84 protein-coding genes and 4 tRNA genes are annotated in these 93,867 nt (G+C 72.7%); 15 read left to right on the top strand and 73 right to left on the bottom strand.

What is annotated here, in order from left to right:
• Positions 1-331: 331 nt before the first annotated feature.
• The 9 genes from ABT263_RS19860 to ABT263_RS19820 form a co-directional block, all read right to left on the bottom strand.
• Entirely contained in the window at positions 332-1,855 is a 1,524-nt protein-coding gene (locus tag ABT263_RS19860; RefSeq protein ID WP_329489800.1) for a CoA-acylating methylmalonate-semialdehyde dehydrogenase, read from the bottom strand.
• Positions 1,856-2,065: 210 nt separating this feature from the next.
• Positions 2,066-2,998: a hypothetical protein gene (locus ABT263_RS19855; protein WP_352291687.1), complete on the bottom strand. Its 933-nt coding sequence runs from the start codon at positions 2,996-2,998 to the stop codon at positions 2,066-2,068.
• 81 nt (positions 2,999-3,079) lie between these two features.
• Positions 3,080-3,511 carry a hypothetical protein gene (locus ABT263_RS19850; protein WP_352291685.1) on the bottom strand — a complete coding sequence of 144 codons (432 nt, stop codon included), beginning with the start codon at positions 3,509-3,511 and terminating at the stop codon, positions 3,080-3,082.
• Positions 3,512-3,772: 261 nt separating this feature from the next.
• Positions 3,773-5,167, bottom strand: a complete 1,395-nt coding sequence (locus ABT263_RS19845; RefSeq protein ID WP_329489797.1) for an NAD(P)/FAD-dependent oxidoreductase — start codon at positions 5,165-5,167, stop codon at positions 3,773-3,775.
• 80 nt (positions 5,168-5,247) lie between these two features.
• Positions 5,248-6,051, bottom strand: a complete 804-nt coding sequence (locus ABT263_RS19840) for an ABC transporter permease (RefSeq protein ID WP_352291683.1) — start codon at positions 6,049-6,051, stop codon at positions 5,248-5,250.
• The gene (locus ABT263_RS19835; RefSeq protein ID WP_352291681.1) at positions 6,051-6,995 is read right to left on the bottom strand and encodes an ABC transporter permease; all 945 of its coding nucleotides are present in this window, start codon (positions 6,993-6,995) and stop codon (positions 6,051-6,053) included. The genes ABT263_RS19840 and ABT263_RS19835 overlap by 1 nt, the downstream gene beginning before the upstream one ends.
• Positions 6,992-8,134 (bottom strand): ABC transporter ATP-binding protein, encoded by a 1,143-nt coding sequence (locus ABT263_RS19830; RefSeq protein WP_329489794.1) that lies wholly within the window; start codon positions 8,132-8,134, stop codon positions 6,992-6,994. Before ABT263_RS19830 ends, ABT263_RS19835 begins: the two co-directional genes overlap by 4 nt.
• A gap of 35 nt (positions 8,135-8,169) precedes the next feature.
• Positions 8,170-9,423, bottom strand: coding sequence for a polyamine ABC transporter substrate-binding protein (locus ABT263_RS19825; RefSeq protein WP_352291679.1), 1,254 nt, complete (start codon positions 9,421-9,423; stop codon positions 8,170-8,172).
• A gap of 62 nt (positions 9,424-9,485) precedes the next feature.
• Positions 9,486-11,000: a gamma-aminobutyraldehyde dehydrogenase gene (locus ABT263_RS19820; protein ID WP_352291677.1), complete on the bottom strand. Its 1,515-nt coding sequence runs from the start codon at positions 10,998-11,000 to the stop codon at positions 9,486-9,488.
• Between the two features lie 423 nt (positions 11,001-11,423).
• Between ABT263_RS19820 and ABT263_RS19815 the strand changes: the two genes are divergently transcribed.
• Positions 11,424-13,076, top strand: a complete 1,653-nt coding sequence (locus tag ABT263_RS19815; protein WP_329489791.1) for a PucR family transcriptional regulator — start codon at positions 11,424-11,426, stop codon at positions 13,074-13,076.
• 31 nt (positions 13,077-13,107) lie between these two features.
• On the opposite strand, the gene ABT263_RS19810 is transcribed toward ABT263_RS19815, so the two are convergent.
• From ABT263_RS19810 to ABT263_RS19800, 3 genes are all read right to left on the bottom strand, one after another.
• Entirely contained in the window at positions 13,108-14,277 is a 1,170-nt protein-coding gene (locus ABT263_RS19810; protein ID WP_352291675.1) for a polyamine ABC transporter substrate-binding protein, read from the bottom strand.
• Between the two features lie 140 nt (positions 14,278-14,417).
• Positions 14,418-15,776, bottom strand: a complete 1,359-nt coding sequence (locus ABT263_RS19805; protein WP_329489789.1) for an aspartate aminotransferase family protein — start codon at positions 15,774-15,776, stop codon at positions 14,418-14,420.
• Between the two features lie 135 nt (positions 15,777-15,911).
• Positions 15,912-17,387, bottom strand: a complete 1,476-nt coding sequence (locus tag ABT263_RS19800) for a gamma-aminobutyraldehyde dehydrogenase (protein WP_352291673.1) — start codon at positions 17,385-17,387, stop codon at positions 15,912-15,914.
• 269 nt (positions 17,388-17,656) lie between these two features.
• Between ABT263_RS19800 and ABT263_RS19795 the strand changes: the two genes are divergently transcribed.
• The 4 genes from ABT263_RS19795 to ABT263_RS19780 all read left to right on the top strand — a co-directional run bounded on the left by ABT263_RS19795 (position 17,657) and on the right by ABT263_RS19780 (position 21,689).
• Positions 17,657-18,130 carry an Lrp/AsnC family transcriptional regulator gene (locus tag ABT263_RS19795; protein ID WP_030306695.1) on the top strand — a complete coding sequence of 158 codons (474 nt, stop codon included), beginning with the start codon at positions 17,657-17,659 and terminating at the stop codon, positions 18,128-18,130.
• Positions 18,127-19,521, top strand: a complete 1,395-nt coding sequence (locus ABT263_RS19790) for an aspartate aminotransferase family protein (RefSeq protein WP_329489787.1) — start codon at positions 18,127-18,129, stop codon at positions 19,519-19,521. The genes ABT263_RS19795 and ABT263_RS19790 overlap by 4 nt, the downstream gene beginning before the upstream one ends.
• A 212-nt stretch (positions 19,522-19,733) precedes the next feature.
• Positions 19,734-20,510 carry an ABC transporter ATP-binding protein gene (locus tag ABT263_RS19785; protein ID WP_352291671.1) on the top strand — a complete coding sequence of 259 codons (777 nt, stop codon included), beginning with the start codon at positions 19,734-19,736 and terminating at the stop codon, positions 20,508-20,510.
• A gap of 27 nt (positions 20,511-20,537) precedes the next feature.
• Positions 20,538-21,689 carry a hypothetical protein gene (locus tag ABT263_RS19780; protein ID WP_352291669.1) on the top strand — a complete coding sequence of 384 codons (1,152 nt, stop codon included), beginning with the start codon at positions 20,538-20,540 and terminating at the stop codon, positions 21,687-21,689.
• 49 nt (positions 21,690-21,738) lie between these two features.
• On the opposite strand, the gene rlmN is transcribed toward ABT263_RS19780, so the two are convergent.
• The 6 genes from rlmN to rpsB all read right to left on the bottom strand — a co-directional run bounded on the left by rlmN (position 21,739) and on the right by rpsB (position 27,878).
• On the bottom strand, positions 21,739-22,839 hold the full coding sequence (gene rlmN / locus ABT263_RS19775) for a dual-specificity RNA methyltransferase RlmN (protein ID WP_329489784.1): 1,101 nt from the start codon (positions 22,837-22,839) through the stop codon (positions 21,739-21,741).
• 112 nt (positions 22,840-22,951) lie between these two features.
• Positions 22,952-24,088 carry a phosphatidate cytidylyltransferase gene (locus ABT263_RS19770; protein WP_502885824.1) on the bottom strand — a complete coding sequence of 379 codons (1,137 nt, stop codon included), beginning with the start codon at positions 24,086-24,088 and terminating at the stop codon, positions 22,952-22,954.
• Between the two features lie 200 nt (positions 24,089-24,288).
• On the bottom strand, positions 24,289-24,846 hold the full coding sequence (gene frr, locus ABT263_RS19765; protein WP_329489782.1) for a ribosome recycling factor: 558 nt from the start codon (positions 24,844-24,846) through the stop codon (positions 24,289-24,291).
• 127 nt (positions 24,847-24,973) lie between these two features.
• The gene (gene pyrH, locus ABT263_RS19760; RefSeq protein ID WP_329489781.1) at positions 24,974-25,738 is read right to left on the bottom strand and encodes a UMP kinase; all 765 of its coding nucleotides are present in this window, start codon (positions 25,736-25,738) and stop codon (positions 24,974-24,976) included.
• Between the two features lie 262 nt (positions 25,739-26,000).
• The gene (tsf, locus tag ABT263_RS19755) at positions 26,001-26,840 is read right to left on the bottom strand and encodes a translation elongation factor Ts (protein WP_329489780.1); all 840 of its coding nucleotides are present in this window, start codon (positions 26,838-26,840) and stop codon (positions 26,001-26,003) included.
• 129 nt (positions 26,841-26,969) lie between these two features.
• A complete protein-coding gene (gene rpsB, locus ABT263_RS19750; protein ID WP_352291665.1) occupies positions 26,970-27,878 on the bottom strand; it encodes a 30S ribosomal protein S2 in 909 nt (302 codons plus the stop codon).
• Between the two features lie 1,058 nt (positions 27,879-28,936).
• On the opposite strand from rpsB, the gene ABT263_RS19745 reads away from it, so the two are divergent.
• A complete protein-coding gene (locus ABT263_RS19745) occupies positions 28,937-29,350 on the top strand; it encodes a M23 family metallopeptidase (protein ID WP_352291663.1) in 414 nt (137 codons plus the stop codon).
• A gap of 37 nt (positions 29,351-29,387) precedes the next feature.
• On the opposite strand, the gene ABT263_RS19740 is transcribed toward ABT263_RS19745, so the two are convergent.
• The 18 genes from ABT263_RS19740 to proS form a co-directional block, all read right to left on the bottom strand.
• Positions 29,388-29,960: a TetR/AcrR family transcriptional regulator gene (locus ABT263_RS19740; protein WP_352291695.1), complete on the bottom strand. Its 573-nt coding sequence runs from the start codon at positions 29,958-29,960 to the stop codon at positions 29,388-29,390.
• Between the two features lie 194 nt (positions 29,961-30,154).
• Positions 30,155-31,045, bottom strand: a complete 891-nt coding sequence (whiG, locus tag ABT263_RS19735; RefSeq protein WP_502885826.1) for an RNA polymerase sigma factor WhiG — start codon at positions 31,043-31,045, stop codon at positions 30,155-30,157.
• 496 nt (positions 31,046-31,541) lie between these two features.
• On the bottom strand, positions 31,542-32,711 hold the full coding sequence (dprA, locus tag ABT263_RS19730; protein ID WP_352291661.1) for a DNA-processing protein DprA: 1,170 nt from the start codon (positions 32,709-32,711) through the stop codon (positions 31,542-31,544).
• A gap of 2 nt (positions 32,712-32,713) precedes the next feature.
• Positions 32,714-34,435: a YifB family Mg chelatase-like AAA ATPase gene (locus ABT263_RS19725; RefSeq protein WP_352291659.1), complete on the bottom strand. Its 1,722-nt coding sequence runs from the start codon at positions 34,433-34,435 to the stop codon at positions 32,714-32,716.
• Between the two features lies 1 nt (position 34,436).
• Entirely contained in the window at positions 34,437-35,105 is a 669-nt protein-coding gene (locus ABT263_RS19720) for a YraN family protein (RefSeq protein WP_352291657.1), read from the bottom strand.
• A 168-nt stretch (positions 35,106-35,273) separates the two neighbouring features.
• Positions 35,274-35,600, bottom strand: a complete 327-nt coding sequence (locus ABT263_RS19715; protein ID WP_030056781.1) for a DUF2469 domain-containing protein — start codon at positions 35,598-35,600, stop codon at positions 35,274-35,276.
• A gap of 55 nt (positions 35,601-35,655) precedes the next feature.
• Complete coding sequence (locus ABT263_RS19710; protein ID WP_352291655.1) at positions 35,656-36,129, bottom strand: NUDIX hydrolase; 474 nt, start codon at positions 36,127-36,129, stop codon at positions 35,656-35,658.
• A 199-nt stretch (positions 36,130-36,328) separates the two neighbouring features.
• The gene (gene lepB / locus ABT263_RS19705; protein ID WP_352291653.1) at positions 36,329-37,084 is read right to left on the bottom strand and encodes a signal peptidase I; all 756 of its coding nucleotides are present in this window, start codon (positions 37,082-37,084) and stop codon (positions 36,329-36,331) included.
• A gap of 145 nt (positions 37,085-37,229) precedes the next feature.
• Entirely contained in the window at positions 37,230-38,231 is a 1,002-nt protein-coding gene (lepB, locus tag ABT263_RS19700; RefSeq protein ID WP_352291651.1) for a signal peptidase I, read from the bottom strand.
• 246 nt (positions 38,232-38,477) lie between these two features.
• Complete coding sequence (gene lepB / locus ABT263_RS19695; protein ID WP_502885823.1) at positions 38,478-39,230, bottom strand: signal peptidase I; 753 nt, start codon at positions 39,228-39,230, stop codon at positions 38,478-38,480.
• Positions 39,231-39,417: 187 nt separating this feature from the next.
• Positions 39,418-40,383, bottom strand: coding sequence for a signal peptidase I (lepB, locus tag ABT263_RS19690; protein ID WP_352291649.1), 966 nt, complete (start codon positions 40,381-40,383; stop codon positions 39,418-39,420).
• Between the two features lie 77 nt (positions 40,384-40,460).
• Positions 40,461-40,811 (bottom strand): 50S ribosomal protein L19, encoded by a 351-nt coding sequence (rplS, locus tag ABT263_RS19685; RefSeq protein ID WP_063347674.1) that lies wholly within the window; start codon positions 40,809-40,811, stop codon positions 40,461-40,463.
• Positions 40,812-40,965: 154 nt separating this feature from the next.
• The gene (gene trmD / locus ABT263_RS19680) at positions 40,966-41,784 is read right to left on the bottom strand and encodes a tRNA (guanosine(37)-N1)-methyltransferase TrmD (protein WP_352291691.1); all 819 of its coding nucleotides are present in this window, start codon (positions 41,782-41,784) and stop codon (positions 40,966-40,968) included.
• A gap of 56 nt (positions 41,785-41,840) precedes the next feature.
• The gene (gene rimM, locus ABT263_RS19675; protein ID WP_329489771.1) at positions 41,841-42,464 is read right to left on the bottom strand and encodes a ribosome maturation factor RimM; all 624 of its coding nucleotides are present in this window, start codon (positions 42,462-42,464) and stop codon (positions 41,841-41,843) included.
• Positions 42,465-42,693: 229 nt separating this feature from the next.
• Entirely contained in the window at positions 42,694-42,933 is a 240-nt protein-coding gene (locus ABT263_RS19670; RefSeq protein ID WP_030306741.1) for an RNA-binding protein, read from the bottom strand.
• 2 nt (positions 42,934-42,935) lie between these two features.
• Complete coding sequence (rpsP, locus tag ABT263_RS19665; RefSeq protein WP_329489770.1) at positions 42,936-43,364, bottom strand: 30S ribosomal protein S16; 429 nt, start codon at positions 43,362-43,364, stop codon at positions 42,936-42,938.
• A 584-nt stretch (positions 43,365-43,948) separates the two neighbouring features.
• Positions 43,949-44,527 carry a hypothetical protein gene (locus ABT263_RS19660; RefSeq protein ID WP_329489769.1) on the bottom strand — a complete coding sequence of 193 codons (579 nt, stop codon included), beginning with the start codon at positions 44,525-44,527 and terminating at the stop codon, positions 43,949-43,951.
• A gap of 788 nt (positions 44,528-45,315) precedes the next feature.
• Positions 45,316-46,728 carry a proline--tRNA ligase gene (gene proS, locus ABT263_RS19655; RefSeq protein WP_329489768.1) on the bottom strand — a complete coding sequence of 471 codons (1,413 nt, stop codon included), beginning with the start codon at positions 46,726-46,728 and terminating at the stop codon, positions 45,316-45,318.
• 396 nt (positions 46,729-47,124) lie between these two features.
• Here proS and ABT263_RS19650 point away from each other — a divergent pair, with 396 nt between their 5' ends.
• Entirely contained in the window at positions 47,125-47,829 is a 705-nt protein-coding gene (locus tag ABT263_RS19650) for a class I SAM-dependent methyltransferase (protein ID WP_329489767.1), read from the top strand.
• A gap of 234 nt (positions 47,830-48,063) precedes the next feature.
• Here ABT263_RS19650 and ftsH read toward each other — a convergent pair whose 3' ends face one another.
• The 7 genes from ftsH to nsdA form a co-directional block, all read right to left on the bottom strand.
• Complete coding sequence (gene ftsH, locus ABT263_RS19645; protein WP_502885822.1) at positions 48,064-49,983, bottom strand: ATP-dependent zinc metalloprotease FtsH; 1,920 nt, start codon at positions 49,981-49,983, stop codon at positions 48,064-48,066.
• Positions 49,984-50,200: 217 nt separating this feature from the next.
• A complete protein-coding gene (locus tag ABT263_RS19640) occupies positions 50,201-50,743 on the bottom strand; it encodes a GNAT family N-acetyltransferase (protein WP_329489765.1) in 543 nt (180 codons plus the stop codon).
• Positions 50,744-50,862: 119 nt separating this feature from the next.
• The gene (gene ffh, locus ABT263_RS19635) at positions 50,863-52,428 is read right to left on the bottom strand and encodes a signal recognition particle protein (RefSeq protein WP_329492257.1); all 1,566 of its coding nucleotides are present in this window, start codon (positions 52,426-52,428) and stop codon (positions 50,863-50,865) included.
• A 242-nt stretch (positions 52,429-52,670) separates the two neighbouring features.
• Positions 52,671-55,196 carry a [protein-PII] uridylyltransferase gene (locus ABT263_RS19630; RefSeq protein WP_352291645.1) on the bottom strand — a complete coding sequence of 842 codons (2,526 nt, stop codon included), beginning with the start codon at positions 55,194-55,196 and terminating at the stop codon, positions 52,671-52,673.
• A gap of 196 nt (positions 55,197-55,392) precedes the next feature.
• On the bottom strand, positions 55,393-55,731 hold the full coding sequence (locus ABT263_RS19625; protein WP_329489763.1) for a P-II family nitrogen regulator: 339 nt from the start codon (positions 55,729-55,731) through the stop codon (positions 55,393-55,395).
• A complete protein-coding gene (locus ABT263_RS19620) occupies positions 55,731-57,086 on the bottom strand; it encodes an ammonium transporter (RefSeq protein ID WP_352291643.1) in 1,356 nt (451 codons plus the stop codon). Before ABT263_RS19620 ends, ABT263_RS19625 begins: the two co-directional genes overlap by 1 nt.
• A gap of 323 nt (positions 57,087-57,409) precedes the next feature.
• A complete protein-coding gene (nsdA, locus tag ABT263_RS19615) occupies positions 57,410-58,864 on the bottom strand; it encodes a transcriptional repressor NsdA (RefSeq protein WP_352291641.1) in 1,455 nt (484 codons plus the stop codon).
• 632 nt (positions 58,865-59,496) lie between these two features.
• On the opposite strand from nsdA, the gene ABT263_RS19610 reads away from it, so the two are divergent.
• Positions 59,497-60,168: a bifunctional DNA primase/polymerase gene (locus tag ABT263_RS19610; protein WP_329489760.1), complete on the top strand. Its 672-nt coding sequence runs from the start codon at positions 59,497-59,499 to the stop codon at positions 60,166-60,168.
• A gap of 156 nt (positions 60,169-60,324) precedes the next feature.
• On the opposite strand, the gene ftsY is transcribed toward ABT263_RS19610, so the two are convergent.
• The 6 genes from ftsY to ABT263_RS19580 all read right to left on the bottom strand — a co-directional run bounded on the left by ftsY (position 60,325) and on the right by ABT263_RS19580 (position 68,528).
• Entirely contained in the window at positions 60,325-61,533 is a 1,209-nt protein-coding gene (ftsY, locus tag ABT263_RS19605; protein ID WP_329489759.1) for a signal recognition particle-docking protein FtsY, read from the bottom strand.
• Between the two features lie 239 nt (positions 61,534-61,772).
• Complete coding sequence (gene smc, locus ABT263_RS19600) at positions 61,773-65,402, bottom strand: chromosome segregation protein SMC (RefSeq protein WP_352291639.1); 3,630 nt, start codon at positions 65,400-65,402, stop codon at positions 61,773-61,775.
• A 177-nt stretch (positions 65,403-65,579) separates the two neighbouring features.
• Entirely contained in the window at positions 65,580-65,783 is a 204-nt protein-coding gene (locus ABT263_RS19595; RefSeq protein WP_329489757.1) for a hypothetical protein, read from the bottom strand.
• Positions 65,784-66,206: 423 nt separating this feature from the next.
• Positions 66,207-66,506 carry an acylphosphatase gene (locus tag ABT263_RS19590; RefSeq protein WP_329489756.1) on the bottom strand — a complete coding sequence of 100 codons (300 nt, stop codon included), beginning with the start codon at positions 66,504-66,506 and terminating at the stop codon, positions 66,207-66,209.
• A 35-nt stretch (positions 66,507-66,541) separates the two neighbouring features.
• Positions 66,542-67,039 (bottom strand): winged helix-turn-helix transcriptional regulator, encoded by a 498-nt coding sequence (locus tag ABT263_RS19585; RefSeq protein WP_329489755.1) that lies wholly within the window; start codon positions 67,037-67,039, stop codon positions 66,542-66,544.
• 118 nt (positions 67,040-67,157) lie between these two features.
• On the bottom strand, positions 67,158-68,528 hold the full coding sequence (locus ABT263_RS19580) for a hypothetical protein (protein ID WP_352291637.1): 1,371 nt from the start codon (positions 68,526-68,528) through the stop codon (positions 67,158-67,160).
• Between the two features lie 305 nt (positions 68,529-68,833).
• Between ABT263_RS19580 and ABT263_RS19575 the strand changes: the two genes are divergently transcribed.
• Positions 68,834-69,757, top strand: coding sequence for a DMT family protein (locus ABT263_RS19575; protein WP_352291635.1), 924 nt, complete (start codon positions 68,834-68,836; stop codon positions 69,755-69,757).
• 32 nt (positions 69,758-69,789) lie between these two features.
• On the opposite strand, the gene mutM is transcribed toward ABT263_RS19575, so the two are convergent.
• The 10 genes from mutM to ABT263_RS19525 all read right to left on the bottom strand — a co-directional run bounded on the left by mutM (position 69,790) and on the right by ABT263_RS19525 (position 79,777).
• Positions 69,790-70,683, bottom strand: coding sequence for a bifunctional DNA-formamidopyrimidine glycosylase/DNA-(apurinic or apyrimidinic site) lyase (gene mutM, locus ABT263_RS19570; RefSeq protein ID WP_352291633.1), 894 nt, complete (start codon positions 70,681-70,683; stop codon positions 69,790-69,792).
• Positions 70,684-70,735: 52 nt separating this feature from the next.
• Positions 70,736-71,524: a ribonuclease III gene (rnc, locus tag ABT263_RS19565; protein ID WP_329489751.1), complete on the bottom strand. Its 789-nt coding sequence runs from the start codon at positions 71,522-71,524 to the stop codon at positions 70,736-70,738.
• 20 nt (positions 71,525-71,544) lie between these two features.
• Positions 71,545-71,718: a 50S ribosomal protein L32 gene (gene rpmF, locus ABT263_RS19560; RefSeq protein ID WP_188303282.1), complete on the bottom strand. Its 174-nt coding sequence runs from the start codon at positions 71,716-71,718 to the stop codon at positions 71,545-71,547.
• Between the two features lie 2 nt (positions 71,719-71,720).
• Positions 71,721-72,365: a YceD family protein gene (locus tag ABT263_RS19555; RefSeq protein ID WP_329489750.1), complete on the bottom strand. Its 645-nt coding sequence runs from the start codon at positions 72,363-72,365 to the stop codon at positions 71,721-71,723.
• 150 nt (positions 72,366-72,515) lie between these two features.
• Positions 72,516-73,691, bottom strand: coding sequence for a F0F1 ATP synthase subunit B (locus ABT263_RS19550; protein ID WP_352291631.1), 1,176 nt, complete (start codon positions 73,689-73,691; stop codon positions 72,516-72,518).
• A gap of 199 nt (positions 73,692-73,890) precedes the next feature.
• Positions 73,891-74,379, bottom strand: coding sequence for a pantetheine-phosphate adenylyltransferase (gene coaD, locus ABT263_RS19545; protein WP_329489748.1), 489 nt, complete (start codon positions 74,377-74,379; stop codon positions 73,891-73,893).
• 49 nt (positions 74,380-74,428) lie between these two features.
• Positions 74,429-75,013 carry a 16S rRNA (guanine(966)-N(2))-methyltransferase RsmD gene (rsmD, locus tag ABT263_RS19540; RefSeq protein ID WP_329489747.1) on the bottom strand — a complete coding sequence of 195 codons (585 nt, stop codon included), beginning with the start codon at positions 75,011-75,013 and terminating at the stop codon, positions 74,429-74,431.
• Positions 75,014-75,128: 115 nt separating this feature from the next.
• On the bottom strand, positions 75,129-75,662 hold the full coding sequence (locus tag ABT263_RS19535) for a hypothetical protein (RefSeq protein WP_352291629.1): 534 nt from the start codon (positions 75,660-75,662) through the stop codon (positions 75,129-75,131).
• Between the two features lie 160 nt (positions 75,663-75,822).
• A complete protein-coding gene (recG, locus tag ABT263_RS19530) occupies positions 75,823-78,054 on the bottom strand; it encodes an ATP-dependent DNA helicase RecG (RefSeq protein WP_352291627.1) in 2,232 nt (743 codons plus the stop codon).
• A gap of 91 nt (positions 78,055-78,145) precedes the next feature.
• The gene (locus ABT263_RS19525) at positions 78,146-79,777 is read right to left on the bottom strand and encodes a DAK2 domain-containing protein (RefSeq protein WP_352291625.1); all 1,632 of its coding nucleotides are present in this window, start codon (positions 79,775-79,777) and stop codon (positions 78,146-78,148) included.
• A gap of 282 nt (positions 79,778-80,059) precedes the next feature.
• Here ABT263_RS19525 and rpmB point away from each other — a divergent pair, with 282 nt between their 5' ends.
• The gene (gene rpmB, locus ABT263_RS19520) at positions 80,060-80,245 is read left to right on the top strand and encodes a 50S ribosomal protein L28 (RefSeq protein WP_014138233.1); all 186 of its coding nucleotides are present in this window, start codon (positions 80,060-80,062) and stop codon (positions 80,243-80,245) included.
• Positions 80,246-80,416: 171 nt separating this feature from the next.
• Here rpmB and thiD read toward each other — a convergent pair whose 3' ends face one another.
• The 3 genes from thiD to ABT263_RS19505 all read right to left on the bottom strand — a co-directional run bounded on the left by thiD (position 80,417) and on the right by ABT263_RS19505 (position 83,493).
• Positions 80,417-81,262 (bottom strand): bifunctional hydroxymethylpyrimidine kinase/phosphomethylpyrimidine kinase, encoded by an 846-nt coding sequence (thiD, locus tag ABT263_RS19515; protein WP_352291623.1) that lies wholly within the window; start codon positions 81,260-81,262, stop codon positions 80,417-80,419.
• A 24-nt stretch (positions 81,263-81,286) separates the two neighbouring features.
• A complete protein-coding gene (locus ABT263_RS19510) occupies positions 81,287-82,312 on the bottom strand; it encodes a 6-phosphofructokinase (RefSeq protein ID WP_329489742.1) in 1,026 nt (341 codons plus the stop codon).
• A 215-nt stretch (positions 82,313-82,527) separates the two neighbouring features.
• Complete coding sequence (locus ABT263_RS19505) at positions 82,528-83,493, bottom strand: thiamine-phosphate kinase (RefSeq protein WP_329489741.1); 966 nt, start codon at positions 83,491-83,493, stop codon at positions 82,528-82,530.
• Positions 83,494-83,710: 217 nt separating this feature from the next.
• On the opposite strand from ABT263_RS19505, the gene ABT263_RS19500 reads away from it, so the two are divergent.
• Positions 83,711-83,944 (top strand): Lrp/AsnC family transcriptional regulator, encoded by a 234-nt coding sequence (locus tag ABT263_RS19500; protein WP_329489740.1) that lies wholly within the window; start codon positions 83,711-83,713, stop codon positions 83,942-83,944.
• 20 nt (positions 83,945-83,964) lie between these two features.
• Positions 83,965-84,477 (top strand): DUF3515 domain-containing protein, encoded by a 513-nt coding sequence (locus ABT263_RS19495; RefSeq protein WP_352291621.1) that lies wholly within the window; start codon positions 83,965-83,967, stop codon positions 84,475-84,477.
• An 80-nt stretch (positions 84,478-84,557) separates the two neighbouring features.
• Here ABT263_RS19495 and ABT263_RS19490 read toward each other — a convergent pair whose 3' ends face one another.
• From ABT263_RS19490 to ABT263_RS19480, 3 genes are all read right to left on the bottom strand, one after another.
• A complete protein-coding gene (locus ABT263_RS19490; protein ID WP_352291619.1) occupies positions 84,558-85,700 on the bottom strand; it encodes a D-alanine--D-alanine ligase family protein in 1,143 nt (380 codons plus the stop codon).
• A 70-nt stretch (positions 85,701-85,770) separates the two neighbouring features.
• The gene (locus ABT263_RS19485) at positions 85,771-86,772 is read right to left on the bottom strand and encodes an NAD(P)H-dependent glycerol-3-phosphate dehydrogenase (protein ID WP_329489737.1); all 1,002 of its coding nucleotides are present in this window, start codon (positions 86,770-86,772) and stop codon (positions 85,771-85,773) included.
• Positions 86,769-87,599, bottom strand: a complete 831-nt coding sequence (locus ABT263_RS19480) for a lysophospholipid acyltransferase family protein (RefSeq protein ID WP_352291617.1) — start codon at positions 87,597-87,599, stop codon at positions 86,769-86,771. Before ABT263_RS19480 ends, ABT263_RS19485 begins: the two co-directional genes overlap by 4 nt.
• A 218-nt stretch (positions 87,600-87,817) precedes the next feature.
• Here ABT263_RS19480 and cofC point away from each other — a divergent pair, with 218 nt between their 5' ends.
• Together cofC and ABT263_RS19470 are read left to right on the top strand one after the other, a co-directional pair.
• Positions 87,818-88,549: a 2-phospho-L-lactate guanylyltransferase gene (cofC, locus tag ABT263_RS19475; protein WP_352291615.1), complete on the top strand. Its 732-nt coding sequence runs from the start codon at positions 87,818-87,820 to the stop codon at positions 88,547-88,549.
• A gap of 101 nt (positions 88,550-88,650) precedes the next feature.
• Positions 88,651-88,872 carry a hypothetical protein gene (locus ABT263_RS19470; protein WP_329489734.1) on the top strand — a complete coding sequence of 74 codons (222 nt, stop codon included), beginning with the start codon at positions 88,651-88,653 and terminating at the stop codon, positions 88,870-88,872.
• Positions 88,873-89,003: 131 nt separating this feature from the next.
• On the opposite strand, the gene ABT263_RS19465 is transcribed toward ABT263_RS19470, so the two are convergent.
• The 4 genes from ABT263_RS19465 to leuC all read right to left on the bottom strand — a co-directional run bounded on the left by ABT263_RS19465 (position 89,004) and on the right by leuC (position 92,403).
• Entirely contained in the window at positions 89,004-89,717 is a 714-nt protein-coding gene (locus ABT263_RS19465; protein WP_352291613.1) for an HU family DNA-binding protein, read from the bottom strand.
• Positions 89,718-89,850: 133 nt separating this feature from the next.
• Positions 89,851-90,198: an SCO5555 family protein gene (locus ABT263_RS38910; RefSeq protein WP_380388343.1), complete on the bottom strand. Its 348-nt coding sequence runs from the start codon at positions 90,196-90,198 to the stop codon at positions 89,851-89,853.
• 181 nt (positions 90,199-90,379) lie between these two features.
• On the bottom strand, positions 90,380-90,976 hold the full coding sequence (gene leuD / locus ABT263_RS19455) for a 3-isopropylmalate dehydratase small subunit (protein WP_329489732.1): 597 nt from the start codon (positions 90,974-90,976) through the stop codon (positions 90,380-90,382).
• Positions 90,977-90,981: 5 nt separating this feature from the next.
• Positions 90,982-92,403, bottom strand: coding sequence for a 3-isopropylmalate dehydratase large subunit (gene leuC / locus ABT263_RS19450; RefSeq protein ID WP_329489731.1), 1,422 nt, complete (start codon positions 92,401-92,403; stop codon positions 90,982-90,984).
• A 230-nt stretch (positions 92,404-92,633) separates the two neighbouring features.
• Between leuC and ndgR the strand changes: the two genes are divergently transcribed.
• Entirely contained in the window at positions 92,634-93,347 is a 714-nt protein-coding gene (ndgR, locus tag ABT263_RS19445) for an IclR family transcriptional regulator NdgR (RefSeq protein ID WP_148642806.1), read from the top strand.
• A 125-nt stretch (positions 93,348-93,472) separates the two neighbouring features.
• Here ndgR and ABT263_RS19440 read toward each other — a convergent pair.
• The 4 genes from ABT263_RS19440 to ABT263_RS19425 form a co-directional block, all read right to left on the bottom strand.
• A tRNA-Gln gene (locus ABT263_RS19440) sits at positions 93,473-93,547 on the bottom strand.
• Between the two features lie 43 nt (positions 93,548-93,590).
• Positions 93,591-93,666, bottom strand: a tRNA-Glu gene (locus tag ABT263_RS19435).
• Positions 93,667-93,692: 26 nt separating this feature from the next.
• Positions 93,693-93,765: transfer RNA gene (locus ABT263_RS19430), tRNA-Glu, on the bottom strand.
• 27 nt (positions 93,766-93,792) lie between these two features.
• Positions 93,793-93,865 (bottom strand) — tRNA-Glu (locus ABT263_RS19425).
• Between the last annotated feature and the right edge of the window lie 2 nt (positions 93,866-93,867).

The following is a 93,867-nucleotide window of genomic DNA, read 5'->3' as shown; positions in this document are numbered from 1 at the left end:
TGTCTTCCCGGGCTTGACGCCCTGTCCGACGTTTCAAACTCTAGCCGATCCCCGCCCCGAAAGGCGAATCCGGCCGCAATCCATATAAACAGGCACACCGAATAAGGCATGAGCCGTGCCTGCCGTCGAAATGACAAAGCACAACCCAGCCCGAACCGGGAAGTGATGTTTCAAGGGATTGGCCGCTCCGGGACCGTCCGCGTAGACACGTGTCCGGTGCTCCCAGCCGAGCGACTAGAGAACACTACGCCGCCGGGCCGGGCGATGCAAACAGCCGCCGGCCGGACCCCGGGGAGAGGGGGCCGGCCGGCGGCGGCAGTGCGGCGGGGGCTCAGCTGTTGGTCGGGAACCCGAGGTTGATGCCGCCGTGCGAGGGGTCCAGCCAGCGCTGGGTGACGGCCTTGCCGCGGGTGAAGAACTGCACGCCGTCCGGGCCGTACGCGTGGGCGTCGCCGAAGAGCGAGGACTTCCAGCCGCCGAAGGAGTAGTAGGCGACCGGCACCGGGATCGGCACGTTGATGCCGACCATGCCGACCTCCACCTCGTACTGGAAGCGCCGGGCAGCACCGCCGTCGTTGGTGAAGATGGCGGTGCCGTTGCCGTAGGGGTTGGCGTTGATGAGTGCCACGCCCTCCTCGTAGGAGGAGACCCGCACGACCGACAGCACCGGGCCGAAGATCTCGTCGTTGTAGACGGACATGCCGGGCTTGACGTGGTCGAACAGGGTGGGGCCGAGCCAGAAGCCGTCCGAGGTGGGCGCGCCGTTGCGGTCCTCGGCGGTGATCGGGTGCTTGCGGCCGTCGACCGCGAGCTCGGCGCCGTCGGCGACACCGGACTCGACGTAGGAGGTGACCTTGTCCCGGTGCTGGCCGGTGACCAGCGGGCCCATCTCGGAGTCGCCGTTGCAGCCCGGGCCGACCTTCAGGTTGGCGATCCGCTGCTTGATCTTGTCGACCAGCTCGTCGCCGATCGGGTCGACGGCGACCAGCACCGAGATGGCCATGCAGCGCTCGCCGGCCGCGCCGAAGCCGGCGTTGATGGCCGCGTCGGCGCTGAGGTCCAGGTCGGCGTCCGGCAGGACGAGCATGTGGTTCTTGGCGCCGCCGAGCGCCTGCACGCGCTTGCCGTAGCGGGTGCCGGTCTCGTAGACGTAGCGGGCGATCGGGGTGGAGCCGACGAAGCTGACCGACTTGATGTCGGGGTGCTCCAGCAGACGGTCGACGGAGACCTTGTCGCCGTGCACGACGTTGAACACGCCGTCCGGCAGCCCGGCCTCCTTCCACAGCTCGGCCAGGAAGTTGGCGGCGGACGGGTCCTTCTCGGACGGCTTCAGGACGACGGTGTTGCCGGCCGCGATCGCGATCGGGAAGAACCACATCGGCACCATCGCCGGGAAGTTGAACGGCGAGATGACGGCCACCGGGCCGAGCGGCTGGCGGATCGAGTAGACGTCGATGCCGGTGGACGCCTGCTCGGTGAAGCCGCCCTTGACGAGCTGCGGGATGCCGCAGGCGTACTCGACGACCTCCAGGCCGCGGGCGATCTCGCCGAGCGCGTCGGAGTGCACCTTGCCGTGCTCGGCGACGATGATCGCGGCCAGCTCGTCCCGGCGGGCGTTGAGCAGCTCGCGGAAGTTGAAGAGCACCGTGGTGCGCTTGGCGATCGAGGCGTTGCGCCACTCGACGAACGCCGAGGCGGCGGCGGCCACCGCCTGGTCGACCTCGTCGATCCCGGCGAAGTCGACGTGACCCGAGACCTGGCCGGTGGCCGGGTCGAAGAGGTCACCGCGGCGGGGTGCGGCGCCGGCGGTGGCGACCGGCCGGCCACCGATCCAGTGAATGATGTGCTTGCTCATGGTCCGTCTGCCTCCGAAGTCCCGGGCGGCGTCCTGCCGCCGGTCCCTTGTGTGGCGCCGCCCGCGAGAGGGCCGGGCGACGGGATCACGGGGCTACCGCGCTCATCACCCAGTCTGCTGGCCGTCACCGCCCGCCTCAACGAACAGGCTGACGGGCATCCGGGATTCAGCCTTACAGGTCGTCGGCCGTATCGGCCGGACGAGCGAAGCTCAGGCCCCACCGGACCCCGTCGCCCCGTCCGCCTCCTCCCGGGCACCGGCCGACCGCGCGCCCGCCGCGTCCTCGACCGGTGCCGCCTCGCCGGTGTCCTCCACGAGCTCCCGGTCCTCCCGGTCTCCCAGGGCCTCGACGTCCTCCTCGACCTCCGGGTCCTCCAGCGCCTCGACATCCTCCAGGTACGGATCGTGCAACCCGTCCGCGGCTTCCTGGGTCTCCAGCAGGTCGAGGCGGAGGTCCTGCGACCACGCCAGCGCCCACCGCTTCAGCCCGGCCACCGCGCCGCCCGCCGCTCCCCGGGCCCGGAACCGTCCGTCGGCGGCGTCGGCCAGGGTCTCCAGCCGGTCGGCGAGGACGGCGGGCTGGAAGTCCGCGTCCAGCGCGGTGGCCAGTGCGAGCAGCTCCCCCTCCCGGTACCAGGCGGTCAGGGCGTGCACGTCGAGCAGGTCCCGGGGCAGGCCCCGGTCGGCGAGCAGCGCGGTGGCGAGTCCGGCCGCGTCCTCCAGGGCGACGACGGTCATCGTCAGCGGGGGCTCGCCGGCCGCCGGTGCGCCGAGGTCGAGGCGGACCGGGCGGTGGCCCAGTGGCTCCTTGCGCAGCTCCACCGTGTGCGACCGGCCGCCGAGCGTCAGCCGGACGGACAGCTGTTCCAGGCGCGGGGTGCCCGGGCGCTCGGCCACCCCGCCGCCCGCCGCCCGGTAGGCGGCGGCCAGCTCGGCGGCGGCCTGCGGCAGATCGGTGCCGCCGTCGGCCACCAGGGTCAGCCCGTCCTGGGCGCAGGCCGGCACTCCGTGGGCGCGCAGCGCGTGCCCACCGGCGAGCGCGAGCCCGAGCCGGTCGCAGACGGGCCGGGCCTGCTCGGCGAGCCGCAACTGCGCCCGGCCGGGGCGGAGGAAGGGGTCGACGGCGTCCGGGGCGGTGGTCATCCTCCCAGTCTGGCGCGGCCGCCCGGGCCGTGCGCCGGGCCGCGTCCGGTCGGCCGCCCCGGCTCCGGCGTCGCGGCGGCGTCACCAGTCGCTGAGCCGGGCGGCGGCCTCGTGCAGGGCGAGTTCCAGCACGACCGGGTCGTTGAGCCGTCCGGAGCCGTCCGGCGGGACGAGCCAGCGCACGCCGCGGCTCTGCCGTTCGGGGTGCGGTACGACGATCCAGGTGCCTTCGCCGGCGCAGCGGACGCCCGTCCCGACCCAGCGCGCGGCCGTGCCGACGGGGACGAGGAAGCCGACGCTCTCGCCCGCGGAGTCGCCGAGGACCGGCCCGCAGGAGCGGGAGTCGAGGATGTCGATGACGGGACGGCCGAGCCGGCCGGGTACCGAGAGGACGTCCCAGCGCCGGCCGGCCGGCAGCAGCATCAGGCCCAGCCCGCTGCGTTCCCACTGTTCCCGGAAGGCGTCCGGGTCCGGTGCCGCCTGGGCGAGCCAGTGCAGTCCGGTGCTCTCCATGGTCCTGTCCCCGTTTCTCAGCGCGCTGCTGATCGTGGCGCGGCGGGAAACCGAGACCCGCCGTCACCAACGAGAGGCGGACGGCGGGTCTCTCTTACACGGATAGCGCGATCACCTCGCCGAACGGATGGATCGGCTCGGATCAGCTCGGATCAGCTCGGCTGGGATCAGCTCGGCTCGGCTCGGCTCGGATCAGCGGATTCTCCGCTCCGATCACCGGATCAGCCGGTGATCGGCGCGGAAGGCCGTCGGGGCGGCCGCTCAGCTGTCGAAGCCCAGCCCCATCCGGTCGAGGGTGCGCAGCCAGAGGTTGCGGTGCCCACCGGTCCGGTCGGCGCGCTCCAGCGAGCGGGTGGTGAGCTCGATGCCGGCCCAGCGCACCGGCTCGGGCGGGAACGGCAGCGGCTTGGAGCGGACCATCTCCAGCGAGGTGCGCTCGGTGCGCTCCCCGGCCAGCAGGTCGAGCATCACCTCGGCGCCGAACCGGGTGGCGCCCACCCCCAGCCCGGTGTACCCGGCGGCGTAGGCGACCCGGCCGCGGTGGGCGGTGTCGAAGAACGCCGAGAAACGGCTGCAGGTGTCGATCGCCCCGCCCCAGGCGTGGGTGAAGCGCAGCCCCTCCAGCTGCGGGAAGCAGCGGAAGAAGTTGTGCGCCAGCGTGCGGAAGGTCTCCGGCCGCTGGTCGTACTCGTGCCGGACGTGTCCGCCGTAGTGGTAGACGGCGTCGTAGCCGCCCCAGAGGATGCGGTTGTCGGCGGAGAGCCGGAAGTAGTGGAACTTGTTGGCGCTGTCGCCGAGCCCCTGCCGCCCCTTCCAGCCGATCGCGGCGAGCTGCTCGGCGCTGAGCGGCTCGGTCATCAGCGCGTAGTCGTACACCGGGACGACGAACGGGCGGACCCGCTTGACCAGCGACGGGAAGACGTTGGTGCCGAGCGCGACCCGGCGGGCGAAGACCCGTCCGTACGGGGTGCGGACGGCCATGCCGCCGCCGTGCTCCCTGAGGTCCGTCGCCCGGGTGTGCTCGAAGATCCGCACGCCCTGGGAGAGGCAGGCGTCCTTGAGGCCCCAGGCGAGTTTGGCGGGGTGGACCATCGCCACGCCCTCCTTGTCCCAGAGCCCGCCGAGGAAGGTCGGCGAGTCGACCTCGGCCCGCAGCTCGTCGCGGTCGAGCACGGTGATGTCGAGTCCGTACTCGGCGACCGCCTCGGCGACCTCCTGCAGCTCGGCGAGCTGGTGGGGCTGGGTGGCGACGTCGATCTCGCCGGTGCGCTCCCACTCGGCGTCGATCCCGTAGCGCGCGATGGTCGCCTCGATGCCGTCCAGGTTGGCCGCGCCGAGGCGTTCGAGCTGGGCGAGTTCGGCGGGCCAGCGCTGCAGCCCGTTGCCGAAACCGTGGGTCAGGCTGGCCGCGCAGAATCCGCCGTTGCGCCCGGACGCGGCCCACCCCACCTCGTTGCCCTCGACCAGGACGACGTCCAGGGAGGGGTCGCGCTCCTTGGCGACGAGGGCGGTCCAGAGGCCGGAGTATCCGCCGCCGACGACCAGCAGGTCGCAGGTGGTGTCGCCGACGAGGGCGGGCAGCGCCGCCGGCCGGCCCGGGTCCTCCAGCCAGAAGGGGGTGGGCCTGGCGTCACTGAGCGCGCGGGCGGAGTCCATGCATTATCAGCCACTTTCTGCACATCGATGATGGTTGTCGGCCGCTCCCGACGCTACGTCGGGAGCGCCGGCGGTGCCGGTCAGGCGGTGACCTTCCGGCGGTTCCCGAGCCACTGACCGGCGACGGTCAGCACCACCGCGGCGATGAACATCGCGGTGCCGATGACGTTCACCTGCACCGGGATGCCGCGCTGCGAGGCGCCCCAGACGAACATCGGGAAGGTGACCGTGGTCGGGCCCGAGTTGAACTGGGTGATGATGAAGTCGTCGAAGGAGAGCGCGAAGCTGAGCAGCGCGCCGGCGGCGATGCCGGGGGCGACCAGCGGCAGGGTGACCCGCAGGAAGGTCTGGGTCGGGGTCGCGTAGAGGTCCTGGGCGGCCTGTTCGAGCCTCGGGTCCATGCTCATCACCCGCGCCTTGACCGCCGTCACCACGAAGCTCAGGCAGAACATGATGTGCGCGATGAGGATCGTGGTGAAGCCGAACGGGATCCGCATGTTGAGGAAGAGCGTGCCGAGCGAGGCGGCCATCACCACCTCCGGCATGGCCATCGGCAGGAAGATCATCGCGGTGGTGGCGGAGCGGCCGCGGAAGCGGTAGCGGGCCAGCGCGAAGGCGACCATGGTGCCGAGCACGGTGGCGCCGACGGTCGCGAGCACCGCGACCTCCAGGCTCAGCGACAGCGACTGGCACATGTCGGCCACACCGCAGGGATCGGTCCAGGCGTCGGTGGAGAACTCGGACCACTCGTAGTTGAACTTGCCGACCGGCTTGTTGAACGAGAAGGCCAGGACCACCAGGTTGGGCAGCACCAGGTAGGCCAGGGCCAGCAGGCCGGCCAGCACCACCAGGTGGGCCCGGATCCACTTGATCACTCGGGACATCAGACCAGTTCCTCCGTCCCGGCCTTGCGCATGTAGACCGTCACCATCCCCAGGATCAGGGCCATCAGGATGAAGCTCAGCGCTGCCGCGGTGGGGTAGTCGAGCACGTTGAGGAACTGCTTCTGGATGCCGTTGCCGACCATCTGCTCGCTCGGCGAGCCCAGCAGCTGGGCGTTGATGTAGTCGCCGGAGGCCGGGATGAAGGTGAGCAGCGTGCCCGCGACCACGCCGGGCAGCGAGATCGGGAAGGTCACCTTGCGGAAGGTCGTGAACGGGCGGGCGTACAGGTCCCCGGCCGCCTCGTGCAGGCGGGGGTCGATCCGCTCCAGCGAGGTGTAGAGCGGAAGGATCATGAACGGGAGGAAGTTGTAGGTCAGGCCGCACACCACCGCGAGCGGCGTGGCCAGCACCCGGTCGCCGGAGGTGAGGCCGACGGCGCTGGTGAGGTCCAGGACGTGCAGCGCGTTGAGCGCGCCGACCACCGGGCCGCCGTCCGAGAGGATCGTCTTCCAGGCCAGCGTGCGGATCAGGAAGCTGGTGAAGAACGGCGCGATCACCAGGATCAGGATGACGTTGCGCCAGCGCTTGCTCGCCTTGAAGGCGATCGTGTAGGCGAGCGGGTAGCCGATGGCCAGGCAGAACAGCGTGGCGGTGGCCGCGTAGCCGAACGAGCGGACGAAGTGCCAGCGGTACTCGACCAGGGCGTCCCAGTAGGTGGCGACGTGCCAGGTGACCTTGAAGCCGCTCTCCAGCGAGCCGGTCTGCAGCGAGGTGGAGGCCTGGTAGACCATCGGCACCGCGAAGAAGACGACCAGCCAGGCTATGCCCGGCAGCAGCAGCCAGTACGGGGTGAGCTTTCGCCTGGGCCGCGCGGCCGGTCCGGGCAGCGGGCCGCCGTCGGGGGGTACGGCCTGCGGCGGCGCCACGGCGGTGGTGGTGGTCATGCTGCCTCCTCCCCGGTGCCCGCGTCGATCGCCTGGGCGGCGTCCAGGGCGAAGGAGTGCGCCGGGTTCCAGTGCAGGACGACCGGCGCACCGGGGACGATCCGGGTGTCGCGCTCCATGTTCTGCTCGAAGACGGTCACCTCCTGGCCGCCGTCGGTGCGCACCAGGTACTGGGTGGAGACGCCGATGAAGCTGGAGTCGACCACGGTGCCGCCCAGCCGGTTGCGGCCGTCGGCGACCTCGGCGGAGGAGTGCTCGATGGTGATCTTCTCCGGCCGGACGCCGAGGTGGACCTTCCTCGCGTCCGCGGCGCACCGGGCCTTCGGCACGGAGAGCCGGGCGCCGGCGGCGCTGAGCAGGAGGTCGCCGCCCTGCTGCCCGGTCACGTCGGCGGGCAGCAGGTTGGACTGGCCGAGGAAGTTGGCCACGAAGGTGGTGGCGGGGTTCTCGTAGAGCTCGGCGGGGGCGCCGAGCTGCTCGACCCGGCCGCCGTTCATCACCGCGATGGTGTCGGCCATCGTCATGGCCTCCTCCTGGTCGTGGGTGACGTGGACGAAGGTGATGCCCACTTCGGTCTGGATCCGCTTGAGCTCCAGCTGCATCTGCCGGCGGAGCTTGAGGTCGAGGGCGCCGAGCGGTTCGTCCAGGAGGAGCACCTGGGGGTGGTTGATCAGGGCGCGGGCGACGGCGACGCGCTGCTGCTGGCCGCCGGAGAGCTGGTGCGGCTTGCGGCGGGCGTACTGGCCGAGCTCCACCAGCTCCAGCATGTCGTCGACCTGCTTCTTGACGTCCTTCTTGCCGCGCCGGCGCAGGCCGAAGGCGACGTTCTCGAAGATGTCGAGGTGCGGGAAGAGCGCGTAGCTCTGGAAGACGGTGTTCACCGGGCGCTTGTACGGGGGCAGGGCGGTGACGTCCTGGCCGCCGATCAGGACGGTGCCGCTGGTGGGCTCCTCCAGCCCGGCGATCATGCGCAGGGTGGTGGTCTTGCCGCAGCCGGAGGCGCCGAGCAGGGCGAAGAAGGAGCCCTGCGGGACGGTCAGGTCGAGCGGGTGGACGGCGGTGAAGGCGCCGTAGGTCTTGCCGATGCCGGTGAGGCGGACGTCGCCACCGGTGGCCGCGGAGCGCAGCTGCTCTGTCATGGGTGGTGTCTCTCTGGTTCTCTGCCGTCGGGGGGTCAGGCGCCGATGAGCTTGGAGAACTTCTCCTCGAAGGAGCTCTCCTCGGCCTCGGTCAGGCTGCGGAACACGTGCGCCTTCGCCGCCATCTCGGGGGTGGGGACGACCAGCGGGTTGGCCGCGGTGTCCGGGGCGATGGCCGCGAGCTCCTTCTCCATCCCGGTGACGGCGGAGACGTAGCCGATGCCCGCGGCCAGCTGCGCCGCGATCTTGGGCTGATAGTAGAAGTCGATCAACTTCTCGGCGTTGGCCTTGTGCCGGGCCTTGGCCGGGACGAGCATGTTGTCGGTCCCGTAGACGAAGCCCTGCTCCGGGACGACGAACTCGATGTCCGGGTTGTCGGCGCGGAGTTGGATCAGGTCGCCGCCCCAGGCGACGCAGGCCGCGATGTCCCCGGAGGAGAGCTCCTGGCCGTAGTCGTTGCCGGTGAAGCGGCGGATCTGCTTGCCGTCCACCGCCTTCTGCAGCCGGGCGATCGCCGCGTCGTAGTCGTCGGCGGTGAACTTCGCCGGGTCCTTGCCCATGTCCAGCAGGGTCATCCCGACGCTGTCGCGCATCTCGGAGAGGAAGGTGACCCGGCCCTTGAGGTCCTGGTCCTCCAGCAGCTGGGCGACGCTGGTGACCTCCTTGCCCCTGGTCGCCTTCCGGTTGTACGCGATCACGACCTGGATGCCGGCCCACGGGTAGGAGTAGAGCCGGCCCGGGTCCCAGTCGGGGGCGCGGAAGCGGGCGTCCACGTTGGTGATCGCGGTGGTGACGTTGGCCGGGGTGAGCTTCTGCGCCCAGCCGAGCCGGATCAGCCGGGCGGCCATCCAGTCGGTGAGCACCATCAGGTCGCGGCCGGTGTCCTGGCCGGCCGCGAGCTGTGGCTTGACCTTGCCGAAGAACTCGACGTTGTCGTTGATGTCCTCGGCGTACTTGACCCTGATCCCGGTGGCCGCGGTGAAGGCCTCCAGCGAGCCGTGCTTCTCCTGGTCGTTCTCGTCGGTGTCGATGTAGAGCGGCCAGTTGGAGAAGCTCACCTCCCGCTCGCCCTCCGACAGGTCGGGGGCGGCGTTCGCGGTGGAGTCCCCGGTGCCGGCGGTGCCCGCCGCCGGGATGCCGCAGGCGGCCAGCGTGCCCGCACCGGCGGTGAGGGCGGCGGCGCGCAGCAGGGTCCGCCTGCCGACGGCGGCCCGGCCACTGGTCAGACTGCGTTCCCAGGCCCTGCGGACCGGTTCGGGCAGACCGTCGGTGAGCTCGTTGAACACCATGGAACGGGCCTCCTGGGGGGAGAGGTCGGGTCGGGGCGGTGGGGGAACGCCCCTGGGAGGGGTTATCTGTCTCCGAAGACGGTGCGGTGCCAGTCCTTGCGGACCACCGCCGTGGTGTCGAACATGACGTGCTTGACCTGCGTGTACTCGTCCAGCGAGTACTGCGACATGTCCTTGCCGTAGCCGGAGGACTTGTAGCCGCCGTGCGGCATCTCGCTGATGATCGGGATGTGGTCGTTGACCCAGACGCAGCCCGCCGCGATCTCCCGGGTGGCACGCAGCGAACGGTGCACGTTGCTCGTCCACGCCGAGGCGGCCAGGCCGTACGGGGTGTCGTTGGCCAGCCGCAGCCCCTCGTCGTCGCCGTCGAAGGGCAGCACGACCAGGACCGGGCCGAAGATCTCGCCCTGGACGATCTCGCTGTCCTGCGCCGCGTCGGTGACGAGGGTCGGCAGGTAGTAGGCGCCCCGGGTGAGGTCGGTGCCGTCGTGGCCCTTATCGGGGGCGTGTCCGCCGGTGACGACGGTCGCGCCGTACCCGCGGGCCCGCTCGACGAAGCCGGCCACCCGGTCGCGGTGGGTGTGGGAGACCAGCGGGCCGAGGTCGGTCCGCGGGTCCAGCGGGTCGCCGAGCCGGATCGTGCGGTAGAGGTCGGCGACGCCCGCCACGAAGGCGTCGTAGAGCGGCCGCTGCACGTACGCGCGGGTGGCGGCGGTGCAGTCCTGGCCGCTGTTGATCAGCGAGGCGGCGACCGCCCCGTGCACGGCGGCGTCCAGGTCGGCGTCGTCGAAGACCACGAACGGGGCCTTGCCGCCCAGCTCCAGGTGGGTGCGCTTGACGGTCGCGGTGGCGAGTTCGGCGACCCGTCGGCCGACCGGGGTGGAGCCGGTGAAGGAGACCATCGCGACGTCCGGGTGCGCGACCAGGCGCTCGCCGGCGGTGCGCCCGGCGCCGGTGACCACGTTGACCACGCCGTCCGGGATGCCGGCCGCGGTGCAGGCCCGGGCGAACATCACCGAGGTCAGCGGGGTCAGCTCGGCCGGCTTGAGGACGATGGTGTTGCCCGCCGCGATCGCCGGGAGGATCTTCCAGGCGGCCATCTGGAGCGGGTAGTTCCACGGCGAGATCGAGCCGACCACGCCGATCGGCTCGCGCCGCACGTACGAGGTGTGGTCCCCCGAGTACTCGCCGGCCGCCTTGCCCTCCAGGTTGCGGGCGGCGCCCGCGAAGAAGGCGGCGTTGTCGATCGTGCCGGGGACGTCGAACTCGGTGGAGAGCTTGACCGGCTTGCCGGTCTGCGCGGACTCCACCCGGGCGAGGTCGGCGCCGGCCTCGGTGAGCACGGCGGCGAGCCTGGTCAGCGCCTCCGAGCGGGCGCCCGGGGTGGCGCCGGCCCACTCGGGCAGCGCGGCGCGGGCGGCGGCCACGGCGGCGTCGACCTGCTCGGTGGAGGCGAGGGAGATCTGCTCGACCACGCTGCCGTCCGCCGGGTTGACGACCTGGAAGGGCTCGCCGCTCCCCCGGCTCTGCCGGCCGGCGATGTACTGCGCGCCCGCGCCGAAGTCGGTCAGGTCCATCTGTTCCTCCAAGTGCCGGTGGTTCGACTGCCCGCAAGGCGAAAGACCGCCTGATCCGCCATGGTGCAGGTGCCGGCGGGCGGGGGACCGCACCGGCGTCGTACGACTGGTCGAGTCGCCGCGTCCTCGGTGCGGGGGGAAACCGGCCCGGTCGGTCACCGGGATGCGCGATCCTGACAGCAGGGCGTGACCCCGGCAAGGGATTCCGGTGTTGCTTTCCGGTCACGCGACGGATTCCCGCGGTTGTGTCGTCTTTCGCCACAGCCGACCCGCTGACCATGCCCGGTGCCGCCGGGGCGTGACAAGGGTCACCCCGGAAAGCTAGCCGCGCAGGGCCTTACAGGGTGCAAGGGTTTCGGCAGGGCGACAGTTCGTCGCCGCGAGCGATGATTTACCTGACACTCTGAACCCTGGAGGCCCGCGATGCTCCCCACCGTCGCCCGTGTGCTCGACCTGGAGGTGATGCGGCGCGGCCTCCCCCAGGTCGTCGCCGGCACCGACCACCTGGAGCGCCCGGTCCGCTGGGTCCACGTCAGCGAACTGCCCGACGTCGCCGGGGTGCTCCAGGGCGGCGAGCTGGTGCTGACCACCGGCATCGCGCTGCCCGAGGACCGCGAGGGCTTGGCCCGGTACGTGCGGGAGCTGGACGAGGTCGGCGTGGCCGGCCTGGTCATCGAGTTCGGCCGGCGCTACTTCGACTCGCTGCCCCGCGCCCTGGTGCACGCCGCCGAGCAGCGCGGTCTCCCGCTGATCGCGCTCCGCCGCGAGCTGCGCTTCGTCGCCGTCACCGAGGCCGTGCACGCCCTGGTGGTGAACGCCCAGCTGGAGCAGCTGCGCACCTCGGAGGCGGTCCACCAGGTCTTCAACGAGCTGGTGGTGGAGGGCGCCGAGCCGGCCGAGGTGGTCCGTCAGGTGGCCCGGATGGCGGGCGGGCCGGTGGTGCTGGAGAACCTCGCCCACCAGGTGCTGGCGCACGACACCGCCGGCCGGCCCGAGACCGAGCTGCTGGAGGACTGGGAACGCCGGTCGCGCGGGGTCCGCCCGCCCGGCCGCACCGGCCACGACCCGCGCAGCGGCTGGCTGGTCACCACGGTCGGCGCCCGCGGCCAGGACTGGGGCCGGCTCGTCCTGGTCGCCGACCCGGGGCCGCTGCCCGAGGGCACCGCGCACCCGCACACCATGCTGCTCGAGCGCGGCGCCTCCGCGCTCGCCCTCAACCGGCTGGTGGTGCGCGACCGCGAGAGCCTGGAGCGGCAGACCCACCGCACGCTGCTCTCCGGCATCCTCACCCATGCCCTGACCGTCTCCGAGGTGGCGCTGCGCGCCCAGGCCCTCGGCGTGCCGCTGGAGGGCCGCCGGCTGGTCGGGGTGGTCCTGCGGCAGCGGCGCGGACCGATCCCGGCCGCCCTGGAGGCCCAGGCCAGGCTGCGCGACTTCACCGAGCTGGCGGCCACCGCGATCCGGAGCTGCCGGCTCTCCGCCCTCGTCGGCGCGCTGGACGACGAGGGCGTCGGCGTGCTGATCGCCCTCGCCGCCCAGCAGGACGAGCACGCCGCGCTGGACGCCTTCGCCGCGGCGCTGCGCCGGCTGACGGCGGAGGCCGACCGGGAGGCCGCCCCCGCGCCGGCGCCGGTGGTCGCCGCGGGCTCCTCGGTCGGCTCGGTGCGCGACGCCCGGCGCACCCTGCTGGAGGCCACCCAGGTCGCCGACGCCGCACTGCACGACGCCCCCGGCGGCCGGGCGGCCGCGTACTACCGGCTGCCCGACGTCCGGCTCCGCGGCCTGCTGCACCTGCTGCGCGACGACGCCCGGCTGCAGACCTACGTCGAGCGCGAGCTGGGCCCGCTGCTCGCCTACGACGCCGAGCACAACGCCCAGTTGGTGCAGATGCTGCGGATCTACCTGGAGCAGGGCCGGAACAAGTCGGCGGCGGCCGACGCCGCGCACCTGTCCCGGCCGTCCTTCTACGACCGGCTGCACAAGGTCGAGCGGATCCTCGGCGTCGACCTCGACCAGGTGGAGTCCTGCCTCTCGCTGCACGTCGCGCTGCTCGGGCTGGACGCGGTGCGCCGCTGAGCCGCGGCCCCCCTCGGCCGGCCCCGTGCGGCTAGACCCCGGTGATGCGGCCCCAGACCTTGTGCAGGCCGGGACGCTCGGCCGAGGTGACGTCGCGCATGGTGTGCAGCCGGGCCCGCATCTCGTCGGTCGGGAACAGCAGCGGGTGCTCCGCCAGCTCGGCCTTCTCCCTGTCCCCGCTGTCCGCCAGCACCTCGCGGGCGGCCGGCACCGGGCAGATGTACTGCACGGCGGCGGCCAGCTCGGCGGCCACCTCGGGTCGGTAGTAGTGGTCGATGAGCAGCTCGGCGTTGGTCTTGTGGTCGGCCCGGTTGGGTATCAGCAGGCTCTCCGCCCAGAGCTCGCCGCCCTCCTCGGGCACCACGAAGGCGATGTCCGGGTTCTCGGCGGTGAGCTGGACGGCGTCACCGGAGTAGGCCTGGCAGGCCAGCGCGGCCCCCGAGGCCAGGTCGCTGGTGTAGTCGTTGCCCGTGAAGCGGCGGATGTGCCGGCCGTCGACCATCTTCTGGACCAGGTCCATCGCCCGGTGCGCGTCGTCCTCGGTGAAGGCCCCGATGTCGGCGCCGTACCCGAGCATCAGCAGGCCGAGCGCCTCGTCCAGCCCGGCGAACAGGGTGACCCGGCCCTTGAGGTCGGGGGCCCAGAGGTCGGCGGTCGACCTGATCTCGCGGCCCAGCTCCTTGCGGTTGTAGGCGATGCCGGTGATCCCGGACTGCCACGGCACGCTGCGCCGGCGCCCGGGGTCGAAGGCCGGGTTCGCCAGCTGCGGATCCAGCTGCGCGGTGACGTTGGGCAGGTTGGCGCGGTCCATCGCCTGCACCCAGCCGAGCGAGACGTACCGCCCGGCCATCCAGTCGCTGACCACCATGAGGTCCCGGCCGGGGTCGCTGCCCTGGGTGAGGACCGGGCCGATCTTCCCGAAGAACTCGTCGTTGTCGTTGATGTCCTCGGTGTAGGTGACCTTGATCCCGGTCCGCTCGGTGAAGGCGTCCAGGGTCGGCCGGTTGCCGTCGTCGTCGACGTCGATGTACTGCGTCCAGTTGGAGAACGCCAGCCGCTTCTCGCTCCCCGAGCGGTCGGGCGCGGAGCGGTGGTCCTCGGCCACGTAGGCGGACGGGATGCCGCAGCCGGTCAGGGCGCCGGCGCCGATCAGCCCGGCGGTGCCGAGCACGCCGCGGCGGGTGAGGGTGGTGCGGGACAAGGTGGGCCTCCGGGGCGTGGGACGGCCCCGGGCGCACGCGGGCACCCGGGGCCGTCCTGTCGGGTCTGGTACGTCGTCGGGCCACGAGCACGCCGGACTGTGTGCTGGTCGGACTGCCTACTGGTCGGACGGTCCGCCGGTCAGACGGTGTGCTCGTCGGTCAGCGACAGCACCTCGTCGAGCACGGCGAGACCGGCCTTGGCCTCCTCCTCCGTGACGGTGCACGGCGGGACGACGTGGAAGCGGTTCATGTTGACGAACGGCCAGAGCCCGCGCTTCTTGCAGGCGGCGGCCAGCTCGGCCATCGGCGCGTTGGCGGGGCCGGCCGCGTTGTACGGCACCAGCGGCTCGCGGGTGGCGCGGTCCTTGACCAGGTCCAGCGCCCAGAACACGCCGAGGCCGCGGACCTCGCCGATCGAGGGGTGCCGCTCGGCCAGCTCGCGCAGACCGGGGCCGATCACGTCCTCGCCGATCCGCGCGGCGTTCTCGACGATGCCCTCCTCCGCCATCGTGTTGATGGTGGCGACGGCCGAGGCGCAGGCCAGCGGGTGGCCCGAGTAGGTGAGCCCGCCGGGGAACGGCCGCTCGGCGAAGGTCGCGGCGATCTCCGCGCTGATCGCCACCCCGCCGAGCGGGACGTACCCGGAGTTGACGCCCTTGGCGAAGGTCAGCAGGTCCGGGGTGACGCCCCAGTGGTCGGCGGCGAACCAGGCGCCGGTGCGGCCGAAGCCGGCCATCACCTCGTCCAGGATGAGGACGATGCCGTAGCGGTCGCAGATCTCGCGCACCCCGGCCAGGTAGCCCGGCGGCGGGATCAGGATGCCGGCGGTGCCGACCACGGTCTCCAGGATGATCGCCGCGACCGTGCCCGGGCCCTCGAACGCGATCACCTGCTCCAGGTGCTCCAGCGCGCGCTCGCACTCCTGCGCCTCGTTCTCGGCGTGGAAGTTGGAGCGGTAGGCGTACGGGCCCCAGAAGTGCACGACACCGGAGACGCCGGTCTCGTTGGCCCAGCGGCGCGGGTCGCCGGTGAGGGCGATCGCGTTGGCGGTGGCGCCGTGGTACGAGCGGTAGGTCGCCATGACCTTCTGCCGCCCGGTGTGCAGCCGGGCCAGCCGGATGGCGTTCTCGTTGGCCTCGGCGCCGCCGTTGGTGAAGAAGATCTTGTCGAGGTCCCCGGGGGTGCGCTCGGCGATCAGCCGGGCGGCCTCGCTGCGCGACTCGACGGCGAAGCCGGGGGCGATGGTGCAGAGCTTCGCGGCCTGCTCCTGGATCGCGGCGACCACCTTCGGGTGCTGGTGCCCGATGTTGGTGTTCACCAGCTGCGAGGAGAAGTCGAGGTAGCGGTTGCCGTCGTAGTCCCAGAAGTACGAGCCCTCGGCGCCGGCCACCGCGAGGGGGTCGATCAGCGCCTGGGCGGACCACGAGTGGAAGACGTGCGCGCGGTCGGCGGCCTTGACGGCCTGGCCGGCAGCTGAGTCAGCGGTGGGGATGCTCATGCGGCAAGGCTAGGGAGTCACGGTGCCGAAGTGCAGGTTCATCCTGTCAGGCGGTCACCCGATCGGCCGACAGGATGACAAGGCGATGGGCCCGGGCCGTACCGACCCCGGGCCCATCGCCAGACCTGTGACCTGCTAGATCGCAGTCATGACGTGCTTCACCCGGGTGTAGTCCTCGAACCCGTAGGAGGAGAGGTCCTTGCCGTAGCCCGACTTCTTGAAGCCGCCGTGCGGCATCTCGGCGACCAGCGGGATGTGGGTGTTGATCCAGACGCAGCCGAAGTCCAGGCGGCGAGACATCCGCATGGCGCGGGCGTGGTCCTTGGTCCAGACAGAGGAGGCCAGCGCGTACTCGACGCCGTTGGCGTAGCCGACCGCCTGGTCCTCGTCGGAGAACTTCTGCACGGTGATGACCGGCCCGAAGACCTCGTTCTGGATGATCTCGTCGTCCTGGTTCAGCCCGGAGACGACGGTCGGGGCGTAGAAGTAGCCCTTGTCCCCGACCCGGTGGCCGCCGGCCTCGACCTTGGCGTGCGTCGGCAGGCGGTCGATGAAGCCGGTGACCTGCTTCAGCTGGTTGGCGTTGTTCAGCGGGCCGTACAGCACGTCCTCGTCGTCCACGCCACCGGTCTTGGTCTCGGCCGCGGCCTTGGCCAGCGCCTCGACGAAGGCGTCGTGGATCGACTCGTGCACCAGCACGCGGGTGGCGGCCGTACAGTCCTGGCCGGCGTTGAAGAAGCCGGCGACCGAGATGCCCTCGACGGCCTCGGCGATGTCCGCGTCCTCGAAGACCACGACCGGGGCCTTGCCGCCCAGCTCCAGGTGGACGCGCTTGACGTCCTTGGCCGCCGACTCGGCGACCGAGATGCCGGCGCGCACCGAGCCGGTGATGGAGGCCATCGCCGGGGTGGGGTGCTCGACCATGGCCTGGCCGGTCTCGCGGTCGCCGCAGATCACGTTGAAGACGCCGGCCGGCAGCTCCATGTCCTTGAGGATGCCGCCGATGATCTCGGCCAGCAGCACGGTGGAGGCCGGGGTGGTGTCCGACGGCTTCAGCACCACGGTGTTGCCCGCGGCGATGGCCGGGGCGAACTTCCAGACGGCCATCATCATCGGGTAGTTCCACGGCGCGACCTGGGCGCAGACGCCGACCGGCTCGCGGCGGACGATCGAGGTCATCCCGTCCATGTACTCGCCCGCGGCCTTGCCCTCCAGCAGGCGGGCGGCGCCGGCGAAGAAGCGGATCTGGTCCACCATCGGGCCGATCTCCTCGGAGAGGGTCAGCGCGCGGGGCTTGCCGGTGTTGCGGACCTCGGCGTCCACGATCTCGTCGGCACGGGACTCGACCGCGTCGGCGATCTTGAGGAGCAGCTTCTGGCGGGTGCTCGGGGTGGCGTCGCGCCAGACCGGGAAAGCGGCGTCGGCGGAGGCCATCGCGGCGTCGACATCGGCGGCGCCGGACAGCGGGGACGTCGCGTAGACCTCGCCGGTGGTGGGGTCCACGATGTCGAGCGTGCGGCCGTCCGCCGCATCGACGAACTCACCGTTGATGTAGTTGCGCAGCGTGCGAAGGTCGCTCACGGGTCTCTCCTCGGTCTGGGCCTGCGGCATTGCAGATTCCGGCGCCATGGTACGTCGGCGGATCCGCCGGGCGAAGGGCGCCGAGTGGCCGCGCCGGGCGCGGCGCGGTCCACTGTTCGGGGGAACGCGCGCTGCGCTGCGAAGCCGCGCGCGTACCGGACCAGGGTAGCCGTACGACAGCCGGTATCGACAGGACAACTTCGACACGGCAATGAAATCCGTACATGATTTCCAAGATCACGACGAAATCAGCAGCTCCCGCGCTTGCGAACAGAGGGCCGATCAGGCACAGTGGCGGCGTGGCCAACCGCGACCGGAACGCCAGCGTTCCCCTCGACGCCGCCTCCAAGGCGATCATCGAGCAGCTCCAGGAGGACGGGCGCCGCCCGTACGCCGCCATCGGCAAGGCCGTCGGCCTGTCCGAGGCAGCCGTACGGCAACGCGTCCAGAAGCTGCTCGACCAAGGCGTGATGCAGATCGTCGCCGTCACGGACCCGCTCACCGTCGGCTTCACCCGCCAGGCGATGGTCGGGATCCGGGTCGAGGGCGACATCGAGCCCGTCGCCGACGCGTTGGCCGCCCTCGACGAGGTCGACTACGTCGTCTGCACCGCAGGCTCGTTCGATCTCCTGGCCGAGCTGGTCTGCGAGGACGACGAGCACCTGCTCGAAATGATCAACAAGCGCATCCGCGCGCTTCCCGGCGTGCGGAGCACCGAGAGCTTCGTTTACCTGAAGCTCCGGAAACAGACCTACACCTGGGGCACCCGATGACAGCCGACCCGGCGCAGAAGGACCTTTCCAAGACCGCCTACGACCACCTGTGGATGCACTTCACCCGCATGTCGTCGTACGAGAACTCCCCCGTGCCGACGATCGCCAGGGGCGAGGGCACCTACATCTGGGACGACAAGGGCCGGAAGTACATCGACGGCCTCTCCGGCCTGTTCGTGGTGCAGGCCGGCCACGGCCGCGTCGAGCTCGCCGAGGCCGCTGCCAAGCAGGCCAAGGAGCTCGCCTTCTTCCCGGTGTGGAGCTACGCCCACCCGAAGGCCGTCGAGCTGGCCGAGCGCCTGGCCAACTACGCCCCGGGCGACCTGAACAAGGTGTTCTTCTCCACCGGTGGCGGCGAGGCCGTCGAGACCGCGTGGAAGCTGGCCAAGCAGTACTTCAAGCTGACCGGCAAGCCCACCAAGTACAAGGTCATCTCGCGTGCGGTCGCCTACCACGGCACCCCGCAGGGCGCCCTGTCGATCACCGGCCTGCCGGGCCTGAAGGCCCCGTTCGAGCCGCTGGTGCCGGGCACCCACAAGGCCCCGAACACCAACATCTACCGTGCCCCGGCCTTCCTCGAAGGCCCGGACGGCACCGTCGACCCCGAGGCCTACGGCCGCTGGTGCGCCGACGAGATCGAGGTGGCGATCCTCAACGAGGGCGCCGAGACCGTCGCCGCCGTCTTCGTCGAGCCGGTGCAGAACGCCGGTGGCTGCTTCCCGCCGCCGCCCGGGTACTTCCAGCGCCTGCGCGAGATCTGCGACCGCCACGACGTGCTGCTGGTCTCGGACGAGGTCATCTGCGCCTTCGGCCGCCTGGGCACCATGTTCGGCGCCGACAAGTTCGGCTACCAGCCCGACATGATCACCTGCGCCAAGGGCATGACCTCGGGCTACTCCCCGATCGGCGCCACGATCATCTCGGACCGCCTGGCCGAGCCGTTCTACAAGGGTGACAACACCTTCCTGCACGGCTACACCTTCGGTGGCCACCCGGTCTCCTCCGCGGTGGCGCTCGCCAACCTCGACATCTTCGAGCGCGAGGGCCTGAACCAGCACGTGCTGGACAACGAGGCGAACTTCCTCGGCACCCTGAACAAGCTGCGCGACCTGCCGATCGTCGGCGACGTCCGCGGCAACGGGTACTTCTACGGCATCGAGCTCGTGAAGGACAAGGTCACCAAGGAGTCGTTCAACGACGACGAGGTCGAGCGCGTGCTCTACGGCTTCCTGTCGAAGGCGCTCTTCGACAACGGCCTGTACTGCCGCGCCGACGACCGTGGCGACCCGGTCGTCCAGCTGGCCCCGCCGCTGATCTCCGACCAGTCGACCTTCGACGAGATCGAGCAGATCCTGCGGACCAGCCTCACCGACGCGTGGGCCAAGATCTGACGACCTGATCTTCCTTCCCCACCCTCCGCCGCAGGGCGGTCCCGCTCCCCGCGGGACCGCCCTGCGGCGTTTCCCGGACGATCTCTCGGACCAAACACGCCTGTTTCCGGGTGATTTGCCCCTGATGGGCCAGTGCGCCGCCACCGCGCCTGGCCCCGGTCGTTCTAATCTGACGACTGTCATATCCCTGCGGCCACCCAGGATGGAACCTCATGTCAGCGGCCCCGCCTGACAACGACGTGCTGTGGGCCCGGGGGATCGTCAAGTCCCATCACGGCACCCCCGCCCTGCGCGGCATCTCGCTCGGCGTCCGGGACGGCGAGGTGCTGGCGGTCACCGGCCCGCGCGGCTCCGGCAAGAGCACCCTGCTCGGCTGTCTCTCCGCCCTCATCCCGGTCGACGAGGGGGAGGTCTGGTTCAACAGCGCCCCCGTCCACACCCTCGGCCGGGCCGGCCGCGAACGGCTGCGCCGCGACCGCTTCGGCTTCGTCGGCTCCGAACCGCACCTGGTGCCCGAGCTGACCGCCCGGGAGAACGTCGCCCTGCCCCTGCTGCTGGCCGGCGCCGGCAACAAGGCCGCGTACACCGCCGCCACCGAGTGGCTGGAGCGGCTCGACATCGGCGACATCGCCCGGCTGCGGCCCGACCGGCTGATCCAGAGCCAGCGCCAGCGGATCGCCGTCGCCCGCGCGCTCGCCCCGCTGCCCCCGGTCGTCTTCGCCGATGACCCGACCGCGCCGCTGCACCGCGAGGCCGCCGACCAGATCCTGCGGATACTGACCAGCGCGGCCCGCTCGCACCAGCTCACCCTCGTCCTGGCCACCCACGACCCCGAGCTCGTCCGGTACGCGGACCGCGCCGTCGCGCTCGTCGACGGACGGCTGGCCGCCCCCGCCGCCCCCGTCCCGCGCGGCACCCCCGGACCGGCCGGAACCGCCGCCGCGCCGGGAGCCACCGGAGCGTCCGCCGTGTCGGCCACGCGCCGATGACGCCGCCCCGCCGCTGAAAGAGTCGACGTGTTCTATCTCCGTCTGGCCCGGGGCTACCGGGTGCCCGACCTCGGCCGCTGGCTGCTCACCGCACTGGCCGGCGCGGTCGTCGCCGCGTTCCTGCTGCGCGCCCTCGGCCGGGCGATGAGCGACCCGGCGGGCGGCGCCGACGCCGTCGCCCGGCTGCTCTGGTGCCTGCCCCCGCTCGCCGCGGTGGCCTGGTTCGCCGCCGTGGCCGCCCGCGCGGTACCGGCCCGGCGCCCCGAACGGATCACCGGCCTCACCGCGGCCGGCGCCGGCTCCGCCCGGATCCGGACCCTGATCGCCGGCGAGATCGCGCTCGCCTGCACCCTCGGCTCCGCGCTGACCCTGCTGCTCTTCCTGGTCCTGCGCAACGACATCGCCGGGCCCTCGCTCGCCCCCGAGGTCGGCATGGGCCTTCCGCTGCCGGCCGCCGCGCCCGTCACGCTGATCGCCCTGGTCCCGCTCACCGCGGGGATCGCGGCGGCCGCCGCGGTGCCGATCGCCGAGACCCTGCCCGGCAGGCGGCAGCCCGTACCGACCGGCTTCGGCCCCCTGCGGATCGCCCTGCCGGTCGGACTGGCCGTGATCGGCCTCGCCCTGGAACTCATCGCGCTGCGTCCCGGCGCCGCCGCCGACGGCCGCCCGATCCACCTGCCGGCCGGGCTCGGCTCCACCAGCACCGCCGCGCTGGGCGGCTGGGCGGCGAGCGCCGTCGGGCTCGCCCTGCTCACCGGCCCGCTGCTGTCCTGGACCGGAACGCTGCTCGCCGTCGGCCGGCCGACCCCGCTGCGGCTGCTCGCCGGACGGGGGCTGACCGCGCAGGCCCGCCGGCTCGGCCCGCCGCTGGCCGTGCTCACCCTGGCGGTCGCGGTGGTGCTCACCACCATCCGCTACTGGATCGGGGTGCCCGGCAGCGCCGACACCCTGCCCGCCGTCGAGGCCTGCCTGGTGCTGGGCTGCGCGGTGGCCGCCGTGGTGTCCCGACTGGCCGAGCTCCGCACCGCCCGCCGGGACGTCGCCGACGCCTTGCTGCGGATCGGCACCCCGCCCCGGTTGCTGTTCGGTGCGGTGGCCCTGCGGACCCTCGCGGTCGGCACCGTGCTGCTGGTCACCGGCGGGCTGACCGCCGCGCTGGCGGCCGCCGGTCTGCGCTGAACCGGCGCCCGCAGCGGGCCGGCGGGCCCGGCGGGGCCGGTCCGGTGTCTCAGCCCGCCGCGGCGAGCTGGCCGCAGGCGCCGTCGATCTCCTGGCCGCGGGTGTCACGGACGGTGGTGGGCACGCCGTGCGCCTGCAGCCGGCGGACGAACTCGCGCTCGTCCTCGGGCCGGGAGGCCGTCCACTTGGAACCCGGCGTCGGGTTCAGCGGGATCAGGTTGACGTGCACCCGGTGGTTCTTGATCAGCCGGCCGAGCAGGTCCGCCCGCCACGCCTGGTCGTTGATGTCCTTGATCAGCGCGTACTCGATGGAGATCCGGCGACCGGACTTCTCCGCGTAGTTCCACGCCGCGTCCAGCACCTCGGCGACCTTCCACCGGGTGTTGACCGGCACCAGCTCGTCACGCAGCTCGTCGTCCGGGGCGTGCAGCGACAGCGCGAGGCGGCAGGAGAGGCCCTCGTCCGCGAGGCGGTTCATCGCCGGCACCAGGCCCACGGTGGAGACGGTGATGCCGCGCTGGGAGAGGCCGAAGCCGTCCGGCGCCGGGTCGGTGAGCCGGCGGATCGAGGCCAGCACGCGGTTGTAGTTCGCCAGCGGCTCGCCCATGCCCATGAAGACCACGTTGGAGAGGCGGGCCTCACCGCCCGGGATCTCGCCCTCCTTGAGCGCGCGCATCCCGGCCGCGATCTGCTCGACGATCTCGGCGGTGGAGAGGTTGCGCGTCAGCCCGGCCTGGCCGGTCGCGCAGAACGGGCAGTTCATGCCGCAGCCCGCCTGCGAGCTGATGCACATGGTGACCCGGTCCGGGTAGCGCATCAGCACCGACTCGACGAGCGTGCCGTCGAACAGCTTCCAGAGCGTCTTGCGGGTGTTGTCGTCGTCGCACGACACGTGCCGGACCACCGACATCAGCTCGGGCAGCAGGCTCTCGGTGAGCTTCTCCCGGCTGGCGGCGGGGATGTCCGTCCAGCTCGCCGGGTCGTTCGACATCCGGCCGAAGTAGTGGTTCGAGAGCTGCTTGGCGCGGAACGGCTGCTCGCCCAGCTCGGCGACGGCCTCCTTGCGCTCGACGGGGCTCAGGTCGGCGAGGTGTCGCGGGGGCTTGGCGCCACGCGGCGCGACAAAGGTGAGTTCTCCGGGCTTAGGCATGGTTCATCCAGTGTCGCAGACGTTCGGACCTCGCCAGACGGTCGAGGGGCTCCGGACGCCAGGCGTCCGGAGCCCCTCGACGGCTCCCACCGTTCGGATCCGCCCGGCCGGCTCAGCTGCCGACGAAGGCCGCCAGCAGCAGCCAGACCACCGGCGCGGTCGGCAGGAGCGAGTCCAGCCGGTCCATGATGCCGCCGTGGCCGGGCAGCAGCGTGCCCATGTCCTTGATGCCGAGGTCACGCTTGATCATCGACTCGCCCAGGTCCCCCAGGGTCGCCACGACCGCCGCGCAGCCGCCCAGGACCAGGCCCTGCCACCAGCTGCCGCCGTCGATGATCAGCTCCATCAGCAGCGCGCCCGCCAGCATCGACAGGCCGATGCCGCCGGCCAGGCCCTCCCGGGTCTTGCCCGGGCTGATCGTCGGGGCGAGCTTGTTCTTGCCGAACTTGTAGCCCACCGCGTAGGCGCCGGTGTCGCTGCAGACGGTGACGATCAGGAACAGCACGATCCGCTGCGGGCCGTCGTCCGCCGCCAGCATCATCGCCACGAAGGTGGCCAGGAACGGCACGTAGAACGCGGTGAAGATGCCCGCCGTTATGTCCCTCAGGTAGTTCTCCGGCGGTTCGGCCATCCGCCAGACCATCACCGCCAGGCCGGTCAGCGCCAGCGAGGCCGCCGCCCACTGGACGCCGGCCCAGTACCCGGTGGCGATCATCGCGATGCCGCCCGCGACCAGCGGGACCAGCGGCGCCTTGATCTGCTTGCGCTCGGCCAGCCGGCTGGTCAGCTCCCAGATCCCGACCGACACGGCCGCCATCACCACGAACAGGAACAGCGCCTTCACCACGAACAGCGAGGCGATGATCACCGCGCCGAGGCCGACGCCCACGCCTATCGCGGCCTGGAGGTTGCGACCGCCGCGCTGCTTGCGGGGCTGCGGCTGCGGAGCGGGCTGGGCCACGGGTGTCTCCTGCCCTGGGTGGGACAACGGCACAGGGTGGGGCTGCCCGGCCGCCGGGTGGCTCTGCGGCGGCGCGGAGTACGCCGGGACGCCCGGGTACGGCGGGCCGCCGCGGCCGGGAGCCGGGGCGGTCTCGTCGGTGATCGCGCGCAGCACGACCGTCTCCGCCGCGCCCGGCACCGCCGTCCGGGGCTGTTCGTCCCGGAACAGCGGTCCGCTCAGCCGACCGGCCTCCCGGGTCGGCCCCTCGGCGGGGTCGGGCCCTGGGTCGGCCGGTACGGGGGGCATGACCTGAGTCTCCTCCGCGTCACCGCCCCAGTACACCGGAGGCTGCTGCGAGTGACCCGTTCGGTGGCCGGGGTCACCCGCAGCGCCCGGTGCGGCCGGCTGCGGCGCGTGCGCCGGCCGGTACGGGGGGTGCGGCTGGTACTGCTGGTGCTGCTGATCGGATGGGCCCCAGTAGCCAGGGGCGTCAGGGGCGTCGTTCATCAGACTTCGAGCAGCTCGGCTTCCTTGTGCTTCAGCAGCTCGTCGACGGCGGCCACGTACTTGGCCGTGGTGTCGTCGAGCTCCTTCTCGGCGCGACGGCCGTCGTCCTCGCCGATCTCGCCGTCCTTGACCAGCTTGTCGATGCCGTCCTTGGCCTTGCGGCGCACGGAACGGATCGAGACCTTCGCGTCCTCGCCCTTGCCGCGGGCGACCTTGATGTAGTCGCGGCGACGCTCCTCGGTGAGCTCGGGGAGCACCACCCGGATGATGGACCCGTCGTTGGACGGGTTGACGCCGAGGTCGGAGTCGCGGATCGCCTGCTCGATGGCCTTCAGCGCGGTCTTGTCGAACGGCGAGACGATCGCCATCCGCGGCTCCGGCACGGAGAACGAGGCCAGCTGGTTGATCGGCGTCACGGCGCCGTAGTACTCGGCCACGATCTTGGCGAACATCGCCGGGTGCGCACGGCCGGTCCGGATGGCGGCGAAGTCGTTCTTGGCGACCTCGACGGCCTTCTCCATCTTCTCCTCGGCCTCGAGGAGGGTCTCTTCGATCACTGTGTACTCCCTGTCCGGTTCATCTGCTGTTGTCCCGACCGGTGTCGGTGTCGAAGCCGGTCGCGGTGTGGCGGCCGCCGAACGCGGTGCCGGCGTAGCGACGCCGTCCCGTACGGCTGATTGCTGCTCAGGCCCGGACAGAATCCTGGCTGATGAGTGTGCCGATCTTCTCACTCTTCACCGCACGCGCGATATTGCCCTCCGCCAGCAGCTCGAAGACGAGCATCGGGAGGTTGTTGTCCTTGCACAGCGTGATCGCGGTGAGGTCGGCGACCTTGAGGTCGCGCGCGATGACCTCGGAGTACTCCAGCGCGTCGAACTTGACCGCGTCCGGGTTGGTCCGGGGGTCGGAGTCGTAGACGCCGTCCACGCCGTTCTTGCCCATCAGCAGCACGTCCGCGTGGATCTCCAGCGCACGCTGGACGGCCGTGGTGTCGGTGGAGAAGTAGGGCATGCCCATACCGGCGCCGAAGATCACCACACGGCCCTTCTCCAGGTGCCGGACGGCGCGCAGCGGCAGGTACGGCTCGGCGACCTGGCCCATGGTGATCGCGGTCTGGACCCGGGTCTCGATGCCCTCCTTGACCAGGAAGTCCTGCAGCGCCAGGCAGTTCATCACGGTGCCGAGCATGCCCATGTAGTCGGAGCGGGCCCGGTCCATGCCGCGCACCTGGAGTTCGGCGCCGCGGAAGAAGTTGCCACCACCGATGACCACCGCGACCTCGGTACCGGCGCGGACGACCGTGGCGATCTCACGGGCGATCGCGTGCACGACGTCCGGGTCGACGCCGAGCCCGCCGCCACCGGCGAAAGCCTCACCGGACAGCTTCAGCAGCACCCGGCGGGGCGAGCCGGCCTGGGGGTCCTGCGCGGTCTCCTGCGTCTCCTGCATGGACTTCTCCTTCTACACCTACTGGTTCACAGGCGCGGGTGTGCGGATCCCCGACCTGCGCGTACACGCGAGGAGGCCACTGCCGCGGGAACCGGTACGGTGTCCTGCACGGCAATGGCCTCCTCGTCGTTCATGGTGCCGACGCGGCCCGCCCATAGACGGATGACGCTGGGTGAGCCCGTTCGGCGCGTCCCTCCCGCCCTGGTCAGCGGGCGGGGGCGGTTCCCAGCCTAAACGTGCCGGGAGTCCGGTGGAACGTGGCTCAGGCGCCGACGCGGAAGCGGGCGAAGCGCTTGAGGGCGACGCCGTTCTCCTCGAGGACCTTGGCGACGGTCTTCTTGTTGTCCTTCGCGAAGGCCTGCTCCAGGACGGAGAACTCCTTCACGAAGCCGGTGACGCGACCCTCGACGATCTTCGGCAGGGCAGCCTCGGGCTTGCCCTCCTCGCGCGCGGTGGCCTCGGCGACGCGACGCTCGTTCTCGATGTCCTCGGCCGGGATGTCCTCGCGGGAGAGGTACTTCGGCGCGAAGGCGGCGATGTGCTGCGCGACGTCCTTGGCGACCTCGGCGTTCTCCTTGTCCAGCTCGACCAGGACGCCGACGGCCGGCGGGAGGTCGGGGCTGGTCTTGTGGAGGTAGACCGCGACGAAGCCGTCACCCGCGAACTGGGCGAAGCGACGGAAGACGATCTTCTCGCCCAGGGTGGCGTTGGCCTCGTCCACGAACTGCTGGACGGTCTTGCCGGGCTCGATCTCGGAAGCCAGCGCGGCGTCCAGGTCGGCCGGAGCGGACGCGGCGACGTGGGCGGCGATCGCGTCGGCGACCTGCACGAAGTTGTCACCCTTGGCGACGAAGTCGGTCTCGCAGTTGATCTCGACCAGAACGCCGGACTTCTTGTCCTCGGCGATCAGCGCGGCGACGGCGCCGTTGGAGGCGTCACGGCCCTCGCGCTTGGCGACGCCCTTCTGGCCCTTGATGCGCAGCAGCTCGACGGCCTTGTCGACGTTGCCCTCGGCCTCGTCCAGAGCCTTCTTGCAGTCCATCATGCCGGCGCCGGTGAGCTCACGGAGCTTCTTGACGTCCGCGGCGGTGAAGTTCGCCATGGTGTGAATCTCTTCTCGCGTCTCGCGTGTCTGCGTGGGGTTGTGCCGGGACCACTGGTTCGGTCCCGGCACGGGAGAGAGGGGCACTTACCGGTGTCGTACCGGCGAGTGCCCCTCACCCTTGGTACGTCAGGCCTGCTCGGCCGGAGCCTCGTCGGCGGCCGCGGCCTCGGCGGCGGGGGCCTCGACCTCGGCAGCAGCCTCGCCGGCGGGGGCCTCGGTGGCGGCGTCGGCGTCGGCGGCCGGAGCCTCCTCAGCCTTCTTCTCGCCCTCGATGAGGTCCTTCTCCCAGTCGGCCAGCGGCTGGTCGGCGCCCGGCTCGGCCTTCGCGTCGCCCTTGGCGACACCCGCGCGGGACTTGAGGCCCTCGGCGACGGCGTCGGCGATCACACGGGTCAGCAGGGTGACGGAGCGGATCGCGTCGTCGTTGCCCGGGATCTTGTAGTCGACCTCGTCGGGGTCACAGTTGGTGTCGAGGATCGCGACGACCGGGATGTTGAGCTTCCGGGCCTCGCCGACAGCGATGTGCTCCTTCTTGGTGTCCACGATCCAGACGGCGCTGGGAACGCGCTGCATGTCGCGGATACCGCCGAGGGTCTTCTCGAGCTTGGTGTGCTCGCGCTCCAGAACCAGGAGCTCCTTCTTGGTGAGGCCGGAGCCGGCCACGTCCGTGAAGTCGATCTCGCCGAGCTCCTTCATCCGCTGAAGGCGCTTGTAGACGGTCTGGAAGTTGGTCAGCATGCCGCCGAGCCAGCGCTGGTTCACGTAGGGCATGCCCACGCGGGTGGCCTGCTCGGCGATGGCCTCCTGGGCCTGCTTCTTCGTGCCGACGAAGAGGACGCTGCCGCCGTGGGCAACGGTCTCCTTGATGAACTCGAAGGCGCGGTCGATGTAGTTCAGCGACTGCAGGAGGTCGATGATGTAGATGCCGTTGCGCTCCGTGATGATGAAGCGCTTCATCTTCGGGTTCCAGCGGCGGGTCTGGTGACCGAAGTGGACGCCGCTCTCCAGCAGCTCCCGCATCGTGACGACGGCCATAGCCGTACTCCTAAGGTGTTGCGCCCGGCTCCGCGCAGTCGACGTGGTGGGTCGCGCGGTGGCGCTCCCCGCTCGGCGTCTGCGTACGGCCGGGTCAGGCTCGGTTTTGTCCGTGACAGTCAGGTGACAGCCACGCCTGACGCCCCGAACGTGCCGAGCCGCTTCGGCCCGAGTGGTCCGGAGACCCTTCGGGCTCGGCGGACCGAGCGGCACTCGCACCTGGCGGGGGCGGCGGCTGAGCCGCATCCGTCCACCGGTGGCGGGGCGTGCGAAGTCGACCCGGCGGACCGGGTCGCGTGTGAAGTGTACGGGAAGCGCCGAGCCGCGGGCGACTCCACAGGGACGGGAGGTCGGTGGGGAGACGGGCGGGGAAGCGGGAGGGAGGGCGGACGGGACCGTGCCGGGACGGCCGGTGGGGCGGTGGACGGGGGCAGGACGGCGGGGGCGGTGGGGCGGCCTGGCCCGGGCTGGGGTAGGGAGGCCGGGGGTGGGGGCGAGGGGGTGCGTGCAGGGGTGGGCGCGGGGGCGTGCTCGGAGGAGCTCGCGCCGGGGGTGCACTCGGGGCGCGTCACCCGTGGGAGGGATGGCGGCTGTCCACAGGGCCCGGTTGTCCACAGGAATCGGGGTGGGGCTGGTCGGGCTCGCGCACCCCGGAGAACCTCGGCGGCATGACAACCGCCCTGGAAGCCACCGCTCCGTTCGTTCCGCCCGTCTCCCCCGCCGCGCCGCCCGGTAGCACGTCGTCCACCACCGCGTCGTCCGGCGCCCTCAGCGGGGTCGGGGGCTTGTCGTCGCCCTCGCCACTCGGACCGGGGCCCGGACCCAACCGCCGGCTGCTGCTGCTCGCGCTTGTGACGGTGACGGCCCTGCTGCTGACCGTTCTGCCGGGGCCGGTGGGCCACGCCGCCGAGACGGCGGGGCACTGCTCGCGCGACTTTGTGGATGCCAGTGCCAGTGCCAGTTCCGGGGGCGGTGTCGGGGACAGTTCCGGGGGCGGTGCCGGGGGCGGCGCCGGTTCCGGGAGCGGCGCCGGTTCCGGGAGCGGACGGGCGTGGCCGGTGGGCGGTCCGGGTGGGCTGGTCAGGCGCTTCGAGGCACCGGCCACACCATGGGCCGCCGGACACCGGGGCGTCGATCTCGCCGCCACGGGTGGTGCGGACATCCGTTCGGCCGCCCCCGGGGTGGTCTCCTTCTCCGGCCTGGTGGCGGGCCGACCGGTGGTCACCGTCACCCACCCGGCCTCGGGATCTCCGCCGCTGCGGACCACCTATCTGCCGGTCACCGGGAGCCTCGCCACCGGCACCACCGTCACGGCCGGCGAAGTGATCGGGCAGCTCACCCCCGGTGCCGGTCACTGCGCCGGCCACGACTGCCTGCACTGGGGGCTGCTGCGCGGCGACCGGTACCTCGATCCCGTGGCCCTCTTCGGAGCCGGTGCGGCCCGACTGCTCCCGCTCGGACGGGGGCGCTGAGACCGGTACTCGGACGGGAGCGCCGGGACCGGCTCGGTCAGCTCCCGCCCAGGCCGTGCAGGGCGAGCGCGACCGCGGCGTCCGCGATCACTTCCTGACTCGGGGCCGGCCCACCGGTAGGACGCTGCTCGGCCTGCCGAACGGCGGCCTCCACGATTCCCTGGAGCAGCCCGGCAGCCAGCCGCGGCTGCTCGTGACCGAGGTCCTGGAGGGCCTGGACCACCAGGCCGACGAGCTTGCCGTGGGCCGCCCGGATCCGCTCGCGCGCCGCTTCGTCCAGCTCCAGCGCCGAGATCGCCGCCACCGCCCGGTGCCGAGGGTCCCCGGCCAGCGCGAGCTGACCTCGGACGTAGGCCTCGATCCGGGCCGCCGCGGTGTCGCAGCTCTCCATCCCGGCCTCGATCTCGGCCGCCCAGAGCGGGAAGTCGACCTCGCAGAGCAGCTCGACCACAGCGGCGCGGGAACGGAAGTACTCGTAGACCGAGGAGCGCGCCAGCCCGGTGCGCGCCGCGAGCGCGGGGAAGGTCAGGGCATCCATTCCCCCCTCGGTGAGCAGGCTGCGGGCAGCATCGAGGAGGGCTGCCCGCTGCAGCTGTCGGTGCTCGGCCAAAGTGGCCGCTCGGATCTTCGGCACTGTCCCACTGTACGGAGCCCTACACCCCGCCGATACGGCGCCGCGCATGACGGGGTGCGTGGAGGGGATCCAGCGGCGGGGCGGAAGCACCCCGCAGGCGGCCCGCAAGGGGTCGGAGCTGATGAACGATCGGGCGCCGGAGGGTCCGCTACCGGATGGCGGAGGGGCCGCTAACGGATGTCCGACAGCTTGGCTCGCAACTGCAGCACCGACTTGGTGTGGATCTGGCTGACCCGGCTCTCCGTCACCCCCAGCACCTGGCCGATCTCCGCGAGGGTGAGGCCCTCGTAGTAGTAGAGCGTGACGACGGTCTTCTCCCGCTCGGGCAGGGTGTTGATCGCCTGTGCCAGCAGTCTGCGCAGCTCCCGGTCCTCGGCCACCTCCACGGGGTTGTCCGCGCCGCGGTCCTCCAGGGTGTCGCCCAGGCTCGGCCGGTCCCCGCCCTCGCCCACCGGGTGGAGCAGTTCGTCCAGTGCCACCACGTTGGCGAGGGAGAGCTGGCTGAAGATGGTGTGCAGATCCTCGATCGCGATGCCCATCTCGGCCGCGACCTCGGGCTCGTGCGGTGTGCGGCGCAGCCGGGCCTCCAGGGTCGCGTACGTCCGTTCGACCGCCTTCGCCTTCTGCCGCACCGAACGCGGGATCCAGTCCAGGGCCCGGAGCTCGTCGATGATCGCGCCGCGGATCCGGCTGATCGCGTAGGTCTCGAACTTGATGGCCCGATCGATGTCGAACTTCTCGATCGCGTCGATCAGCCCGAAGACACCCGAGGAGACGAAGTCCGCCTGCTCGACGTTGGAGGGCAGACCGACCCCGACCCGGCCCGCCACGTATTTGACGAGCGGTGAGTAGTGCAGGATCAGCTGCTCCCGCAATCGCTGGTCGCCCGTCTCCTTGTAGGAGCGCCAGAGCGCTTCCAGCGCCGTGCGGTCGGAGCCGACGCCCGACTCCCGCCGTGGTGCCGGCGTCCCGACGGGAGCGGGCACCTCCGCGGGTGTGGACGTCTCCGCGGGTACGGGCGCGGCGTCCTGGCCCTGGGCCGGGCCGGGGACGGCGGCCACCTCGGGGGGGGTAGCCACCTCGGGGGCGGTAGCCACTTCGGACGTACCGGCCGCTTCGGAAGCGTCCGGCGGACCGGGCTCGTCCGGCCGACCGGCGTACGCGCCGGTGTGCGCCGGTCGGCCACCCTGCCGGGCAAGGGCCCCCATCGCACCCGTCGCCTTGGGCGGGAACTCGGTCACGGGGCGCCGCTCGGTCCGCGGCCCTCCCGAGGACCGGGCGCCACCGGTCACTCTGTGTCCGGGAATGTGTGTGGGCATGCGTTGGTCTGCGCCGTTCTGCCGAGTCATGTGCTGATAGGGAAGGCATGGCGAGCGTAGCGTGACCGACTCACTGCAATGTGCTACCGCCACTCGGTCGTCCCCCGATCCGGTGGCGTTCGTTTCGCCGGGGCCCGGCAGCGGGGGTGAATGCCTCGACCGGCGATTCACCGCCCCACCTCCCGCCGACGGCGGCGCACCCTGCCGCCTCCCGATTCGTCCTGATCCGCCCGATCGGTCACCGGCCACGCACCAGTCGCCAGTGGGCACCGTGCCGTTCCACGAAGCCGAGCGACCCCAACTCGTAGAGCCGGTGGAGCACTTCGTCCGGCGGGAGACCCGACTGCCGGGCCAGGCGCTCCACCGGCGCACCCTCCGCCGTCGCCGGCACCGCCTCCAGGACCCTCGCCACGACCGGCTCCAGGAGGTCCCTCGGCAGCACCGGCCCGCCGCGCTGGGGCGCGAGGTCGTCACCGATCGCGCCGATCAGCTCGGCGACCTCCGCCGCGTCGGTGACCAGCGTGGCGCCGCCACGAATCAGGGCGTGCACCCCGGCCGAGAGCTCCGACGTCACCGGACCGGCGACACCCATCGTGTGCCGGTTGAGGTCCCGGGCGCGTCTGGCCGTACTCAGCGCCCCGCTGCGCAACGCCGCCTCGACCACCACCGTCCCTCGGGTGAGGGCCGCGATCACGCGATTGCGCAGCACGAACCGGAACCGGTTCGGGTGCTCCCCCGGCGGAAGCTCGCTCAGCAGCAGTCCCTGGGAGGCGATCCGTCGGATCAACTGGGCGTTGCCCCTCGGGTAGGCCACATCGACCCCGCAGGCGAGGACTCCGATGCTCATCCCCCCGACGGCCAGCGCACCCCGGTGGGCGGCCGCGTCGATCCCGTACGCCGCGCCGGAGGCCACCACCCACCCGCGTTCGGCCAGTTGCGCCGACAGCTCCCCCGCGACGTGCGCTCCGTAGGCCGTGCAGGCCCGCGCACCGACGACCGCGACCGAGCGGAGTGCGAGCAGTCGCAGGGAACCCGTCCCGGACACCCAGAGCCCGAGCGGTCTGCCGGCTCCCAGGTCGTCGAGTTGGCTCGGCCATTCCGTGTCGCCCGGAATGATGAAGCGCCCACCGGCCGTACGCACTCGCTCCAGGTCCGTGACGGGGTCGACGTCGACCAGCCTGGCCCGGTAGGCGGCGAGCCGCTCCGCGTCCAGGCCCGGATGGTCGGGGACGGTGCCGTCCCGGATCGCCCGGACGACGTCAGCGGCGTCGAGCTGGGTGAGCCACCGGCCCAGGACTGCGTCGCCCGGTTCGCTGAGCCTGCTCAGCGCTGCCCTGGCGAGACGCTCGGGCTCGGCCTCCCGCCCGGCTTCGGAAGGGTGCTGAGGGTGGTTCATCGTCTGGTTCATGCTCAGGTCTCCTTGTCGCTCGGCCGCTGATCGGGTGTCGCGGCAGGTGGACCGGCACGGAGCAGCCGGTCGCCCTTCGGCCCGGCCGGCGGCAGCGGCTCGCCGCCGAGCCGGCCGAAGGAGCGCTCGGTCAACGGCAGCCCCTGCTCCACACCGGTGCGGAGCACCAGGGCCGTCCGTACGTCCCGCTGGTCCGGCCGCTCCCGCCCGGCGAGATCGGCGACCGTCCAGGCGACCCTGAGCACCCGGTCCAGGCCGCGGGCGGTCAGTAGACCGCGCTCCAGCTGTCGCGCGGCATCGTTCAGCGCGTTGGGGCCGAGCTGCCATCGGGTCCGCAGCTCATGGCCGGGCACTTCGGCATTGGTCCGCCACGGTGTGTGCGCCAGCCGGGCCGCCGCACGCTCCCGCGCGGCAAGCACCCGGGCCGCCACGGTCGCGGTGCTCTCCGCCGTGGTGTCCCGCTCCATCAGCTCGACCCTGGTCACCGGAGCGACCTGGACCTGGAGGTCCACCCGGTCGAGCAGCGGTCCGGACAGCCGCCCCTGGTACCGGCTGACCATCGCCGGAGTGCATTCGCACCCCTCGCCCCGCCGCGAGTACCGCCCGCAGGGACAGGGATTCGCGGCCAGGCAGAGCAGGAACCTGGCCGGCAGCCTGAGCGATCCCGCCGATCGGGCGATCACCACCTCCCCCGATTCGAGCGGCTGGCGCAGCGCGTCGAGCACCCTGACCGGGAACTCCGGTGCCTCGTCCAGGAACAGCACACCCCGGTGGGCCAGCGAGACCGCACCCGGTCGGGGCAGGCCGCTGCCGCCGCCGACGATGGCCGGCATGGTGGTGGAGTGGTGTGGTGCGCAGTACGGCGCGCAGTCGATCAGTGGCCGACCGGCCGGGAGCAGTCCGGCCACCGAGTGCACGGCGGTGACCTCCAGGGCCTCCTTCTGGGTGAGTGGCGGCAGCAGCGCCGGGAGCCGCTCCGCCAACATGGTCTTGCCCGCGCCCGGTGGACCTTTCAAGTACAGGTGGTGACCACCGGCGGCGGCGATCTCCAGGGCGCGTCGCGCCTCGTACTGGCCGGCGACGTCCGCCAGGTCCAGCCGGGCGGCCCGGTCGTCGGGCAGTCCGCGCACTCCTGCGGTGGGGAGCATCAGGCCGGCCATCAGGGGATCCGGGCGGCCGCTGATCGGGTCGGGCGGCTCCTCCGGCTCGGGTGCGCCGGTCAGGACGGCGACGAGCTGTCGCAGGCTGCGCACGCCGATGACGGTCACGCCCGGGACCAGGGAGGCCTCGGCGGCAGTCTGTTCGGCCACCACGACCCGCTGGTAGCCGGCATCGGCGGCGGCGAGCACGGACGGCAGGATGCCGCGTACCGGGCGCACCCGCCCGTCGAGCCCCAGCTCGCCGATGATCAGCAGTTCGGCGATGGAGGACGGATCCAACCGCTCGGCGGCGGCGAGGACGGCGCAGGCCACCGCGAGGTCGAAGCCGCTGCCACTCTTCGGTACCGAGGCGGGGCTGAGTCCGACGGTGAGCTTTCGCTGCGGCCAGACCTCGCCGCTGTTCACCAGGGCCGCGCGCACCCGGTCGCGGGCCTCGGAGAGGGCTTTGTCGGGCAGACCGACCAGGGTGAAGGCGGCGACTCCGGGCTCCAGATCGGCCTGGACCTCGACGATCACACCGTCGACGCCGACCAGCGCGACGGAACAGGTACGGGCGAAGGCCATCTCAGACCACCCCCCTCAGGTGGTCCACCGAGGCGGCACCCCGGGCCCGGTTGATGACGGCCACGAGGTCGATCCGGACGCCGCCGGGCGGCACGGGCGGCCACTGCGGGTCCGCCGGCGCGGGGCTGTAGCCGGGGCCGGCCAGCCTGGCGAAGTGGCCGGGCCAGCGCTCCGCCACCCAGCGCTCCGCCAATCGCTGGAGGCGGGCGGCCTTGGCCCGGTCGATGGCCTCGCTCGGCTGCTGGAATCCCCGCTCGGAGCGGGTCTTCACCTCACAGACGGCCAGGGTGTCGCCGTCGAGGGCGACGATGTCCAGCTCACCCTCGACGCAGCGCCAGTTGCGGTCCAGGATCCTGAGGCCGCTCTCGGCGAGCCGCCGGGCGGCGACCCGCTCCCCATAACGGCCCAGCCCGTTGTTCGTGCCGCGCTCCGGCAGGGCCTTCCCCGGACCGCCCCGCTCAGGACCGGCCTGCTCGGGAACGGCTCGCTCTGGACCGGCCTTCTCCGGGTCGGCCTGCTCCGTGCGCGGCGGAGCCGGCCCGTTTCCGAGCCCGGACAGCTCCGCCTGGTACTCCTCCGGCGCCCTCGCCGCCCTGCGCCGGGCCTGCCCACTCGGTCGGGCCTTGGGCGTCTCACTCTGCTTACGCGTGGTGCGCTTGGTGTCCTGCACGGTGACCACCTCCGACGCGGAGGTTTCCGTGCGACCCGGGACAGGGCCAGAGGGTTGCTATTTCCTGTGGATAACCCGGGCCTGTGGATAACTTCTGTCACTCGCAGGGGTGAGAATCCCGGGAAAGTCGAAATCCCCCTGGACACCGCGGGACCGAGAGGTCCAACGTCAGTTCCCGAACCCGGACTCGTCCGAGGGCAGCTCCAGATCGCTCTTCGCGAGCTCCTCGATGTTCACGTCCTTGAAGGTCAGCACCCGGACCTTACGGACGAACCGAGCCGGCCGGTACATGTCCCAGACCCACGCATCCGCCATCGACACCTCGAAGAAGACCTCGCCCTGGACCGAGTGCACCTGCAGCTCGTAGTCGTTGGTGAGGTAGAAGCGTCGCTCGGTTTCAATCACGTACTTGAACAGGCCGACGACGTCCCGGTACTCCCGGTAGAGCTTGAGCTCCATCTCGGTCTCGTACTTCTCGAGATCTTCGGCACTCATCCAGGCGTCCCCTCAACTTGTCACGTCCACCCATTGTGGACCACCGCACTCACCCTCAGAGCCTTACCGGCGTGACTGGCGGCCCCTCGGCCAGCAGTCGCCCCACGAATTCCGCCAGCCCGATCGGATAGATCGTTTCGGCGGTCTCCCCCAGCTCCTCGACCGTCCACCAGCGTGCCGCGAGCAGTTCGGCGTGCTCGTCCCTGCCCATCCTCGAATGATCGAGCACCGTCTCCACGGTCCGGGCCAGGTGGAACCACTGCTCCTGTTCGTAGCGCTGCTCCCGAAAGGAGTACGAAACCGTGTCGTACGCAACCACAGGCCCCAGGACCACGCCCCGCAGCCCCGTCTCCTCGGCGAGCTCGCGCACCGCGGCCTCGCGAATGCTCTCCCCCGGTTCCAGGCCTCCTCCGGGGGTGAACCACCAGGTGACGTCCGGCACCACCGGATCCGAGCCCCGGAAGAGAAGCAGGCGGTCCTGCCCGTCCAACAGCAGGATCCGTGAAGCCTTGCGGTGCTTGGCCGTCATCGCCGCCCTCCCCCCTCCCCTCGTTCGTCGGGCCGATCCCCTCGATCCTGCCACCCGGCGGGACCTGCCGGGGCGATGTTCGGCAGAGCGATCGGGCCACGGTCAACGGCGGTCGCGCCGCCGTCGGCGCCGGCTCGAACTGAGGCTGCGCCGCCGGCCGGGGCGGCGGCGCCCGTCGGAGCGGCGGCCGTGGCACCCGTCAAGCGGCGCGGCGGCGTCCCACCCGGCGGGCCGCACCGGCCGCCCCGCTCACCCCACAGGTCACGACGATCAGCGCCGCGCCTACAACGGTGGCGTAGAAGGCCGGCTCCAACGGTCCCGGCTCGCCGGCCCTCGGCCCACCGAGCGCGTCGAAGGCGGTGGTGCGGGCGAACAGACCCGTCCGGCCGAAGGGCAGGACGGTGGCCTCCACCCGGGCCTCCACCTCGGTGGCGGGGATCGTGCCGCCGTCGACCTCCAGGTGGAGGCGGGAGTCGAGCGACCCCTGCCGGTTGTCGCCCAGCAGGAAGAGCCGGCCAGGCGGCACGTCCACGCTGAACGCGCTCCCCTGCGGGCCCTGCGCCTCCAGGTACGGCTCTTCCACCGGCTTGCCGTTGACGGTCAGCCGTTGGTCGTCCCCGGTGGTCGCCACGGTGTCCCCGCCGACCGCGACCACGCGCTTGACCATGAGTTCACCGCCCCACGCCTGGTCGCGGAAGACCACGACGTCACCCCGGCCGACGTCCTTGCCGTCGATCTGCCGGGCGACGACGGTGTCCCCGACCTTGAGCGTCGGGGTCATCGAGCCGGTCGGAATGCCGTACGGCCGGTAGTCCAGCGCCATGACCACGAAGCCGCCGACCAGCAGGACCAGACCGAGCCCGATCAGCACGCCCTGCAGCACCGCGGCCGGCTTGGGCCGGGACCGTCCGGTCGCGGGCGGGCGGTCCGCCGTCGGTGTCGCGACACTGCTCATCGAAACCATCCACCCCTGCCTGACCCGGAACCGCTCATGGCACGCCGGGGCCACAGGCGGAAAACCCGGCGGGCCGTGGCACGTCCGAGCAGATTACTCGTCGGTACCACGGCCCGCGCAAGACCCGGGGGCGACCCGGTGGTGGTCAGGACCGCTTCGCGCGCTCCGACCGGCCCTTCAGCCGGCGCACCAGCGGAAGCAGGCCGACCGCGCCGACCGCGCCGGCCACGGGCGGAACGAACGGCACGGCCGCCGCCAGACCCTTCTGGTCGAAGGTGTCCGGCACCGGCAGCGTCGACCAGTGGTTGATCGGCCAGGCCACCACGAAGGCCCGTCCGATGACCTCGTCCACCGGAACGGTGCCGCCACCCGGCTGGTCCATGTGGAAGCGGGAGTCCAGCGAGTCCGCGCGGTGGTCACCCATCACCCAGATCCGGCCGTCCGGCACCTTCACCGGACCGAAGGGCTTCGTCCCACAGGGGGTGTTACCGGGGAACACATACGGCTCGTTGAGAGCGATCCCGTTGACCTTGACCGGCCCTTCGCCCTCGCACTCGACGGTGTCCCCACCGACCGCGATGACCCGCTTGATCAGGTCCTTCTCGTTCTCGGAGGGCATCAGGCCGACGAAGCTGAGCACGTCCTGCACCCCTCGCACGAAGGAGTTGTCGCTCTGCTTGGTGGGCTCGTCCGCCAGCCAGCCGCCCGGGTCGTGGAACACCACGACCTCGCCCCGCTCGGGCTCGGCTCCGAACCACGGGGTCAGCTTGTCCACCAGGACGCGGTCACCGACCTGAAGCGTGTTCTGCATCGACTCCGACGGAATGGAGAACGCCTGGACGAAGAAAGTCTTGATCACCAGCGCCAGGACCAGCGCGATGCCGATCAGAATCGGCAGTTCCTTCCAGAACGAGCGCTGCTTGTGCTCCTTGCCGCCGGCCTTCTCCTCCGACCCGTCGTCAGAGCTCACGTCGTCCCGGGCGTCGGAACCGTCGCCCGCACCACTGCCCTGCTCGTCCGCGGACTGAACCGCCGCGTCCTCCGCGGAACTCGAAGACACTGCGGACTCCGTCGACCGTTCCGCCCGATGACCGGAGCCCTCGGGCTCTCCGGCGCCTGAGCGGGCGCCGATCACCAAATCCCCCACAACGTCTCCTCCCAGCTGTGCGGACGCCTGCGCGTCCGCGCTCACAGTGCCGCACAGCGGGCACTACCTCCACCATCGACCGTGCCCCGGCCCCAGGGCCGCCCTCTTGAGGGACACCTGACACCGGCACAGCCTCCGGACGCGGCCGTTGTCGCGCACCGGCCGCACCAGCACTTCTCTATCACTCCCAGGCATCCGGCTCGCGCTCCCACGCACGCCGGCCGGCCCTCCACCGGTCAGCCGGGCCTAATCCCGAGGCCGCCCAGGCCTTCGGCCGATGAGCGGAAGGATGCCCAACACACCCATAACGAGCGGAGGTTCCTTCGGAAGCGGCCCAACATCCATCGCTTCCGGCCCAGTTCCACGGACGTCCGCGGACCGGGCCAGTGAGGAGAGTGAACCCGGCGCATCAAGTTGATGGACCCGGCCGACCGGCCAGGCCACCACGAACGCCTGACCGACCACACCACTCAGTGGGATGGTGCCCTGCCCCGGATTACCCATGTGAAAACGGGAATCGGCCGACACGTCCCGATGATCGCCCATCACCCAGAGCCGCCCCTGCGGCACCTTCACCTTGAACGGCTGGCGGGACGGCGGGTTGCCCGGCGACAGGTACGGCTCGTCCACCGCCGTGCCGTTGACGCTGAGGCGGCCCTGCTCGTCGCAGCACTCCACGGTGTCCCCGCCGACACCGATCACCCGCTTGATCAGGTCCTGCTCGCTGTCGGACGGCAGCAGCCCGACGAAAGTGAGGACCTGCTTCGCCCCGCGAAGCACCGGCCCGTCCGTGGACGGCTTGTGGTCGGCCTCCAGCCAACCACCCGGATCCTTGAACACCACGACGTCGCCGCGCCCCGGCTCGGCACCGAACCAGGGGGTGAGCTTGTCCACCAGCACCCGGTCGCCGATCTGGATGGTCTGCTCCATCGAACCGGAGGGGATGACGAACACCTGCACCATGAAGGTCTTCATCACCAGTGCCACCAGCAGTGCCACCAGGACGATCAGCGGGATCTCGTGGAGGAGCGAGCGCTTGCGGCGGCGGGCGGCCCGGCGGGCGGTGCGCCGACGGTCGGCCCGCCCGCGGATGGGCGTCGCTACCTCCGGGCCGGACGTCCCCGGTCCGCGTGCTCCCGACGGATCGCCCGGTACCGGGTCGGACGGTCGGTCCGCCAGGCGGCCCCTACCTCTGGTCCCCATGGCCACCGGTCCCCCCTACCGCGGCGAACGCCGCCGACCGGTCCAGGCCGGTCCAGTGGCCGACCGGGTAGACCACCCACTCCGCCCGTCCGATCACCTTGCCCTCGGGCACGAACCCGCCACCGGGCTCACCCAGGTGGTCCCGCGAGTCACGGGAGGCATCGCGGTGGTCCCCCATGACCCACAGCTTTCCGGCCGGCACGACCACATCGAAGGCCACCTTCGACGGCTCGTCCCCCGGTGCGAGGTAGGAGGACTCGTCGACCGGTACGCCGTTGACGGTGATCCGCGCGCCCGGCCCGGTACTGGTCACCCGGTCCCCGCCGACGCCGATGACGCGCTTGACGTAGACCGAGTCGTCGGCCGGCGCCAGTCCGAGGTCCCGGACGAGCGAGCGCAGTGCGTTCCCGAACCCCGTCGGCTCGGCCGACCCACGCAGGAAGGAGCCCCTCCCGTCGAAGACCACGACATCACCGCGCTGCGGATGCCCTCCGAAGGAGTAGGCCAGTTGGTTCGCGATCAGGCGGTCACCCGGACGCAGGCTGTTCTCCATCGACCCGGACGGCACCGCGAACGGCCGCGCCACGAAGGCGTTCACCAGGAGCAGGGACAGCAGGCAGATACCCACCAGCAGAAGGAGGTCACGCGAGCGCGAACGGGGCACCACCCCGGGCTCGTCCACCGAAACGTCGGCCGAAGCGTCCGCCGAGTCCTCCACCGAGCCGTCGGCCGAGGTCCGCGCGGATTCCGGGACCGCCTCCCGGGGCGCCTCGGCCTCGGGGTCGCGCCGGGTGCCCGGCTCGACCACCGGCTCCACCATCGGCGCCGTGGCGGGCACCGGCACCGCGGCGGGCGCGGTCGTGGAAACGGCCGCGGACCGCGACGGCGAGTCCGCACCGGTGGGTGCGGGACAGCCGTCGCGGTCCGCGGATGGTTCGTGCGTGCTCATCGGGGGGTGAGCTTACCGTGCGGCAGCCGCGCCCCCTAGAGCGCTCCGATCCCCCGGGAGTACCGGGGGACGGTGGATCAGCGGTCGCGCTTCTCCTTGATCTTCGCGGCCTTGCCGCGGAGGTCACGCAGGTAGTACAGCTTGGCGCGGCGAACCGCACCGCGGGTCACGACCTCGATCTTCTCGACGACCGGGGTGTGCACCGGGAAGGTGCGCTCCACGCCGACGTTGAAGCTGACCTTGCGAACGGTGAAGGTCTCGCCGACACCGGCGCCGTGGCGGCGGATGACGACGCCCTGGAAGACCTGGACACGAGAGCGGTTGCCCTCGATGACCCGGACGTGGACCTTCAGGGTGTCACCGGCGCGGAAGGCCGGAATGTCGCTACGCAGCGAGGCCGCGTCGACAGCAGCGAGCTTGTTGCTCATGTTGCTCTCCATCGCAGGCGCCACGGGCCGCCCACGGAAGTTCGTCACAATGGGGTTCGCTGCGGGCCGCATCGGTTGGCGATGTTCCCCCCGTGGCGAGGGCACCGGACCACGTGACTCCTACGTGAGGAGACCAGCGACAGACAGCAGCGACCTATTCTTCCACACCATCGACCACAGACCGAAATCGACCGAGCTGCTCGTCCCAGGCCAGGCCGAGGATGCTCAGCGCCTCACGGTCCTTCTTGTCGAAGCCGCCGTACTGCCAGCGCTCGACCAGATCGGGGCGGTTCGCCAGGGTCCGGGCGAAGGCCTGCTCGCGCCGCCAGCGGGCGATCCGGCCGTGGTTGCCGCTGAGCAGGACGTCCGGCACGGTCCGGCCGCGCCACTCGGCGGGCTTGGTGTAGACCGGGCCCTCCAGCAGGTCGGCCATGGCGCCGGGCGCGAAGGAGTCGTCCCGGTGGGACTCGGCGTTGCCGAGCACCCCGGGCAGCAGCCGGGCGATCGCCTCGACCATCACCAGCACGGCGACCTCGCCGCCGGCCAGGACGTAGTCGCCGATCGACACCTCGACCACCGGCATCCGGGTGGCCGCCTCCTCGATCACCCGCCGGTCGATGCCCTCGTACCGGGCCGGAGTGAAGGTGAGCCACGGGCGTCCGGCGAGCTCCTGGGCCAGCTCCTGGGTGAAGGGGCGCCCGCTCGGGGTGGGCACCACCAGCGTGGGCACCTCCCCGTCGGGGCCCGCGCTCAGCACGCCGTCCAGCGCCTCGCCCCACGGCTCGGGCTTCATCACCATGCCCGGTCCGCCGCCGTACGGGCTGTCGTCCACCGTGCGGTGGATGTCGTGCGTCCAGCCGCGCAGGTCGTGGACGTGCACATCCAGCTGACCGCGGGCGCGGGCCTTGCCGACCAGGGAGATGTTCAGCGGCTCCAGGTACTCGGGGAAGATCGTGACGACGTCGATCCGCATCCCGTCCTGGACGCCCCGCACCGCGGGCGGCTCCTGCGGCGACAGTTCCTCGGCGGTCACTCCGACTCCTCCGGATCCACCGACTCGTCGGACCCGTCCGACCTGTCTGACCCCTCCGACCCGTCCGACGCATCCGCGTCGTCCGACTCGCCCCGCACGACCTCGGCCTGCTCCGGGTCGATCAGGCCGCCCGGCGGGTCGATGACGACACGCTGGTTCTCCAGGTCGATGGTCGGCACGATGCGGGTGACGAAGGGCACCAGCACCTCTGTCCCGTCGGGCTTCTCCACCGTGAGCAGGTCCTGGTACGGGAGGTGGACGACCTCGGTGAGCTCACCGACCGGGGTGCCGTCGAGCAGGACGACGTCCAGACCGATCAGCTGGTGGTCGTAGTACTCCTCCGGGTCCTCGGGGCTCTCCTCCGGGTCGACCTCGGCGATCAGGACGGTGCCGCGCAGGGCCTCTGCGTCGTTGCGGTCCTTGACGCCGGCGAAGCGCAGCAGCAGCCGGCCGCTGTGCACCTTGCCGGACTCGACGGTCAGCGGTCCGGCCGACGCGGGGTCGGTGAGGAGGACGGCACCGGGACCGAGCCGGAGTTCCGGCTCATCGGTGCGGACCTCGACGCTGACATCCCCCTTGATGCCGTGGGCGCGGCCGATCTTACCGACGACGAGCTGCACGGTGATCGTTCTCCTGGGTGCTGGGTGCCGGGTGCTGGCGCTGGGCACTGGGTGTGGGTGCTGGTACGGGGTACCAACGGTGTGGTCGCCGCGACGGGTCCCGGCGCTGGAGCACGGGGCCCGCGGAGGCGGGGGCACGGCGGGAAGGCGGTCGGGAACAGAGAAAGGCCGGCCGGGACGACATGCGTCCCGACCGGCCTCAAGCCTGACGGCTGAACGAGCAGCAGCGTCAGCGAATGCTGTCCACGTCGACGAGGTCGACACGGACGTTGCGACCGCCGAGGGCGCCGACGACGGTGCGCAGTGCACGCGCCGTGCGGCCGCCCCGGCCGATCACCTTGCCGAGGTCATCGGGGTGCACACGCACCTCGATGGTGTTCCCCCGACGCAGGTTGCGCGAACGCACCTGCACCTCGTCGGGGTGCTCGACGATGCCCTTCACCAGGTGGTCGAGGGCGTCCTCGATCACGATCAGGCCTCGACGGCGGCGTCGGCGTCAGCCTCGGCCTTGTCCGACTTCTTGGCCTTCGGGGTGATGGCAACACCGGTGGTGGCGTCCTCGAAGCCGGCGACGGCCTTCGCGAACAGGTGCGAGAAGTCCTCGACCTTGGGCTCGGCAACCAGCAGCGGAGCCGGGGCCGGCAGGCCCTTGAACTTCTGCCAGTCGCCGGTCAGCTTGAGGATGGCGAGAACCGGCTCGGTCGGCTGGGCGCCGACGGACAGCCAGTACTGGGCGCGCTCGCCGTCGACCTCGATCTTCGAGGGGTTGTAGGTCGGCTGGTAGATGCCGATCTCCTCGATCGCGCGGCCGTCACGCTTGGTGCGCGAGTCGGCGACGACGATGCGGTAGTGCGGGGAGCGAATCTTGCCGAGACGCTTGAGCTTGATCTTGACTGCCACGGGAGTGGATTCTCCTGGTGTTGACGTGGGTGAGCGGCCGCACCGTCGCGTGGGGTTGCGAGGCTGGCCGTTCAAGGGACACGCCAGCCGTAGGAGAGAGGGGTCCTGCTCGGCTGCCGAGTACTCAGCTGTCCATTCTGCCATACCGGCGCGAACCGCCTCGCCGCCGCCCGCTCGGCCCGACAGCCACCGACCACGGCCCGAAGCCGCCCGGTCAACGCTCGGTCAACGCCCGGTCACGCCCAGAAGCGCTCGTCCGGCACTGGCCCGGCATCCGGCCGCACTCGCCCGGCAACCGACCGGCACAGGCACTCCCCGGAGCCGCCCGACCGACACCCGGCCACGGCTCACCACCGCCCCTCGCCGGCCCACCACTCGGACCGCCACACCACCGGCCGGCGCGGTCCACCCGTGGCCGGCCGCCGAAACAGGTCGACCGGGAGCCCCCGCTCCCGGTCAGCCCAACACATCACAACCGCCGGTCAGGGCCGCCGATCGGTCGTCCCGATCAGCCCTGCCGGCCGAGGCCGTCGATCGCTCCGGCCGGACGCACTGCCCGCACAGTCGCCGGCCGGCTCCCCACGCTACGCGATCTTGAACGGCTGCTGGCAGGCACCGCAGACGATGGACGCCTGCGCGAGGACCGACGGCACGACGCGGACGTTGCGCCCGCACCCGCAGACCGCCTTGACCCGGACGCCGCCCCCGGAGGAGCCGTGCCGGGCCGCCGGGCCGCGGAAGGCGCGCGAGACGCCGTCCCCGGCCACCGCCTCCTGGTGGGCGCCGAGGGCCCGGTCCAGCCGCTCGATGGTCTCGGCGTACCGCTCCTGCGTCTCCTTGAGCATGGTCACCTGGGAGAAGCCGCTGCTCGCATGCGGCTCGACCGGGTGCGCCAGGCCCAGCTCGGAAGCCAGGAGCAGGAAGCGCCGGTTGTGGTAGCGGCCGGCCCGCGAGGTGTCCCGGATGTCCCGGGCCGCGGCCAGACCGTGGGCAGCCTCGTGGAGGAGCCGCTCGAAACCGAGCCGCGTGCCACAGGCCGAGGAGGACTCGCCGATCAACGCCTCGGGCGAGGCGAGGTCGGGGAGGTCCTGATGGAAGGCCTGGATGTCACTCCAGGCGGCGGCCAGTTCGGCCGCGAGAACGAGGGGCTGTGTCGTGCTCACGCTAGACCAACGACGGAGTGCGAGCCGATGTTCCGCGTGTTCCCGATCTCCTGGAATTCCCAGGAAACTCTCAGGAATGTACGAGCGCGCGCGAAATGCGCGTTCCGGATCTGACGCAAGACCAACCCCCTGCCGGTTTGGGCCCGTCGTAGCTCGGCGGACCTCGTCATTTCCGTCCGGGGGGCGGGCTGTCGCACCCAGGACGTACGGCCCGTGGTCCTGTCGAGTTGACAGGGCCACGGGCCGTACACCGTACCGCTATTCCGTTAATACCGGCAGTTGACCGGCCAGTAGGGATGTCGACTGGTGAGACGGCCACCGAACGGTTACCGCCGGAATTCCCGACGGCGGTTGTCGACCGGATGTCCGACGGATGTCTCACGGTTGTCGGGCAGCTGCCGGATCATTGCCGTCAGCTGCCAGAAATCGCCAGTACCTGTCGGTTTCCAACATCGACGACCAACGTCAGCCATCGCCTCGCCCGGGGCGTCCCCAGAGCGCACCAGGCCCGTCCGGCGGGCCGCGGGTCAACCGGCCCGAGATCCGCCGGTCCGCCCACGTCCGAGCGGCCCCAGCGGCCCCAGCCCCACCAGCGGCCCGAGCGGCCCGAGCACCACCAGCGGCCCCAGCAGCACGAACGGCCCAACCGGCCCAACCGGCCCGAACGGACCCGAACACCGCCGCAGACGCGGATCCGCTGGCGCACCGCTGTCGGTGCGCCAGCGGATCCGCGCGCTGTTCAGTGGGCGGCGCGGGCCGGTCGGTGGACGTGGCCGGTCAGCGGCCGATCAGTAGGCGCGGGCCACGATCGCGATGTTGCCGTCCTGGTCGTCCGTCTGCGGCACCGAGCCGTCGGCGGCCACGATGCAGCGCACCGAGACGCCCTGCTCGGCCAGCTTGGCCTCGCCCTCCGGGCCCAGCTCGGCCCAGGAGATCCGGCCCCAGCCGGTGGCGGCGGCCTCGACGGCCTCGTCCAGGTTGGTCACGTCGACCGTGCGGGACTCGCGGCGCTCGCGGGACTGGCGCAGCAGCAGCGCCTGGTCCTCCTCCAGGACACCCGGGAGCAGCTCGGCCAGCGCGTCGATCGAGACCGGCTCCTTGCCGCCGGGGATGCGGCGGGCCAGCATCGCGGTGCCGTTCTCCAGGTCGCGCGGGCCGACCTCGATGCGCAGCGGCACGCCCTTGAGCTCCCAGTCCACGGCGCGGCGGCCGAACGGGGTGTCGGTGCGGTCGTCGACGACCACGCGGATGCCGACGGCCTCCAGCCGGGCGCCGATCTCGCGCACCTTGGCGATGACCGCGTCGTCGCCCTTGATGGCGAGGACGACGGCCTGGACGGCGGCCAGGCGCGGGGGCACCCGCAGGCCGTTGTCGTCGCCGTGGGACATGATCAGGCCGCCGACCATGCGGGTCGAGACGCCCCAGGAGGTCTGCCAGACGTACTCGCGCTCGGCGCCCTGGAGCTGGTAGGTGGTGTTGAACGCCTTGGCGAAGTTCTGGCCCAGCTCGTGGCTGGTGCCCATCTGCAGCGCCTTGCCGTCGCCCATCATGCCTTCGAGGGTGAGGGTGTTGATCGCGCCGGCGAACCGCTCCTTGGCGGTCTTGCGGCCGAGCACGACGTCGATGCCGAGCACGTTGGTCATGAAGTCGCCGTAGACCTGGGTGTGGATCATCGAGGCGTACTCACGGGCGTCCTCGTACGTGGCGTGGGCGGTGTGGCCCTCCTGCCAGAGGAACTCGGTGGTCCGCAGGAAGACCCGCGGACGCAGCTCCCAGCGGACCACGTTGGCCCACTGGTTGATCAGCAGGGGCAGGTCGCGGTGGCTCTGCACCCACTTCGAGAAGTACTCGTTGATGATGGTCTCGGAGGTCGGCCGGACGACGACCGGCTCGTCCAGCTGCTTGCCGCCGCCGTGGGTGACCACGGCGAGCTCGGGGGCGAAGCCCTCGACGTGCTCCGCTTCCTTGGTCAGGTAGGACTGCGGGATGAACATCGGGAAGTAGGCGTTCTGCGCGCCTGCCTTCTTGATGCGGGCGTCCATCTCCTGCTGCATCCGCTCCCACAGGCCGTAGCCGTACGGTCGGATGACCATGGTGCCGCGCACCGGACCGTTGTCGGCCAGCTCGGCCTTGTTGATGAGGTCCTGGTACCAGCGCGGGAAGTCGTCCGCCTGGGGGGTGAGAACGGGTGCCTTTGCCATGGGGCGAATGGTACGGGGACAAGGGGCCTGACTTCGAATCCGTTCCACGGAACCGGTTCGCGCGCAAGCCGTCCCCTTCCCGCCCGGGCCGGGACGGTGCCCGGGCCGCCCGGCGGCCGAAGGGCGCCCCGGTTCCGCCAGGGGGCGCACGACCGCGACACGCGCGCACCACCCTGCACCCCTCTGGACGCCGCGCCCGAGCCGCTGTTCGCTGGAGTGGGGCGGGACTTTGGGGGAGCCGTAGCAGGACACCGAAGGACCGGATGGGAGGCCGCGATGGCTTCAGCTCGAACGACCGGCACGACCGTACGACCCACAGGCGCACATCCGCACGACCGGCGGGTCGCGGGGGCGTGGCCCGCGCGGGCGCGCGACTGGGCGGAGATCCAGGAACGCATGCTGGTACCGCTCTACGAGGCGGTCTACGCCCGGCTGGAGGTCGGCCCGGCGAGCAGCGTGCTCGGCCTGGGCTGCCGCTCCGGCCTGGCGCTGCTGCTGGCCGCCGGGCGGGGTGCCCAGGTCGCCGGTCTGGAGCCGCACGACGAGCTGCGCGAGCTGGCGCGGGACCGTCGGCTGAAGGTGGGCGCGGGTGCCCGGCCACCGGCGGAGGTCCCCCGCTCGGCCTATTCGCTGGTCACGGTTTTCGAGCAGCTGCCGGGGGCCGCCGATCCGCAGCGCGTGGTGACCGACGCGGCCCGGCTGACGCTGCGCGGCGGGCACGTGGTGCTGGCCGCCTGGGGCCCGCCGGAGCGCTGCGAGAGCGCGGCCGTCCTGGACGTGGCCCGGCGGATGGCCGGGCGCACCACCGCACGCGACCCGTTCGGGCTGAGCACGCCCGGCGCCCTGGAGGACCTGCTCGGGCCGGCCCGCCTGCGCCCGGCCGGCAGCGGCCGGGTGAGCTGCCCGTTCGCCTATCCGGACCTGGACAGCGCGGTGCGCGGGCTGCTCTCCACCGGCCTCTACGACGCGGCGGCGGAGTTCTCCGGGCTGTCGCTGGTGGCGAAGGAGCTGGAGGAGGCGCTGCAGCCGTACCTGCGGCCGGACGGCTCGGTCCGGATGGAGAACGTGTTCCGGTACCTGATCGCCGACCAGCCGCGGTAGCCCGACCGCCCCCGGAGCGACCGGCCCCGGAGCGGCCGGCCCCGGAGCGACCGGCGAGCGACCGCGTGGACCACAGCGCGACAGAACCGCACCACAGCACCACCGAGCCGCCGAACCGCCGAACCGCCGAGCCGCCGAGCCGCACCACCGGACAGCCCAGCCGCCGCACCGCCCCACCACCAGAGCCGGAACGGGGGCGCCCGCAGCCATCGCGGACGCCCCCGTTCGGCCGGCTCACGCCTGGTCGAGCGCCTTCCGGGGCACCCCGGCGGCCCGGTACGCCGCCTCCTCGTCCAGCGTCTCGGCCTCCAGCAGCGCGGCCGCCAGCGCGTCCAGCCTGGCCCGCTGCTCGGTCAGCAGCCGCACCGCCTCCTCGTAGCACTCGGCGACGATCCGCCGGGCCTCCTCGTCGACCGCGTCCAGCGTGGTCGGCGCCGCGGAGAGCCCGTACGCGCCCTGCGGGTCGGAGGGGACGGCGGTGAGCCGGCCGACCCGCTCGCTCATCCCCCAGCGGCCGGCCATCCCCCGGGCGATGTTGGTGACCTGCTCCAGGTCGCTCTCCGCGCCGGTGGTGATCACCCCGTAGACCACCTGCTCGGCGGCCATCCCACCGAGCGCGCCGATGATCCGGCCGCGCAGGTAGGGCTCGGTGTACGAGTAGCGGTCGGTCTCGGGGGTGGACAGGGTGACGCCGAGGGCGCGGCCGCGCGGCACGATGGTGATCTTGCGGACCGGGTCGGCGCCGGGCTGGAGCATGCCGAGCAGGGCGTGGCCGCTCTCGTGGTACGCCGTGCGCTCCCGCTCGGCCTGCGGCATGACCAGCGGCCGGACGGCGCCCAACTGGACCTTCTCCAGCGCGTCCGAGAGGTCCCGCTCCCCCACCGCGTCCTGCTTGCGCTTGACGGCCAGCAGGGCGGCCTCGTTCACCAGGTTCGCCAGCTCGGCCCCGGTCATGCCGGGGGTGACCTTGGCCAGCTGGTGGAGATCGGTGTCCCCGGCCAGCGGGACGGCCCGGGTGTGGATCCGCAGGATGGCCGCGCGGCCGTCGCGGTCCGGCGGGCTGACGGTGATCCGCCGGTCGAAGCGGCCGGGGCGCAGCAGGGCCGGGTCGAGGACGTCCGCCCGGTTGGTGGCGGCGATGACGATGACGCCCTCGGAGCCGGTGAAGCCGTCCATCTCGGTGAGGATCTGGTTGAGCGTCTGCTCGCGCTCGTCGTGGCCGCCCATGCCGCCGCTGCCGCCGCGCTGGCGGCCGATGGTGTCGATCTCGTCGATGAAGACGATCGCGGGGGCGACCTTGCGGGCCTCCGCGAACAGCTCCCGGACCCGGCCGGCGCCGACGCCGACGATCATCTCGATGAACTCCGAGGCCGAGGCGGAGAAGAACGGCACGTCGGCCTCGCCGGCGACGGCCCGGGCGAGCAGGGTCTTGCCGGTGCCGGGCGGACCGGCGAGCAGCACCCCGCGCGGCATCTTGGCGCCGAGCCGCCGGTAGTGCTGCGGGTTCTTCAGGAAGTCGACCACCTCGGCGAGTTCGGCCTCGACCTCGTCGATGCCGGCCACGTCGGCGAAGGTGGTGCGCTTGCCCTGCTCGGCGGTGACCGGCTTGGGCGGGGCCTTGCGACCGAGCGGGCCGCCGCCCATGCCGCCGGCCATCCGGCGGGCCAGCAGCACCCAGATCAGGATCAGCAGGAGCATCGGGGCGAGCGAGATCAGCAGGTTGGCGAGGAAGCTGCGCTGCTGGACCACCGGCTTGGCGGTGACCTCGACGCCCTGCTGCTGGAGGGCGGTCCAGAGGCTGTCGCCCGCGAAGGACGGGCGCTGGGTGTCGAACTCGGTGTAGTCGCCCTTGGCGCCGTCCGGCTTGGGCGCCGCGCTCTTGAGGGTGCCCTCGATGGAGTCGCCCTTGGAGTAGATCTTGGTGACGTTGCCGTTGTTGAGCTGGTTGTTGAACTCCGTGTAGGAGATCGTCGTCGCGCCGGCGTTGCCGAAGAAGGACAGCAGCAGGTCGGTGATCAGGAACACCACGAGGGCGGTGAGCACGAGGCCGATCCAGCCGCCGGGCATCTTGCGACGGGGCGGCTGCGGGGGTGGGGCACCCTCGGAGCGCCAGGGCTGGTCGGGGGTCCGGCGCGGCGGTACGGGATCGGTCACCTGTCGGACAATACGGACATTCATCCGAGCGAGACAGCCGCAACGCCGCGCCCGCACGGCCGCGCCCCGGCACCCGGGGCGCCCCGGACACCCGCCACGCCGCACCGCTCACCCCGCCTCGGCACCGCGCCGCTCACCCCGCCTCGGCACCGCGCCGCTCACCCCGCGCCGCTCACCCCGCCTCGGCACCGCGCCGCTCACCCCGCCCCGCGCCGCGCTACTCCCCCGCGCCGGGCCACTCCTCGGCGGTCAGCGCGAACCGCTCATGGTCCCGCCAGGCGCCGCTCAGGAACAGCATCCGGGGCGTGTACCCCTCGTGCCGGAAGCCGAGCCGCTTGGCCAGCCCGATCGAACGCGCGTTGTCCGGCTGCACGTTGATCTCCAGGCGGTGCAGGCCGAGACCGCCGGCCGTCTGCGGGGCGAAGCAGCGGTCCAGCACCAGCCGCATGCCCTCGCTCATCCGGCCGGTCCCGGCGAACGGCACGTACGAGTCGTAGCCGAGCGCGCCGTTGCAGAACCGGCCCATCACGATGTTGGCGACGTTCACCTTGCCGACCAGCCCACCGGTGGCCTGATCGACGATCAGGAAGGTGCGCAGACCGGCGCCCTGGCGCTCCAGGAGATCGGGGAGCCCGTTCGGCTCGACCGGGTTCCACCGCCCGATGTGCTCGGCGGACCGGCGGACGGCCTCGGCGTACGGAACCTCGTCGTCGGCCCGTGGGGCCCTGATCGTCACTCTCACCCCACCATCATCGGACATGTGAGCGGCCCGCCACCCGGATACCCCGGGTGGCGGGCCGTTCGAACGCCGACGGGGCCCCGGACGGTGCCGGGGGCGGGCCGGTGCCGCGGGAACCGCGGCAGGACCTGCAGCAGGACCTACAGCAGGTCCTTGAACTCCTTGGGCAGCTCGAAGTCGGACGGGCCCTTGCCCGCGCCGAGGCCGAAGGCGCCGCCCTGGGCCGGCGGCTGGCCGGCGCCCGGGCCGAGCGCGCGGCGCTCGGCGGCCGCGGCCTCCTCCTGCGCGCGCTTCAGCGGGTTGCCGCTCTTGCGCTTGCCCTTGGCGGCCGGGGCCTTCTTGGCGGACTTCTTCGAGCCGCCGCCCATGCCCGGGATCCCCGGCATACCGGGGATGCCCTTGCCGGAGGCCATCGCCGACATCATCTTGCGGGCCTCGAAGAACCGCTCGACCAGGTTGTTGACCTCGCCGACCTGGACGCCCGAACCCTTGGCGATGCGCAGCCGGCGCGAGCCGTTGATGAGCTTGGGGTCGGTCCGCTCGGCCGGGGTCATCGACTTGATGATGGCGCCGACGCGGTCGACGTCCTTGTCGTCGATGTTGTTGATCTGGTCGCGGATCTGGCCCATGCCGGGCAGCATGCCCAGCAGCTTGGAGATCGAGCCCATCTTCCGGACCTGCTCCAGCTGGTCCAGGAAGTCGTCGAGCGTGAAGTCCTTGCCGCCGCCCTGCAGCTTGGACGCGATCTTCTCGGCCTCGGCCTGCGAGAAGGTCTGCTCGGCCTTCTCGATCAGCGAGAGCATGTCGCCCATGCCGAGGATGCGCGAGGCCATCCGGTCCGGGTGGAAGGCGTCGAAGTCGTCGACCTTCTCGCCGTTGGAGGCGAACATGATCTGCCGGCCGGTGACGTGCGCGACCGACAGGGCGGCGCCACCGCGGGCGTCACCGTCGAGCTTGGACAGCACCACACCGGTGAAGTCGACACCGTCGAGGAAGGCCTGCGCGGTGGTGACCGCGTCCTGGCCGATCATCGCGTCGACGACGAACAGGACCTCGTCCGGGTTCACCGCGGCCCGGATGTCGGCGGCCTGCTGCATCAGCTCGGCGTCGATGCCCAGACGGCCGGCGGTGTCGACGACGACGACGTCGTACTGCTTCTGCTTGGCGTACTCGATCGAGTCGCGGGCGACCTGCACCGGGTCACCGACGCCGTTGCCCGGCTGCGGGCCGTAGAAGGCCACGCCCGCGCGCTCCGCGACCACCTGGAGCTGGTTGACGGCGTTGGGGCGCTGGAGGTCGCAGGCGACCAGCAACGGGGTGTGCTTCTGCTGCTTCAGCCAGTGGCCGAGCTTGCCGGCGAGGGTGGTCTTACCGGCGCCCTGGAGGCCGGCGAGCATGATCACCGTGGGGCCGCTCTTGGCGAACCTCACCCGGCGGGTCTCGCCGCCGAGGATCGCGATGAGCTCCTCGTTGACGATCTTGATGATCTGCTGGGCGGGGTTCAGCGCGCCGGAGACCTCGGCGCCGAGGGCCCGCTCCTTGACCTGCTTGATGAAGGCCCGCACGACCGGCAGCGCGACGTCCGCCTCCAGCAGCGCGATGCGGATCTCGCGGGTGGTGGCGTCGATGTCCGCCTCGCTGAGGCGGCCCTTGCCCCGGAGGTTCTTGAACGTCGCTGCGAGGCGATCGGAAAGGGTGTCGAACACGTCGTCGCGGGTCCTCTGCGGCATCGGGATCAGTACGGTCGTCGCCCCCAAGGGTATCCGGCCGCCCTGGCAACGGTCTCCACCCCCGGACGAACCGGCCCGGGGGCGCCCGGAGCGGGCGGCTCCGACGGCCGCCCGCAGGCCCCGAGGCCGCCCCGCGAGGGCGGCGACGGCCCGGCGACGGCTCGGCCATGGCGCGGCCGCGGAGCAGCGACGGGGCCCCGGCGGGCGCCGGGGCCCGGTCAGCCCAGCGCCGCCCGGACGGCCTGCGCCACCTCCCCCGCCCGCCGGCCGGAGAGCGGCCGGCCCGCCTGGTCGGTCAGGTAGAAGGAGTCCACGGCCTCCGCCCCGAGCGTGCTGACGTGCGCCGTGCGGACCCGGACACCGGCGGCGTCCAGGGCCCGGCCGATCCGGTGCAGCAGGCCGGGGGCGTCATGGGCGCGCACCTCCAGCACCGTCGCCGTCGCCGAGGCCACCTCGGGCGCCACGGCGACCACCGGGGGCGGGGTGGGGATGCCGCGCCGGCGCGGGGCGGCCGCGTCGCGCTCGGCGAGCCGCCGCGAGACGTCCAGCGAGCCGTCCAGCGCCCGGCGCAGGTCGGCCCGGAGCCGGGCCGCCTCGGGCAGCTCGCCGAACTCGGCGGCCACCGTCCAGGACAGCAGCAGCACCGGGCCGGCGCCGATCGGGTCCAGCTCGCGCAGGCCCGCCGAGCGGACGGTCAGCCGGTGCAGGGCCAGCACCCCGGCGACCGTGCCGAGCAGACCCGGCCGGTCGGGCACGGCGAGGGTCAGCCGCACGCCCATCGGCTCGGTGCCCGGCTGGTCGTCCCCGTCGGCCTGGGCCAGCAGCGAGAGGGCCGGACCGCCCGTCCGGGCGGCCTCGACGGCGAGCCGCTCCTGTTCGGCGGTCGGCGTCGCCTCGCCGGCGTGCGAGCCCCACCGGCCCGGGCCGGGCGACGGGTACGCGCCGGCCAGCCGGTCGGCGGCCCGGGCCGCCAGGCCCTCCACCAGCGAGGCCCGCCAGCGGCTCCAGGCGGCCGGGCCGGTGGCGGTCGCGTCGGCCTCGGTCAGCGCGTGCAGCAGCTCCAGCTGCGGCAGGGTGGCGACCACCTTGGTGATCGCCTCCACGGTGGCGGGGTCGTCCGGATCCCGCCGGGTCGCGGTCTCCACCAGCGTCAGGTGGTGGCGGACCAGCACGGCGAGGGTCTCCACGGACTCGTGGTCGAAGCCCATCCGGACGGCCACGTCGCGGACGATCACCTCGCCCGCCTCGCTGTGGTCGCCGGGCCAGCCCTTGCCGATGTCGTGCAGCAGCGCCGCGACCAGCAGGAGGTCCGGCCGGGCCACCCGGCGGGTCATCGCGGCGGCCCGCACGGCCGTCTCCACCAGGTGCCGGTCGACCGTCCAGCGGTGCACGGCGTTGCGCTGCGGACGGCAGCGCACGCGCTCCCAGTCCGGCAGCAGCCGGGTGATCAGGCCCTCCGCCTCCAGCGCCTCCCAGACCGGCAGGCAGGCCTCCCCGGCGCCGAGCAGGGTGACCAGTTGCTCGCGCGCCTCGTCCGGCCAGGGCACCGGCAGCGGGCGGCACTCGGCGGCCAGCCGGCGGACCGTCGCGTAGGAGATGGTGAGCCCGTTCTGCGCCGCCGCGGCCGCCGCGCGCAGCGGCAGCACCGGGTCGGCGGCCGGGCGGGCCCCCTGGGCGAGCACCGCCTCGCCGTCCTGCTCGACGACGCCCTCGGCGAGCGGCCGGCGCTGGACCGCGCCGCGGGCCACCGCGCCGCCGCCCCGACCGGTGCCGGTGAACGGGAAGGAGAGCCGGGAGGAGCGCCGGCCCCGGGTGGTCCTGGCGGCCAGCACCCGGTCCACCGCCCGCCAGGTGACGTCACTCGCGTAGGCGATGGTCCGCGCGGCCTCGTACACCTGGCGCAGCAGGGTGTCGGCGTCCAGTACGCCGAGCCGTTCGGCGACCTGGTCCTGGTCCTGGAGGCTGAGCCGCTCGGTGGCCCGGCCGGTGACCAGGTGCAGCGCGTCCCGCACGTCCGCCAGCCGCAGGGCGGCGGCGTCCAGGCCGTCGCGCGGGGCGTCGGCCAGCCAGGTGGCGGCGATCGCGTTGAGCGCGACCACGTCGCGCAGGCCGCCGCGGGCCTCCTTGAGGTCCGGCTCCAGCAGGAAGGAGAGCTCGCCGTGGCGTTCGGCCCGCTCGCGGCCGAGTTCGCGCAGCTCGGGCAGGCGGTTCGGGGCGCCGGCGCGCCAGTCGGCGAGCACGGCGGAGCGCAGCCCGGCGGTGAGCTCCCGGTCGCCGGCGATGTGCCGGGCGTCGAGCAGGCCGAGCTGGGCCTTGAGGTCGTCGGCGGCGACGGTCCGGGCCTCGGCGAGGGTGCGGACGGAGTGGTCGAGCGAGGCGCCGGCGTCCCAGACCGGGTACCAGATGCGTTCGGGCAGTTCCGGGTCGAGCGGACCGTCGTGCAGCAGCAGGACGTCGAGGTCGCTGCGCGGGGAGAGTTCGCCGCGCCCGTAGCCGCCGACCGCGACCAGGGCGACGCCGGCCGGGGCACCGGCCGCCGCCAGCAGTCCGGCCAGCCACTCGTCGGTGAGCGCGGCCAGCGCGGTGCGGCGGGCGGTGCTGACGAGGCCGGGCGTGTCCAGCAGTCGGGCCCGGGCGGCGCCGTGGTCGGGCGGGCCGTCGTCCCCGGACGGGCGCACGGGGGGAGTCGCGGGAGTCGCGGGCCCGGCGGCGGGCCGGGAGGGCGGGTCGGGCTGCGTGGTCATCGGGGGTCCCCGTCCGTCGTCGTCCGGTCTGAGCGCGCGCTGGTCGAGCGGGCGGCGCCCGGGTCGCGCGAGGAACGCCGATTCGCGCGAGGAGCGCTGATACGCCGTCAGCGGACCCGCGACCACGGGGTGGTCACGGGCCCGCCGGCGGGATCGTGCTGAATGCTAGGCCCTGTCCTGGAGGAAGGGGTCCTGGTCAGAGGGCGTCGGGGCCGCGCTCACCGGTCCGGACCCGCACGGCGGTCTCGACCGGGACGCTCCAGACCTTGCCGTCGCCGATCTTGCCGGTCCGGGCGGCCTTCACCAGGACGTCGATCAGCTGGTCGGCGTCGTCGTCCTCGACCAGGACCTCGATTCTGACCTTGGGTACCAGGTCCACGGTGTACTCCGCGCCCCGGTAGACCTCGGTGTGACCTCGCTGGCGGCCGTAACCGCTCGCCTCGGTGACGGTCAGCCCGTGCACCCCGAAGGCCTGCAGGGCGGCCTTCACGTCGTCCAGGCGGTGCGGCTTGATGACTGCGGTGATGAGCTTCATCAGGCGTCGACCCCGGTCTTCTCGGTGTTCTTCCCGGCGGCCCTGGCGGCGGGCCCGGACGTGGACTCGGCGACCACCGCGGCGGCCATCCTGGCCGGACCGGCCCCCAGCGCGCTGAAGTCGTAGGCGGACTCGGCGTGCTCGGCCTGGTCGATGCCGGCCACCTCGACCTCCTCGGCGACCCGGAACCCGACCGTGCTGTCGATCGCCTTGGCCAGCAGCCAGGAGACGACGAAGGAGTAGGCGGCGACCACGGCCACGCCCATCGCCTGCTTGCCGAGCTGCTCCAGGCCACCGCCGTAGAACAGGCCCTTGGCGGTCTGGCCGACGGTGCCGGTGGCGAAGAGGCCGACCAGCAGGGAGCCGATGGCACCGCCGACCGCGTGCACGCCGACCACGTCGAGCGAGTCGTCGAAGCCGAAGCGGTACTTGAGGCTGATCGCCGCGGCGCAGACGGCGCCGGCGATCAGGCCGATCGCGACCGCGCCGAGCGGGCTGACCGAACCGCACGCGGGGGTGATGGCGACCAGACCGGCCACCGCGCCGGAGGCGGCGCCCAGCGTGGTGAACGCGCCGTGCCGCAGCTTCTCGTAGATCAGCCAGCCGAGCAGCGCGGCCGCCGTGGCCACCTGGGTGTTGACGAAGGCCATCGCGGCGACGCCGTTGGCGGCCAGCGCCGAGCCCGCGTTGAAGCCGAACCAGCCGAACCAGAGCAGCCCGGAGCCGAGCATGACCAGCGGCAGGCTGTGCGGGCGCATCGGGTCCTTCCGGAAGCCGACCCGCTTGCCCAGCACCAGGCAGAGCGCCAGGCCCGCGACGCCCGCGTTGATGTGCACGGCGGTGCCGCCGGCGAAGTCGATCACGCCGTTGCGGTCACCCAGCCAGCCGCCGTTGCCGCCGTCGAAGAAGAAGACCCAGTGCGCGACCGGGAAGTAGACGACGGTCACCCAGAGGGCGATGAACAGGCCCCAGGCGGTGAACTTGGCGCGGTCCGCGACGGCCCCGCTGATCAGGGCCGGGGTGATGATCGCGAACATCAGCTGGAAGGCGGAGAACGCGGTGACCGGGATGGTCCCGGTCAGGTCGTTCAGCCCCACTCCGTGCATCCCGAGGAAGTCCAGGTTGCCGATCAGCCCGGCGCCGGCGTCGGGGCCGAAGCTGAGCGAGTACCCGTAGAGGACCCAGAGCACGCTGACGATGCCCAGCGAGAGGAAGCTCATCGCCAGCATGTTGAGTGTGCTCTTGGCCCTGACCATGCCCCCGTAGAAGAAGGCCAGCCCGGGGGTCATCACCATGACCAGGGCCGCGCAAATGAGCACGAAGGCGGTATCGCCCGCGCTGAAGCCGTCCGGCATCGGCGTCTCCTCATGAATGGAAGCCGCTCCACACCCGGGATACCTGTCCCGTGCCACCCGGGGTGTCGGCGATGGGAGGAGCGTGCCGAAGTCGGGTTTCGACCGATGCGACCCGGTGTTTCGCGACCGTGACGACGGCGACGCGCGGGTTACGCCTACGTGAACCACGGCCGTGCCGCCGGGCCCGGTGGGTTACCGTGCCGCCCCGCGGCACGCGCGGTGCCGGACACACCACCGACCGTGGCGGCGGCGGCCGTCACGGTCGGTGGAGGCTGGGGAGGCTGAGGGGGCCAGGGGGGGCTGGGGGCGGACGCCGGTGCGGGTCAGACCACCGAGACGTACTCCGGGATGTCCTGGACCACCCGCTCCTTGAGCCGGCTGATCGCGTCCACCCCGCCGTACCGGGCGGCGGCGGCCTCGGTGGTCTTGCGGACCCTGGAGTTGAGCCGCTCGGAGCGCACCTTGGTGGCGATCTCCACCGCCTGCTCGGCCATCACCACGGCCTGCTCGGGCTCACGCTGCAGCAGGTGCACGCTGGCCATGCCGATCAGGTTGAAGGCGTAGGAGCGGACGTGGTCGCCGTCCTGGCGGAAGAGGTCGACCGCCCGCTCCATGACCGGGGCGGACATCGAGGCGTACAGCTCGGCCCGGTCCGAGTGGTAGGCGAGGTCGCGGAAGGAGTGCGCGTTCTCGGCGTTCAGCTCGGCCGGCGAGAAGAACTTCAGCCAGTCCGGGTCGCCGTCGCCCTCGCGGATGTCGGTGAAGGTGTCCTCGGCCAGCCGGACCGCCCGGGCGCAGCGGTTCACCTCGCCGATGGTGGCGTAGGCGCGCGCCTCCATCGCGTACAGCAGGGCCTGCTGGCGCGGGGTGGCGGTGTCCCGGCTGCCGTACTGGGCCAGGTGGATCAGCTCCAGGGCGTCCTCGCCGCGGTTGAGGTGGATCATCTGGCGGCTCATGTCGGTGAGGATCAGCGCGCCGAACGGGCGGTCGCCGGCCTCCTTGGCGGCGTGCAGGGCCAGCACGTAGTACTTCTGCGCGCTGGGGTGCATGCCGACGTCGTAGGACATCCAGCCGGCCAGGTGGGCCAGCTCGGCGGTGAGCCGGAACAGCCGCCGGGTGGTCTGCTCGGGGTAGGTCTCCTGGAGCAGGTCGGTGACCTCGTGCAGCTGGCCGACGACGGCCTTGCGGCGCAGCCCGCCGCCGTTCTGCGCGTCCCACTGCCGGAACATGACGGTGGTCTGCTCCAGCAGTTCCAGCTCGGGCTCGGAGAGCCGGCCGGTGAACGGCTCGCCGCCGTTGGCGGCGGTCAGGATCGGGGTGGGCGCGCCGTTCGGGCCGGGGGCGAGCCAGCGCTGCATCGGCTCGATCAGCGCGGCGCCGGCCGTCATGGCGAGCGAGGTGCCCAGGAAGCCCCGCCGGTTCAGCATCAGGTCGCTGCGCGAGTAGTCGCTGATCAGCTGGACGGTCTGCGGGGCGCTCCACGGCAGGTCGACGCCGCCGCCGACGGTGGAGACCGGGATGGCGGCCCGCAGCCCGAGGTCCTCGATGGAGACCACGGAGCCGAAGCGTTCGGAGAAGAGCTCCGACATGATCTTCGGGATGGGCTCGCGGGGCTGCTCCCCGTCGAGCCAGCGCCGCACCCGCGAGGTGTCGGTGGACACGTGGTGGGCGCCGATCTGGCGGGCCCGGCGGTTGACCTGGCGGGCCAGTTCGCCCTTGGACCAGCCGCTGCGGGCGAACCACGTGCTCAGCTTCTCATTGGGTTGCTTCTCTGCCATGGGAACGTCCCCATCCCGCCCGGCCCCTGCGGGGCCCCGATCGTGACCGCCCGACGGTTGCGGGCTCTTGCCAGACGTGCTGCTTCTCTTCCGTACCCGAGGTGCTGTCGAGACCGCTGGTCGGACCACTCGTCGCACTGGTGTGCCATCCTCGCGGACGAGCCGTCAGATTCCCCAACTCCCGCCCCCACAGGGCCGGAAACGGACTCCCCGACGATGTCTGCGTGCTGAACGTAACGCCCCGCACACGGTCCCGGGGAGCGGCCCTGGCGAAACGCCACCTTTCGCCACCCCCAGGAGTGAACCGATCCAAGACCGCACACGCTTCACTGGATAGTCCCGGCGGTCCGGCATATGCGGGCTGCCAAGTCCCCACCGGCACCTCGGCCCCTCACCTGCAACCCACGGCAGCCCCAGGCGAGTTTGCCGCCCACCCCGGTAGACGGCCGCCTCGTGGACACGACGATCCGGCACGGGCACCGCCCCCCACAAGGCGGCGCCCGAGGCGCAGGACCGCAACAGGCGCACGCCATGCGCTGCGCGCCGCTCCCGCACCACGCACGACGCAACGGACAATCAACACAAAGTCACCATCCCGTAACCATCGGCAACGAGAACCTGTTGGGGGAGGCATGGACAACCTGTTCGGCGAACTTCGACTGGGGCACCTGCGGTTGGCCCCGCTGAGCGCACGCCGCCGCACCCGGGTGACCGCGTCCCGGGCGGCCGCGGAGTACACCGGCCGCTGGGGCTGGGCGGTCACCGTCGGCAACCAGGCCGGCCCGGCCGCCGCGGCCCGCTGCCACTGCGGTGCCGCCCGCTGCGCCGCGCCCGGTCTGCATCCGGCCCCCGGCGGCGCACCGGCGGACCGCACCGGCACGAACGTCTCCGTCCTGTTCCCCACCGGCCGCGCCTTCGACGTCCTGGACGTCCCCGAGCAGGCCGGCCTCCAGGCGCTGGTCCGACTGGAGCGGATGGGCACCCAGGTCGGCCCGGTGCTGGCCTCGCCCACCGGCCGGCTGCAGTTCCTGGTCGCCGCCGGCACCGCCCGGCGGCTGCCCGACCTGCTGTACCGGATGGGCTGGGACGACGCCGCGCTCGACCTCACCTGCCACGGCGAGGGCAGCTACGTCGCCGCGCCGCCGACCGTGCTCGGCGGTCTGGGCCCGGTCCGCTGGCTGCGCCGGCCCACCCGTGACAACGCCGGCTGCCCGCCCGAGGCCCGGCTGCTGCTCGGCACCCTCGCCTACGCCTGCCACCGCGGGCGCGAGCGCAGCGCAGAGCCCGCCTGGCTCGCCTCGTAACCACCCCGCCCGCCTGGCTCGCGTCGTAACCACCCCGCCCGCCGGCCCCGAGGGGCCGCCGCCCGCTCCCCCACCGCGCCGCCCCGGAAGACGCCGGGACACGCCGAAGGGCCCGCCCCGACCGGAGCGGACCCTTCCTCGGACAGCGGCCGGGGTTCAGTCCCCGATCAGCGCGTCCACGAACGCCCCCGCCTCGAACGGCGCCAGGTCGTCGGCGCCCTCGCCGAGCCCGATCAGCTTGACCGGGACACCCAGCTCCCGCTGCACCGCGACCACGATGCCGCCCTTGGCGGTACCGTCCAGCTTGGTGAGCACGATGCCGGTGATGTCGACCACCTCGGCGAAGACCCGGGCCTGGATCAGACCGTTCTGGCCGGTGGTGGCGTCCAGCACCAGCAGCACCTCGTCCACCGGGCCGTGCTTCTCCACGACCCGCTTGACCTTGCCCAGCTCGTCCATCAGGCCGGTCTTGGTGTGCAGCCGGCCGGCGGTGTCCACCAGCACGGTGTCGGCGCCCTCGGCGATGCCCTCCTTGACGGCGTCGAACGCGACCGAGGCCGGGTCCCCGCCCTCCGGGCCGCGGACGGTCCGCGCGCCGACCCGCTCGCCCCAGGTCTGCAGCTGGTCGGCGGCGGCGGCCCGGAAGGTGTCGGCCGCGCCGAGCACCACCGAGCGGCCGTCGGCGACCAGCACCCGGGCCAGCTTGCCGGTGGTGGTGGTCTTGCCGACGCCGTTGACGCCGACCACCAGCACGACGGCCGGGCCGGCCTCGTGCTTGGTGGAGTGCACCGTGCGGTCGGCGTCCTTGCCGACCAGCTCGACCAGCTCCTCGCGCAGCAGGGCGCGCAGCTCGTCCGGGGTGCGGGTGCCGAGCACCTTCACCCGGGTGCGCAGCCGCTCGACCAGCTCCTGGGTGGGGGCGACGCCGACGTCGGCGGTCAGCAGGGTGTCCTCGATCTCCTCCCAGGTGTCCTCGTCGAGGTGCTCGCGGGAGAGCAGCGACAGGAGGCCCTTGCCGAGCGAGTTCTGCGAGCGGGAGAGCCGGGAGCGCAGCCGGACCAGCCGGCCGGCGGTGGGCTCGGGGACTTCGAGGGCCGGCGCCTGCTCGGCCTCGACCGCCTCGGGAGCCTCCGGGGCCGCCTCGGCCTCGGGGAGCTCGACCTCCTCGACGGTGCGGCGCGGCTCCTCGGTCGGCGGCGCGGCCTCCTCACCGACCTGGGGCTCCCGCGGGGTCCCGGGCGGCGTGATGACCGGCGGCCGCGCCTTCGGGGGGAGCTCCCGGCGTCGTCTGCCGGAGACGACCAGGCCGGCGACCGCGCCGACGGCCAGCACGGCGATGACAACGGCAAGGATCACGTATTCCACATCAATCTCCTTCTCGGGATCCCACGACAGAGTGATCCTTCGGTCACCGACGCACGGGGCGTCGCCGCCTCCCTTACGCCGACGCGGTGCCGTCCGGCACCGGTCGGGGCTTGGCCGTCATGAGGTCGTCAAGCGGCTGAATCAGAAGCCCCCTCGCGCGCGAGGGGGAGGAGTCACAACCCGTCCAGTATCCGTGATCGGGTCGCCCACGGGCAGCTGCCCCGGCGTCGGCCGGTGGATCACCCGGTCGGACGGGCGGCGGCGGCCGCCTCCCGCTGCCCGGCCGGCGGTGCGAGCGGCCTGCGCCGACGGGCCGGGGGCGCCCCCTCCCGCAGTCGCTGGCTGATCACCTGGGAGATGCCGTCGCCCTTCATGGTCACGCCGTAGAGGGCGTCGGCGGACTCCATGGTCAGCTTCTGGTGGGTGATCACGATCAGCTGGGAGCTCTCCCTCAGCTCCTCCATGATCCCGACCAGCCGGCGCAGGTTGGTCTCGTCCAGCGCCGCCTCCACCTCGTCCATCACGTAGAACGGGCTGGGCCGGGCCTTGAAGATCGACACCAGCAGCGCCACCGCGGTCAGCGAGCGCTCGCCGCCGGAGAGCAGCGAGAGCCGCTTGACCTTCTTGCCCGGCGGCCTGGCCTCCACCTCGACCCCGGTGGTCAGCATGTTGTCCGGATCGGTCAGCACCAGCCGCCCCTCCCCGCCGGGGAAGAGCCGCGAGAAGACGCCCTCGAACTGGGCGGCGGTGTCGTGGTACGCCGAACTGAACAGCTGCTCGACCCGCTCGTCCACGTCCTTGACGATGTCCAGCAGGTCGCGCCGGCTCCGCTTGAGGTCGTCCAGCTGCTCCCCGAGGAAGGTGTGCCGCTCCTCCAGCGCCGCGAACTCCTCCAGTGCCAGCGGGTTGACCTTGCCGAGCTGCTGGTAGGCCTTCTCGGCGGCCCGCAGCCGCTTCTCCTGCTCGGCCCGGTCGTACGGCCGCGGCTCGCCGGGCTCCCCGCCGTCGTCGGGTGCCGGCGCCGGGACGAGCCGGTCCGGCCCGTACGAGGCGAGCAGCTCACCGCCCTCGATGCCGAACTCCTCCAGCGCCCGGGACTCCAGCTGCTCGATCCGCAGCCGCTTCTCGGCGCGCAGCACCTCGTCCCGGTGCCCGGCGTCGACCAGCTTGTCCAGCTCGGCCTTGAGTTCGCGGCCGTGCTCGCGGTGCTCCCGCAGCTGCGCCTCCCGCTCGGCGCGCGCCTGCTCGACGGCGGCCCGTCCGGCGTCGGCGCGGGCCAGCGACACCTCCAGGCAGGCCAGCAGCTGTCGGGTGCCGGCCGCGACGGCGTTCGCCACCCGGGCGTCGTGCTCGGCGCGCTCCCGGCGCTCGGCGGCGCGGGCACGCGCCTCGCGCTCGGTCCGCGCGGCCCGGTCCAGCTGGTCGGCCCGCCCGGCGAGGGCGCGCACCCGCTCCTCGTGCGTCCGCACGGCGAGCCGGGCCTCCAGCTCGGCCTGCCGGGCGCCGGTGGCGGCCGCGGCCAACCGCTGCTGTTCCGCGGCGTCGGGTTCGTCCTCCCCCGCGTCGGCCGACTCCTCGGCGGCCGCGAGCCGTCCGGCCAGCTCCTCGGCGGTGTCGAGCAGGTCGGCCAGCCCCTGCTCGGCGCGACCGGCCGCGGCCGCGAGCCGTTCGGCCTCGCCGGCGGCGGCCCGGGACTGCCCGCCGAGCCGGCCGAGTGCGCCGGCCACCTCGGCCCGCTCGCGCTCCGCCTTCCGCCGGGTGGTGGCCAGTTGCTCCAGCCCGGCGGCCGACTCCCCCCGGAGTGCGGTGAGTTCGGCCAGCCGTTCGGCCGACTCGGCGCAGCGGAGGTCCAGTTCGCCGATCGCCCGGGCGGTCTCGTCGACCGCCGCCTGGGTCTCCAGCAGGCTCGGCGCACCGCCCGCGCCGCCGTACGCGAAGCCCGCGCCGAGCCGGTCCCCCTCGGCGGTGACCGCGGTCAGCGCCGGGTGCTCCGTCACCAGCCGCACCGCCTCGTCGAGCGAGCCGACCACGGCGACGCCGGCCAGCAGGGCCCGCGCGGCCGGCAGCAACGGGGCCGGGCCGTCGACCAGTTCGGCGGCCCAGCGGGCGGTGGGCGGCAACGGCGGCGTCGGCGCGGCCGGCTCGGGCGCACCGGCGATGAGCAGCGCGGCCCGGCCGGCGTCCGCCGCGCGCAGCAGGCGCAGGGCGTCGGCCGCCGTGCCGGGCGAGTCGACCGCCACCGCGTCCGCGGCGGCGCCGAGGGCGGCCGCGACGGCGCTCTCGTGCCCGGGCGCGATCCGCAGCAGCGTGGCCGCCGGGCCGAGCAGCCCGGCCAGCCGGTCGGCTGCCGCCAGCAGCGCGCCGGTGCCGTCCTTGCGGCGCAGCCCGAGCGCCAGGGCGTCGTGCCGCGCGGTCAGCCCGGCCCGCTCGCGTTCGGCGGCGCCGGCGGCCTCGCGGGCACCGACCAGCTCGCGTTCGACGGCGGCGAGCCGCGCACGGGCCGCCTCGTGGGCGGCCTCGGCCCGTTCGTCGTCCCCCGCCGAGGCGTCGACCTGCTCCCGCAGCTCCTCGTAGGCGGTCCGGGCGGCCTCGGCGCGCAGCAGTGCCTCGTCCCTGGCCTCGGTGAGCCGGCCGATCTCGGCCTCGGCGGCGGCGGCTTTGGACCGGGCGGCCGCGGCCTGCCCCTGCAGCCGGGCCAGCCCTTCGCGGCGGTCCGCGATGGCCCGGGCAGCGTCCTTCAACCGCCGCTCCTCCGCGGCGAGTTCCCGCTCCAGCTCACCCCGGGACTCGACCGCCTCGGCGAGCGCGTACCGGGCCTCCTCCAGGGCCTCGGCCAGGGCGGCCTCCTCCTCCCGGACGTGCTCGGCCTCGCGCTCCAGCTCTTCCGGGTCCCGGCCGCGCCGCTCCTCGACCGCTCCCCCGGCGGCCGCGTGCCGGGCGCCGGCCTCGGCCAGCCCGAGGGTGCCGCGGGTCCGCTCGGCCAGGGCGGAGAGCCGGTACCAGGTCTGCCGGGCCGCCTCCAGGCCCGGACCGAGCTGCTGGACCTGCGCCTCCAGGACGGCCTCCCGCTGGATCGCCCGGGACAGCTCCTGTTCGACGGTGGAGCGGCGCAGCTTCAGCGCCAGTTCGTCGGCGACCTCGGCCTCGACGGCGGTGCGCAGCGCGAGCAGGTCGTCGGCGAGCAGCCGGAGCCGGGCGTCGCGCAGTTCGGCCTGGATGCCGGCCGCGCGCCGGGCGATCTTCGCCTGCCGGCCCAGCGGTCCGAGCTGGCGCCGCAGTTCGGCGACCAGGTCCTGCACCCGGTTGAGGTTGACCTGCATCGCGTCCAGCTTCCGCAGCGCCTTCTCCTTGCGCTTGCGGTGCTTGAGGACGCCGGCCGCCTCCTCGATGAAGGCGCGGCGGCCCATCGGGTCGGCGTGCAGCACGGAGTCGAGCTGTCCCTGCCCGACGATGACGTGCATCTCGCGGCCGATGCCGGAGTCGGAGAGCAGCTCCTGGATGTCCAGCAGCCGGCAGGTGTCGCCGTTGAGCGCGTACTCGCTGCCGCCGTTGCGGAACATCGTCCGGGTGATGGTCACCTCGGCGTACTCGATCGGCAGCGCGCCGTCGGAGTTGTCGATGGTGAGGCTGACCTCGGCGCGGCCGAGCGGGGCGCGCCCGCTCGTCCCGGCGAAGATGACGTCCTCCATCTTGCCGCCGCGCAGCGACTTGGCGCCCTGCTCCCCCATCACCCAGGAGAGCGCGTCGACGACGTTGGACTTGCCGGAGCCGTTGGGACCGACCACGCAGGTGATCCCGGGCTCGAACCGCAGGGTGGTGGCGGAGGCGAAGGACTTGAACCCGCGCAGGGTCAGACTCTTCAGGTGCACGCGCCGGTCTCCTCGTCGCTCGCCAGGGCCCCAGCGGCGACTGTATCCGGACGGACCGGCGCCGACCGCGCCCGGACACGACGAAGGGACGCCACTCAGGGCGCCCCTTGCAAGCTGCGTCCCTTATCGGGGCGGCTCAGTGCACTGCTGCGTCGATCTGCGAGGACCGGGCGGGACTCAGGTGAGAGCCGGCTCCCGCTGATCCAGATCGATGCTGTTGAGCAGCGAGTGCTCGTCGGCGACAGCGGTGAGCGCGTCGTTCTCGGCCTGCATCCGAAGGAGCTCGGACTCAAGATCCTGGACACGCTGCTGAAGCCGTCGCACCTCGGTGAGCATTCGCGGGTCGGGGCCGCCGACGTACCCGAGAAGCGCCTTTGCCATGATGAATGGTCCTCCACGCTGAGTGACCGAACCGGAACGGTACAGGTCTAGGGGGAAGGGGGACGCACGCGCGTCGCGCCACCGGCAGTGCTGGCTGGGCACTACGGCACAACCACCGTGAGCTGGGCTCACGAGGGCGTGCGCCTACCGGGTAAACGCGGTCGTGTGCGCGGGCTTCCAGCGTCTCACCAAAGACGGAAAGGGTCAACACGATCACCGCACGCTACCGCGCCCCTGTCACCTGCCTGGCGGTGTGGTCACACCAGGGGGATCTCGGGCCGGTCCACCAGTCGCTCGTGGATCATCGTTCGATGCGGAGTCAACCACGAGTCTGCCCAGATGGCAACCGTATGACACCGAAGGCCGCCGATCATTTCACGGGGGCGGGCCCCGGCCCGTCCGCCACGGCGCGCGGGGCCCCGGTCAGCGGATCTCGAAACCCGGGTAGCCGGTTCCGACGGCCGTCCAGATCTCCGTCACCCCGCTGACGCGGCCGGGCGTGTCCGGGCCGCGCAGCAGCGCCAGCAGATGCTCGCAGTCGGCCGCGAGTCCCTCGGCCACCACCTGCACCCGGCCGTCGCCGAGGTTGCTGGCGTAGCCGGTCAGCCCGATCTCCAGCGCCCGCGCCCTGGTCCACCACCGGAAGCCGACCTGCTGGACCTTGCCCCGCACCCAGGCGGTCACCCGGACCGGTTCATCACTGTGGGCGTCGCGACCGTGCATGGCCCCGACCCTATCGGGCCGGATCGCGGGCCGCGCTACGGCGCCGTGGGGCCGGCCATCGTCCAGTCCGGGCTGTGGATCTCCGCCCGGAGGTCCCCGCGCCGGCCCTCCTCGCCGCAGGTGCGGCAGACCCAGGCCGGGTCGTACGGGTGCGGCTCGTGTCCCTCGGGGCTGTGCTCGAAGCTCACCGGCGGCTCGGGGAGCAGCCAGCGGTCGCCCCAGCCGAGCAGGGCGTGGGTGAGCGGGGCGAGGTCGCGGCCGGCCTCGGTCAGGTGGTACTCGTAGCGCGGCGGCCGCTCGCTGTAGGCGCGGCGCTCGACCACGCCCGCCTCCTCCAGCGCGCGCAGCCGGGCGGTGAGCCGGTCGCGCGGAGCGCCGGTGTTGCGGGCGATCCGGTCGAAGCGGTGGTTGCCGTAGAACAGCTCGCGGACGGCGAGCAGGGCCCACTTCTCGCCGACCACGTGGAGCGCGGCGGCGATCGAGCAGGGCCGGCCGGGGAGTGCGGGCGGGGCCGAAGGCGTGTGGGAGGTCACACCACCAGCCTGCCACACAGGGTTGCGTTCTCAAACCTCCTCGGGTGCGCCACCGGCAGGGCCCGCGGTTCCCGCCGTCCACCGGCGGGCCGCGGGCCCGGTCGTCGCACCGCCGGGGTCAGAAGCCCCCGCCGAAGTCACCGCCGCCGCCGTCGAAGCCGCCACCGCCGCCGAAGTCGCCCCCGCCGCCACCGTCGAAGCCGCCGTCGAAGTCACCGGAATCGAAGTCGGCGCCGGAGAAGTCACCGCCCTCGTAGCCGGAGCCGCCGTCGTAGCCGGCCCCGTAGGCCGGGGAGCTCATCATCGAGCCGAGCATGGTGCCGACCAGCAGGCCGGGCAGCAGCCCGCCGCCGCCGAAGCCGCCGAAGTAGCCGCCCGCCCAGGGGCCGTACGCCGGGCCGGCGTTCCAGTACGGCTGCGGGCCGTGCTCGGTCGGCACGGTCCGGACCTCCGGGTCCTGCCCGGTGGCCAGCCGGTCGGCGTCCGCCCGGCAGACCGGGACGGTGCGCGCCGCGCCGCCGGCCGGTGCCCAGTCGGCGTCCCGCACGGACGGGCCGTGCCGCGGGTCGAAGAAGCACGGCGGCCGGCGCTCGGGCAGCGGCCGCTTCGCGCGCCGGGCGTCCAGTGTGGCCAGCGCGAACCGGCCGTCCTCCAGTGCCTCGGTGACCGGCTTGACGTCCTCCGGCCCCTTCGCCTCGTCCATGCTGCGCTTGGCCCGCTCGTAGGAGTCCAGGGCGTGCGTGTAGTCGGCCCGCTGGACATCGTCGGCGTCCGGGGCGCCCGGGCTGAAGTCGAGCCGGTCCAGCTCCTCGCCGAACGCGGTGATGTCCTCGTCCACCACCCGGCGCAGCTGCGCCAGTTCGGCCCGGCGCCGCTCCTGCTTGCGCTTCTTCGAGCGGCGGAAGAGCAGGAACACCCCGGCGCCGGCCAGCGCCAGCAGGGCCAGCGGCACGACGACCGCCGCCACCGAGAAGCCGCCGGAGCCGCTGTTCACCCCGTGCCCCTTCACCTGGGGCGCGGCGGTGTCGACGAAGTCGTTCAGGGTCGCGTCGACGTCGCCCGGGTGCGAGCGCGCGGACGCGCCCGCGATGCGCTCGGCGCTCGCGGTGGGCAGCGCCTCCTTGTTGGACTGGGCCAGGAACCGGTCACCGCGCCAGATGCCGTAGACACCGGTGATGCCGACCTTGGTCCGCAGGTCGGAGAAGACCGTGCTCGCGCCGTACGGGTCCGCCGCCGGGACCACCGCGATGAAGATCGGCTTGTCGGCCTTGCGGATCTTCTCGGTCAGGGCGTCGGCCTGGCCCTGGCTGAACCGGCCGGTCATCGCCGGGTCGACGTAGACCCGGCCCTGCTTGAGCGCGGCGGTGGCGTCGTCCAGCCCGCCGGCCGCGGCGGCCGCCGGGGCCAGCACGAGCAGCAGCCCGAGCAGCAGCGCCACCAGGGCCGACAGCCCGGCACTCCGGGAGCGTCGTCGAGCGAGGGTTCTCATGCCATCGACGCTACCCCTCCCGCCACGTCGACAGGGCATCCCCTTCGCGTACGGGCGGCCCCGCGCACCCCCACCGTCCGCCGGGGTCGCTCCCCTCCTCGCGGATGATGTTTACCCCGGCCGCCCCGGAGACGGGCCGCGGCGGGAACCCGGCCGTCGGCCCGGTCGTCCGTCCCGGCGGGTCCACGGGTGGTCGAGGAGCGCTCGACGGCCGATCGGACCCTCTCCCCCGACCAGGCATAGTGGTGGCCGGGCCTCGGCCCCCTCACCTACTCCTGACCTCTTCTCCCGATCGGAGCATCTGGGTGTTCATCGGCCTCGTCACCGCCGTGGCGGCCTCCGCCTGCTACGGCACCGGTTCGGTCCTGCAGGCCGTCGGATCACGTCGCTCCGCCCGGGAGGAGGCCGCCGCCGCGGGCAGCGGCTCGGCCGGGGTCACCGCACACGGCGGGCCCAGCCTCGCCTCCACCGCGAAGGCCGCCGTCACCTGGGAGTTCATCCTGGGCACCGTCCTCGACTTCATCGGGTTCGGACTCGGCGCCCTGGCCGCGCGACTGCTGCCGCTGTTCCTCTCCCAGACCATCATCAGCGCCAATCTGGTGATCACCGCGGTGCTGAGCATCAAGCTGCTCGGCATCCGGCTCAAGCAGCTGGAGTGGGCGTCGATCGGCGTGCTCTGCTCGGCGCTGGTGCTGCTGGCCGTCTCCGCCGGGCCGGAGGGCGGCCACCACGTGGAGATGTCCTTCCACTGGTGGCTGCTGCTGATCACCACCGTGCTGCTGGTCGGCGGCGCCCTGCTGGTGCGGCGGATGGGCGCCAACGGCGCGATCGTCGCCGGCCTGCTCTCCGGCCTCGGCTTCGGCGCGCTCGGCGTCGGCGTGCGGATCCTCAACGGCGTCGAGCCGTTCGACCTCGGCGCGCTGCTCTCCGACCCCGCCCTGTACGCGATCCTGGTCGGCGGCATCGGCGGGATGTACGTGCACACCGTGGCCCTGCAGATCGGCTCGGTGAACGGCGCGACCGCCGCCCTGGTGGTCGGTGAGACGGTGCTGCCCGGCGCCGTCGGCGTCCTCTGGCTCGGCGACTCCTCCAAGGAGGGCCTGGCCTGGCTCGGCGCGGTCGGCTTCCTGCTCGCCGTGGTCTCGGCGGTCGGCGTCGCCTACTTCGGCCAGGACACCCACGGTTCGGCCGGGTCCGACCAGCCGCAGCCCGAACTCACCAAGCGGTAGCGCCGGGCGGCCCCGGGCGGGGCCGCCCGGGCTCAGGCCCCGCTGCGGGCGCGCGGGACGCGCTGGCAGCGGGGGCAGAAGTAACTGGAGCGGTTCATCCAGGCGGCCCGGCGGATCGGGGTGCCGCAGCGGCGGCACGGCTCGTCCTCGCGGCCGTAGGCGTCGAGGTCCCGGGAGAAGTACCCGCTCTCGCCGTTCACGTTGACGTAGAGGCTGTCGAAGCTGGTGCCGCCGACCGCGAGGGCGGCCGTCATCACGTCCCGCGCGTGGGCCAGCAGGACGGCGGCCTGCGGACGGGTCAGCGCCGTGGTCGGGCGGTCGTAGTGCAGCCGGGAGCGCCAGAGCGCCTCGTCCGCGTAGATGTTGCCGACCCCGCTGATCAGCGTCTGGTCCAGCAGCGCCCGCTTGACCGTGGTGCGCCTGGCCCGCAGCGCGGCCACGAAGGCGGCGTCGTCGAAGCGGGGGTCGAGCGGGTCCCGGGCGATGTGCGCGATGGAGAGCGGGGTGCCCTCCGGGTCACCCTCCTCGGCCTCCTCGACGGCCAGCCCGCCGAAGGTCCGCTGGTCGACGAAGCGCAGCTCCCGGCCGCCGTCGGTGAACCGCAGCCGTACCCGCAGGTGCCTCTCGTCGGGCACCGACGGGTCCTGGACGAGCAGTTGGCCGCTCATCCCCAGGTGACCGATCAGCGAGAACCCGCCGACCGGCGAGCCGTCGGCCGCGGTGGACAGCGGCACCCAGAGGTACTTGCCGCGACGCTGCGCGGCGCCGAGCGTGGCCCCGGTCAGCCGCGCGGTGAAGTCGGCCGCACCGGCCGGCTGGCGGCGCACCGCCCGCGGGTGCAGCACGTCGACGGCGGCGACGGTCCGCCCGGCGACCCAGTTCGCCAGACCTCGGCGGACGACCTCTACCTCGGGGAGTTCGGGCACGGGAAACAAGCCTCCTGCGACTGAAACATGCAGGAGGAAGAGTACTGCGTGCTCAGGCGCCGGCGGGCAGGCGGTCGGCGTACTTCTCCTTGATCGCCCGCCAGGCGCTCTCCGCGGCCTTCTGCTCGGCTTCCTTCTTCGAGCGGCCGACGCCGCTGCCGAAGTCCTCGCCGGCCACCCGGGCCGCGGCGGTGAAAGTCTTCTCGTGGTCGGGACCGGACTCCTCGACCACGTACTCCGGCACCCCGATGCCCACCGAGGCGGTGAGCTCCTGGAGGCTGGTCTTCCAGTCCAGGCCCGCGCCCAGCTGGGAGGACTCCTCGATCAGCGGGTCGAAGAGGCGGTGGACGAACTCGGTGGCCGCGTCCAGGCCCTGGTCCAGGTAGACGGCGCCGATCACGGCCTCGACGGTGTCGGCGAGGATCGACGACTTGTCGCGGCCGCCGGTGCCCTCCTCGCCCTTGCCGAGCCGGATGAACGTCCCGAGCTCCAGGCCACGGCCGACGTCGGCGAGCGCGCGGGAGTTGACCACCGCGGCGCGCAGCTTGGCGAGCGTGCCCTCCGGGACGTCCGGGTGGACGCGGTAGAGGGTGTCGGTCACCACCAGGCCCAGCACCGAGTCGCCGAGGAACTCCAGGCGCTCGTTGGTGGGCAGCCCGCCGTTCTCGTACGCGAACGAGCGGTGGGTCAGGGCACGCACCAGAAGGGCGCGCTCGAGCGTGTACCCGAGGCGCCCTTCCAGGACGTCGTATTCGGTCGAAGCCGGCCCGCCGGCCTTTCCGCCGCCCGAAGAAGCCTTCGGGGCGATGGTCGCCTTGCGGGAAGAGTTACTGTCCGACATCGATCCGTACACCCCGCCGATCAGACCGAGAGGACCTGGCGACGGTTGTACGTGCCGCAGCTCGGGCACGCGATGTGGCCGAGCTTCGGCTCGTGGCAGCTGTCGCACGCCACGAGGGCCGGAACGACGGCCTTCCAGTTGGAACGGCGGTGGCGCGTGTTGCTGCGCGACATCTTCCGCTTCGGAACAGCCACGGCTACTTCTCCTGGTTCTCGGCGGCACCCTCACGGGTGTCGCTGTTCTTGATTCCGTCACCCTCGTCGCCGGGGGCGGCGGAGAGTCCCTGCAGAGCCGCCCACCTGGGGTCGGCGGCGTCGTGGTGGTGCGCCGGGTCGTCGCTCAGGCGCGCTCCGCACTCGGAGCACAGGCCCAGGCAGTCTTCCTGGCACACCGGCTGCAGCGGCAGTGCGAGCACCACCGCGTCACGCAGCACCGGCTGGAGGTCGAAGAAGTCGCCCTCCAGACGGTAAGTCTCATCTTCCGAGTCCTCGTCGAGGTCGTCCGTCCCGGCGGTGCGGGCACGGTGACGCTCGTCGGACTCCGGGTAGTAGTACAGCTCCTGGAAGTCCACGTCGAGGTCGTCCTCGACCGGCTCCAGGCACCGCACGCACTCGCCCTCGATCACGGCCTCGGCGGTGCCGGTCACCAGCACGCCCTCGACCACCGACTCCAGGCGGAGCTCCAGCCGCAGTTCGCTCTTCTCCGGGACACCGATCACATCGATGATCCCGAGGCCCTCGGGAGCCTCCAGGGTGCGGGACACCTTGCGCAGCGAGCCCGGGCGACGGCCGAGCTCGTGCGTGTCGAACACGAGTGGGTCGCGGTGGTCGAGGCGGTTCAAGGTGTCCTGACTTCCTGAGAAAACTGATGCGCGGTGCTGCTCACCGGACGATGCGCGGGCAGACCGACGGCCCGACACGGAGAGGCCGGAGTGGTCAGACTACCGGAGTCTCCCGCCAGGCCCAACTTCGCCCACGGAGGGCGAGCGGGCTCAGCGGCCGCCGAGCTCCCGGAGCCTGGTCATGTCGATCATGCTGGTGTCGAAGAAGCTGGTCTCGTCCAGGCCCGGCTGCTGCGGGACGGCCGGCGGGTTGGCGGGCTGCTGCGGGTAGCCGTAGGCGTCGTACTGCTGCGCCGCGTAGCCCTGCTGCTGCTGCGGATAGCCGTAGCCGCCCTGCTCCTGCGCGGCCGGGTACCCCTGCTGCTGGTGCTGCTGCTGGTGCTGCTGCTGCCCGTACCCGTACTGGCCGCCGTACGGATCGCCCTGGCCCGCCGGGTCGAACCCGCCGCCGTACACCTCGGCGTACTGGCCGCCCGGCTGTTGCGCGGCGGCGTACTGGTCGACTCCGGGCGCCTGCCAGCCGGCCGCGGCCGGGGTCTGCTCCGGCCAGGTCTGCTGCTGCGGCACCTCCTCGCGGTACCACGGCACCTCCTCGCCGTCGGCGTCGGTGGCGAAGCCCGCCGCCACCGCCTCGGCGCGGTTCTTGGCCTGCTGGGCCTCGTCGGCGGCGGCCAGGTAGGCACCCAGCTCGTCGATCGGGGCCTTGCCGAGCAGCTTGTCGCGGCCCTTGCCGACCGCCTCCAGCGTCGCGCTGAGGACGTTCTCCAGGGTGGCGAGCTTCACATCGACGTACTCGTCGACCTCGGGGCTCGGGGTGATCCGCGGCTGCGGCCGGAACTCCTCGCCGTCGGTCTCGCCCTCGTACGGGGTCTCGAAGACGCTGGAGTCGCCGCGCAGCTTCGTCCGGCCGCGGCCGACCGCGCCGAGCGTCTTGGTCAGCACGACCTCGAAGTTGGCGAGCTTGCTGTCCACGTAGTCGTCGGCCTCGGCGCGCTTGGTCTCGACCTCGGCACGCGCCTCCGCGAGGATGCGGTCCGCCTCGGCCTGGGCCCGGCGGACCACTTCGGTGTCGGAGATCAGCGAGCCGCGCTCGGCGTGCGCGCCCTGGATGATCCGCTCGGCCTCCGCCTCGGCGCCGGCGACCACCTGCTCGTGGTCGGCCATCACCGACTGGGCCTGGGCCAGCTCGGCGGGCAGTGCCGCCCTGAGGTCCTGGAGCAGGCCGACCAGTTCGGCTCGGTTCACCACGCAGGAGGCCGACATGGGCATCGAGCGGGCGTTCTCGACGGCCGCGACGATCTCGTCGACCTTGTTCTGCACGTCCACGGGGCTTCGTCTTTCCGTGTGCCGCCGACGGTCCGGCGGAGGCAGGCCCGGCGCGGTGGACCTCACCGCAGGGCAGGAACACAGACTTTACGGCCACGGCGGGGCGAGGTCACAACGCCCGGACCGGGCGGCCGGACCGGTCCCCGGACAACTGGTGACGAATCGGCAGAAACGGACCGGCCCGGCTCCGGCCCGGCGGCTACTGGGCCTTCCGCTGCGCGATCCGCTCGACCAGCCGGCGGTGCACCGTCTCCGGCAGCAGGTGCGAGACGTCGCCCCCGTACGAGGCGACCTCCTTGACCAGCGTCGACGACAGGAAGCTGTACGTCGGCGAGGTCGGCAGGAAGAGCGTCTCGACCCCGCTCAGCCCGTGGTTCATCTGGGCCATCTGCAGCTCGTAGTCGAAGTCGCTGACGGCCCGCAGGCCCTTGACGATCGCGGGGATGCCGCGCTCCCGGCAGAAGTCCACCAACAGGCCGAGGTGCGACTCGACCACGATGTTCCCGTACTTGGCGGTGGTCTCCTCGATCAGCGCGATCCGCTCCTCGATGGTGAACATGCCCTGCTTGTTCCGGTTCACCGCCACCGCGACGTGCACCACGTCGTACAGCTTCGAGGCCCGCTCGATGATGTCGAGATGACCGTTGGTGATCGGGTCGAACGATCCGGGGCAGACGGCGCGGCGCATGGCGTGGATGCTCCCTCGTGGGGTGACGGGTCCTGCGGGCCTCGGCCCGCTACGAGTGTGGGCGGCCCTCGGCGGCGGCGCGACCGTACCAGAGCGTGCCCTCGCCGTAGCGGCGCGAGCGCAGTACCTCGAAGCCTTCGGGCCAGCCGAACTCGCCGCCTCGGGTGCTGCGCTCCACGGTGACGAGTGCGTCGGCCGCGAGCCAGCCCCCGGCCAGGAGTGTGATCAGCATCTCGCGCACCTCGTCGTCGGTGACGACGTACGGCGGATCGAGGAAGGCCAGGTCGTACGGGGTCTCCGGGGGCGGTCCCGCGATCACCTTCTCGGCCCGGGAGGCCACCACCACCGCGCCCGGCAGGTCGATCGTCCGGACGTTCTCCCGGATCACCCGGGCCGCCTGGCCGTCGGCCTCGACCAGCAGGACGTGCTCGGCGCCGCGGGACAGCGCCTCCAGGCCGACCGCGCCCGATCCGCCGAACAGGTCGAGCATCCGGGCCCCGTGCAGGGTGCCGCGCAGGGCCTCCAGCGTGGAGAACATCGCCTCGCGGGCCTTGTCGGAGGTCGGGCGGGTGCTCCGGCCGGGCGGTACGGCCAGCCGGCGGCCGCCGGCCGCCCCGGCGATGACGCGGGTCATGGTGGTGGGAGGTCCTTTCGTCGCTGCCCGACCACGCTATACGGCTCCCACCCGAAGGGCCGCCCCGAACCCCTCGCCGCAGCCCCGGCGGAGGGCTGCGGCGAAGGTCGCGGGATCAGCTCGCGTCGGCCGCCGTCGACTGGGGCGGGATCGCCGCGCCGAGCAGCGCCGGCGAGGCGTAGCGGGACCACGAGAGGCAGCCGTCGGGCGGGCAGAACTCGGGGCGGCGCGGGTCGTGCCCGAGCTCGCGCAGCTTGGTGCGGACGGAGTCGGGGGTGCGGCCGAAGCGGGCGGCGATCCGGGCGACGGTCTCGCTGTCGTGGAACCGCCGGACCAGCTCCTCCTCGTGCTGCGGCACCCAGGGGGCGCCGTGTCCGGGGTAGAGCTCGCGCAGCACGTCACGGTCGGGGATGGGCTCGGAGACGTCGGCGACGATCGCCAGGGCCCGGAGCGCGCGGTTGAGCGCGATCCGCAGCGAGGCGACGTCCTCGACCGGCAGGCGGAGCTTGCCCGAGGCGAGCGGCGCGGCGGCCGCCCCCTCGCGCCAGCCGGTCAGGGTGAGGGTGACCTCGCGGTCGTCGTCGCTGGCGAGTTCGATCCGGAAGACCTTGTCGCCGAGCGGGAGCTCGTTGAGATGACGGAATGCCATGGCAGGACCCCCAAGTGTCGTGCCAGGTACGCACCTTGAGGGTGCGTCCTGAACAACTACATTCTCTCGCGGGGGTCTGACAATCGGCCCTGGCGGTCGGCCCCGACGGTCAGCCCGCACGGGCGGCCCGGGGGCCCGCCGGCCGGGCCCCCGGGGGGGCTCAGCCCTTCTCCAGGTACTCCGCGCGGTCGGCGTCCAGCAGGCTCTCCAGCGCGGTGCGCAGGTCCGGGTGGGCGGCCAGCTCCGGGTCCTCGGCGACCAGCCGGGTGGCCTCGGCCCGGGCGGTCACGATGACCTCCTCGTCCTCCAGTACGGAGAGCACCTTCAGCGAGGACTTCACCCCGGACTGCGCCTGGCCCAGCACATCGCCCTCGCGCCGCTGTTCGAGGTCGATCCGGGACAGCTCGAAGCCGTCCAGGGTGGCGGCCACCGCGTCCAGCCGGGCCCGGGCCGGGCTGCCCGCCGGCATGTCGCTGACCAGCAGGCAGAGGCCGGCGGCGCTGCCGCGCCCGACCCGGCCGCGCAACTGGTGCAGCTGGGAGACGCCGAAGCGGTCGGCGTCCATGATCACCATCGCGGTGGAGTTGGGGACGTTGACCCCGACCTCGATCACCGTGGTCGCCACCAGGACGTCCACCGCGCCGGCCGCGAACCGGCGCATCACCTCGTCCTTGGCGTCGGGCGCCAGCCGGCCGTGCAGGATCTCCACCCGCAGCCCGGCCAGCGGGCCCTTCAGCAGCTTCTCGGCGGTCTCGACGACCGACAGCGGGGGGCGCCGGTCGTCGCTCCCGGCGCCCGCGTCGGGCTCCGCGCCGGTGAGCTCCTCCAAGTCCTCGGCCGGGACCGGCCGGCGCTTCCGCTTGGCGTCGGGGGCGGGCTCCTCGTCCCCGATCCGGGGGCAGACCACGTACGCCTGGTGGCCCTTGGCCACCTCCTCGCGGACCCGCTCCCAGGCCCGCGCCAGGAAGTTGGGCTTCTCCAGGGCCGGGACGACATGGGTGGAGATCGGCGAGCGGCCGGCCGGCAACTGGTCCAGCACCGACGTCTCCAAGTCCCCGAAGACGGTCATCGCGACGGTGCGCGGGATCGGCGTGGCCGTCATCACCAGCAGGTGCGGCGGCTGCTCGCCCTTGGCGCGCAGCGCGTCCCGCTGCTCGACGCCGAAGCGGTGCTGCTCGTCCACCACGACCAGGCCGAGGTCCTGGAACTGCACCTTGTCCTCGATCAGCGCGTGGGTGCCGATCGCGATGCCCGCGTCCCCGCAGGCCATGTCGAGCATCGCCTGGCGGCGGGCCGGGACGCCCATCGAGCCGGTCAGCAGCACCACCCGGGTGCCGAGGTCCGAACCGCCCAGCAGGCCGCCCTCGGCCAGGTCCCCCATCATCTCCACGATCGACCGGTGGTGCTGCTGCGCCAGCACCTCGGTGGGCGCCAGCAGGGCGGCCTGGCCGCCCGCGTCGACCACCGCGAGCATGGCGCGCAGCGCGACGAGCGTCTTGCCGGAGCCGACCTCGCCCTGGAGCAGCCGGTGCATCGGGTGTTCGGTGGCCAGGTCCGCGGCGATCTCGGCGGAGACCTTCAACTGGCCGTCGGTGAGGGTGAACGGGAGCCGGGCGTCGAAGGCGTCCAGGAGGCCGCCGGCCCGGGGCTCGCGGGGCTTGGCCGGCAGGGCGGAGTCGGCGGCCCGGCGCTGCGCGAGCGCGACCTGGAGGACGAAGGCCTCGTCCCAGCGGAGCCGGCTCTGGGCGCGCTCGCGGTCGGCCTGGCCGCGCGGGCGGTGGATCAGCTCCAGCGCCTCGGGCAGCGGGATCAGTTCGTGCCGCTCGCGCAGCTCCGCGGGCAGCGGCTCGCCGACGTCGGAGAGGTGCTTGGTGAGGGCGGTCTCGACGCAGAGGGAGAGCTTCCAGCTGGGCATCTGGGCGCTGGCGCCGTAGACCGGGATCAGCCGGCCGGCGAACTGCTGCGCCGCGTCCGACCCGGTGTCCTCGTCGAGCAGTTGGTAGTCCGGCGAGACCAGCTGGCGGGTGCGGTTGAAGACGCCGACCTTGCCGGCGAACAGGCCCTGGGCGCCGGTGCGGAGCTCCTTCTGCCGCCAGCCCTGGTTGAAGAAGACCAGCGAGAGCCGGCTGCGGCCGTCGGTGACGACCACCTCCAGGCGGTCCCCCTTGCGGCCGCGGAACGGGATCAGGGTGACCTTCTCGATCCGGGCCAGCACGGTGACGTGCTCGTCGATCTCCAGCTCGTCCAGGCTGGTGAGCTGGCCGCGCTCGACGTAGCGGCGCGGATAGTGGTGCAGCAGGTCCCCGACCGTGCGCAGCTTGAGGCTGTCGGCGAGCACCTTGGCGGTACGGTCGCCGACGAGCTTGGTCAGTGGTTCATCGAGAGCGCCCATCAGGCCCTTGTTTACACCACCGGACCGACATTCCGGGCGCCACCCGCTGCCCGGCGCCCCGGCCGGACCGCGGCGCCCGCCGCCCGGACCGCTACTCCACGCCGATGAGCAGCGGCGCGGACTCCTGCCCGCCGTGGAAGACGACCGCGTCGACCTCCGGCCGCCGGTGCCGGGCGTGCGCCACCAGCCGGTCGGCCAGCTCCTCGTCCGCGCCGTCGCCGAGGATCAGGGTGACGAGTTCGCCGCCCGCGCCGAGCATCCGGTCGAGCACGCTGGCGCCGACCTCGGCCGGGGCGGCCCCGATCACCACCACGTCCCCGTCGATCAGCCCGAGCACGTCCCCGGCCTGGCAGACCCCGGCCATCGTCCAGGACTCGCCCTCGGCGACGGCGAGCTCGGCGTACCGGGTGGCGCCGGCCGCCGAGGTCATGGCGACCACGTCCTCGTCGAACCGGCGGCCGGCCTCGTGCACGGCGAGGGCGGCCAGCCCCTGGACCGGTGACCGGGTGGGCAGGACGGCGATCCGCACCCCCTCCTCGCGCAGCTGGTCGGCGGCGGCCCCGGCGGCGGCCCGCAGCTCGGGGTCGTTGAGCAGCAGGACGACCTCCCGGGCGCCCGCCCGGCGGACGGCGGCGGCGAGTTCGGCGCTGGCCGGCGGGCGGTCCGGGTCGGCGTGCAGCACGACGGCGCCGGCCTGCTCGCAGAGGTCGGCCAGTCCCGCGCCGGAGACCACCGAGAGCACCGCCCGGGTGCGCTCCTCGTGCTCGCCGCGGTCGTCGGCGGTCCCGGCCCGGGCGGCGGCCTCGGCGAAGTGCGTGATCCGGATCTGGTGCGGCCGCCCGGCCCCCAGCCCGGCCTCCACCGCGGCCCCCGCGTCGTCCACGTGGACGTGCACGTTCCAGAGGCCGTCCCCGCCACCGATCACCAGGGAGTCGCCCAGTCCGGCGAGCCGCTCGCGCAGCGCGGGCAGCGCCTCGTCGGGGGCGTCCAGCAGGTAGATCACCTCGAAGGCGGGGTGGCCCGGGCCGGGCGGCCGGACGTGCCCCTGGCAGCTCTCGACCGGCCGGACGTCACCGCGCAGCGCGACCGGGCCCATCGGCTGGTGGCCGGCCACCGCGTCGGCGAGCGCCCCGAGGACGGCGACCAGGCCGCGCCCGCCGGCGTCCACCACCCCGGCCTCGGCCAGCACGGAGAGCTGCTCGGGAGTGCGCCGCAGCGCGTCCCGGGCGGCCCGGTACGCGGTGTCGGCGACCTGGCCGAGCCCGTCGCCGGCCCGGGTCGCCTCCCGGGCGGCCACCCGGGCGACGGTCAGCAGGGTGCCCTCGACCGGCTCGGCGACCGCCTGGTAGGCGGCGTCCGCGGCCCCCTGGAGGGCGGCCCGCAGCTGGTCGGCGCCACCGCCCCGGGCCAGCTGCTCGGCGGTGCCGCGCAGCCACTGGGCGAGGATCACGCCGGAGTTGCCGCGGGCGCCGACCAGCGCGCCCCGGGCCATCGCCCGGGCGGTCTCGGCGAGCCCGGGGGCCGGGCCGCCCGCCGGGTCGGTGAACCGGCTCTCCACCGCGGCGGCGGCGGACTCCACGGTCAGGTAGAGGTTGGTGCCGGTGTCGCCGTCCGGGACGGGGTAGACGTTGAGTGCGTCGATCTCCTCGCGGGCCTGGCCGAGCGCGCGCAGGGCCAGCTGGCACCAGCTGCGCACGGCCGGGGCGTCGAGCGTGGTCAGCACCAGGTCTCCTCCGGATGGGACGCCGTGATGGCCTGAGGTTGAACGGCGAGGGTTGGTACCGGCAGGTTATCGGGGGCCGGGGGCCGCCGCCGGAAGCGCCGAGCGCGGCGATCACCTGCGCAGACGTGGTAGTTTCGTTGAACGGAAGCAAGCGTTGTATGCTCTTCCGGTTGCCTGGAACAGTCCAGGCTCACCCCATTGATCTGATCTGGTTCACGTGAGTGCTCCGGTGGGTTGGCGGGGTTTCGAACGTAAATGATCTGAAGTCTTGGAGTGACTCCTGTGGCTGCCAACTGCGACGTCTGCGGCAAGGGGCCGGGCTTCGGCAACAGCATCTCCCACTCTCACCGCCGTACCCCCCGTCGTTGGAACCCCAACATTCAGACGGTGCGCGCTGTGATTGGGCGGACGCCGAAGCGGCTCAACGTCTGCACCTCGTGCATCAAGGCCGGTAAGGTCTCGCGCTGACGCGCAGACCGGTAAGCCGGTCCTCCAGGAAGCCGGTCCATCCTCGGATGGGCCGGCTTCCTGTTTCTGGATCCCGGCTCTCCAGTGCCGACCCCTCTCTCCGGGCCTGCCCGGAGCCGCCACGGGCGGGCCCTCGGGCCCGCCCGTGGTCGTTTTGCGGCCCCGGTGCGCTCAGCGCCAGCGCCAGGCGTGGTCCACCGGGCCGATGCCGGACCCGAGCGCGAAGCCGCCGGCGATCGCGCCGGTGATGTAGGCCTTCGCCGAGGCCACCGCCGCGGGCAGCGGTTCGCCCTTGGCCAGCCCGGCGGCGATGGCGCTGGCCAGCGTGCAGCCGGTGCCGTGGGTGTGCCGGTTGTCGTAGCGGGGCGCCCGGTACCAGTGCTCCTCCCCCGGCCCGCCGTACAGCAGGTCGGCGGCCTCGCCCTCCAGGTGCCCGCCCTTCACCAGGACCCAGCGCGGCCCGAGGTCGAGCAGCGCCTTGGCCGCGTCGAGCATCTGCGCCTCGTCCTCGACGGTGCGCCCGGTGAGCTGCGTCACCTCGTGCAGGTTGGGCGTGGCCAGGGTGGCGACCGGCAGCAGCCGCTCCCGGACGGTGGCGACGGCCTCGGCGGCCAGCAGCGCGTCGCCGTGCTTGGAGACGCCGACCGGGTCGACCACCACCGGGGCGTCCACCCCGGTCAGCAGCTCGGAGACGGTCTCGACCAGCTCGATCGAGGCGAGCATCCCGGTCTTCACGGCCTGGACGCCGATGTCGTCCACCACACTGCGGAACTGGGCCCGGACGGCCTCGGCCGGCAGCTCCCAGTAGCCCTGGACACCGAGCGAGTTCTGCGCGGTGACGGCGGTGATCACGCTCATGCCGTGGACGCCGAGGGCCAGCATCGCCTTGAGGTCGGCCTGGATGCCGGCGCCGCCGCCGGAGTCGGATCCGGCGACGGTGAGCACCCGCGGGGGTGCGGAGGAGGGGCCGCCCTGGGGGCGGCCGCCGGGAGCGGGGGCGGAAGACGGGAGGGACATGGGCCCCAACCTACCCGCGCCGCCTCAGAGCACGGCTTCGGATTCCGCCCAGCGGTCCTGCGGCACGGTCTTGAGGTGGGTGACCGCCTCGGCGACCGGCACCAGCTCGATGTCGTTGCCGCGCAGCGCGGTGAAGTGCCCGAAGGCGCCCTTGTGGACGGCCTCCACCGCGTGCCAGCCGAACCGGGTGGCGAGCACCCGGTCCCGGGCGGTGGGGGTGCCGCCGCGCTGGGTGTGGCCGAGGATGACCGGCCGGGCCTCCTTGCCGAGCAGGTTCTCCAGCTCGTTGGCGAGCCGGTTGCCGATCCCGCCGAAGGTCCGGTGGCCGAACTGGTCGACGACGCCGTGGTCGAAGCGCATCGTGCCGGGCATCGGGGCCGAGCCCTCGGCCACCGCGATGATGGCGAACTTCTTGCCCCGGGAGAAGCGGTCCTCGACCATCCGGGCGACCGCCTCGATGTCGAAGGGCTTCTCCGGGATCAGGATGCCGTGGGCGCCGCCGGCCATTCCGGCGGTGAGGGTGATCCAGCCGGTGTGCCGGCCCATCAACTCCACCACCATCACCCGCTGGTGGGATTCGGCGGTGGTCTTCAGCCGGTCGATCGCGTCGGTCGCGACATGGACCGCGGTGTCGAACCCGAAGGTGACGTCGGTCGCGTCGATGTCGTTGTCGATGGTCTTCGGCACGCCGACCACCGGCAGTCCGGCGTCGCTGAACATCTTGGCGGCGGTCAGCGTGCCCTCGCCGCCGATCGCGATCAGCGCGTCGATGCCGATGTCCCGGGCGAGGGTCTCGGCGTTCTCCACCGCCCAGGCGATCCGGTCGCGCTGCACGCGGGCCGAGCCCAGGATGGTGCCGCCGAGGGTGAGCAGGCCGGTGACGTCGTCGTGCGAGATCGGCCGGGTGCGGCCCTCGATCAGGCCGAGGAAGCCGTCCTCGATGCCGACGATCTCGTCACCGTGCACATCGGTTCCCCGGTGCACCACGGAGCGGATCACCGCGTTGAGCCCGGGGCAGTCTCCGCCGCTGGTCAGGACACCGATGCGCATGGTGGCTGTGCTCTCCCGCTCCGCAGTGGTTCAGACCACCCGCGCCCGAGGAGCAGCAGGTGGATCCGGTTCAGCGCAAGCCTACGCCGTCCCCCGGCGCGGGCCCGCGCGCCGCTCGCCGGGGCGCCCCGCGCGTCCGGGCCGATGCGCGCACCCGCGCCGGCCCGCGGCCTCCCGCCGGGCGGCTGACGCCGCGCTCATTCCGCTCACTCCGCTCACTCCGCGAAGTGGTCCCAGCCGCCGACCCGGTCCCAGGGCTCGCCGTCCACCGTCACCCGGCCACCGCGGGACGGCCGGGCCCGGCCGGTCACCTCGCCCACCACCCGCCAGCGGGCGGGCAGTTGGACCCCGCGCGGGAAGGTCGCCACGATCGCGTGGTCCTCGCCGCCGGAGAGCACCCAGACCAGCGGGTCCACCCCGACGGCCTGCCCGATGTCGGCCATCTGCGCCGGGACGTCGAAGTCGGCGGCCCGCAGGTCGATGTCCACCGCGCTGGCCCGGGCGACGTGGCCGAGGTCGGCCACCAGCCCGTCGCTCACGTCGACCATCGCGGTGGCGCCCAACTCGGCGCCGGCCGGGCCCGCGTGGTACGGCGGCTCGGGCCGGCGGTGCGCCTCGACGAAGGCGCGCGGCGAGCGGAACCCGCGCTGCAGCACGGTCAGCCCGGCGGCGGACCAGCCGAGCCAGCCGGTGACGGCGACCACGTCGCCCACCTGAGCCCCGGCGCGCGTCACCGGTGCGCGCCCCTGGAGATCCCCGAGCGCTGTGATGGCGAGGGTGATGACGTCGCCGCGCACCACGTCGCCGCCGACCACCGTGGCACCGGCCACCTGGCACTCGTCGCGCAGCCCGTCCATCAGCTCGGTGGCCCAGGTGGTCGGCAGATCGGCGGGGGTGACCAGGCCGAGCAGGATCGCCGTCGGCACCGCGCCCATCGCGGCCACGTCGGCGAGGTTCTGGGCGGCGGCCTTGCGGCCCACGTCGTAGGCGGTCGACCAGTCCCGGCGGAAGTGCCGGTTCTCGATCAGCACGTCCATGGTGGCGACCACCCGGCCGTCCGGCGTCTTCACCACCGCGGCGTCGTCGCCCGGACCGAGGTCGACCGCGTCGGTGAGCGGTACCCGGGCCGTCAGCTCCCTGATGAGTCCGAACTCGCCGAGCTCGCCCACGGTCCCCTGCATCTGCCGTCCTCTCGCGTTTCCATCCGAATCGGAACTGGTGCCCCCCGCTCCCCCGCGCGCAGCGTACGCCCTCCGGGGGTGCGGAAGTCTCCCCTCCCCGGCCCGCTGCGCGGTAGCGTGGTGATCGGAATGCCGGTGAGTCCGTTCCCCACCCCCGAACGCCCGAGCGGGCGATCACGGCGCCGATCCCCGTTCCCAGCCGCCGGGAGGTCCCCCCGTGGTACAGGCATACATCCTGATCCAGACCGAGGTCGGCAAGGCCACCGCCGTGGCCCGGTCCATCTCCGAGATCCCCGGTGTCCTCCAGGCCGAGGACGTCACCGGACCGTACGACGTGATCGTGCGGGCCGAGGCCGAGACGGTGGACGACCTCGGCCGCCTGGTCGTGGCCAAGGTCCAGCAGGTGGAGGGCATCACCCGCACCCTCACCTGTCCGGTGGTCCACCTGTAGGCCCCGGCTACCATCGGCGGGTGGCCCGAGAACTCCGCGTCCCCCGCTTCCTGACGGCGCTGCCGGCCCCCGTCCGGTGGCTGGCCCTGCCGCTGGCGCTGAGCTGCACCGTCGTGGTGCTGCTCGGCAGCTGGAGCGCGCCCGCGGCGATCGAGGTGCCGAAGCCGACCGGGAGGGCCGCCGGCTACTGCCGGGACCTGGCCGCGGCGCTGCCCCGGGAGGTGCTCGGCCACGCCCGGAAGGACCCGTCGCCCGGCTCCCCGTACGTGGCCGCCTGGGCCAGCTCGCCGCGCACCGTGCTGCGCTGCGGGGTGGACCGGCCGGAGGCGCTGAACGGCGAGCACGCCAAGGACCTCTCCCCCACCATCGACGACGTCACCTGGTGGGCGCAGAAGCTCGACGACGGCGGATACCGGTTCATCACCACGATGCGCCGGGCGTACGTCGAGGTGACCGTCCCCGGCGGGGCCTTCAGCAATCCGCTCGACCCGGTCTCCGCCCTGAACGGCGTGGTGAAGGCCAACATCCCGTAGCGGCCGAGAGCACGGGAAGGGCGGTCCGGGAGCTCCCGGACCGCCCTTGCGCGGGTGTGCGGCTGGTGCTGCCCGGGCGGCTAGCGCAGCCCGGTCGGGCGGCGCAGCGCCGCCTGGAGCAGCCGGTCGATCAGCTCCGGGTACGACAGCCCGCTGGCCTCCCACATCTTCGGGTAGGCCGAGATCGGGGTGAAGCCGGGCATGGTGTTGACCTCGTTGATCATCCAGCTGCCGTCGTCCAGCAGGAAGAAGTCCACCCGGGCCAGGCCCTCGCAGCCGAGCGCCTCGAACGCGGCGACCGCCTGACGGCGGATCTCGGCGAGCTCGGCCGCACCGAGTTCGGCCGGGATGCGCACCTCGGAGGAGTCGATGTACTTGGCCTCGAAGTCGTAGAACTCGTAGTCGCCGCCGACCAGGACCTCGGCCGGGACGCTGGCCCGCGGGCCGTCCTCGAACTCCAGCACCCCGCACTCGATCTCGCGCCCGGACACCCCGGCCTCGATGATCAGCTTGGGGTCGTGCCGACGGGCCTCCTCGATCGCGGCGTCCAGCCCGGCGAGGTCCTTGACCTTGGTGATGCCGATGCTGGAGCCGGCCCGGCAGGGCTTCACGAACACCGGCAGACCGAGTTCCCCGACCCGCTCGCGGACGGCGGCGCGGCCGGCCTCGCTCTCCCACTCCCGCGGCCGGACGATGGTGTACGAGCCGACGCCCAGGCCGTGCGAGGCCAGCACCCGCTTGGTGAACTCCTTGTCCATGCCCACCGCGCTGGAGAGCACGCCGTTGCCGACGTACGGCACTCCGGACAGCTCCAGCAGGCCCTGGAGGGTGCCGTCCTCGCCCCAGGGGCCGTGCAGCAGCGGGAAGACCACGTCGACCTCGCCGAGCGCCTTCGGCACCGTCCCCGGCTCGCTCCAGACCACCTCGCGGCTGTCCGGGCTGACCGGCAGCACGACCTGGCCGTCGACGGCCTCGGCGACCTGGGCGACGTCCGGCAGCCGGCCGTCGGTGATGGCCATCCGGGCCGGATCGTCGCTGACCAGCGCCCAGCGGCCCTCGTGGGTGATGCCGATCGGCAGCACGTCGTACTTCTCGCGGTCGATCGCCCTGAGCACGCTGCCCGCGGTGGACACCGAGATGGCGTGCTCGGAGCTGCGGCCACCGAAGACGAGCGCTACGCGCGGCTTCGCGGACGGATTCGGGGGGGTCTGTTCGATGCTCATATCGGGTGTGAGACTACCGTGCGAGCCGTTTCCGGGACGTCAACCGCCCCGGTCGCCCGGCGTCGCACGGTCAGTGCCGCTCGGCCTTGGCCGAGCGCGACATCAGCGCCCGCAGCGCCTCCTGGGTGGGGCGCCCGTTGTGCACCACGTCCACCACGGCCTCGACGATCGGCATGTCGACGCCGCTGCGCCGGGCCAGGTCGAGCACGGACTCGCAGGACTTGACGCCCTCCGCGGTCTGCCGGGTGGCCGCGATGGTCTCGGCCAGCGACATCCCGCGGCCGAGGTTGGTGCCGAAGGTGTGGTTGCGGGAGAGCGGCGAGGAGCAGGTCGCCACCAGGTCGCCCATCCCGGCGAGCCCGGCGAAGGTGTACGCGTCGGCGCCGAGCGCCAGCCCCAGCCGGGTCGTCTCGGCCAGGCCCCGGGTGATCAGCGTGGCCTTGGTGTTGTCGCCGAGGCCCATGCCGTCCGCCATGCCGACCGCCAGGCCGATCACGTTCTTCACCGCGCCGCCCAGCTCGCAGCCGATCACGTCGGTGTTGGTGTAGGGGCGGAAGTACGGCGTGTGGCAGGCCGCCTGGAGCCGCTTGGCGACCGCCTCGTCGGTGCAGGCCACCACGCTCGCGGCGGGCTGCCGGTTGGCGATCTCCCGGGCCAGGTTGGGGCCGCTGACGACGGCCACCCGCTCCGCCCCGACCTTCGCGACCTCGGCGATGACCTCGCTCATCCGCTTGGCGGTGCCGAGTTCGATGCCCTTCATCAGGCTCACCAGCACGGTCTGCGGCTCGATCAGCGGGGCCCAGGCGGCGAGGTTCTCGCGCAGCGTCTGGGAGGGCACCGCGAGCACCGCGAAGTCGGCGCCGGCCAGGGCCCGCGCCGGGTCCACGGTGGCCCGGACCGACCCGGGCAGCGGGACGCCGGGCAGGTAGTCGGGGTTGACGTGGGTGGTGTGGATCGCGTCCACCAGCTCCGGCCGGCGCCCCCAGAGGGTGACCTCGCAGCCCGCGTCGGCCAGCACCATCGCGAACGCGGTCCCCCAGGAACCCGTTCCGAACACGGCACATCGGGTCACTTGCCGGCCTCCTCGGTGCTGTTCTTGCGCGTGCCGGCGGCCCGCTGCCGCTCGGCGGCGGCCGCCTCCGCCCGGTGCCGGGCCGCCGTGCGCATGTCGTAGCGCTCGGCCGGCGGCTCCTCGCCGCGGATGTCGGCCAGCACGGCGGTGATCGCCCGCATGATGTCCTCGGTCGCGTCCCGGAGCACCTGGGCGGTCAGCTCCTGGCCCTGGTACTTGCTCAGGTCCACGGCCGGCCCGGCCGCCACCGTCACCCGGTGCCGCGGGAACAGGTTGAACCGGCCCTTCCCCGAGCCGCCCCGGCCGTACGGCGGGATGATCTCGTGCGCGCCCCAGTGCGCCACCGGGATCACCGGCGCACCGGTCATCAGCGCGACCCGGGCCACCCCGCTCTTGCCGGTCATCGGCCACAGGTCCGGGTCCCGGGTGAGCGTGCCCTCCGGGTAGAACTGGACGCACTGGCCGCCGTTCACCGCGTCGATGGCCGCCCGGAACGCGTGCGCGGCGTCGGTCGACTCGCGGAACACCGGGATCTGGCCGGTCTTGCGCAGCATGAAGCCGATGAACGGGACCGAGAACAGCGAGGACTTGCCGAGGATCCGCGGCGGCCGCCCGCTGTTGTACTGCCAGTGCGCGTAGACCACCGGGTCGATGATCGAGTTGTGGTTGACGGCGGCGATGAAGCCGCCCTCCTTCGGCAGGTGCTCCCAGCCCCGCCAGTCTGGCTTGACCAGCGCGGTCGTCACCGGCTTCACCAGCACGGCCGCGAAGCGGTACCAGATGCCGTAATCGGCGTTGCCGAAGCCGGCATACGAGCGGCGGGCCACCCCAGGTCCTCCTCATCCGGTGCGGCACGCGGGGTGCCGCAGTCTCTCGCCTCCCGCGACCCCCGTCGGACGGGGTCGGGGCGCGGAACAGTCTCGCCCGACCGCGGAGCGGCTGTCGAGCAACCCCGCCAGCACGTCGGGCGGGCGTGACCAAACGCACGTCCGCACAGTTCGGACGGCCTGGCGAGGGTTCCGGGACCGGCGTCACAATGACGCCGATGACCCAGGACACCGTACGCCCCAGCGGGCCCGTCGCGCCCCCCGCACCCACCGCAGGCTGGTCGCTGGTGCTGCCGCTCAAGCGGCTCGCCCTGGCGAAGACCCGGTTGGCGCCCTTCGCCGGGCCGCACCGCGCGGACCTGGCGCTCTCCTTCGCCCTGGACACCGTGACCGCCGCGCTGGCCACCCCGGGCGTGTCCCGCGTCCTGGTGGTCACCCGGGACGGCGCCGCCGGCGAGCGGCTGGCCGCGCTGGGCGCGGTCGTCGTCGGCGACGAACCGGGCGGCGGCCTCAACGACGCGCTGGCGCACGGCGCGGCGGCCGCGCTGGCGCTCGCCCCGCACGCCCCGCTGGCCGCGCTCTCCGCCGACCTGCCGGCCCTGCGCCCGGCCGAACTGGCCCGGGTGCTGGCCGCGGCCCGGCCGGCCGGGCGGTCCTTCCTGGCCGACGCCCCCGGGTCGGGCACCACGCTGCTGGCCCGCTCCCCCGGCGGTCCGCTCGCACCCGCCTTCGGCGACGGCTCCCGGGCCCGGCACGCGGCCGGCGGCGCCCGCGAACTGCGGCTGGACGACGTGGAGTCGGTGCGCCGGGACGTGGACACCGGCGCCGACCTCGGCGCGGCGCTCGCACTCGGCGTCGGCCCGCACACCGGCGCGCTGTCGGCCCGGCTCGCGCAGGCGCTCGGACTCCCCGCCGCGAACCGCTCCGGACGGGCGCGCGAGCAATTCTGACCCCCGCTCCGGACGGGCGTGCCAGCAACTCCCCATCCGCGCCGGGCCGTCTCCGCGAGCTGCCCCGGGGGCCTGTCGGTGCTGCTCGCTATGCTGCTTCCATGCAGGCCACCGCGTTCACCTTCGACCCCGCCACCCGGGCCGGCTCCGTGCTGCTCGACGACGGGACCCCGGTGCCGTTCGACGCCGCCGCCTTCGACGCCGGCGGCCTGCGGCTGCTGCGCCCCGGCCAGCGGGTGCGGATCCGCACCGAGGGCGCGGGCGACGCCCGCCGGGTGGTCTTCCTGACGCTGCAGACCTTCCCGGACCCGGCCGAGGCCTGACCGGGCCCGCGCCGCTCCACAGCCGCGCGCCGGGGCCGGGACGGGCCCCGGAAAACCGAAGAGCCGTGGCGGCCCGACCACCCGGAATTCCGGGAGGGGGTGCGCCACGGCCCTGGAGAGCCGTCCGAGGACTACTTCGCGCTGGTCTTGCGCGCGGTGGTCTTGCGGGTGGCGGTCTTCTTCGCGGGAGCCGTCTTCTTGGCCGTGGCGGTCGCCTTCTTGGCGGTGGCCGTGGTCTTCTTGGCGGCGGCCGTGGTCGCCGTCTTCTTGGCGGCGGTGGCGGTCTTCTTGGTCGCGGCGGCCGTGGTCTTCTTGGCGGCGGCGGCCGTGGTCTTCTTGGTGGCGGTCGCCTTCTTGGCGGGGGTGGCCGTGGTCTTCTTGGCGGCGGCCGTGGTCGCCGTCTTCTTGGCAGCGGCCTTCTTGGTGGCGGCCGGGGCCGCGGCGGCGGCCGAGGCGGCGCGCTTGGTGGCGGCGCGCTTGGCGGCCGGGGTCGCGGCGACACCGCTCTTGCCCGGGGTGAGGGAGCCCTTGGGGGCCTTCTTCACCGAGGGGCCTTCCTTCGGCAGCTTCTTGCTGCCGCTGACCAGGTCCTTGAAGCCCTGGCCGGGACGGAAGCGGGGCACCGAGGTCTTCTTGACCTTGACCTTCTCGCCGGTCTGCGGGTTGCGGGCGAAGCGCGCGGAGCGCTCCACCTTCTCAAAGGTGCCAAAACCGGTGACCGACACCCGGTCACCGGCCACGACGGCGCGGACCATGGTGTCGAGCACTGCGTCGACGGCCTCTGCGGCAGCCTTGCGACCGCCCAGCTGCTCGGCCACCGCTTCGACAAGCTGAGCCTTGTTCACGTCTTCCCCTTCGGAAACGGGCGCCGGATGATTCCATCCGTTCATTTCGCACGTTAGGTATGTATCTGCGGACTTTCAATTACCAAACGCGCGAATCACCCTAGTGTCGCAATGGATTTGCGCGTCGGCGACCTCAGGCGACGGGCGGGCGCCCCTCGTCGAGGTCATGCACAAAGCGACTCAACCGCCTTGCCGCCTCCGGAAGATCGCGCTTGGCGGCCTCGGTGACGATCAGGAGTTGACGGGTGAGAGCGGTCTTTGCATCGGCAGACACGTTCAGCGCATGCACGCGGGCGTGAGCTTGCTTCAACCGCTCGGCCACAAGCGCGTAGAGCGCTGCGACTTCCGGGTCGTCCGGCCCCTCAGCAGGTGAGGTGGCGGCGTCCGGCCGATCGTCAATTCGGCGTTCGGATCCCCGGCCCGTGGACTCCGGTGACGCGGGTTCGCCGCCCGCGTACGGAGGTTCATGGTGCCGGTGCATGTACTGATTGTGCCATCTACCCGCAGTTGTGCTTGCGCGGGGCCTCTGCGGCAATGCCAAATCGGCAATCGGGGGCCGGCGCCGGGGGGTAACTCCGGGCCCGGAACGGCGGATGGTCCGCCCCCCCGAGGGGAGGCGGACCATCCGGTGGAACGTCAGAATGCTTGTTCTCCCGAGCCGCTCAGGCGACCGGCAGAGTACGCGGCTTGAAGGCGGGCCGGGTCTGTTCGAAGGCCGCGATGTCGGGCTCGTTCTGCAGGGTGATGCTGATGTCGTCCAGCCCGTTCAGCAGCCGCCAACGGACATTGTCGTCCAGCTCGAACGGGGCCGTGACGCCCTCGGCGCGCACCTCGCGGGCCTCCAGGTCGACGGTGATCCCGGCCGTCGGATCGGCCTCCACCAGCGCCCAGAGCCGCTCCACCGTCTCCTGCGGCAGCACGACCGTGAGCAGGCCGTTCTTCAGCGAGTTGCCGCGGAAGATGTCGGCGAAGCGGGACGAGACGACCGCGTGGAACCCGTAGTTCTGCAATGCCCAGACGGCGTGCTCCCGGGAGGAGCCGGTGCCGAATTCGGGGCCGGCCAGCAGGACGGTCGCGCCCTGGTACTCGGGCCGGTTCAGGACGAACGACTCGTCCTTGCGCCAGGCCTCGAACAGGCCGTCCTCGAAACCGGAACGAGTGACCTTCTTGAGCCAATGGGCCGGGATGATCTGGTCGGTGTCGACGTTGCTGCGGCGCAGCGGCACGGCGCGACCGGTGTGGGTGGTGAACTTCTCCATGCTGCTCAGGCCTCCACAGCGACGTCGGACGGGAGATCGGCGGGTGCGGCCAGTCGGCCGAGCACCGCGGTCGCGGCGGCGACCTGCGGCGACACCAGGTGGGTGCGGCCGCCCTTGCCCTGACGGCCCTCGAAGTTGCGGTTCGAGGTGGACGCGCAGCGCTCGCCGGGGGCCAGCTGGTCGGGGTTCATGCCCAGGCACATCGAGCAGCCCGCGTGGCGCCACTCGGCGCCGGCGGCGGTGAACACCTTGTCCAGGCCCTCCTCGACGGCCTGCAGGGCGACCCGCACCGAGCCGGGGACGACCAGCATCCGCACGCCCTCGGCGATGGTCCGGCCGTCCAGGATGGCCGCGGCGGCCCGCAGGTCCTCGATCCGGCCGTTGGTGCAGGAGCCGACGAAGACGGCGTCCACCGCGACCTCGCGCAGCGGGGTGCCGGCCTCCAGGCCCATGTACTTCAGGGCGTTCTCGGCGGCGATCCGCTCCTGCGGGTCGGCGAAGGAGGCCGGGTCCGGCACCTGGGCGCCGAGCGGCGCGCCCTGGCCCGGGTTGGTGCCCCAGGTGACGAACGGGGTCAGCTGGGTCGCGTCGATGAAGATCTCGTGGTCGAAGACCGCGTCCTCGTCGGTGCCCAGGGTCTTCCAGTACTCGACCGCGGCGTCCCAGTCCTCGCCCTTCGGCGCGTGCGGACGGCCCTCCAGGTAGTCGAAGGTGGTCTGGTCGGGGGCGATCATCCCGGCCCGGGCGCCCGCCTCGATGGACATGTTGCAGATGGTCATCCGGGCCTCCATGGAGAGGCTGCGGATGGCCGAGCCGCGGTACTCCAGGACGTAGCCCTGGCCGCCGCCGGTGCCGATCCGGGTGATGATCGCCAGGATCAGGTCCTTGGCCGTGACGCCCTCGGGCAGCTCGCCCTCGACGGTGATCGCCATCGTCCTGAACGGCGCCAGCGGGAGGGTCTGGGTGGCCAGGACGTGCTCGACCTGGCTGGTGCCGATGCCGAACGCCAGGGCGCCGAAGGCGCCGTGGGTGGAGGTGTGGGAGTCGCCGCAGACCACGGTGGTGCCCGGCTGGGTCAGCCCGAGCTGCGGGCCGACCACGTGCACGACGCCCTGCTCGACGTCGCCCAGCGAGTGGATCCGGACGCCGAACTCGGCCGCGTTGCGGCGCAGGGTCTCCAGCTGGATCCGCGAGACCGGGTCGGCGATCGGCTTGTCGATGTCCAGGGTCGGGGTGTTGTGGTCCTCGGTCGCGATCGTGAGATCGGTCCGGCGGACCGTGCGCCCGGCCAGCCGGAGGCCGTCGAAGGCCTGCGGGCTGGTGACCTCGTGGAGCAGGTGCAGGTCGATGAAGAGCAGGTCGGGCTCGCCCTCCGCGCGCCGGACGACGTGGTCGTCCCAGACCTTCTCTGCGAGTGTCCGTCCCATCGGATTCCCTCCAGCCGGCCGCGTTGCCGGCCTTCTCGTGTTCATCGGGGTCACTGCCTGCGCCGCCCTGTGAGGCGCGCCGCGTGACCTGCACGCCGGATCGGTGTCCACCATGCGGACACTCTGTTGAGGCCGCATTCTGGATGTCTCCCGGGCTGCTGCATCCAGAGTGGCGCTTTTCTCGCCGGATTGAACTTGCGTCTCGCGGAATGAGACTGCAGTCTTAGGGCATGGACAACTCTAGCGGCGTCGGCGTTCTCGACAAGGCCGCTCTGGTGCTGAGCGCACTGGAGTCGGGCCCCGCCACGTTGGCGGGGCTGGTCGCCGCCACCGGTCTGGCGCGGCCCACGGCCCACCGGCTCGCCGTCGCACTCGAACATCACCGACTGGTCACCAGGGACATGCAGGGCCGGTTCATCCTCGGCCCCCGTCTCTCCGAACTCTCCGCCGCGGCGGGCGAGGACCGGCTGCTCGCCACCGCGGGCCCGGTCCTGACCCATCTGCGCGACGTCACCGGCGAGAGCGCACAGCTCTACCGCCGGCAGGGCGAGATGCGGATCTGCGTCGCCGCCGCCGAGCGGCTCTCCGGCCTGCGGGACACCGTCCCGGTCGGCAGCACCCTGCCGATGAAGGCCGGCTCGGCCGCACAGGTCCTGCTCGCCTGGGAGGAGCCCGAGCGGCTCCACCGGGGCCTCCAGGGCGCCCGGTTCACCGCGACCGCGCTGAGCGGCGTCCGGCGCCGCGGCTGGGCCCAGTCGATCGGCGAGCGCGAGCCGGGTGTGGCGTCCGTCTCGGCCCCCGTGCGCGGCCCCTCCAACCGGGTCGTGGCCGCCGTCTCCGTCTCCGGTCCGATCGAGCGCCTGACCCGCCACCCGGGCCGGCTGCACGCCCAGGCCATCATCGAGGCCGCCAACCGGCTCACCGAGGCCCTGCGCCGCGGCTGACCGCCCCTACCCGCCGACGTCGAAAAGGGCCCGCGCACCTCGGTGCGCGGGCCCTTTTCCGAATCACCCGGAAATGCGGGCGGAAAACACAAAAGGCCCCGGCGGACCAGGGCCTTGCTAATTTCTGGCTGGGGTACCAGGACTCGAACCTAGACTAAGTGAACCAGAATCACTCGTGCTGCCAATTACACCATACCCCAACAAAGCAATCAGCCGATGGGCAAGCCCACCGGCTTAATGCTCTGGTACCCCCGACCGGATTCGAACCGGCGCTACTGCCGTGAGAGGGCAGCGTGCTAGGCCGCTACACAACGGGGGCATCCTGGCGATCCCTTGCGGGATCAGTACCCCCGACCGGATTCGAACCGGCGCTACTGCCGTGAGAGGGCAGCGTGCTAGGCCGCTACACAACGGGGGCTTTCCAGGCGATCCCTTGCGGGATCAGTACCCCCGACCGGATTCGAACCGGCGCTACTGCCGTGAGAGGGCAGCGTGCTAGGCCGCTACACAACGGGGGCTT

The organism is Kitasatospora sp. NPDC001603 (assembly GCF_040298365.1).
GTDB lineage: Bacteria > Actinomycetota > Actinomycetes > Streptomycetales > Streptomycetaceae > Kitasatospora.
Note: the sequence above shows the minus strand (reverse complement) of the source record. Positions and strands in the feature narration are given on the sequence as shown.

Bases quoted from the DNA above. Each gene is read 5' to 3' on its own strand.
- ABT263_RS19840 (WP_352291683.1), bottom strand. From the start codon at position 6,051: ATGTCCCGAGTGATCAAGTGGATCCGGGCCCACCTGGTGGTGCTGGCC.
- ABT263_RS19620 (WP_352291643.1), bottom strand. From the start codon at position 57,086: ATGCCGGACGGCTTCAGCGCGGGCGATACCGCCTTCGTGCTCATTTGC.
- ABT263_RS19835 (WP_352291681.1), bottom strand. From the start codon at position 6,995: ATGACCACCACCACCGCCGTGGCGCCGCCGCAGGCCGTACCCCCCGAC.
- ABT263_RS19490 (WP_352291619.1), bottom strand. From the start codon at position 85,700: ATGAGCATCGAACAGACCCCCCCGAATCCGTCCGCGAAGCCGCGCGTA.
- ABT263_RS19790 (WP_329489787.1), top strand. From the start codon at position 18,127: ATGACAGCCGACCCGGCGCAGAAGGACCTTTCCAAGACCGCCTACGAC.
- ABT263_RS19595 (WP_329489757.1), bottom strand. From the start codon at position 65,783: ATGGCAAAGGCGCTTCTCGGGTACGTCGGCGGCCCCGACCCGCGAATG.
- tsf (WP_329489780.1), bottom strand. From the start codon at position 26,840: ATGGCGAACTTCACCGCCGCGGACGTCAAGAAGCTCCGTGAGCTCACC.
- coaD (WP_329489748.1), bottom strand. From the start codon at position 74,379: ATGCGCCGCGCCGTCTGCCCCGGATCGTTCGACCCGATCACCAACGGT.
- rsmD (WP_329489747.1), bottom strand. From the start codon at position 75,013: ATGACCCGCGTCATCGCCGGGGCGGCCGGCGGCCGCCGGCTGGCCGTA.
- ABT263_RS19860 (WP_329489800.1), bottom strand. From the start codon at position 1,855: ATGAGCAAGCACATCATTCACTGGATCGGTGGCCGGCCGGTCGCCACC.
- ABT263_RS19815 (WP_329489791.1), top strand. From the start codon at position 11,424: ATGCTCCCCACCGTCGCCCGTGTGCTCGACCTGGAGGTGATGCGGCGC.
- leuD (WP_329489732.1), bottom strand. From the start codon at position 90,976: ATGGAGAAGTTCACCACCCACACCGGTCGCGCCGTGCCGCTGCGCCGC.
- thiD (WP_352291623.1), bottom strand. From the start codon at position 81,262: ATGTCCCTCCCGTCTTCCGCCCCCGCTCCCGGCGGCCGCCCCCAGGGC.
- ABT263_RS19805 (WP_329489789.1), bottom strand. From the start codon at position 15,776: ATGAGCATCCCCACCGCTGACTCAGCTGCCGGCCAGGCCGTCAAGGCC.
- ABT263_RS38910 (WP_380388343.1), bottom strand. From the start codon at position 90,198: ATGCACCGGCACCATGAACCTCCGTACGCGGGCGGCGAACCCGCGTCA.
- rplS (WP_063347674.1), bottom strand. From the start codon at position 40,811: ATGAGCAACAAGCTCGCTGCTGTCGACGCGGCCTCGCTGCGTAGCGAC.
- ABT263_RS19725 (WP_352291659.1), bottom strand. From the start codon at position 34,435: ATGGCCTTCGCCCGTACCTGTTCCGTCGCGCTGGTCGGCGTCGACGGT.
- ABT263_RS19850 (WP_352291685.1), bottom strand. From the start codon at position 3,511: ATGGAGAGCACCGGACTGCACTGGCTCGCCCAGGCGGCACCGGACCCG.
- rlmN (WP_329489784.1), bottom strand. From the start codon at position 22,839: ATGCCTAAGCCCGGAGAACTCACCTTTGTCGCGCCGCGTGGCGCCAAG.
- lepB (WP_352291653.1), bottom strand. From the start codon at position 37,084: ATGAGCAGTGTCGCGACACCGACGGCGGACCGCCCGCCCGCGACCGGA.
- leuC (WP_329489731.1), bottom strand. From the start codon at position 92,403: ATGGGACGGACACTCGCAGAGAAGGTCTGGGACGACCACGTCGTCCGG.
- pyrH (WP_329489781.1), bottom strand. From the start codon at position 25,738: ATGCAGGAGACGCAGGAGACCGCGCAGGACCCCCAGGCCGGCTCGCCC.
- ABT263_RS19640 (WP_329489765.1), bottom strand. From the start codon at position 50,743: ATGTCCGATGATGGTGGGGTGAGAGTGACGATCAGGGCCCCACGGGCC.
- trmD (WP_352291691.1), bottom strand. From the start codon at position 41,784: ATGCGGATCGACGTCGTCACGATCTTCCCCGAGTACCTGGAGCCGCTG.
- ABT263_RS19830 (WP_329489794.1), bottom strand. From the start codon at position 8,134: ATGACAGAGCAGCTGCGCTCCGCGGCCACCGGTGGCGACGTCCGCCTC.
- cofC (WP_352291615.1), top strand. From the start codon at position 87,818: ATGACCCAGGACACCGTACGCCCCAGCGGGCCCGTCGCGCCCCCCGCA.
- ABT263_RS19855 (WP_352291687.1), bottom strand. From the start codon at position 2,998: ATGACCACCGCCCCGGACGCCGTCGACCCCTTCCTCCGCCCCGGCCGG.
- ABT263_RS19710 (WP_352291655.1), bottom strand. From the start codon at position 36,129: ATGACGGCCAAGCACCGCAAGGCTTCACGGATCCTGCTGTTGGACGGG.
- ABT263_RS19510 (WP_329489742.1), bottom strand. From the start codon at position 82,312: ATGCGCATCGGTGTCCTGACCAGCGGCGGAGACTGCCCCGGGCTCAAC.
- ABT263_RS19785 (WP_352291671.1), top strand. From the start codon at position 19,734: ATGTCAGCGGCCCCGCCTGACAACGACGTGCTGTGGGCCCGGGGGATC.
- ABT263_RS19770 (WP_502885824.1), bottom strand. From the start codon at position 24,088: ATGCCCCCCGTACCGGCCGACCCAGGGCCCGACCCCGCCGAGGGGCCG.
- ABT263_RS19505 (WP_329489741.1), bottom strand. From the start codon at position 83,493: ATGCAGGGGACCGTGGGCGAGCTCGGCGAGTTCGGACTCATCAGGGAG.
- proS (WP_329489768.1), bottom strand. From the start codon at position 46,728: ATGGCAAAGGCACCCGTTCTCACCCCCCAGGCGGACGACTTCCCGCGC.
- ABT263_RS19715 (WP_030056781.1), bottom strand. From the start codon at position 35,600: ATGAGTGCCGAAGATCTCGAGAAGTACGAGACCGAGATGGAGCTCAAG.
- ndgR (WP_148642806.1), top strand. From the start codon at position 92,634: ATGGACAACTCTAGCGGCGTCGGCGTTCTCGACAAGGCCGCTCTGGTG.
- ABT263_RS19580 (WP_352291637.1), bottom strand. From the start codon at position 68,528: ATGAGAACCCTCGCTCGACGACGCTCCCGGAGTGCCGGGCTGTCGGCC.
- ABT263_RS19650 (WP_329489767.1), top strand. From the start codon at position 47,125: ATGCTGGTACCGCTCTACGAGGCGGTCTACGCCCGGCTGGAGGTCGGC.
- ABT263_RS19630 (WP_352291645.1), bottom strand. From the start codon at position 55,196: ATGACCACGCAGCCCGACCCGCCCTCCCGGCCCGCCGCCGGGCCCGCG.
- rpsB (WP_352291665.1), bottom strand. From the start codon at position 27,878: ATGGCCGTCGTCACGATGCGGGAGCTGCTGGAGAGCGGCGTCCACTTC.
- ABT263_RS19845 (WP_329489797.1), bottom strand. From the start codon at position 5,167: ATGGACTCCGCCCGCGCGCTCAGTGACGCCAGGCCCACCCCCTTCTGG.
- rnc (WP_329489751.1), bottom strand. From the start codon at position 71,524: ATGTCGGACAGTAACTCTTCCCGCAAGGCGACCATCGCCCCGAAGGCT.
- ABT263_RS19825 (WP_352291679.1), bottom strand. From the start codon at position 9,423: ATGGTGTTCAACGAGCTCACCGACGGTCTGCCCGAACCGGTCCGCAGG.
- ABT263_RS19820 (WP_352291677.1), bottom strand. From the start codon at position 11,000: ATGGACCTGACCGACTTCGGCGCGGGCGCGCAGTACATCGCCGGCCGG.
- ABT263_RS19470 (WP_329489734.1), top strand. From the start codon at position 88,651: ATGCAGGCCACCGCGTTCACCTTCGACCCCGCCACCCGGGCCGGCTCC.
- ABT263_RS19625 (WP_329489763.1), bottom strand. From the start codon at position 55,731: ATGAAGCTCATCACCGCAGTCATCAAGCCGCACCGCCTGGACGACGTG.
- ABT263_RS19800 (WP_352291673.1), bottom strand. From the start codon at position 17,387: ATGCCGCAGGCCCAGACCGAGGAGAGACCCGTGAGCGACCTTCGCACG.
- recG (WP_352291627.1), bottom strand. From the start codon at position 78,054: ATGGGCGCTCTCGATGAACCACTGACCAAGCTCGTCGGCGACCGTACC.
- nsdA (WP_352291641.1), bottom strand. From the start codon at position 58,864: ATGGCAGAGAAGCAACCCAATGAGAAGCTGAGCACGTGGTTCGCCCGC.
- ABT263_RS19610 (WP_329489760.1), top strand. From the start codon at position 59,497: ATGGACAACCTGTTCGGCGAACTTCGACTGGGGCACCTGCGGTTGGCC.
- ABT263_RS19535 (WP_352291629.1), bottom strand. From the start codon at position 75,662: ATGGCATTCCGTCATCTCAACGAGCTCCCGCTCGGCGACAAGGTCTTC.
- ABT263_RS19590 (WP_329489756.1), bottom strand. From the start codon at position 66,506: ATGCACGGTCGCGACGCCCACAGTGATGAACCGGTCCGGGTGACCGCC.
- lepB (WP_352291649.1), bottom strand. From the start codon at position 40,383: ATGAGCACGCACGAACCATCCGCGGACCGCGACGGCTGTCCCGCACCC.
- dprA (WP_352291661.1), bottom strand. From the start codon at position 32,711: ATGAACCAGACGATGAACCACCCTCAGCACCCTTCCGAAGCCGGGCGG.